General features: G+C 72.1%; 101 protein-coding genes and 2 pseudogenes (1 of these 103 only partly in view). 45 read left to right on the top strand and 58 right to left on the bottom strand.

The annotated features are described in order from the left end of the window. Both ACZ6TB_RS30230 and ACZ6TB_RS30225 read right to left on the bottom strand, forming a co-directional pair. Positions 1 to 1,813: the 5' portion of a CHAT domain-containing protein gene (locus ACZ6TB_RS30230; RefSeq protein ID WP_465559582.1), read on the bottom strand. It extends 686 nt beyond the left edge of the window; the window shows 1,813 of its 2,499 coding nt (coding positions 1-1,813); it begins with the start codon at positions 1,811 to 1,813; the stop codon falls past the left edge of the window. A gap of 5 nt (positions 1,814 to 1,818) precedes the next feature. Further along, the gene (locus tag ACZ6TB_RS30225; RefSeq protein ID WP_465559579.1) at positions 1,819 to 2,355 is read right to left on the bottom strand and encodes a hypothetical protein; all 537 of its coding nucleotides are present in this window, start codon (positions 2,353 to 2,355) and stop codon (positions 1,819 to 1,821) included. 161 nt (positions 2,356 to 2,516) lie between these two features. Here ACZ6TB_RS30225 and ACZ6TB_RS30220 point away from each other — a divergent pair, with 161 nt between their 5' ends. Continuing rightward, a complete protein-coding gene (locus ACZ6TB_RS30220) occupies positions 2,517 to 3,473 on the top strand; it encodes an SDR family NAD(P)-dependent oxidoreductase (RefSeq protein WP_465559576.1) in 957 nt (318 codons plus the stop codon). A 28-nt stretch (positions 3,474 to 3,501) separates the two neighbouring features. After that, complete coding sequence (locus tag ACZ6TB_RS30215) at positions 3,502 to 5,781, top strand: RelA/SpoT family protein (protein ID WP_465559573.1); 2,280 nt, start codon at positions 3,502 to 3,504, stop codon at positions 5,779 to 5,781. On the opposite strand, the gene ACZ6TB_RS30210 is transcribed toward ACZ6TB_RS30215, so the two are convergent. After that, positions 5,757 to 10,175: a hypothetical protein gene (locus tag ACZ6TB_RS30210; protein WP_465559570.1), complete on the bottom strand. Its 4,419-nt coding sequence runs from the start codon at positions 10,173 to 10,175 to the stop codon at positions 5,757 to 5,759. The two genes, ACZ6TB_RS30215 and ACZ6TB_RS30210, sit on opposite strands and share 25 nt — an antisense overlap. Positions 10,176 to 10,192: 17 nt before the next feature. On the opposite strand from ACZ6TB_RS30210, the gene ACZ6TB_RS30205 reads away from it, so the two are divergent. The 4 genes from ACZ6TB_RS30205 to ACZ6TB_RS30190 all read left to right on the top strand — a co-directional run bounded on the left by ACZ6TB_RS30205 (position 10,193) and on the right by ACZ6TB_RS30190 (position 18,556). Then, positions 10,193 to 11,032, top strand: a complete 840-nt coding sequence (locus ACZ6TB_RS30205; RefSeq protein ID WP_465559568.1) for a hypothetical protein — start codon at positions 10,193 to 10,195, stop codon at positions 11,030 to 11,032. Between the two features lie 153 nt (positions 11,033 to 11,185). Further along, complete coding sequence (locus ACZ6TB_RS30200; RefSeq protein WP_465559565.1) at positions 11,186 to 13,165, top strand: purple acid phosphatase family protein; 1,980 nt, start codon at positions 11,186 to 11,188, stop codon at positions 13,163 to 13,165. A gap of 191 nt (positions 13,166 to 13,356) precedes the next feature. Then, positions 13,357 to 14,706, top strand: coding sequence for a DUF1996 domain-containing protein (locus tag ACZ6TB_RS30195; RefSeq protein ID WP_465559562.1), 1,350 nt, complete (start codon positions 13,357 to 13,359; stop codon positions 14,704 to 14,706). A 493-nt stretch (positions 14,707 to 15,199) separates the two neighbouring features. Beyond that, positions 15,200 to 18,556: a BTAD domain-containing putative transcriptional regulator gene (locus tag ACZ6TB_RS30190; RefSeq protein ID WP_465559559.1), complete on the top strand. Its 3,357-nt coding sequence runs from the start codon at positions 15,200 to 15,202 to the stop codon at positions 18,554 to 18,556. Here ACZ6TB_RS30190 and ACZ6TB_RS30185 read toward each other — a convergent pair. The 4 genes from ACZ6TB_RS30185 to ACZ6TB_RS30170 all read right to left on the bottom strand — a co-directional run bounded on the left by ACZ6TB_RS30185 (position 18,538) and on the right by ACZ6TB_RS30170 (position 21,491). Beyond that, positions 18,538 to 19,365 carry an ABC transporter permease gene (locus ACZ6TB_RS30185; RefSeq protein WP_465559556.1) on the bottom strand — a complete coding sequence of 276 codons (828 nt, stop codon included), beginning with the start codon at positions 19,363 to 19,365 and terminating at the stop codon, positions 18,538 to 18,540. The two genes, ACZ6TB_RS30190 and ACZ6TB_RS30185, sit on opposite strands and share 19 nt — an antisense overlap. Next, positions 19,362 to 20,351 (bottom strand): ATP-binding cassette domain-containing protein, encoded by a 990-nt coding sequence (locus ACZ6TB_RS30180; protein ID WP_465559553.1) that lies wholly within the window; start codon positions 20,349 to 20,351, stop codon positions 19,362 to 19,364. The genes ACZ6TB_RS30185 and ACZ6TB_RS30180 overlap by 4 nt, the downstream gene beginning before the upstream one ends. Positions 20,352 to 20,467: 116 nt before the next feature. Continuing rightward, complete coding sequence (locus ACZ6TB_RS30175; RefSeq protein WP_465559550.1) at positions 20,468 to 20,626, bottom strand: hypothetical protein; 159 nt, start codon at positions 20,624 to 20,626, stop codon at positions 20,468 to 20,470. A gap of 34 nt (positions 20,627 to 20,660) precedes the next feature. After that, complete coding sequence (locus ACZ6TB_RS30170; RefSeq protein ID WP_465559547.1) at positions 20,661 to 21,491, bottom strand: MurR/RpiR family transcriptional regulator; 831 nt, start codon at positions 21,489 to 21,491, stop codon at positions 20,661 to 20,663. 61 nt (positions 21,492 to 21,552) lie between these two features. On the opposite strand from ACZ6TB_RS30170, the gene ACZ6TB_RS30165 reads away from it, so the two are divergent. Together ACZ6TB_RS30165 and ACZ6TB_RS30160 are read left to right on the top strand one after the other, a co-directional pair. Then, positions 21,553 to 22,575 (top strand): ornithine cyclodeaminase family protein, encoded by a 1,023-nt coding sequence (locus ACZ6TB_RS30165; RefSeq protein WP_465559544.1) that lies wholly within the window; start codon positions 21,553 to 21,555, stop codon positions 22,573 to 22,575. Then, positions 22,572 to 24,008: an aromatic amino acid lyase gene (locus ACZ6TB_RS30160; RefSeq protein WP_465559541.1), complete on the top strand. Its 1,437-nt coding sequence runs from the start codon at positions 22,572 to 22,574 to the stop codon at positions 24,006 to 24,008. The genes ACZ6TB_RS30165 and ACZ6TB_RS30160 overlap by 4 nt, the downstream gene beginning before the upstream one ends. On the opposite strand, the gene ACZ6TB_RS30155 is transcribed toward ACZ6TB_RS30160, so the two are convergent. Beyond that, positions 23,968 to 24,960, bottom strand: coding sequence for a LacI family DNA-binding transcriptional regulator (locus ACZ6TB_RS30155; RefSeq protein WP_465559538.1), 993 nt, complete (start codon positions 24,958 to 24,960; stop codon positions 23,968 to 23,970). The genes ACZ6TB_RS30160 and ACZ6TB_RS30155 overlap by 41 nt on opposite strands. Positions 24,961 to 25,079: 119 nt before the next feature. Between ACZ6TB_RS30155 and ACZ6TB_RS30150 the strand changes: the two genes are divergently transcribed. From ACZ6TB_RS30150 to ACZ6TB_RS30140, 3 genes are read left to right on the top strand one after another with little or no spacing between them, the layout of a single operon-like run. Continuing rightward, positions 25,080 to 25,970 (top strand): amidohydrolase family protein, encoded by an 891-nt coding sequence (locus tag ACZ6TB_RS30150; protein ID WP_465559535.1) that lies wholly within the window; start codon positions 25,080 to 25,082, stop codon positions 25,968 to 25,970. Then, on the top strand, positions 25,967 to 26,470 hold the full coding sequence (locus ACZ6TB_RS30145; protein ID WP_465559532.1) for a cysteine dioxygenase: 504 nt from the start codon (positions 25,967 to 25,969) through the stop codon (positions 26,468 to 26,470). The genes ACZ6TB_RS30150 and ACZ6TB_RS30145 overlap by 4 nt, the downstream gene beginning before the upstream one ends. A gap of 23 nt (positions 26,471 to 26,493) precedes the next feature. Beyond that, positions 26,494 to 27,333 (top strand): maleylpyruvate isomerase N-terminal domain-containing protein, encoded by an 840-nt coding sequence (locus ACZ6TB_RS30140; RefSeq protein ID WP_465559529.1) that lies wholly within the window; start codon positions 26,494 to 26,496, stop codon positions 27,331 to 27,333. Positions 27,334 to 27,437: 104 nt separating this feature from the next. On the opposite strand, the pseudogene ACZ6TB_RS30135 reads toward ACZ6TB_RS30140, so the two are convergent. The 3 genes and pseudogenes from ACZ6TB_RS30135 to ACZ6TB_RS30125 form a co-directional block, all read right to left on the bottom strand. Further along, a pseudogene (locus ACZ6TB_RS30135) lies at positions 27,438 to 27,494 on the bottom strand (hypothetical protein); the annotation flags it as partial. A 439-nt stretch (positions 27,495 to 27,933) separates the two neighbouring features. Further along, positions 27,934 to 29,235: an epoxide hydrolase family protein gene (locus ACZ6TB_RS30130; RefSeq protein ID WP_465559527.1), complete on the bottom strand. Its 1,302-nt coding sequence runs from the start codon at positions 29,233 to 29,235 to the stop codon at positions 27,934 to 27,936. Between the two features lie 126 nt (positions 29,236 to 29,361). After that, a complete protein-coding gene (locus tag ACZ6TB_RS30125; protein WP_465559524.1) occupies positions 29,362 to 30,795 on the bottom strand; it encodes an aromatic amino acid lyase in 1,434 nt (477 codons plus the stop codon). Positions 30,796 to 30,887: 92 nt separating this feature from the next. On the opposite strand from ACZ6TB_RS30125, the gene ACZ6TB_RS30120 reads away from it, so the two are divergent. From ACZ6TB_RS30120 to ACZ6TB_RS30105, 4 genes are read left to right on the top strand one after another with little or no spacing between them, the layout of a single operon-like run. Further along, the gene (locus tag ACZ6TB_RS30120) at positions 30,888 to 31,928 is read left to right on the top strand and encodes an ABC transporter ATP-binding protein (RefSeq protein WP_465559521.1); all 1,041 of its coding nucleotides are present in this window, start codon (positions 30,888 to 30,890) and stop codon (positions 31,926 to 31,928) included. Beyond that, on the top strand, positions 31,925 to 32,584 hold the full coding sequence (locus ACZ6TB_RS30115) for an ABC transporter permease (RefSeq protein WP_465559518.1): 660 nt from the start codon (positions 31,925 to 31,927) through the stop codon (positions 32,582 to 32,584). Before ACZ6TB_RS30120 ends, ACZ6TB_RS30115 begins: the two co-directional genes overlap by 4 nt. Then, positions 32,581 to 33,237 carry an ABC transporter permease gene (locus ACZ6TB_RS30110; protein ID WP_465559516.1) on the top strand — a complete coding sequence of 219 codons (657 nt, stop codon included), beginning with the start codon at positions 32,581 to 32,583 and terminating at the stop codon, positions 33,235 to 33,237. The genes ACZ6TB_RS30115 and ACZ6TB_RS30110 overlap by 4 nt, the downstream gene beginning before the upstream one ends. A gap of 11 nt (positions 33,238 to 33,248) precedes the next feature. Next, positions 33,249 to 34,184 (top strand): ABC transporter substrate-binding protein, encoded by a 936-nt coding sequence (locus ACZ6TB_RS30105; protein WP_465559513.1) that lies wholly within the window; start codon positions 33,249 to 33,251, stop codon positions 34,182 to 34,184. Position 34,185: 1 nt separating this feature from the next. Here ACZ6TB_RS30105 and ACZ6TB_RS30100 read toward each other — a convergent pair whose 3' ends face one another. Next, a complete protein-coding gene (locus ACZ6TB_RS30100) occupies positions 34,186 to 35,208 on the bottom strand; it encodes an SDR family NAD(P)-dependent oxidoreductase (protein WP_465559509.1) in 1,023 nt (340 codons plus the stop codon). 101 nt (positions 35,209 to 35,309) lie between these two features. On the opposite strand from ACZ6TB_RS30100, the gene ACZ6TB_RS30095 reads away from it, so the two are divergent. Further along, on the top strand, positions 35,310 to 35,855 hold the full coding sequence (locus tag ACZ6TB_RS30095; protein WP_465559506.1) for a TetR/AcrR family transcriptional regulator: 546 nt from the start codon (positions 35,310 to 35,312) through the stop codon (positions 35,853 to 35,855). A gap of 9 nt (positions 35,856 to 35,864) precedes the next feature. Here the strand turns inward: ACZ6TB_RS30095 and ACZ6TB_RS30090 are convergent, their stop codons facing one another. The 3 genes from ACZ6TB_RS30090 to ACZ6TB_RS30080 form a co-directional block, all read right to left on the bottom strand. Further along, on the bottom strand, positions 35,865 to 36,926 hold the full coding sequence (locus tag ACZ6TB_RS30090; RefSeq protein ID WP_465559503.1) for a LacI family DNA-binding transcriptional regulator: 1,062 nt from the start codon (positions 36,924 to 36,926) through the stop codon (positions 35,865 to 35,867). A 68-nt stretch (positions 36,927 to 36,994) separates the two neighbouring features. Further along, positions 36,995 to 37,186 carry a hypothetical protein gene (locus tag ACZ6TB_RS30085; RefSeq protein ID WP_465559500.1) on the bottom strand — a complete coding sequence of 64 codons (192 nt, stop codon included), beginning with the start codon at positions 37,184 to 37,186 and terminating at the stop codon, positions 36,995 to 36,997. A gap of 266 nt (positions 37,187 to 37,452) precedes the next feature. Next, entirely contained in the window at positions 37,453 to 38,256 is an 804-nt protein-coding gene (locus tag ACZ6TB_RS30080; protein ID WP_465559497.1) for a hypothetical protein, read from the bottom strand. 66 nt (positions 38,257 to 38,322) lie between these two features. Between ACZ6TB_RS30080 and ACZ6TB_RS30075 the strand changes: the two genes are divergently transcribed. Further along, positions 38,323 to 38,649: a TraR/DksA family transcriptional regulator gene (locus ACZ6TB_RS30075; RefSeq protein ID WP_465559494.1), complete on the top strand. Its 327-nt coding sequence runs from the start codon at positions 38,323 to 38,325 to the stop codon at positions 38,647 to 38,649. Positions 38,650 to 38,662: 13 nt separating this feature from the next. Here the strand turns inward: ACZ6TB_RS30075 and ACZ6TB_RS30070 are convergent, their stop codons facing one another. The 3 genes from ACZ6TB_RS30070 to ACZ6TB_RS30060 form a co-directional block, all read right to left on the bottom strand. Beyond that, positions 38,663 to 39,355 carry an SDR family oxidoreductase gene (locus ACZ6TB_RS30070; RefSeq protein WP_465559491.1) on the bottom strand — a complete coding sequence of 231 codons (693 nt, stop codon included), beginning with the start codon at positions 39,353 to 39,355 and terminating at the stop codon, positions 38,663 to 38,665. Between the two features lie 80 nt (positions 39,356 to 39,435). Next, positions 39,436 to 40,182, bottom strand: a complete 747-nt coding sequence (locus tag ACZ6TB_RS30065; RefSeq protein ID WP_465559488.1) for a type 1 glutamine amidotransferase — start codon at positions 40,180 to 40,182, stop codon at positions 39,436 to 39,438. Then, positions 40,160 to 41,512, bottom strand: a complete 1,353-nt coding sequence (locus ACZ6TB_RS30060; protein ID WP_465559485.1) for a glutamine synthetase family protein — start codon at positions 41,510 to 41,512, stop codon at positions 40,160 to 40,162. The genes ACZ6TB_RS30065 and ACZ6TB_RS30060 overlap by 23 nt, the downstream gene beginning before the upstream one ends. Positions 41,513 to 41,627: 115 nt before the next feature. Here ACZ6TB_RS30060 and ACZ6TB_RS30055 point away from each other — a divergent pair, with 115 nt between their 5' ends. Further along, positions 41,628 to 42,140 (top strand): MarR family winged helix-turn-helix transcriptional regulator, encoded by a 513-nt coding sequence (locus ACZ6TB_RS30055; protein WP_465559482.1) that lies wholly within the window; start codon positions 41,628 to 41,630, stop codon positions 42,138 to 42,140. Here the strand turns inward: ACZ6TB_RS30055 and ACZ6TB_RS30050 are convergent. From ACZ6TB_RS30050 to ACZ6TB_RS30010, 9 genes are read right to left on the bottom strand one after another with little or no spacing between them, the layout of a single operon-like run. Further along, complete coding sequence (locus ACZ6TB_RS30050; RefSeq protein WP_465559479.1) at positions 42,106 to 42,771, bottom strand: gamma-glutamyl-gamma-aminobutyrate hydrolase family protein; 666 nt, start codon at positions 42,769 to 42,771, stop codon at positions 42,106 to 42,108. The two genes, ACZ6TB_RS30055 and ACZ6TB_RS30050, sit on opposite strands and share 35 nt — an antisense overlap. Beyond that, positions 42,764 to 44,203: an aldehyde dehydrogenase family protein gene (locus ACZ6TB_RS30045; protein ID WP_465559477.1), complete on the bottom strand. Its 1,440-nt coding sequence runs from the start codon at positions 44,201 to 44,203 to the stop codon at positions 42,764 to 42,766. The genes ACZ6TB_RS30050 and ACZ6TB_RS30045 overlap by 8 nt, the downstream gene beginning before the upstream one ends. Continuing rightward, positions 44,200 to 45,051 (bottom strand): fumarylacetoacetate hydrolase family protein, encoded by an 852-nt coding sequence (locus ACZ6TB_RS30040; RefSeq protein ID WP_465559474.1) that lies wholly within the window; start codon positions 45,049 to 45,051, stop codon positions 44,200 to 44,202. The genes ACZ6TB_RS30045 and ACZ6TB_RS30040 overlap by 4 nt, the downstream gene beginning before the upstream one ends. After that, positions 45,048 to 45,986, bottom strand: coding sequence for a DODA-type extradiol aromatic ring-opening family dioxygenase (locus ACZ6TB_RS30035; protein WP_465559471.1), 939 nt, complete (start codon positions 45,984 to 45,986; stop codon positions 45,048 to 45,050). The genes ACZ6TB_RS30040 and ACZ6TB_RS30035 overlap by 4 nt, the downstream gene beginning before the upstream one ends. Next, entirely contained in the window at positions 45,979 to 47,442 is a 1,464-nt protein-coding gene (locus ACZ6TB_RS30030; RefSeq protein WP_465559468.1) for an aldehyde dehydrogenase, read from the bottom strand. The genes ACZ6TB_RS30035 and ACZ6TB_RS30030 overlap by 8 nt, the downstream gene beginning before the upstream one ends. Next, the gene (locus ACZ6TB_RS30025) at positions 47,439 to 48,239 is read right to left on the bottom strand and encodes an acetoacetate decarboxylase family protein (protein ID WP_465559466.1); all 801 of its coding nucleotides are present in this window, start codon (positions 48,237 to 48,239) and stop codon (positions 47,439 to 47,441) included. Before ACZ6TB_RS30025 ends, ACZ6TB_RS30030 begins: the two co-directional genes overlap by 4 nt. After that, complete coding sequence (locus ACZ6TB_RS30020; RefSeq protein ID WP_465559463.1) at positions 48,236 to 49,225, bottom strand: aromatic ring-hydroxylating dioxygenase subunit alpha; 990 nt, start codon at positions 49,223 to 49,225, stop codon at positions 48,236 to 48,238. Before ACZ6TB_RS30020 ends, ACZ6TB_RS30025 begins: the two co-directional genes overlap by 4 nt. Positions 49,226 to 49,234: 9 nt before the next feature. Then, positions 49,235 to 50,182, bottom strand: a complete 948-nt coding sequence (locus ACZ6TB_RS30015) for a PDR/VanB family oxidoreductase (protein WP_465559460.1) — start codon at positions 50,180 to 50,182, stop codon at positions 49,235 to 49,237. Further along, positions 50,179 to 51,429, bottom strand: a complete 1,251-nt coding sequence (locus ACZ6TB_RS30010; RefSeq protein ID WP_465559457.1) for a cytochrome P450 — start codon at positions 51,427 to 51,429, stop codon at positions 50,179 to 50,181. Before ACZ6TB_RS30010 ends, ACZ6TB_RS30015 begins: the two co-directional genes overlap by 4 nt. A gap of 146 nt (positions 51,430 to 51,575) precedes the next feature. Here ACZ6TB_RS30010 and ACZ6TB_RS30005 point away from each other — a divergent pair, with 146 nt between their 5' ends. Continuing rightward, positions 51,576 to 53,057 carry an APC family permease gene (locus ACZ6TB_RS30005; RefSeq protein WP_465559454.1) on the top strand — a complete coding sequence of 494 codons (1,482 nt, stop codon included), beginning with the start codon at positions 51,576 to 51,578 and terminating at the stop codon, positions 53,055 to 53,057. 24 nt (positions 53,058 to 53,081) lie between these two features. Here ACZ6TB_RS30005 and ACZ6TB_RS30000 read toward each other — a convergent pair whose 3' ends face one another. From ACZ6TB_RS30000 to ACZ6TB_RS29970, 7 genes are all read right to left on the bottom strand, one after another. Further along, positions 53,082 to 54,668, bottom strand: a complete 1,587-nt coding sequence (locus tag ACZ6TB_RS30000; RefSeq protein ID WP_465559451.1) for an ATP-binding protein — start codon at positions 54,666 to 54,668, stop codon at positions 53,082 to 53,084. Beyond that, positions 54,668 to 55,663, bottom strand: a complete 996-nt coding sequence (locus tag ACZ6TB_RS29995; protein ID WP_465559448.1) for a hypothetical protein — start codon at positions 55,661 to 55,663, stop codon at positions 54,668 to 54,670. The genes ACZ6TB_RS30000 and ACZ6TB_RS29995 overlap by 1 nt, the downstream gene beginning before the upstream one ends. Beyond that, a complete protein-coding gene (locus ACZ6TB_RS29990) occupies positions 55,660 to 56,634 on the bottom strand; it encodes an AAA family ATPase (RefSeq protein ID WP_465559444.1) in 975 nt (324 codons plus the stop codon). Before ACZ6TB_RS29990 ends, ACZ6TB_RS29995 begins: the two co-directional genes overlap by 4 nt. Next, positions 56,631 to 58,157: a S1 family peptidase gene (locus ACZ6TB_RS29985; protein ID WP_465559441.1), complete on the bottom strand. Its 1,527-nt coding sequence runs from the start codon at positions 58,155 to 58,157 to the stop codon at positions 56,631 to 56,633. Before ACZ6TB_RS29985 ends, ACZ6TB_RS29990 begins: the two co-directional genes overlap by 4 nt. Before the next feature lie 62 nt (positions 58,158 to 58,219). Then, positions 58,220 to 58,792, bottom strand: coding sequence for a TIGR03086 family metal-binding protein (locus tag ACZ6TB_RS29980; RefSeq protein WP_465559438.1), 573 nt, complete (start codon positions 58,790 to 58,792; stop codon positions 58,220 to 58,222). Further along, positions 58,779 to 59,261 (bottom strand): SRPBCC family protein, encoded by a 483-nt coding sequence (locus ACZ6TB_RS29975; protein ID WP_465559435.1) that lies wholly within the window; start codon positions 59,259 to 59,261, stop codon positions 58,779 to 58,781. Before ACZ6TB_RS29975 ends, ACZ6TB_RS29980 begins: the two co-directional genes overlap by 14 nt. Continuing rightward, the gene (locus ACZ6TB_RS29970) at positions 59,245 to 59,589 is read right to left on the bottom strand and encodes an ArsR/SmtB family transcription factor (RefSeq protein WP_465559432.1); all 345 of its coding nucleotides are present in this window, start codon (positions 59,587 to 59,589) and stop codon (positions 59,245 to 59,247) included. Before ACZ6TB_RS29970 ends, ACZ6TB_RS29975 begins: the two co-directional genes overlap by 17 nt. Before the next feature lie 141 nt (positions 59,590 to 59,730). Here ACZ6TB_RS29970 and ACZ6TB_RS29965 point away from each other — a divergent pair, with 141 nt between their 5' ends. Continuing rightward, on the top strand, positions 59,731 to 60,462 hold the full coding sequence (locus ACZ6TB_RS29965) for a hypothetical protein (protein WP_465559429.1): 732 nt from the start codon (positions 59,731 to 59,733) through the stop codon (positions 60,460 to 60,462). A gap of 7 nt (positions 60,463 to 60,469) precedes the next feature. On the opposite strand, the gene ACZ6TB_RS29960 is transcribed toward ACZ6TB_RS29965, so the two are convergent. Both ACZ6TB_RS29960 and ACZ6TB_RS29955 read right to left on the bottom strand, forming a co-directional pair. Further along, positions 60,470 to 60,694, bottom strand: a complete 225-nt coding sequence (locus ACZ6TB_RS29960; protein ID WP_465559426.1) for a hypothetical protein — start codon at positions 60,692 to 60,694, stop codon at positions 60,470 to 60,472. A 38-nt stretch (positions 60,695 to 60,732) separates the two neighbouring features. Then, the gene (locus ACZ6TB_RS29955; RefSeq protein WP_465559423.1) at positions 60,733 to 61,410 is read right to left on the bottom strand and encodes an ankyrin repeat domain-containing protein; all 678 of its coding nucleotides are present in this window, start codon (positions 61,408 to 61,410) and stop codon (positions 60,733 to 60,735) included. 64 nt (positions 61,411 to 61,474) lie between these two features. Here ACZ6TB_RS29955 and ACZ6TB_RS29950 point away from each other — a divergent pair, with 64 nt between their 5' ends. Continuing rightward, positions 61,475 to 62,416: an LLM class F420-dependent oxidoreductase gene (locus ACZ6TB_RS29950; protein ID WP_465559420.1), complete on the top strand. Its 942-nt coding sequence runs from the start codon at positions 61,475 to 61,477 to the stop codon at positions 62,414 to 62,416. Here the strand turns inward: ACZ6TB_RS29950 and ACZ6TB_RS29945 are convergent. Further along, entirely contained in the window at positions 62,406 to 65,195 is a 2,790-nt protein-coding gene (locus ACZ6TB_RS29945; protein WP_465559417.1) for a peroxidase family protein, read from the bottom strand. The two genes, ACZ6TB_RS29950 and ACZ6TB_RS29945, sit on opposite strands and share 11 nt — an antisense overlap. A gap of 124 nt (positions 65,196 to 65,319) precedes the next feature. On the opposite strand from ACZ6TB_RS29945, the gene ACZ6TB_RS29940 reads away from it, so the two are divergent. Next, the gene (locus ACZ6TB_RS29940; protein WP_465559414.1) at positions 65,320 to 65,721 is read left to right on the top strand and encodes a YkvA family protein; all 402 of its coding nucleotides are present in this window, start codon (positions 65,320 to 65,322) and stop codon (positions 65,719 to 65,721) included. On the opposite strand, the gene ACZ6TB_RS29935 is transcribed toward ACZ6TB_RS29940, so the two are convergent. Both ACZ6TB_RS29935 and ACZ6TB_RS29930 read right to left on the bottom strand, forming a co-directional pair. Beyond that, positions 65,718 to 65,843, bottom strand: a complete 126-nt coding sequence (locus ACZ6TB_RS29935; RefSeq protein WP_465559411.1) for a hypothetical protein — start codon at positions 65,841 to 65,843, stop codon at positions 65,718 to 65,720. The genes ACZ6TB_RS29940 and ACZ6TB_RS29935 overlap by 4 nt on opposite strands. A gap of 89 nt (positions 65,844 to 65,932) precedes the next feature. After that, positions 65,933 to 66,106: a hypothetical protein gene (locus tag ACZ6TB_RS29930; protein WP_465559408.1), complete on the bottom strand. Its 174-nt coding sequence runs from the start codon at positions 66,104 to 66,106 to the stop codon at positions 65,933 to 65,935. A gap of 388 nt (positions 66,107 to 66,494) precedes the next feature. Here ACZ6TB_RS29930 and ACZ6TB_RS29925 point away from each other — a divergent pair, with 388 nt between their 5' ends. Further along, a complete protein-coding gene (locus ACZ6TB_RS29925) occupies positions 66,495 to 67,178 on the top strand; it encodes a G5 domain-containing protein (protein ID WP_465559406.1) in 684 nt (227 codons plus the stop codon). Here ACZ6TB_RS29925 and ACZ6TB_RS29920 read toward each other — a convergent pair whose 3' ends face one another. Next, complete coding sequence (locus ACZ6TB_RS29920) at positions 67,179 to 67,724, bottom strand: GNAT family N-acetyltransferase (RefSeq protein ID WP_465559404.1); 546 nt, start codon at positions 67,722 to 67,724, stop codon at positions 67,179 to 67,181. It lies immediately after the preceding gene. 103 nt (positions 67,725 to 67,827) lie between these two features. Here ACZ6TB_RS29920 and ACZ6TB_RS29915 point away from each other — a divergent pair, with 103 nt between their 5' ends. Next, on the top strand, positions 67,828 to 68,871 hold the full coding sequence (locus ACZ6TB_RS29915; protein ID WP_465559401.1) for a M15 family metallopeptidase: 1,044 nt from the start codon (positions 67,828 to 67,830) through the stop codon (positions 68,869 to 68,871). A 155-nt stretch (positions 68,872 to 69,026) separates the two neighbouring features. Here ACZ6TB_RS29915 and ACZ6TB_RS29910 read toward each other — a convergent pair whose 3' ends face one another. Further along, entirely contained in the window at positions 69,027 to 70,502 is a 1,476-nt protein-coding gene (locus tag ACZ6TB_RS29910) for an arabinofuranosidase catalytic domain-containing protein (RefSeq protein WP_465559399.1), read from the bottom strand. Positions 70,503 to 70,769: 267 nt separating this feature from the next. Between ACZ6TB_RS29910 and ACZ6TB_RS29905 the strand changes: the two genes are divergently transcribed. Together ACZ6TB_RS29905 and ACZ6TB_RS29900 are read left to right on the top strand one after the other, a co-directional pair. Then, the gene (locus tag ACZ6TB_RS29905) at positions 70,770 to 72,926 is read left to right on the top strand and encodes a DUF6055 domain-containing protein (RefSeq protein WP_465559397.1); all 2,157 of its coding nucleotides are present in this window, start codon (positions 70,770 to 70,772) and stop codon (positions 72,924 to 72,926) included. Positions 72,927 to 73,028: 102 nt separating this feature from the next. Continuing rightward, a complete protein-coding gene (locus tag ACZ6TB_RS29900) occupies positions 73,029 to 73,853 on the top strand; it encodes an alpha/beta fold hydrolase (protein WP_465559394.1) in 825 nt (274 codons plus the stop codon). On the opposite strand, the gene ACZ6TB_RS29895 is transcribed toward ACZ6TB_RS29900, so the two are convergent. Then, positions 73,840 to 74,850 carry a sigma-70 family RNA polymerase sigma factor gene (locus ACZ6TB_RS29895; protein ID WP_465559391.1) on the bottom strand — a complete coding sequence of 337 codons (1,011 nt, stop codon included), beginning with the start codon at positions 74,848 to 74,850 and terminating at the stop codon, positions 73,840 to 73,842. The genes ACZ6TB_RS29900 and ACZ6TB_RS29895 overlap by 14 nt on opposite strands. Positions 74,851 to 74,919: 69 nt before the next feature. Between ACZ6TB_RS29895 and ACZ6TB_RS29890 the strand changes: the two genes are divergently transcribed. Further along, entirely contained in the window at positions 74,920 to 75,183 is a 264-nt protein-coding gene (locus ACZ6TB_RS29890; protein WP_465559389.1) for a DUF6220 domain-containing protein, read from the top strand. On the opposite strand, the gene ACZ6TB_RS29885 is transcribed toward ACZ6TB_RS29890, so the two are convergent. Further along, entirely contained in the window at positions 75,137 to 76,477 is a 1,341-nt protein-coding gene (locus tag ACZ6TB_RS29885) for an aminomethyl transferase family protein (RefSeq protein WP_465559387.1), read from the bottom strand. The two genes, ACZ6TB_RS29890 and ACZ6TB_RS29885, sit on opposite strands and share 47 nt — an antisense overlap. A gap of 192 nt (positions 76,478 to 76,669) precedes the next feature. Between ACZ6TB_RS29885 and pabB the strand changes: the two genes are divergently transcribed. The 3 genes from pabB to ACZ6TB_RS29870 are packed head-to-tail and all read left to right on the top strand — an operon-like array spanning position 76,670 to position 79,220. Beyond that, the gene (gene pabB, locus ACZ6TB_RS29880) at positions 76,670 to 77,830 is read left to right on the top strand and encodes an aminodeoxychorismate synthase component I (RefSeq protein ID WP_465559385.1); all 1,161 of its coding nucleotides are present in this window, start codon (positions 76,670 to 76,672) and stop codon (positions 77,828 to 77,830) included. Between the two features lie 14 nt (positions 77,831 to 77,844). Then, positions 77,845 to 78,639: an SAM-dependent methyltransferase gene (locus ACZ6TB_RS29875; RefSeq protein WP_465559383.1), complete on the top strand. Its 795-nt coding sequence runs from the start codon at positions 77,845 to 77,847 to the stop codon at positions 78,637 to 78,639. Further along, positions 78,636 to 79,220, top strand: coding sequence for a cadmium resistance transporter (locus tag ACZ6TB_RS29870; protein WP_465559380.1), 585 nt, complete (start codon positions 78,636 to 78,638; stop codon positions 79,218 to 79,220). The genes ACZ6TB_RS29875 and ACZ6TB_RS29870 overlap by 4 nt, the downstream gene beginning before the upstream one ends. Here the strand turns inward: ACZ6TB_RS29870 and ACZ6TB_RS29865 are convergent. Then, positions 79,192 to 79,818, bottom strand: coding sequence for a response regulator (locus ACZ6TB_RS29865; protein ID WP_465559378.1), 627 nt, complete (start codon positions 79,816 to 79,818; stop codon positions 79,192 to 79,194). The two genes, ACZ6TB_RS29870 and ACZ6TB_RS29865, sit on opposite strands and share 29 nt — an antisense overlap. After that, complete coding sequence (locus tag ACZ6TB_RS29860; RefSeq protein ID WP_465559376.1) at positions 79,815 to 81,464, bottom strand: sensor histidine kinase; 1,650 nt, start codon at positions 81,462 to 81,464, stop codon at positions 79,815 to 79,817. The genes ACZ6TB_RS29865 and ACZ6TB_RS29860 overlap by 4 nt, the downstream gene beginning before the upstream one ends. A 149-nt stretch (positions 81,465 to 81,613) precedes the next feature. On the opposite strand from ACZ6TB_RS29860, the gene ACZ6TB_RS29855 reads away from it, so the two are divergent. The 5 genes from ACZ6TB_RS29855 (at position 81,614) to ACZ6TB_RS29835 (ending at position 85,057) form a co-directional block, all read left to right on the top strand. Further along, positions 81,614 to 82,099: a hypothetical protein gene (locus ACZ6TB_RS29855; RefSeq protein WP_465559374.1), complete on the top strand. Its 486-nt coding sequence runs from the start codon at positions 81,614 to 81,616 to the stop codon at positions 82,097 to 82,099. Positions 82,100 to 82,194: 95 nt separating this feature from the next. Next, complete coding sequence (locus ACZ6TB_RS29850) at positions 82,195 to 82,425, top strand: hypothetical protein (protein WP_465559373.1); 231 nt, start codon at positions 82,195 to 82,197, stop codon at positions 82,423 to 82,425. Positions 82,426 to 82,715: 290 nt separating this feature from the next. Continuing rightward, on the top strand, positions 82,716 to 83,765 hold the full coding sequence (locus ACZ6TB_RS29845; protein ID WP_465559370.1) for an ABC transporter permease: 1,050 nt from the start codon (positions 82,716 to 82,718) through the stop codon (positions 83,763 to 83,765). Continuing rightward, complete coding sequence (locus ACZ6TB_RS29840) at positions 83,762 to 84,448, top strand: ABC transporter ATP-binding protein (protein WP_465559368.1); 687 nt, start codon at positions 83,762 to 83,764, stop codon at positions 84,446 to 84,448. The genes ACZ6TB_RS29845 and ACZ6TB_RS29840 overlap by 4 nt, the downstream gene beginning before the upstream one ends. An 18-nt stretch (positions 84,449 to 84,466) precedes the next feature. After that, the gene (locus ACZ6TB_RS29835) at positions 84,467 to 85,057 is read left to right on the top strand and encodes a TetR/AcrR family transcriptional regulator (protein WP_465559365.1); all 591 of its coding nucleotides are present in this window, start codon (positions 84,467 to 84,469) and stop codon (positions 85,055 to 85,057) included. A gap of 156 nt (positions 85,058 to 85,213) precedes the next feature. Here the strand turns inward: ACZ6TB_RS29835 and ACZ6TB_RS29830 are convergent, their stop codons facing one another. From ACZ6TB_RS29830 to ACZ6TB_RS29790, 9 genes are all read right to left on the bottom strand, one after another. Beyond that, positions 85,214 to 86,458, bottom strand: a complete 1,245-nt coding sequence (locus ACZ6TB_RS29830) for an Nramp family divalent metal transporter (RefSeq protein ID WP_465559363.1) — start codon at positions 86,456 to 86,458, stop codon at positions 85,214 to 85,216. Beyond that, positions 86,459 to 88,153, bottom strand: coding sequence for a chaperonin GroEL (gene groL, locus ACZ6TB_RS29825; RefSeq protein ID WP_465559361.1), 1,695 nt, complete (start codon positions 88,151 to 88,153; stop codon positions 86,459 to 86,461). A 15-nt stretch (positions 88,154 to 88,168) separates the two neighbouring features. Next, on the bottom strand, positions 88,169 to 88,870 hold the full coding sequence (locus ACZ6TB_RS29820) for an iron-sulfur cluster assembly protein (protein ID WP_465559359.1): 702 nt from the start codon (positions 88,868 to 88,870) through the stop codon (positions 88,169 to 88,171). Further along, positions 88,870 to 89,940, bottom strand: coding sequence for an amidohydrolase family protein (locus ACZ6TB_RS29815; RefSeq protein ID WP_465559356.1), 1,071 nt, complete (start codon positions 89,938 to 89,940; stop codon positions 88,870 to 88,872). Before ACZ6TB_RS29815 ends, ACZ6TB_RS29820 begins: the two co-directional genes overlap by 1 nt. A gap of 3 nt (positions 89,941 to 89,943) precedes the next feature. Further along, positions 89,944 to 90,318, bottom strand: a complete 375-nt coding sequence (gene mimD, locus ACZ6TB_RS29810) for a propane 2-monooxygenase effector subunit MimD (protein ID WP_465559353.1) — start codon at positions 90,316 to 90,318, stop codon at positions 89,944 to 89,946. Next, positions 90,315 to 91,484 carry a ferritin family protein gene (locus ACZ6TB_RS29805; RefSeq protein ID WP_465559350.1) on the bottom strand — a complete coding sequence of 390 codons (1,170 nt, stop codon included), beginning with the start codon at positions 91,482 to 91,484 and terminating at the stop codon, positions 90,315 to 90,317. The genes mimD and ACZ6TB_RS29805 overlap by 4 nt, the downstream gene beginning before the upstream one ends. Continuing rightward, complete coding sequence (locus tag ACZ6TB_RS29800; protein WP_465559347.1) at positions 91,484 to 92,527, bottom strand: FAD-binding oxidoreductase; 1,044 nt, start codon at positions 92,525 to 92,527, stop codon at positions 91,484 to 91,486. The genes ACZ6TB_RS29805 and ACZ6TB_RS29800 overlap by 1 nt, the downstream gene beginning before the upstream one ends. A 6-nt stretch (positions 92,528 to 92,533) precedes the next feature. Then, positions 92,534 to 94,189: a ferritin family protein gene (locus ACZ6TB_RS29795; protein ID WP_465559344.1), complete on the bottom strand. Its 1,656-nt coding sequence runs from the start codon at positions 94,187 to 94,189 to the stop codon at positions 92,534 to 92,536. Positions 94,190 to 94,259: 70 nt separating this feature from the next. Further along, positions 94,260 to 94,523 (bottom strand): hypothetical protein, encoded by a 264-nt coding sequence (locus ACZ6TB_RS29790; RefSeq protein WP_465559341.1) that lies wholly within the window; start codon positions 94,521 to 94,523, stop codon positions 94,260 to 94,262. Positions 94,524 to 94,636: 113 nt separating this feature from the next. Between ACZ6TB_RS29790 and ACZ6TB_RS29785 the strand changes: the two genes are divergently transcribed. Both ACZ6TB_RS29785 and ACZ6TB_RS29780 read left to right on the top strand, forming a co-directional pair. Further along, positions 94,637 to 96,448 (top strand): sigma-54-dependent Fis family transcriptional regulator, encoded by a 1,812-nt coding sequence (locus ACZ6TB_RS29785; protein WP_465559338.1) that lies wholly within the window; start codon positions 94,637 to 94,639, stop codon positions 96,446 to 96,448. A 63-nt stretch (positions 96,449 to 96,511) separates the two neighbouring features. After that, positions 96,512 to 97,543: a hypothetical protein gene (locus ACZ6TB_RS29780; protein ID WP_465559335.1), complete on the top strand. Its 1,032-nt coding sequence runs from the start codon at positions 96,512 to 96,514 to the stop codon at positions 97,541 to 97,543. A gap of 35 nt (positions 97,544 to 97,578) precedes the next feature. On the opposite strand, the gene ACZ6TB_RS29775 is transcribed toward ACZ6TB_RS29780, so the two are convergent. From ACZ6TB_RS29775 to ACZ6TB_RS29760, 4 genes are read right to left on the bottom strand one after another with little or no spacing between them, the layout of a single operon-like run. Beyond that, entirely contained in the window at positions 97,579 to 98,430 is an 852-nt protein-coding gene (locus ACZ6TB_RS29775) for a hypothetical protein (protein WP_465559332.1), read from the bottom strand. Between the two features lie 27 nt (positions 98,431 to 98,457). Further along, positions 98,458 to 99,876 (bottom strand): hypothetical protein, encoded by a 1,419-nt coding sequence (locus tag ACZ6TB_RS29770; RefSeq protein ID WP_465559330.1) that lies wholly within the window; start codon positions 99,874 to 99,876, stop codon positions 98,458 to 98,460. Next, positions 99,873 to 100,898 (bottom strand): LLM class flavin-dependent oxidoreductase, encoded by a 1,026-nt coding sequence (locus ACZ6TB_RS29765; protein WP_465559327.1) that lies wholly within the window; start codon positions 100,896 to 100,898, stop codon positions 99,873 to 99,875. Before ACZ6TB_RS29765 ends, ACZ6TB_RS29770 begins: the two co-directional genes overlap by 4 nt. Beyond that, positions 100,898 to 101,914, bottom strand: a complete 1,017-nt coding sequence (locus ACZ6TB_RS29760) for a LacI family DNA-binding transcriptional regulator (protein ID WP_465559324.1) — start codon at positions 101,912 to 101,914, stop codon at positions 100,898 to 100,900. Before ACZ6TB_RS29760 ends, ACZ6TB_RS29765 begins: the two co-directional genes overlap by 1 nt. A gap of 108 nt (positions 101,915 to 102,022) precedes the next feature. Here ACZ6TB_RS29760 and arfA point away from each other — a divergent pair, with 108 nt between their 5' ends. The 8 genes and pseudogenes from arfA to ACZ6TB_RS29720 all read left to right on the top strand — a co-directional run. Continuing rightward, positions 102,023 to 103,528, top strand: coding sequence for an arabinosylfuranosidase ArfA (gene arfA, locus ACZ6TB_RS29755; RefSeq protein WP_465559321.1), 1,506 nt, complete (start codon positions 102,023 to 102,025; stop codon positions 103,526 to 103,528). Positions 103,529 to 103,538: 10 nt separating this feature from the next. After that, entirely contained in the window at positions 103,539 to 104,864 is a 1,326-nt protein-coding gene (locus tag ACZ6TB_RS29750) for an ABC transporter substrate-binding protein (protein ID WP_465559318.1), read from the top strand. 2 nt (positions 104,865 to 104,866) lie between these two features. Next, positions 104,867 to 105,802, top strand: a complete 936-nt coding sequence (locus tag ACZ6TB_RS29745) for a carbohydrate ABC transporter permease (protein WP_465559315.1) — start codon at positions 104,867 to 104,869, stop codon at positions 105,800 to 105,802. Continuing rightward, positions 105,799 to 106,623: a carbohydrate ABC transporter permease gene (locus tag ACZ6TB_RS29740; RefSeq protein WP_465559312.1), complete on the top strand. Its 825-nt coding sequence runs from the start codon at positions 105,799 to 105,801 to the stop codon at positions 106,621 to 106,623. Before ACZ6TB_RS29745 ends, ACZ6TB_RS29740 begins: the two co-directional genes overlap by 4 nt. A 4-nt stretch (positions 106,624 to 106,627) precedes the next feature. Then, positions 106,628 to 108,745: a glycoside hydrolase family 43 protein gene (locus tag ACZ6TB_RS29735; RefSeq protein ID WP_465559309.1), complete on the top strand. Its 2,118-nt coding sequence runs from the start codon at positions 106,628 to 106,630 to the stop codon at positions 108,743 to 108,745. A gap of 248 nt (positions 108,746 to 108,993) precedes the next feature. Next, positions 108,994 to 109,911 carry a glycoside hydrolase family 43 protein gene (locus ACZ6TB_RS29730; protein WP_465559307.1) on the top strand — a complete coding sequence of 306 codons (918 nt, stop codon included), beginning with the start codon at positions 108,994 to 108,996 and terminating at the stop codon, positions 109,909 to 109,911. Positions 109,912 to 110,121: 210 nt separating this feature from the next. Beyond that, positions 110,122 to 110,532: a phosphotransferase family protein gene (locus tag ACZ6TB_RS29725; protein WP_465559304.1), complete on the top strand. Its 411-nt coding sequence runs from the start codon at positions 110,122 to 110,124 to the stop codon at positions 110,530 to 110,532. A 230-nt stretch (positions 110,533 to 110,762) separates the two neighbouring features. After that, positions 110,763 to 110,981: pseudogene (locus tag ACZ6TB_RS29720) on the top strand (sigma-70 family RNA polymerase sigma factor); the annotation flags it as partial. Between the last annotated feature and the right edge of the window lie 187 nt (positions 110,982 to 111,168).

Below are 111,168 nucleotides of genomic sequence, written 5' to 3'. Positions count from 1 at the left end.
GGGGCGGTGCGTCGTCACCGCCGGGCACGAACCACAGCGCGCTGAACGGTAGATAGTTCAGGTCGCGGTGCGGCACCACGATGAGGTTGGCGATCCGGGCGAGGTGCGGCATCTGCGGGCGCAGCAGGGCGGCGAAGAGCAGGTTGCCGGTCGGCAGGTCCGGGTCGCCGGCCTCGACCTCGGCCAGGAACCGCTGCACGAGCGCGGGCAGCTCGTCCACCTGCACCATCTCGGCGTTGACGAAGCCCTCCCGCGAGAGCAGGAACTGGAACAGCGCCGACCTGGTGGCGAAATACTCCAGGACGTACGTCTCCTCGGGGATGGCCGCGCAGATCTCCTCGAATGCCGGCAGTTCGGCCTCGCTCGTCGTGGCCGCCGCCGGTCGGGCGGCGGTCAGCTGCGCCCGCAACGTCCGAAGCTCGTCGAGCAGTCGCGGCTTCTCCTCGGCGGGCACGTGTTCGTCGAGCAGCCGGGCGACCAGAGCCTGGCGGCGCTCACCGCCGGGCGTGGCCCGATCGAGCCGATCCAGGCGGTTGCCGCCGACCGCGTCCAGGAAGGCCCGGGCCCGTGCGCGCTCGCCGAACCGGAACGCCTCGGCGCCGCGCTGCAACGCCGCGCACATGCCGATCGCGATCTCGTAGAGGCCCTCCTTGTCGGCCAGCAGCCACTGACGTTCCTCGGGCCGGCCGATGTTCGCACGGAGCAGCTCGACGATGTCGGCCGCGCGCCGCAGTGCCTCGAGCGCCTCCTCGATCTCCGGGATCATCGACGGTGCGCCGGCCGCCTTGGCGGCCTCGATCCGGCAGGTGGCGACCGCGTACTCGAGGCGCCACTGGAGGTCGACGAAGCCGTGGTCGCGGGCGGTCGACAGGCCACCGAGCGCCGCGGTCAGACCGGCCGCGGGCTCGTCCCGGTGCAGCTCGAGGATGCTCAGGTTGAGCTGATCGTGCACGACGTGTTTCCAGTTGCCGACCTCCTCGTGGAGCCGGCGGGCGGTCGCGAAACGCTCGGCCGCTTGTTCGGTGTCGCCGGCCAATGCCGCGGCGACCCCCTCGTTCGCGACGGCGCAGGCGACGCCCGACTCGTCGCCGGCGTCGGTCCAGAACGCGCCGACGCCGCGGAAGAGGTCGCCCGCGAGCTCATGGTCGCCGGCCAGATCGGCGAGGGCGGCTCGGTTGGTCGCCGCTTCCAGCGCCATCCGGACGAAGCCCGCCTCGGTGGCCACCTCGATCGAGCGGTCGAAGTACGCACGCGCCGTGTCGACGTCACCCATGTGCTGGTGGACGAGGCCCAGCATGTTGAGATCGTTGGCCCGGTTGCGGTCGTTGCCGATCCGTTCGTCGATCTCCAGCGCCTCGAGCAGTGCCCGCTGCGCCTCCTCCAGCCGTGACTGAGCCAGGTGGACGGCGGCCAGGTTGGCCAGCGTGTCGGGCACGAGGAAGCTCGCGGCCCGGCTTTCCCGGCCCAGTTCCAGCGCCCGGAGCAGCAGGTCCTCGGCCGCACCCAGGTCGCCGCGGCGGTCGGCGTCGCGGCCACGCTCGCCGAGCAGCATCGCCCACTCCGTCCCGAACGGGGGCCTCGGGTTCCGTTCCAGGTAGTGCTCGACCTCGTCGAGCAGGGGGCCGCTCTCCTCGGGCCGTCCGCTCTCCCGGAGCCACTGTGCCTTCTGGAGCAGGAGGTAGGCGCGCAACCGCTCATCGTCCCGGCCGGCCGTCAGGGCCGCGTCGATGGTTTCCAGCGCCCGATCGGTGTCGCCGGCCTCGTAGTAGCCGTTGGCCTGGTTGAAGAGTACGTCGGCATCCCGCCCGGGCATGTCGCTCACCCCATTCCGATGGAGGACCCGTCCGGGAACTCGAACTTCAGGTGCAGCTTGATGAGCTCGTCCCGGATCAGGCCCGTGACCCGGCCGACGGCCTGCGCGATGCCCTCGGCCTTGCGGGCGCGGATGTAGCCGGCGATCTCCTTGGGATCGCAGCGCACCAGCACCTCGTACGCCGCGTTCACCGCCTTGGCGGTGCGTTCCGGGTCGGCCAGGATCGCCTCGTCGCTGATCTTGATGCAGTAGAGAGGCTCGACGGCCCCGGTCGTCAGGACGAGCGCCGGCGGCCGGCGCAGCCCGAACAGGCGCAGCGCGTCGGACATGTGCTCGTCGGCCGGATCCCAGATGTTCACGCTCGTGCCGTCCGGCACGCGCGGACCGAACTTGCGGGCCGAAGCCGTGGCGACCGCGTCGACCGGGAGATCGAACCGCGACGGGAAATAAAGGACGTAGATCTTCACGGACGACGAGAGCGGCGCCCGGAGGAGATCGGCCCAGGTAAATGCGTCCGAGCCGAACGTGCGGAGCGGGGTCATGCGCAAGCCCGCGGGAGTGGTACGAAGGCGCCAACGCGGTTCCATCCGAGAATTCTCGTGCCCCGATCGGGGCCGGTCACCGGCCCCGCCGATCGGATCAACGACAGCCACGGTCCGGCCGATCGCCGCATAGGGTGCCGCCGGCCGGGTATGTGGATCTCATGACAACCCGGGTCGTGGTGCTGACCGGCGCCTCCAGCGGCATCGGCCGGGCGGCCGCCCTCGCGTTCGCGGCCCGCGGCGACGCGGTGGTGCTGGCCGCCCGCGACGAGGAGGCGCTCGAGGCGGTGGCCGCCCGCTGCGGCCCCGGCACGCTCGTCGTGCCCGCCGACGTGACCCGCCAAGCCGAGGTCGAGGCGGTGGCCTCCGCGGCCGTGCGGCGCTTCGGCCGCATCGACGTCTGGGTCGACACCGCCGCGGTCATGGCCTACGGCCGGTTCGAGGACCTGCCCACCGAGGTCTTCGACCGGGTCGTCGCGACCGACCTGCTGGGCCCCGCGCACGTGGCCCGCGCCGCCCTGCGCGTCTTCCGCCGCCAGCGCCGGGGCACGCTGATCGTCGGCAGCTCACTGCTGGCCCACGTCGCCGTCCCCTTCATGTCGCCCTACATCACTTCCAAGTGGGGTTTGCGGGGTTTGGTCCGCACGCTCCGCCAGGAGACGCGCGACCTGCCGGACGTGCACGTCTGCTCGGTCGCGCCGGGCAGCACGGACACGTCCATCTACACGAGCGCCGCCAACTACGCGGGCTTCGTGGGCCGCCCGCCCCCGCCGGTCGACTCGGCCGAGCGGGTCGCCGCCGTCATCGTCCGGCTCGCCGACCGCCCCCGCGCCGGCGCCTCGGTCGGCCTCCCGAACCGCCTCATCGAGGCCGGCTTCGTGCTGCTGCCGCCGGTGTACGACGCGCTGGTGACGCCGCTGATGCGCACCTTCGGCCTGTCCCGCCGGGCGGCCACACCCCAGGACGGCAACGTGTTCGAGCCGCGGCCGCGGGTCGAGGGCGGGCCGGGCCGCTGGGGCCGCGCGGGGGTGGTGGCCGCCGGCGCGGTGGCGATCGCCGCCGGCCTGCTCGGCGGGGCCGGATTGAAGGCTCTGGTGTCCGGTTCGCGCCGGAGCTGATCGCCCCTCGATGTGGCATGGTCGGTAGATGAGGGGAGACGCGCCACCGCTGCCCGGCTCCGAGCCGGCGAGCGCGGACACCCGCGCCGCGGCCCTCGCGCCCGCGGACGACGGGGTCTTCCGGCCGCCGTGGCGCTGGCGCCAGACTCCCGACCTGCTCCGGCCCCTGCTGGTGACCCACGACCTCGCTCACCCCAAGGCCGACCTGCGCGAGGTGGAACGGGCGTTCGACCTGGCCGAGCGGCATCATTTCGGCCAGGCTCGCCGCAGCGGGGAGTCCTACATCGTCCACCCGCTGGCCGTGGCGACCATCCTGGCGAACCTCGGCATGGACACGACCACCCTGGTGGCCGCCCTGCTGCACGACACGACCGACGGCCCGGGCTACTCGCTCGAGCAGATTCAGGCCGACTTCGGCGCCGAGGTGCGGCTCCTGGTCCACGGGGTGGGCCTGCTCGATCGGGTGAGACTGGGCGACGCCGCCAAGGCCGAGACCATCCGCAAGATGGTGGTGGCGATGGCCAAGGACCCGCGCGTCCTGGTCATCAAGCTGGCCGACCGGCTGCACAACATGCGTACGCTCACCGTCCGGCCCCGGGCCGAGCAGGAGCAGAAGGCGAAGGAAACGCTGGAGATCTTCGCCCCGCTCGCCGAGCGCCTCGGTCTGCGGACCATCCACTCGGAGTTGCAGGACCTCGCGTTTCGCACGCTCTTTCCCCAGCGTTACGGGAAGCTGGCCGACTTCGTCCGGGTGACGCTGCCCAGCCGCCTGACGCTGCTCCGTGGGATCACCGGCCGGATCGAGTCCGATCTGAGGACCGCGAAGATCAAGGCCGAGGTGAACGGCCGGACCAAGAACCTGTACGCCATCTACCTGGACATGATCGAGAAAGGGAGCAAGCTCGACGAGATCTACGACCTGATCCGCCTGCGCATCCTGGTCGACACGGTCCGCGACTGCTACGCCGCGCTGGGCGTCATCCACGCGAACTATCAGCCGGTGCCGGGCCGGTTCAAGGACTACATCGCGATGCCGAAGTTCAACATGTACCAGTCGTTGCACACGACGGTCATCGGCCCTACCGGCAAGCCGGTCGATCTGCAGATCCGCACGTTCGCCATGCACCGTACGGCCGAGTTCGGCATCGCCGCCCCGTGGCGGCAAAGCTCGACGACGCGTGCGGACGTCAACGGCCCGCCGGCGCACGTCGACGAGATGACCTGGCTGCGGCAACTGCTCGACTGGCAGCGCGAGGCGAGCGACCCGTCCGAGTTCCTGGACGCGCTGCGCTTCGACCGGTCCCGCCTGGAGATCTACGTTTTCACGCCCAAGGGTGACGTGATGGCGCTGCCGGTGGGCTCGACCCCGGTCGACTTCGCCTACGCGGTGCACACCGACGTGGGGCACCGCTGCATCGGCGCTCGGGTGAACGGCAAGCTGGTCCCGCTCGAGTCCGAGCTCACCAACGGCGACGTGATCGAGATCTTCACGTCGAAGTCGGCGACCGCCGGGCCGACCCAGGATTGGCTCGGGTTCGTCAAGAGCCCGCGGGCGCGGCGGAAGATCCGGCAGTACCACAACCGGCACCGCCGCGCGGAGGCGATCGAACTCGGCAAGGAGTCGCTCGTCAAGGCGATGCGCAAGCAGGACCTGCCGCTGCGGCGCCTGCTGACCGCCGAGAACCTGACCGCGTTCGCCGGCGAGCTGCGTCTGACCGACACGGCCGCGCTCTTCGAGGCGATCGGTGAGGGCTCGATCTCGGTCCACTCGGTCGTGCGGAAGCTGGTGTCCGGGCCGGATGGTGAGCCGGACCCCGAGGCGACCCCTGCGCCGCCCGGCCGCGAGACGGCGCCGGAACCGGCCGTCGTGGTCAAGGGCGTCAGCGACGTGTGGGTCAAGCTGGCCCACTGCTGCACCCCGGTGCCCGGCGACGCGGTCTTCGGGTTCGTCACCCGCTCCGGCGGCGTGAGCGTGCACCGCGAGGACTGCGCGAACGCGGAGGAGCTACGCGACCAGTCCGAGCGGGTGGTCGAGGTCGGCTGGAAGCCGACCGGCGTGTCGATGTTCCTGGTGGCCATCCAGGTGGAGTCGCTGGACCGGCACCGGCTGCTGGCCGACGTCACCAACGTGCTCCTGGCGGGGCGGGTGAACGTCCTCTCGGCGACCGTGACCACGACCCGCGACCGGGTGGCGGTCAGCCGGTTCACCTTCGAGATGGCCGATCCGGAGAGGCTCGGCCAGCTCGTCGCGGCCGTCCGCGGCATCGACGGCGTGTTCGACGCCTACCGGGTGACGTCCGGCGCCTGAGCCCCGGACCGGTCGAACCGGGCCACCTCCCAGCCGTACCCGGCCACGAGCCCGCCGTCGGGCGTGAAGCACATCGAGCGCGCGGCCTCGGGCACGATGACCGTCTCGGCCCAGTCCGGGCCGGCCGCACGCCAGATGCGGATCACACCGTCCGCGGCGGCGGCCGCGACGACCCAGCCCCCGGCGTCGGCGGCGCAGGCCACCGCGGTCACCGCTTCGGTGTGCCCGGTCAGCGAGGGCAGCCGCTCGCCGTCCGCGAGCCGCCGGCGATGAACCTCGCCGTCGGAGCATCCGAGGACGATGATCCCGTCCGGCCCGCTCAGGCCGGCGACGCTGGTGACGTCGCTGCCGAGGCCGGTCACCCGGTACCGCAGGTTGGCGGTCTCGACGTCCCAGACGGCGGCCGAGCGTCCGGCGGCGCTGGTGAGGATGACCGGCGTGCCGTCGGCGAGCCGGAACCAGGCGACGGCGTTCACATGGCTGCCCGAGGCCGGGCGCAGGTCGAAGTCCTCTTCGGGGCCGGGCCGGAACTGGGTGCGGCTGCCCCAGGAGTCGCAGAGCACGGCCCGGAACGGCCGGTCCGGGTCGGCGGAGCAGGCGACGGCGACGATCGCCGGGGCGAACTGCTCGGCGGCGGTGGCGACGCGCCCGCCGGTCCGGTCCGGCAGCGCGGATCGCCGGAAGACGCCGGCCAGGTCGCCGCTGACGACCAGATCCCCGTCCGCCCCGCGCCCGGCGGCCACGGTGAGGATCGGGTTCTCGGTGTCGTGGACGATTCCTCGCGCCCGGCCCGTCCGGGCGTCCCAGCGCAGAACGGTGCCGTCACGGCCGCCGCTGACCACGAAGGCGCCGGCGGCCGCCACCGAGGTGACCGTGTCGAGATGGCCGGCGCGGGACGACGTCTCGTCGGCGGCCGGGCTCACGTCCCAGACCCGGCCGTGGCCGTCGAGCCCGTAGGTGAGCACCAGGTCGGTGCCGTCCGCGGTCGACAGATGGGCCGTGCCCGTCACCGAGTTGGTGTGCCCGGTCAGCACGCCGCACGCCGCTCCGGTCGCGAGGTCCCAGAGGCGCGCGGTGCCGTCGCCGCCCGCGGTGATCGCGACCGTGGCGCCGTCGGCGAGCGTCGCGCAGGCGGCCGGACCGAGCCAGGAGCGATGACCGTGCAGTGTCCACCTCGTCTCGCCGGTGCGCAGGTCACGCACCTCGGCGTCGCCGCTCGCGCCACCGAGGACGACGACGTCCGCGTCGATGCCCGGCACCCAGGCGCAGGCGGCGGGCGCGGTCCAGGCCCCGGCGGTCCGTAGCTCGTGCCGCACCCGGCCGTCGGTGAGACTCCACACGATCACCTTGCCGCCGCCGCCGGTGACGACCGCGACGTCCGTGGTGTCGCGCATACGGTGGCACGCGATTCCGCCGGCCCAGTCGGGGAAGCCCTCCAGGCGCAGCCGCCGCTCGCCGGTGACGGCGTCCCAGACCCGCACGTCGCCCTCACGGTCGGCGCTGACCACGACCGGCGAGCCGTCGGCCAGGACGGTCGTGGCCAGCGCGGTCACCTCCGCGGCGTGCGCCTCGCACGTCCAGCCGCCGCCCGGCCCGGCGACCGGCGCGCCGTGCAGGTGGCCATCGCGATCGCCCAGGACCACGTAGGCCGCGCCGCCGGGCGTCACCAGGTGGACCGCGGCGGTGGTGGGGGCGCACGCGACCTTCGTCCTCGAGTAGAGCGTCGCGTCCGGCATCGTCCAGACCGCGACCCGGGCGTTCCGGCCCACCGTCACCAGCATCGGGCCGTCCGGCGACGCGTAGGGGAAGGCATGGACCACCGGGCCGGTCCCGGTCGCCCGGACCGCCCGCGGCGTGCCGTCGACGAGGTCCCACAGCTGGAGGACGCCGTCCTGGCCGCCGACCGCCGCGTATTGCCGCGACGCGACGGCGGTCAGGGCGGTGGCGGTGATCTCCGCGCCGGCCGGCAGCACGTGCAACAGCGACGAGGACTGACCACCGGTGGACCACGACGGCCGCCAGCTCATGGCCGGGAGGTCGCCGGTCACCTCGGTGAGCCGGCGGCTCAGCTTCCGCTGCCCGTGCCGCGCGGCGTCGAGGGCGAGCAGGCCGCGCCGGGCCTCGGGCTCGGCGCGCAGGTGGTGGTAGAGCGAGGTGCGGAAGATCGCGGCCGCGACCCGGCCCTCGGGCGTCGTGGCCCGGCGCAGGTGCCGCGCCAGGTGCGCCGGGTCCGCGTGGACCAGGAAATGCGGGTCGGCCAGCAGCTCGTCGATCCGGCCGGCCGCGGCGGCGTGGTCGGCGGCGTGGCGCAACAGGTACGGCGGCGTGATCGCTCCGTCCCAGGTGCGGCCCTCAGCCCGTACGGCGTCGAGAATCTTGCCGTGCGCCGCGGCCGTCCGCTGCTGGAGGTGGTCGGAGAGCGCCTGGTGGAACAGCCGGTAGAGGGTGGTGCCGTCCGGCTCGTGGTCGCGCCGCAGGTAGAAGCGCGCCTCCCAGAGCGCGGCGACGACGTCCTGCCGCTCGGGGCGCGCGCCGGTGGTCCCGGCGAGCTCGGCGCAGCACGCCTCGATGACCTCGAGCGGGACACCGGCGCCGAACGCGTGCGCGACCACCTTCAGCACCGGCAGCAGCCACGGCGAGACGCGGCCGGAGAGATCAAGATCAAGGACTTCCGGCAGCGTACGGGGTACCCGAGCGGCCCTCGGCTCGACCGGCACCGCCGAGCGCACCAGGTGGTTCACGTAGACGCCGGCGACCAGGAACTCGCCCCAGCGCGGTCCGCCCCCGGCCGCCACCGGCGCGGACAGCACGTCGGCGACATGGCCGGCCAGGAAGCGGCGGGTCTCCACCATCTCGTACGCGCCATAGCCCGCGTCCGTCCGGAGCAGGTCGTCGACGTAGCCGGCCAGGGCCTCCCGCAGCTCGCCCCGGTCCTCGGCGTCGAGATCCACCAGGGAGCCGAGCTCCGCGGCGTCGGCGCACAACGGCTGGAACGCCGGCCAGTACCGGCCCGCGCGGGTGCCGACCAGCAGGCGGCCCGGGACGCGGTCGCCGGCGGGCGCCGACAACGTGCCGATCGCCGCCAGCACGGCCACCGGGTCGACGGTCTCGTCGAGGGCGTCCAGCACGACCACCGGCGGGCGTTCCCGGGCGAGCAGGGCCTCACGCAACCCGGCCGGGGTCCACTCCCGGCCGGGCTCGTCCAGCTCGAGCTGACGGGCCACCGAGCCCAGGATCTCGGCGAGTCCCCGCTCGCGGGCGTGCACGACGGCAAGATCGGCCCGCGGAGCGGCCGGCAGGTCGGCCCGCCGATCCCACCACAGTTTGTCGGTGACGGTCGCGAGCCGCGGATGGCCGGCGCAGACGAGCATGCCGATGGCCGCCGACTTGCCGACGCCCGGGCTGCCGGTGACCACCATGAGCCGGGTTCCCGCGTCGCCGGTGAGCCAGCCGGTCAGGCGGCGCAACTGGTCGCCCCGGCCGCGGAACGTGCCGGGCATGAGCCGGCCCGGATGTTCCTCCCGGCCCGAGGCACGGGACGCGAAGTGCCACGGGTCGACCAGCGGGTCCACGGCCGCGACCAGGTCGCGGAACTCGGCCGGGACCGAGCCCATCAGGGACGGCTCGTGCGCCGGGTTCGGGAAGAACGGGACGTCGACGACGGCGCCGAGGTCGACCCGGGTGGCGATGACCTGCTGCGGGTACGACCCGCGTTCCCCGGCGAGGTCCAGCACCCGCTTGCGCACCGCGCGCACCACGCTGGTCAGCGGCACGTACGGGAACGAGAAGTGCTGGTCGATGCCGCCGAGGTCGCCGAGCACGCCGATCAGCGCCTCGGTGAAGTGGCCGTTGTAACCCGATCGGGTGGGCAGGCAGCCGGCCACCACCCAGGCCCGGCGGCGCTCGTCGTCGATGTGCTGGTCGAAGGCCTGCCGCGCGGCGCGCCCGGCGTAGCAGACGTCGATGAGGAACAGCACCCGTGCCTTGGCGTCCGCGCCGTGCCGGCGCTCCGGGTCCTCGTCCTCGTCGTCGCCGCTCGCGTCCGTCATCCAGCCGCTGACGCTGGTTCCGGCGTGGGTCCGGCCGTCCGCGCCGACCATCAGCACGCCGCCGTTGCGGTCGATGCCGTGCCCGATGACGTGCACGATCAGCAGATCGTCCGGCCCGGCCCCGCGAATCGCCCCGGCGACGGCCGCGCCGAGCCGGTCGGCGTCGAGGTCGACGTGCCCGGCCGGCGGTTCCGCCGTGTAGCCGTGGCCGGACAGCACCGCGAGGAGCCGCTGCCCGAGCGCCGGCGCGAACTCCAGAGGCTGGTCGGCGAAGGCGCCGCCGAACGAGGACCCGGCAATACTCAACAGAACGCGTCGCACCGAGCGTGCCTCCAGGGTGTCCATGAGCGACGATAGCGGACGTGGCTCTTCGAGTGCTCGGCGTGCACGGCGTGTGGAACTACCGGCCCCAGCTCGACGCGGCGGACGCCGCGCGGGCGCTCTCCGCGGAGTGGGCGGCCGCCCTGCCCGGCGATGCGCTCGACGTCCGCGTCGTCTACTACGCCCACCTGCTGCGGACCTCGGTGCCGCAGGGCGGCGGCCCGGACGGGCTCAGCGACCTCCCGCCGGACGTCGAGCAGATGATCCTCGACTGGGCCGGCGAGTTCGGCGTCGTCCCGGCGGACGCCGTGCGGCAGGGCCCCGGCACCGTCCCGATCCGCTGGCTGGTCCAGCGTGTCGCCGCGGCCTGCGCGCTCAATCCCACGCTCACCGCCGGTCTGCAGAAGTTCGTGGGCGCCTTCTTCCGCGAGGTCGCGGCCTACCTCCGGGTCCCCGGCGGCGCTGCCCGGGCGGCGGTCCGCGACTGCGTGGCGGCGGCCATCGCCGAGCACCGCCCCGACGTGCTGCTCGCGCACTCGCTCGGCTCGGTGGTCGCCTACGAGGCCCTGCTCGCGAACCCGTCGCTGAGCACGCCGCTGCTCGTGACGATGGGCTCGCCGCTGGGCATGCCGGCCGTCGTCTACGACCGGCTGCAGCCCGAGCAGCCGCCCGCGCCCGGCATCCGCCCGCCGAACGTGGGCCGCTGGGTCAACATCGCCGACCCGGGCGACCTCATCGCGGTGCCCCGCCCGTTCACGACCAGGTTCGCGCCCGACGAGAACCACGACGACGAGTACATCCACATGCTCGACTTCCACCTCGTGGGTCACTACCTCAAGGCACCCGCCACGGCCCGCGCGATAGCCACCCTGGCGCCCTAGCGCTCGCCCGCGGCGGAGTCCTGGTGAGACAGGGCTGAAACTCATGCGGGGACGACCATGAGAAATGCTCCACTTAGGTTCAATGCGGGCTCATGGTGAGTTCACCACCCGGTCATGCCGATGCCGGCCGCTCGAAGCCGTCCGGCGGCCAGGATGACCTTCGTGACCAACAGTCTGAACAACCGTCCCGTCACGGTGGACGAGTACGCGGAGTGGAACACGCGGGCGCTGGCCCGGCAGCCGGTCAGCCGGCGGACGATGCTCAAGGCCGTCGCCACCGGGGCCGGCGGGATCGCGGTCGCCCAGTTCGCCCTGGCCGACGCGGCCTTCGCGGCCGGCGGGGGCACCCCGGGCCCGGCCGGCGTGGTCGTCTCCGGACGGCACCTGTCCTTCGTCCCGGGCCCGGACGGCATGCTCCGCCGGGCCATGTCGGTGACCGCCCAGCTGGTCAGCAAGACCGGCCTGCTGCCGCGCAACCTGCGCGCCTACGTCGAGGTCGGCACGGCGCCGGGACACTACGGCGAGCGCCACGAGGCCGACATCCAGCACCTCTACGGCCAGTACGCGATCCCGGGCGGCCCGGTCAGCAGCCAGTTCTATCTCAAGGCCACCATCACCGGCCTGCGCGAGGGCACCCTCTACCACTACCGGGTGCGGCTCTCCGACGGCACGGTCAGCGGCGACGCGCACTTCACCACCGCGCCCGCGACGGTGCTCGGGCACGGGCACGACCTGCGGGCGCCGAAGCCGTTCACCTTCACCGCGTTCGCCGACGTCGGCACCAACACCGCGCCGACCGACCCCAAATGGGCGTGGGAGTCCACCCCGGTCGCCTGGCCGGCCGGCGTGTTCGACGACAACTACTACAACGTGGCCGACCCGGTCTCGGGGACCAACGGCACCGACCCGCGGCCGGCCGTCACCCAGACCAACCTGATGGCCACCCAGAACCCGGTGTTCACGCTGCTGGCCGGCGACATCTGCTACGCCGACCCGGACGGTTCGGGACTGCCCGCCGACGACAGCGCCGTCACGAGCGCCCCGGTCGGGAAGAACCGCTACAACCCGTACGTCTGGGATGTGTTCCTGAATCAGATCGAGCCCCAGGCCGCGTTCACGCCCTGGATGTTCGCGACCGGCAACCACGACATGGAGCCGCTGTACGGCAACACCGAGTTCCTCGGGGACAGCCCGAACCACGGCTACGGTGGCCACCTCAAGCGCCTCGACATGCCCGCGAACGGCCCCCGCACCTGCCCGTCGGTGTACCGCTTCGTCTACGGCAACGTCGGCGTCATCTCGGTCGACGCCAACGACCTGTCCTACGAGATCCAGACCAACACCGGCTACTCCGGCGGCGCGCAGCTGCGCTGGCTCGAGGAGACGTTGAAGGAGTGGCGGCAGGGTGACGCGTCGGAGAGCGTGGACTTCGTCGTCGCGTTCTTCCACCACTGCGCCTTCTCGACGACCAACAACCACGCGTCCGACGGCGGCCTGCGCGACCGGCTCGACCCGCTGTTCAGCAGGTACCAGGTGGACCTCGTGGTGCAGGGCCACAACCACCTTCTCGAGCGGACCGATCCCATCCGGTACGGCCGCCGCACCCGCCCGGCCCCCGACGGCTCGACCATCCACCCCGCCGACGACGGGGTCACGTACATCTGCGTCGGTTCCGGCGGCCGCCCGCGCTACCCGTTCCGCCCCGCGCCGAGCGAGACCGCACCGGCGCCGGCCGGCGTCACCCCGACCGGCCCGCAGCTGCTGCCCGAGGGCCAGCGCTACCGCGGCTACCAGGCCCCGGGTGGCGCGAACACGACCGAGAACAACACCGAGAACATCGTCAACAGCTACGTCTGGTCGAAGGACGGCACCGCGATCAACGCGTCCGGCTACCCGTCGGGCACGAAGGTCCCGGAGACCGTGGACTGGTCGCAGGTCCGCTACGACGACTACGCGTTCATCGCCGTCGACGTGAAGCCGGCGCGCCGGGGAGGACGCACGACGTTCACGGTCCGCACGCTGGCCGACGCCTTGCCGGGCTCGGGAAAGCCGTACAGCGAGATCGACCGCATCACCTTCGAGCGCACCGCGGGCCGCAGCCGCATCCGCAAGCCGGACGAGCACCACCACTGACCGCGTCGATGCCGCACGGCCACCCCCGGCCGTGCGGCATCGAGCTGTCCCTTAGCCGATCCGGGAAGCGCTTCCCGAGATTTCACCCTTGTTTCGCAGATAACGCGGATCAGCGTGCGTCAATGTTGAGGAAGCGCTTCCCCGCCATCGATACTCCGTGCACCCCGATCCCTCCCCCCGAAGGGAACGACATGCACAAATCCCCGAAGATCCTTGCCGCGGCCCTCGTGGCCGCGGCCACCGTTCTGGTCGTGGCCCCCGAGGCCGAGGCCGCGACCGTCACCGTCCAGGCCGAGTCCTACGCGGCCCAGTCCGGCGTCCAGCTCGAGGCCACGGCCGACAGCGGCGGCGGGCAGAACGCCGCCTACCTGGCCGAGGGCGATTGGATGCGGTACGACGGCGTCAACCTCGGCGCCGCCGGCACCCTCACCGTCCAGGCCCGGGTCGCGTCCGCGGTCGGCGGCGGCCGCGTCGAGCTGCACACCGGCTCGGCCACCGGCCCGCTGCTCACCCAGTTCACCATCGCCGCCACCGGCGGCTGGCAGGCGTGGAGCACGCTGACCGCCACCACCGCCTCGCACCCGACCGGCGCACAGACGGTCTTCGCGGTCCTGCGCAACACCACCGGCGGCGACTTCGTCAACATCAACTGGTTCTCGTTCGGCGACGGCTCGCCCACCGACAGCGGACCGGGCTGGATCCCGATCGACCAGGCGGCCTGGAACGCCCAGCTCGCCCAGTTCAACTCGCTCACGCCGCGGTCCGTCCCGGCCGGCACCGTCCGGGTGCCCGAGTTCAACGCGACCTGCGCCTACAGCCACTCCCACCCGGACGACCCAATCATCTTCCCGGGCATGCCGGGCGCGTCGCACATGCACAGCTTCCTCGGCAACGACCGCACCGACGCGTACACCACCACCGGCAGTCTGCTCGCGAACGCAGGCACCAGCTGCCGCCCGGCGCCGGACCTCTCGGCGTACTGGATCCCGTCGCTCTACCAGGGTGACCAGGTCATCGAGCCCAAGGACGTGGTGGTCTACTACGGCTCGCGGCTCACCGACCCGGCCGCCACCAAGCCCTTCCCCCAGGGCCTCCGGATGATCGCCGGGGACGCCAAGCTCCAGACGCCGACCCCGGCCGGCTCGGTCAACGCGTTCTACTGCGCCGGGCCGGGCGGCGAGATCGGCCGCAGCGCCGACGGCAACTGGCCGATCTGCGCCTCGACCGCGGTGCTCATGTTCCACCTGGTGTTCCAGGACTGCTGGGACGGCAAGCACCTGGACAGCCCGACGCACAAGGCGCACATCGCCTACAGCTACGACGGCACCTGCAAGGGCGACTACCCGGTCGCCATCCCGAACCTGTCGTTCCTGATCGCGTACCCGACCAGCGGTTCTTCCGCCGGTTTCCGGCTCGCTTCCGGCATGGCGTCGTCGATGCACGGGGACGCGTTCTTCGCCTGGGACAACCTGGCGCAGAGTCAGCGGGTGAAGAACTGCCTGGTCCAGAAGGCCAAGTGCAACACGGAGGGCAACTTCTGATTTGAGCCGACGGGATCTGCCGCCGGGCCGGCACGGGTGTGGTGACGGTTGCCTTGCCCCGGATGGGGCATCGCGGCAGTCCTGACGGCCCGGCCGGCCCGGCAATCCGTTCCCGAGGCCGCCCGGCTGGTTAGCTCACCCACCCCGTTCACTGGGTGGGGCGAGCTAACCGGCCGGGTATGACAACTCCCAGCTGTTGTCCACAAGCCGACGCGAACCGGGAGCGCGGGCGATCGAGGGCCATGGGCGCGTTCCGAGACGCGGGTGGCCGGCTGCGTCGGCGCCAGTCCTTGCCGCGCCGGGATGCGGGTCCGCGATCTGGCGCATCGCCGAGCCCGCCAGGTAGGCCGCGTCCTGGCCGCCGGCAGGGTCGACCGCCACCGGCAACGCGCCCATCGAGACCGGCAGGTCATCCACAAGCTGAGGCGACGCTGAGAGATTCGACTCACGCGTTGATTTGGGTACGCGGGCCCGCGCGCGAGAGGATCGGCGGGTGGGCGGGCACGGGGACTCGGCGTTGCGGCTGCGCGTGACGCTGCTGGGCACCTTCGAGGTGTCGCGCGGCGGCGTCGTCGTGCCCATTCCCGGTGCGCGCCTGCGCGGGCTGCTCGTCCGTCTCGCCCTGGCCGGCGGCCGCGCCGTCGACCCCGGCACGCTGGTCGACGCGCTCTGGCCCGAGGAGGGCCCCGGCGACCCGGCCAACGCCCTGCAGTCCCTGGTCTCCCGCCTGCGCCGGATGCTCGGCGCGGCCGGCGCCGTGGCCCAGGTCGAGGGCGGCTACCGGCTCGACGTCGCCGCCGACGACGTCGACGCGCTGCGCTTCGAGCGGCTGGCCGCCGGCGGCCGCGACCGGCTGCGCGCCGGCGACCCGCTGGGCGCGGCCGACCTGCTCGGCGCCGCCGTCCTGCTCTGGAGCGACCCGGCCGGCGCCGAACCGGGCGCGATCGCCGCCGTGGCGCCCCCGGCCGCGACCCGGCTGGCCCGCACCGCCGTCGAGGCCCACGCCGACCTGGCCGAGGCCGAGCTGGCGCTGGGCAAGGCCGCGGCGGCGGGGGAGCGGCTCGCCGCCCTGCTCGCCGAGCACCCGCTGGACGAGCGGATCGCCGCCCTGTCGATGGACGCGCTCGCCGCTCAGGGCCGCCAGGCCGAGGCCCTGGCCCTCTACGAGCGCGTCCGCGAGGCCCTCGCCGACAGCCTCGGCGCCGACCCCGGCGCCGCCCTGCGCGAGCGGCACCTGCGCCTGCTGCGCGCGCCCGCCGACCCGCCCGCCCCGCCGTTCCCGGACGAGAGCGCCGCGCCGCCGCCGAGCAACCTGCCGGCGCCGGTGAGCAGCTTCATCGGCCGCGACGACGACCTCGGCCGGATCGACACGCTGCTCGCCACCGGCCGCCTCGTCACCGTCGTCGGCCCCGGCGGCGCCGGCAAGACCCGCATCGCGCTGGAGGCGGCCCGCCGCCACCGCCATGAGTACCGTGACGGCGCCTGGATGATCGACCTCGCCTCGGTGACCGAGCCGGCGAAGGTCGGCGCCGCCATGCTGGCCGCGATCGGGCTGCGCGGCGCCGCGCTGTTCGAGCCCTCCAAGATGTTCGACGGCGGCGAGCTGGACGTGCTCACCGAGCAGCTCAACGGCCGCGAGACGCTGCTGCTGGTCGACAACTGCGAGCACCTGATCGACGCGGTCGCGCACCTGGTCGACGCGCTGCTGCCGCGCTGCGCCGGGCTGCGGGTGCTGGCCACCAGCCGGGAGACGCTCGCGGTCGACGGCGAGGCACTGGTCCCGCTCGGCCCGCTGACCCTGCCCGACCCGGCCGATGGCGTCGCCGAGGCCCGGCGTACGGCGTCGGTGCGCCTGTTCACGGCCCGGGCGGCGGCCGTGCGGCCCGGGTTCGACGTCGACGAGGAGACCCTGGCCGACGTGGTACGGGTGGTGCGCGGTCTGGACGGCATGCCGCTGGCGCTCGAGCTGGCCGCCGCCCGCCTGCGCACGCTGTCGCTGACCGAGCTCGCCGACGGCCTGTCCGACCGGTTCCGGCTGCTCACCACCGGCAGCCGCACGGCCCAGCCCCGGCATCGCACGCTGCGCGGGGTCATCGCCTGGAGCTGGGATCTGCTCGGCGACCACGAGCGGGCGGTGGCCGAGCGCGTCTCGGTGCTGCCCGGCGGCGTGACCCCCGCCTCGGCCATCGCGGTCTGCGCCGGCGAGGTGCCCCCCGCGCTCGTGCCCGACCTGCTGGCGGCCCTGGTCGACCGGTCGCTGCTGCAGCTCGCGCCGGACGCGGGCCGCTACCGGATGCTGGAGACCCTGCGCGAGTACGGCGTCGAGCGGCTCGCCGAGCGGGGCGAGCTCGAGGCCGTCCGGAGCCTGGCCGCCGGCCATCTGTCCGCGCTGGTCGAGCACTACGATCCGCAGCTGCGCGGCCGCGACCAGCTGGCGGCGCTGGCGGTGATGCGCGCCGAGTACGACAACGCGCTGGCCGCCGTCCGCCACTACTGCGACATCGGGGACGGCGGCGCCGCGGTCGGCCTCGCGCTCAACCTGACCTGGTACTGGCAGATGTTCGGCCGGCACAGCGACGCCGCGTACTGGATGGGCGAGGCGTTGAGCGCAACCCCGACGCCGGCCCCAGCGGGGCCCGGGTTCTCCATGCCGTCCGAAGGACCAGGTATCGGTAGCGATCTGGACCGGGACTGTGGTGAGGCGGTGATGCTGCTCAACAAGATCAGCTCGCGCTCGATGGCCACCACCGAGGCGACGGTCAAGACCCACCAGGCCCAGCTCCGCTCGCTGGCCGACCGCCTCCTCGCGTACCCGCACGTGCCCGGCCTGGCCGGCGCCCTGATCGCGGTGACGCTCGCGTTCCTGGAGGAGACGGAGAAGGCGCTGGAGATCGTCCAGCGCCTGATCGACGGCTCCGACCCGTGGCTGGCCGGCCTCGCGCACATGTTCCGGGCCCAGTTCGCCGAGAACGACGGCGACACCGATCAGGTACGCGTCGACATCGCCGGCGCGCTGGAGTGCTTCGGCCGCACCGGCGACCGGTGGGGGCTGGCCACCGCGCTGCCGATGCGGGCGCTGCTGCGGCAGTACGACGGCGACCTCGACGGCGCGCTGGCCGACCTGAGCGAGGCCAAGCGACTGGCCCGCGACTTCGGCTCGCTGAGCCTGAGCGACGAGATCTTCATCGACATGCGCTGGATCGACCTCTACGTGCGGCGCAACGACCACGACCGGGCGGTCGCGATGATCGCCGCCACCCGGGAGCGGGCGCTGCGCTCGTCCTCGCCCGAGATGGTCATCCTGCTCGACGCGCTCGAGGCCGGGCTGTGGTCCCGGATGGGCGAGCTCGACCGGGCGCGGGAGCTGTGCGACGCGGCCGAGGAGGGCATGCGCCGGGTCCCGGCGTTCGCCGGCGACCACGGGCGGGCGCTGACCGGCGCGGTGCGGGCGACCCTCTGCGTGCAGTCCGGCGACGGGCCGGGTGCGGAGGCGGCGCTGGCCGGGGCGTACGAGGCCGCGGTGGAGAGCCGCGACATGCCGATCCTGGCCATGGTGGCGGTGGTCGCCGCGAGCCTCGCGGACCTCTACGGCCGGCACCTCGACACCGCGCTGCTGCTGGGCGCGGCGGCCCGGCTGCGCGGCACCCATGACCGCACCGAGGTGCAGATCATCGACCTGAGCGGCCGCAGCCGGGCCGCTCTCGGCGAGGAGCGCTTCGCGGAGGCGTACGAGATGGGATGGAAGCAGGACGGCAAGACCGCCCTGACGCAGGTCGACCCGGCCCGGCTGCGCCGCGAGGCGCTGCCGGCCGGGGACCAGAAACAATCGGCTCAGGCCCGCCGGGCGTAGGCCCGCAGCGCGAGCGGGACGAACACGATCAGCAGGCCGGCCATCCAGGCCAGCGTCGCCCACAGGTGACCGGCCACCGGGCCGCCGATCAGCAGCCCGCGGATCGTGTCGACCAGCGGTGTGATCGGGTTGAGGTGCACGAAGCCCTGCAACCAGCCGGGCAGGGTGTTGGTCTGCACGAACACGTTGCTGCCGAACGACAGCGGGAAGATCAGCAGGAACATCACGCCCTGCACGGCGCCCGAGGTCCGCACGATCATGCCGACCCAGACCGAGATCCAGCAGAAGCACAGGCCGAACGCGATCGACAGGGCCACCGCCGCGACGGCCGGCAGGAAGCCGGTCTCGACCCGGAAGCCCATGATCGTGCCGAAGCCGAGCATCACCACGCAGACGGTCAGGTACCGCACGACGTCGGCCGCGACCGCCCCGACCAGCGGCGCCGACCGGGCCACCGGCAGTGACCGGAAGCGGTCGAAGACGCCCTTCTCGATGTCGGCATTGAGGTTCTGGCCGAGCGCGATGCCGCCCATCGCGAGCGACTGCGCGAGCATGCCCGGCAGCAGGAACTGCAGGTAGTCGTCCCGGTGGCCGCCGGAGATCGCGCCGCCGAGCAGGTAGGTGAACAGCAGCAGGAAGATCACCGGCTGGAGGGTCACGTCGATCAGGGCCTCCGGCGTCCGGATGGTCTTGATCAGACTTCGCCGGGCCAGCGCGACGCTGTGCCGGGCCAGCGCGGCCAGCGAGCCGCCGCGAGGCTTGTCGATGTCGCCGACGATGTTGCGAACGGGCACGTCGAGAGTCGTCATACGAGCTCAGCCTCCTTGGGCGCAGCGGTTTCGGGGTCGTCGCCGGTCAGTGCGTGGAACACCTCGTCGAGGCTGGGCAGGTGCACGCCGAGGTCGACGAACTCGATGCCGGCCCGGCGCAGGGCCGGGAGCGCCTCGTCGAGGGCGGTGTCGCCGGTGACCGGCACCGAGATCGCGCCCGGGCGGGCGCCGGCGGCGGTGTCGGACGAGGCGTTCGTGCCGGGGGCGGCGACCGCGTCGAGCACGGCCATCGCGTCGCCCAGCCGGGCCGGGTCGGCCGGGCGCACCTTCAGGGTCAGGCCACCGACCCGGCGCTTGAGGCCGTCCGGGGTGTCGTGGGCGATCACCCGGCCGTGGTTGATCACCACGATCTCGTCGGCGAGCGCGTCCGCCTCCTCCAGGTACTGCGTGGTCAGCAGCACGCTCGAGCCCTGGGTGATCTGGGTGCGCACGACGCCCCACATGTCCTCGCGCTTGGCCGGGTCGAGGCCGGTGGTCGGCTCGTCCAGGAAGATCACCTCGGGGTGGCCGACCAGGCTCGCGGCCAGGTCGAGCCGGCGCCGCATGCCGCCCGAGTAGGTCTTGGCCGGTCGCCCGGCGGCCTCGGCGAGGTCGAACCACTCGAGCAGCTCGGCCGCGCGCTTGCGGGCGTCCTTCGTCGTGAGATCGAGCAGCTGCCCGATCAGCACCAGGTTCTGGGTGCCGGTCAGGTCCTCGTCGACCGAGGCGTACTGACCGGTCAGCCCGATCCGGCGGCGCACCCGCTGGGGCTGCTTCAGCACGTCGATGCCGGCCACCTCCGCATGCCCGGAATCCGGCCGCAGCAGCGTGGCGAGCACGCGTACCGCGGTGGTCTTGCCGGCGCCGTTCGGCCCGAGCACGCCGAGCACCGTGCCGCGGCGCATGGCCAGGTCCACCCCGTCGAGAGCCTGGGTGGTCCCGAACCGCTTGCGGAGGCCCTCCGCCCGTACCACGAGATCGCTCATGATCTTCCGTCCCTTCGTCTTCGTGTCTCGGCAAGCAGACTGCCGGGCCGCACTGACACGGCCCGCACACGGCGCTGACATCGCCCTGTCGCCGGTGTGAGCCCGGTGTCAGTGCCTCAGCCGTCGCCGAGTCGCGGTCGCGGAGCCGGATCGCCGGCCGGGTCGGCCGTCTCGAGGTGCTCGAGCGCCAGGTGATGCAGCTGAACTTCCGGAACGCCGGCGACCACCGCCGAGATCGACCGCGGCGACCTGGACGCGATGGCGACCGAACTCAACGCCCTGGTCGGCGCGTTCCGCTACGGACCGGCGTCAGTCCAGGACCCAGCCCTCGACGAGGGACTCGTGGGCCTCGAGGCGTCGCTGGGTGCGCTCGGGGTCGGTGGCGGCGATCGCGTCGAGCAGGCTGACCGCCAGCACCACGACGGCCGCGTGCGAGTCGAAGACCAGGCCGGTGCCGACGGGGGCGACCAGCAGCACGTCGGCGTCCGCGGCGAAGGGCGCCAGCGCGGTGTCGGTGACCACGACCGTCGCCAGGCCCAGGCGGCGGGCCAGGCGGACGGCGGCGATCGTGCCGGCCGGGTAGCGGGGCATGGCGAACGCCAGCAGCGCGCCCGCGCCCCGCTGGTGCAGCTCGAGGACGGTGTCCTCGACGGTCGCCGCGTCGGTGCCGACGGTCACCGCCGGGAGCACCCGCCGCGCGAAGTAGCCGAAGTAGTCGGCCAGGGCGGCCGACGCGCGCAGCCCGATCACGCCGAGCGGGCCGCCGCCGGCCAGCAGGCGGACGGCCTCGCGCATCCGGTCGTCGCCGAGCTCGCGCTTGAGGCTCTCCAGGTTGGCGAGCTCCTGGTCGACGGCGCCGGCCCGGGGAGCGGGCGGGTGGCCGGGCCGGCCGGTCAGGACGGCGTCGCGCAGGGCGGCGCGGAACTCGGGGAAGCCGGCGAAGCCGAGCGCGGTCGCGAGCCGGGTGACCGTGGGCTGGCTGACGCCGGTCTGCTCGGCGATCTCGACCGTCGACATGAAGGCGACGCCGGGGAACATGGCCAGCATGCGCTGCACGATCTGGCGCTGGGTGGGGGAGAGCCGGTGCCGCCGGGCCCGGGCGAGCAGCCAGTCGGCGCCTCCGGTGTCGAGCTGCGTCATGGGAGGCTCCCGTCCGCCCGCGCTGAATAACTTGAAACGCCAAGGCTATAGGGTGCATTACATGATTCACGGGGGCCCGCCGCTCTGGCTCCGGTTCCTCTCCGGCCCGGACGTCGACGGCCTCGGCATCACGAACGCCGAGGTGATCGCGGCCGTGGAGTCCGTCGTGGACGCGCACGGCCGGGGCCGCACGGTCTTCGAGCCGCGGGTGCACCTGGTGCCCGACAACGGCGGCGCCGGACACTTCAACGTCCTGCGCGGGCACGTGTCCACCCTCGGCGAGCACGGGCTGAGCGGCGTCAAGGTGGTCGGCGACTTCGTGCCCAACTACCGGCTCGGCCTGCCCAGCGAGCTGGCCCTCATGACGCTCTACGACCCGTTCACCGGGACGCCTCTGGCGATCCTGGACGCCACCCTGATCACCGAGGTGCGCACCGGCGCGATGACCGCCGTCGGCGCCAAATATCTGGCCCGGGCCGGCTCGCGGGTGCTCGGCCACGTCGGCGCCCGGGGCACCGCCTTCGCCAACGTCACCATGCTCGACAGCCTCTTCCCGCTCGAGGAGATCCGGGTGACCAGCCGCCGGCCGGAGTCGCGCGAGGCGTTCGCGGCGCGGCTGCGGGAGGTCACCGGCACCCCGGTGCGCGCGGTCGCCACCGCGGACGAGGCCTTCGACCAGGCGGACATCCTGGTCGAGGCCTCGCGGCTGGAGGAACCAACCCCGCTTCTGCGTACGGCGGCGGTCCGGCCGGGCGCTTTCGTGGTCCCGTACGGCACGGTCAGCGCCGTGGAGCTCGACCTGCTCGACGTGATGGACAAGGTGGTCGTCGACGACTGGCGCGAGTCCCGCTCCGGCCGGTTCGGCGCCCTGCGCGCCCACGTCGACACCGGCCGGCTCACCGAGGAGACCCTGTACGCCGAGATCGGTGACGTCGTCAGCGGCCGCAAGCCGGGCCGGGAGAGCGACGACGAGCGGATCCTGTTCTGGCACCGGGGACTGTCCATCCTCGACGTCGCCCTCGGCCACCTGATCCTCACCCGGGCCGAGGCCGCCGACGCCGGCGCCATGCTGCGATACCGATGAGGGCCCGCACGATCCGGCGCCCCGCCGACCTCGACCGGGCGGCGATCGAGGAGGTGGCGCGCGGCGAATGCCGGGTCGTCCTCGCCCCGGAACTGCTCGACGAGCTCGCCGCGAGCCGCCGCTCGGCCCTGGCCGACCTGGACGGGGACGAGCCGGTCTACGGGGTGAACACCGGAATGGGGGCGATGTCCGGCGTACGGCTGGACGCCGAGGCCCGCGCCCGGCAGCAGAACACCCTGATGATCGGCCGGGCCGTCGGCTCGGCGCCGTGGCTGCGCCGCGACGAGTCCCGCGCGCTGCTCGCCGCCCGGCTGCGCACGCTGCTGCACCCGGCCGCCGGCGTCTCCCCGCGGCTGTGCCTCTTCCTGGCCGCCCTGCTGGACGCCGACGTCGTGCCCGCGGTCCCGCTGCGCGGCGGCGCGGCCGGCGAGATCATCCCGCTCGCCCACGCCGGCGCCGTCCTGATCGGCTCCGGCCAGGTGCTCGACGCCGCCGGCGGACCGGTCGACGCCGCCCCGGCGCTGGCGGTGGCCGGGCTGGAACCGCGGCCGTTCGAGGCGAAGGAGGGCGTCGCCTTCCTCGAGGGCGTGCCCGGCCTGACCGGCCTGGCCGTGCTCGGCGCCCGCGACGCCCGGGTCCTGCTCGACCAGACCCTGGCCGCGGCGGCCGCCTCGCACGCCGTCATCCGGGCCAGCCGCGACCCGCTGCACCCGGCCCTGGCCGACAGCCCGGAGCTCGACGCGGTGCTGGCGGCGCTGCGGTCGGGTCATCCCGGCGGCGACCCGGCCGCCGCGTTGCAGGCGCCGGTGTCGTTCCGGGTCACCGCGCCCGCCGTCGCCGTGGCGCGGCGGGCGGTGACCGCGCTCGACGCCGCCGCCGACCGGGCCCTCGATGCCGTCACCGACTCCCCGGCCCACCTCGGCGGCCGGTTCGTGGGCACGTTCGGCTTCGCCGGCACCGACCTGGCGGCGGCGCTCGGCGCGCTGACCACGGCGCTGATCCACCTGGCCGAGCTGGGCGCGGCCCGGCTGCACCGGCTGCTCGACGCCGCGGTCACCGGCCTGCCCCGGCAGCTCTCCGACGCCCCCGGGCTGCACGCCGGCATGGTGACCGTGCACAAGCGGGCGGCCGGCACCGTGCACCGGCTGCGCCGCTTCGCCGCCCCGGCCCTGATCGGCGCGATGGAGACGTCGCTGGGCCAGGAGGACGCGCAGAGCTTCGGCTTCGAGGCCGCCGAGTGCCTCGGCGAGGCGGTCGGCGGCCTGCGCGACGTGCTCGCCTGCGAGCTGCTGGCGGTCAACCAGGCGCGGCTGCTGCGCGGCGAGCCGGCCCTGGCGGACATGCCGCGGGAAGCCGCCGACCGCCCGTTCGGCCGTGACCTCGACCGGATCGTCAGCCGGCTCGAAAAGGGCTGGTCGATCCCCGGACGATGAGCTCGGGCCGGAACGGCGGGGCGTCCGAAACCGGGTTCTCCAGCTGATCGACGGCCGCCTCGACCATCGCGTCCTCGTCCCAGGCCATCGTGGTCAGTCCCGGGTCGACCAGCTGGGCCATCTGATGGTCGTCGTAGCCGACCACCGACAGGTCGTCCGGCACCCGCAGGCCGGCCTCGCGCGCGGCCCGGTAGACGGCGAAGGCCAGCGAGTCGCTCAGGCCGAACACCGCGGTCGGGCGCCCGGGACCGGCCAGCAGCTCGGCCGCGACCTCGACCGCCTCGGCCGTGGCGGCGGGCGCCGAGACCTCGGCCAGCTCGATGCCGAGGCGGGCGGCGACCTCGGCCGCGAGCACCTGGGCGGGCCGGCCCGGGGTCGACGGCAGCGCGGGGGCGAGCAGGCCGATCCGGCGGTGGCCGAGCCCGGCGAGGTGGGCGAGGGCGGTCTCGACGCCGTACCGGTTGTCGAACAGCACGCTGCCCGAGCCCGGCCGGGCGGTGAGGGCGTCGCCGATCGCGACGACCGCCACGTCGGGGCCGAGCAGCCGCCAGTAGCCGGCGGTCGGGTCGACGGGGGAGACCAGGGCGCCGTCCACGCGCTGGGCGGCGAACTGCTCGACGATCAGCCGTTCCTGCTCCGGGTCGGCGTCGGCGTCGGCGATGGTCGCGTACCGTCCGCGGCGCCGCAGCGCGCGGGTGAGCAGCACCGAGAAATCCTGCTGCCACAGGTCGCGCAGCGAGCCGCTCACGCCGACCGATCCGGTACGCCCGCTGGCCAGCGCCCGGGCGATCGGATCGACCGTGTAGCCCAGTTCCTCGGCCAGCTCGCGGACCCGGCTGATGGTGGCCGCCGAACCCCGGACGCCGCGCAGCGCGTACGAGGTGGCGGCCAGCGACAGCCCGGCCGCGTCCGCCAGGTCCTGCAGCGTGCGGCGTCGCTCCGGCCCGGACACGTCCCGAGAGTAACAGTCGCCGGATGGTGAGAACGACTTGCGCGAAAGCGGGGGGAAGCGCTTCACTCCATGCATCGTGTGAAGCGCTTCCCTCCCGGTCTCGCCCCCAAGGAGCAGGCATGGTCGACTGCCACCAGCATCTGTGGCCGCCCCGCTTCCTGGACGCCCTGCGCCGCCGCAACGCGTTCCCCTACCTGCGCGGATGGACCCTGCACCTGGCCGGGGAGCCGCCGTTCGAGGCCGACCCGGCCGCCCACGACATCGAGCGCCGCCGGTCCCGCGAGCGGGCCGGGGGCGCCGGCCGGGCGCTGGTCTCGCTCTCCAGCCCGCTCGGCATCGAGCACCTGCCCGCGCACGAGGGCGCCGACCTGATCGACGTCTGGCATGAGAGCGCCCTCGAGCTGGGCGACCCGTTCCGGGTGTGGGCGGCGGCCTCGGTCGCCGATCCCGACCCCGACGGCCTGGCCAAGGTGCTGCGCGAGGAGCGGGTGGCCGGCCTGCAACTGCCCGCGACCGCGCTCGCCGACCCGGCCGCCCTCGCCCGCGTGGGGCCGCTGCTGGCCGCGGCCGAGAGCGCCGGCAAGCCCGTGCTCGTGCACCCCGGCCCGGCGCCGGCCGGCGATCCCGGCCTGCCCGGGTGGTGGCCGGCCCTGGTGCCGTACGTGTCGCAGCTGCACCAGGCGTGGCTGGCCTGGCACGTCGCCGGCCGCCGGTCCCATCCGGCGTTGCGCATCGCGTTCGTGGCGCTGGCCGGCCTGGCGCCGCTGCACCACGAGCGGCTGGCGGCCCGCGGCGGCGCGCTCGGCGCCCTGGACCCCGGGGTGTTCTACGAGACCTCGTCCTACGGCACCCGGGCGATCGACGCGATGGTCCGGGTGGTCGGCGTCGACCCGATCGTGCACGGCTCCGACCGGCCGTACGCGGAATCGGCCGACCCCGGCCTCGGCGACGCCTTCCGGCACGCCATGCACACCACCAACCCGCGCCGACTGCTGGGAGAACCGCGATGACCATGGTCGACACCCTGCCCGCGCTGCCCGGCCGGGTCCTCCGGCCGGCCGAGCTGCGGGCCTGGGTGCGCAAGCTGGCCGCCCGCACCGACCTGTGGGCGCCGCTGGTGCGGCACGACACCGGCCGGCGGCACTACGCGTCGCTCTACCGCGACGGCGACATCGACGTGTGGGTGCTGTGCTGGAACCTCGTGGACGACACCGGCTGGCACGACCACGACGTCTCCTCGGGCGCGGTGGCCGTGACCCGCGGCGCGGTGAGCGAGGCCACGCCCCGGATGGGCGGCACGCCGGCGACCCGGGTCGTTACCGCGGGCCGGGTCTTCGCCTTCGGCCCCGACCGCATCCACCGCATGGCGGGCGCCGTCGACGGCTCGGTCTCGCTGCACGCGTACTCGCCGCCGCTGTGGCGGATGGGCCAGTACTCGATCAGCCCGGGCGGCGTGCTGCGCCGCCGGGCCGTGAGCTACGCCGACGAGCTGCGCCCCTTGGCCGGCTGAGCGGGGTCGGGCACACTGCCGGGGTGATTGTCGAGCCCGACCTGGGCGTCCTGCGCGCCGCGCTGGACGGCGAGAGCCGCCGCCTGGCCGAGCGGGTGCGGTCCGCCGATCTGGACGCCCCGGCGCCCGGGCTGGAGTGGACCGCCGGGCAGCTGGTCGCGCACCTGTGCGTGGTCTACCGCGCCTTCGCGCTGGCGGTGCGCGGCGCCGACTACGGCGAGTTCATCACCGAGAACCTCGGCACCGGGAGCACGCTGTCCGACGTGGTCGCCTCGACCAACGCCCGGGCGCTGGCGGTGGTGTCGTTCCCCGGCCCGCGCGAGGCCGCCGACGGGCTGCGCGACTGCGCCGGCGAGCTGCTCGCCGCACTCGACACCGGCCCCGACCCGCACGCCGACCGGCCCACGCCGTGGTACGGGGCGGAGGTCACCCGTACCGTCGGCACCCTGGCCGCGCTCAGCGTCAGCGAGAGCGTGGTCCACGGCTACGACCTCGCGCGAGCTATGCGGGCGCGGCCGTGGCTGGACGAGCGCTCGGCCGCGGCGGCCGCGCCGGTCGTGATGAGCGAGATGCTGCCGCTGCTCGTCGACCCGGTCGCCGCCCGCGGGTTCACCGGCAGCTTCGAGGTCCGCGTCCGGCGGGCGCCCCGGTTCGTGCTCCGGCTGGCCGACGGACAGGCCCGGTCGGCGCCGGCCGGCGGGGAGGCCGCCGACTGCGTCCTGTCCCTGTCCGGGTGCGACGCCCTGCTGGTCGGCTTCCGGCGGCGCGCGCTGTGGCGGGCGATCGGGTCCGGTGGGGCCTTCGCGTCCGGCCGCCGGCCGTGGCTGGGCCTGCGGTTCGGCCGGCTGTTCCGGCTTCCCTGACGGCCGGCTTCCTTGAGGGCCGGCGCCGGCGTGTGGACCACGCGGCCCTTGCCGGCCGTCTTCGCCGCGTACATCGCGGTGTCGGCGTCGTGCAGCGGCGCGTCGATGTCCGGGTGACCACGCCAGATCGCCACCCCGATGCTGCCGCCGGGGTGGATCACGGCGCCGCCCACCGTGACCGGATCCTGCAACGCGATCAGCAGCCGCTCGGCAGCCGCTCGGCGACCGTGACCGCGTCCTCGGGCGCGTCCATGCCGCCGAGCAGGACGGCGAACTCGTCACCGGCGAGCCGGGCCGCCGGGTCCGCGCCGCGCACCCGTCGCGCCGGCGCAGGGCCACGGTCACCAGCGCCGGCGGCGGCACCCCGGGCGCCTGCTCGAGGAAGCCCGTGACGTGCCCGGAGTCGGTCAGCGCCACCGCGGCGAGCGCGCAACCACCACCAGGCCAGCCGGACCGCCGCCACCACGGCGGCGATCCGCCACGGCAGCGGGGCCGTGCCGCGCAGCGTGCGGGCCGCGCTGCACGGCCACGTTGAAGGTCGCGAAGATCAGGAACAGCCGGCGGCCGCACCCCTGTTCGGCCGCGGGCCGGGGGTTCTGACTAGCGGAGGTACTTGAACGCCGCCCGCAGCTCGGCGGCGAACAGCTCCGGCTCCTCCCAGGCGGCGAAGTGACCGCCGCGGGCGGGCGCGTTGTAGTAGTTGAGCGTGGGGTAGTCGTTGGCGGCCCAGCTGCGCGGCGCCTGGAAGATCTCGCCGGGGAAGGCGCTGAAGCCGACCGGCACCTTGACCGGCGGCGGGGCCGCGTTGCCGGCGGCCAGGATCGACTGGAAGCTCTCCCAGTAGATGCGGGCGGCCGAGACGCCGGTGCCGGTCAGCCAGTAGAGCGTGATGTTGTCGAGGACATGGTCGCGGGTCAGGTTGCCGGCGGGGCGGCCGTCGACGAACGCGCGGGAGATCTTCGTGTAGCTGTCGGTGTCGTGGTCGAGCATCCAGGCGGCCAGCGCGGTGGGGGAGTCCGACAACGCGTAGCCGATCGTCTCCGGGCGGTGGAACTGCTCGTCCAGGTAGCCGTTGCCGGTGAGCTTGAACGCGCCGCGCGCGGCGTCGGCCGCCTTCTCCTCGGCGGTGTCCAACGGCTCGGTGGCGCCGCCGAGGGCGGCGAGCAGCAGGTTCAGGTGGATGCCGAGCAGGCCGGTCGGGGCCAGGCGGCCCAGGGTGTCGGTGACCGAGGCGCCGACGTCGCCGCCCTGCGCCACGTAACGGGTGTAGCCCAGGCGGCGCATGAGCTCGACCCAGGCGTTGGCGACCCGGGTCGCGTCCCAGCCGAGCTGCGTGGGCTGCGCGGAGAAGCCGAAGCCGGGAATCGACGGCACGATCAGGTGGAAGGCGTCGGCGGCGCGGCCGCCGTGCGCGGTCGGGTTGGTCAGCGGGCCGGCGGCGTCGAGGAACTCGACGATCGAGCCCGGCCAGCCGTGGGTCACCAGCAGCGGCAGGGCGTCCTTGTGCGGCGACCGGACGTGGACGAAGTGGACGTCCACCCCGTCGATCTCGGTGGTGAACTGCGGCAGGGCGTTGAGCTTCGCCTCGAAACGGCGCCAGTCGTAGCGGGTCGCCCAGTACTTGGCGACCGCCTGGGACGTCGCCAGCTGCACGCCCTGCGAGCGGTCGGCGACCAGCTCGCGGCTCGGCCAGCGGGTCGAGCCGACGCGGTGGCGCAGCTCGGTGAGCCGGGCGGCGGAGATGGCGGCCCGGAACGGGCGAATCCCGGTCGAGGCCGGTGTGGCGGCGGCGACGGCGGGGGCGGCGCCGAGCGCGCCGCCGGCGGCCACGGCGACGCCGGCCGCGACGCCGGTCTGGAGCAGGGCGCGACGGGTGGGTCCGGCAGGTGAGGAGGAGGGCATCGGGTTTCCCTTCGTGATCCGTTTTCGGATCGAAGCGTGCCCCGGCGGACCGGCCCGTCGAGCCCGTGTGCTCCCTGGTGCGGGGCCCTGGTGCGGGGCCCTGGCGCGGGGCCCTGGTGAGCGGCGTCACCCCAGGTCCGGCAGCGCCCCCAGGGACGGCAGCAGGGCGGCGGCGCGGTCGAGGTCCTCGCCCAGCGGCCGGTCCTCCTCGTCGGCGTCCAGCGCCCCGGCGGCGAGCTCGAAGGCCTCTCGCGCCGGACCGTCCACGAGCCGCCCGGGCGCCATCCGCAGCGCCCGGACGGCGGCCACCAGCTCGGCCGCCAGCAGGGCCGGCGCGAGCTGCGTCATCGTGCGCAGCGACCGCGCGCCCTGGGTGGCGAAGCTGGCGTGCTCCTCGAGTCCGAGCGAGATGCTCAGCGTGCCGGCCGCGACCGGCTGCATGCCGACCCGGATCTCGGTGAGCAGGTCCTGCACCACGTACTCGCTGATCATCAGGCCGGAGCTGCCGGACGGCCCGGCGGCCAGGAACGCGCGCAACCCGGTGAGGTCGGGGCGCATCAGCAGGCCGAGCCGGGCCGCCGAGAGCGACAGGACCGGCAGGAACGAACCGCGGACGGCGTCGAGGTGGGTCGCCATCGTCGCGGTGTGGAACTGCCCATGATGGCGTACGCCTCCGGCCGTCACGAGCGGGTTCTCGGCGGCCGCGTTCAGCTCGGCGGCGAGCACCTCGGAAAGTTCCCGGGCCGCGTGCAGCGCCGGCGCCGTCACCTGCGGCACCACCCGCAGCCCGAACGGGTCCTGGATGCGGGCCGGGGCCGCGCACCCGCCGACCATCGCCCGCAGCGCCGCCGCGACCGTCGCCTGGCAGGGATGCGCTCGGGCCGCGTGGACCTGCTCGTCGTACGCCTCCGGATTGCCCCGCAGCGCGAGAAAGGTCAGCGCGCCCACCACCGTCGAGGCCCGCAGTTGCTCCTGCACCCGATGCAGGGCGAGCGCCGCGGTCGCGACCGTCACCGCGCTGGAACTGATCATCGGGAGCGCGTCGGTGGCGCTGATCGTGGTGACCGGCCCGTTCCCCGATCGCCACGGCCGCTCGCCGGCCAGGGTCAGCCCCAGCTCGGCGAGCGCGGCCAGATCGCCGGTGCCGATCGCGCCCCACGAGTGCAGGGTCGGCACCGCGCCCGCGTCCAGGGCCTCGGCCAGCGCCTCCGCCACCGGCCGCGAGATGCCCGACCCGCCGGCCAGGATCTGGTTGAGCCGGGTGGCCATGGCCGCCCGCGCCGTCTCGTCGTCCTCGACCGGGCCGACCGCCGCGCAATGGCTGCGTAACAGGCGCAGGCCATGATCAAGGGCGTCGGACACCTCGTTCCGGTTGGCGCCCACGCCCGTGTTCGCGCCGTAGACGGCCCCGCGCGCCTGGGCCTCGAGCAGCAGCGCGTGCCGCCGCTCGACCAGGCCCAGCGCGGCCCGGTCGACGGTGACCACCGACCGGCCGGAAGCCACGGCGACCAGGCCCTCGACCGTGAGGGTCTGCCCGTCGAGCCGGACCTCAGCGCCCATGTTGCTTCCACCTATTCGCGACCGACCGTTGACATCTTATTCACTACCCCGGAAGTATGAATAGCCGTATTCATCGAGTTGCATGGGGAGACATGATCACCTTCGAGGATGTCGTGAAGATCTATCCTGGCGGCAGCACGGCGGTGGACCATCTCTCGCTCGAGCTGCCGACCGGGAAGACGACGGTCCTGGTCGGACCGTCCGGTTGCGGCAAGACCACGTCGCTCCGCATGATCAACCGGATGGTGAACCCGACCTCGGGGCGGGTGCTCATCGACGGCCGGGACGTGGCCGCCCAGGACGAGGCGCTGCTGCGGCGCGGCATCGGCTACGTCATCCAGCACGCCGGGCTCTTCCCGCACCGCACGGTGCTCGACAACGTCGCCACCGTGCCGATGCTGCTCGGCCGCACCCGCCGCCAGGCCCGCGCCGACGCGCTCGCGCTGCTGGACCGGGTCGGCCTCGCCGCCGAGTTCGCCGGCCGCTATCCGGCCCAGCTCTCCGGCGGCCAGCAGCAGCGGGTCGGCGTGGCCCGGGCGCTGGCCGCCGATCCGCCGATCATGCTGATGGACGAGCCGTTCAGCGCCGTCGACCCGGTCGTGCGCGCCGGCCTGCATCGCGAGTTCCTGCGGCTGCAGAAGGACCTGGGCAAGACGATCGCGATGGTCACCCACGACATCGACGAGGCGATCAAGCTCGGCGACGTCGTCGCGATCTTCCGGCAGGGTGGCGTGCTCGCCCAGGTCGGCACCCCGCAGGAGCTGCTCGAGCACCCCGCGGACGAGTTCGTGGCCGAGTTCGTGGGCCGCGACCGGGGCCTGCGCAGCCTGTCGTTCGACAATGCGGCGGATCTTCCGGTACGGCCGGTGGCCGACGCCGGGCCCGACCTGGTGCTCGACGAGGCTGGCCGCCCGGTGGGCTGGCGCTCGGCGACCGGGGTGGCCGGCACCGGCGGCGTCTTCACCCGCGCCGACTCGCTGCGAATGGTGACCGACCTGGCGATCAGCTCCCCGGTCGGCATCGCCGTGCGGGTCGGCGAGGACGGCGCGGCCGACGGCGTCGTCACCCATCACGACCTCGTCGACTACCTGGCCGCCCGGCGCGGGCAGCGGGCCGCGGAGCCCAGCTCGTGACCAGCTACCTGTCGAACAACTGGCAGACCGTCCTCGACGCGCTCAAGCAGCACGTGGCGCTGGCGCTGATCCCGGTGGTCGTCGGTTTCGTGCTGGCGCTGCCGATCGGCTACCTCGGCGTGCGCTTTCCCCGGCTCTACCACCCGCTGGTCAACACGTGCGGGGTGCTCTACTCGATCCCGTCGCTGGCCCTGTTCGTGTTCCTGCCGGTGATCCTCGGTACCAAGATCCTGTCGCCGCTGAACATCGTCGTGGCGCTGACCATCTACACCGTGGCGCTGCTCGCGCGTACGGTCGCCGATGGTCTTCGCTCGGTCGACCCCCTCATCGTGCAGTCGGCCACCGCCATGGGTTACCGCCGGCTGCGGCGGCTGACCGACGTCGAGCTGCCGGTCGCGTTGCCGGTGATCCTGGCCGGGCTGCGGGTCGCCACCGTCGCCAACATCAGCCTGGTGAGCGTCGGCGCGCTGATCGGCATCGGCGGCCTCGGCCAGTTGTTCACCCGCGGCTTCCAGCTGTTCTACATCGAGCCGATCCTGGTCGGCATCATCCTGTCGGTGCTGCTCGCGGCCGTGGCCGACCTGACGATCGTGCTCGTGCAGCGGGCCGTCACGCCGTGGACTCGTTTTGAACCGAGCGGACGGGGTGCGGCGTGAACCTCTCGTACCTGTTCGACGGCGCGCACTGGAGCCTGACCACCGACGGCAGCATTCCCCAGCTGATCCTGTCCCACCTCTGGTACGTGGCGCTGGCGCTGCTGATCGGCACGGCCATCGCGCTGCCGATCGGGCTCTGGATCGGGCACACCGGCCGCGGCTCGTTCCTCGCCATCAACGCCGGCAACGCGGGCCGCTCGCTGCCGACGCTGGGCCTGCTCATGCTGATGGTGACGCTGCTCGGCCTCGGTCTCGCTCCGGTGCTCATCGCGCTGACCGTGCTGGTCATCCCGCCGATCCTCACCTCCGCCTACGCCGGGGTGCGCAACCTCGACCACCGGGTGGTCGACGCGGCCAAGGGCGTGGGCATGCGTCCCTGGCAGGTGCTGACCAAAGTGGAGCTTCCGATGGCGATGCCGGTGCTGATGAGCGGCGTCCGCAGCGCCACCCTCCAGGTGGTGGCGACCGCGACGGTGGCCGCGGCGGTGGGCCTCAACGGTCTCGGCCGCCTGCTGATCGACGGCCTGGCCGTCAACGACTACTCCCGTGTGCTGGCCGGCGCCATCGTCGTCGCGGTGCTGGCGGTCGTGCTCGATCTGGTCCTGGCGCTCGCGCAGCGCTGGATCGTGTCCCCGGGCCTTCACCTCGAATAGAAAGGCAATCGATGTTGCGTACGCGTTTGGCCGGCACCCTGGCGGCCACCATCTCCCTTGCCCTCGCCCTCGCCGCGTGCGGGGCCAACGACGACCCGCTCAGCAGCTCCAACGGCGGCGGCAGCAGCAACTCGCCGTCCACGGTGACCATCGGCTCGGCCAACTTCGCCGAGAGCGAGCTGCTCGCCGAGATCTACGCCCAGGCCCTCGAGGCCAAGCAGGTGCAGGTCAAGCGGCAGTTCAACATCGGCGCCCGCGAGCTCTACCTGAAGGCGCTGCAGGACGGTTCGATCGACCTGCTGCCCGAGTACAACGGCGCCCTGCTCTCGGCGCTCAACAAGGGCGGCGCCCCGTCGGGGGTGAGCACGCCCGACGACGTCCTGGCCGCCCTCAAGAAGGTGCTGCCGGCCGGCACCGAGGTGCTCGACCAGTCGGCCGCCGAGGACAAGGACACGCTGACCGTCACCCAGGCGACCGCGACCAAGTACAGCCTGAAGACGATCGACGACCTCAAGCCGGTGGCGGGCAAGCTGTCGATCGGCGCCGGCCCCGAGTGGCAGGAGCGCTACCAGGGCCTCAAGGGCCTCGAGTCGCTGTACGGGGTGAAGTTCAAGACGTTCAAGCCGCTCGACGCGGGCGGCCCGCTGACCCTCAACGCGCTGCTGAAGGGCAGCATCGACGTCGGCAACGTCTTCTCCACCGACTCGGCCATCGCCACCAACAAGCTGGTCGTGCTGGACGACCCGCGGAACCTGTACCTGGCCGAGAACGTGCTCCCGCTGATCCGCAGTTCGGCCAGCAACCCGACCGTCAGCGGCGCGCTGAACGCGGTGTCGGCCAAGCTGACCACGGCCAACCTCACCGCGTACCTGGCCAAGGTGCAGGTCGACAAGCAGGACACGGCCGCCGTCGCGAAGGCGTTCCTCACCGAGAACGGTCTCGCCTGAGTTATTTCTCGGGCCTTTCCGGGCCGCCCGTCATGGCGAGCGACATCTGCCAGAGGCGGGCGGCCTTCTCGGGGTCGAGCGCGTAGGCGGCGACACCCCGGCGCACGCCCTCGGTGTAGGGGACGGCCTCCCGGCAGTCCTCGAAGTACTTGCCGGTGACGCCCTCGACCAGCGGGGACGCGGCCAGCAGCACCGAGGTGGCTGCGCCCTGCCCGGCGCTCTTCACCGAGACGCCGGTGGCGCCGGCGGGGTCGAAGGACGCGGGCGGGGCGGCGAGGTGCCGGCCGAGCCCGGTGTCCCAGATCCGGCCCGGGTTGAGCGCGTTGACGGCGATGTGGTCCGGGGCCCATCGTTTCGCGGCCTCGACGGCGAACAGGACGTTGGCGGTCTTGGACTGGCTGTAGGCGGCCCAGGGGTCGTAGGGGTGCCGTTCGAAGCCGGGGTCGTCGAAGAGGACCTCGCCGTTGACGTGCCCGACCGAGCTGACCGCGACGACGCGGGCGTTGCCGGCCGCCTTGAGCGCGTCGTGCAGTCCCGTCGCCAGCGTGAAGTGTCCGAGGTGGTTGGTGGCGAACTGCAATTCCCAGCCCTCGGCCGTACGGGTGAGGGGCGTCGCCATCACCCCGGCGTTGTTGACGAGGATGTGCAGCGGGCCCGCCCAGCTCTCGGCGAAGCGCCGCACCGAGGCCTGGTCGGCCAGATCGAGGTGCGCGACCAGCAGTCTGCCGCCGGTTGGCCGGCGCCCCACCGCGGCGTCCCGGCGTCCCGCCCCGAGATCGCGAGCCGCCGCGTCCCGGTCGGCGTCCCGGTGTCCGTCCGCCTGCTCTTCGTCGGCGGCCCGGCGCCCCGCTTCGAGGTCGCGCACCGCGATCGTGACCTCCGCGCCGGCTCGTGCGAGGGCGCGCGCCGTCGCCAGGCCGATGCCGGAGGCGCCGCCGGTGACGACGGCGCGCCGCCCGGTCAGGTCGACGCCGGCGAGCACCTCGTCGGCGGTGGAGGTGGCGCCGAACGGAATGGTGGTCATGAGCCCGTCCCTTGCTAGAGTTCACGGATAAGCGGACCGCGGTCCGTTTGACTCCACCGTAACCGGACCGCGGTCCGCTTAGCAAGTGAGGAGGGCCACCCGTGCGCGCGGACGCCCAGGAGAACCACGAGCGCGTCCTGGAGGTCGCGGCGCGGGCCTTCGAGCGCGAGGGCACGGGCGCCTCGCTGAAGGCGATCGCCCGCGAGGCCGGCGTCGGCATCGGCACGGTCTACCGCCGATTTCCCACCCGGGAGGCACTGGTCGAGGCCGTCTACCGGCAGGAGGTCGACCGGCTGTGCGCGCAAGGGCTGGCCCTGGCCACCTCCCGGCCCGGCGTGGCCGGCCTGCGCGAGTGGATGGAGGCGTTCGTCGACTTCATGGCGGCCAAGCGCGGCCTCGGCGAGACGCTGCGCGCGGTGCTCACCTCGGAGGACGACCGCCAGGAAACCCGCGAGCGTCTGCGGGCCACCATCGCCGCGCTGTTGACCACCGCGGGCGGGGCCGGCGAGCCCATCCGGCCCGGCATCGACCCCAACGACCTGCTCATGGCCCTGGGCGGGATCACCCTGATCGCGGCCGAGGAACGCCGGCGCGAGCTCGCGTCGCGCCTGCTCGACCTGCTGCTGGACGGCGTCCGGGCGCGCTGAGCCGGCAGCTCAGCGCGGGTCGGCCGGGCCGCTGCTCTCCCGGACCACCAGCTCGGTGGGCAGCAGGACGTGCTCCACGGGCGTCGCCGCGCCGGTCCTGACCCGCTCGATGGCGGCGGTCAGCGCGGCCGCCGCGGCCCGGCCCTTCGCCGCGATGTCCTGCCGGACCGTGGTCAGCCTCGGGCGTACCTGTGCGGCCAAGGGGTTGTCGTCGAAACCGACGACCGACAGCTCGCCGGGCACGTCGATGCCCAGCTCGGTGGCGACCTGGAGAACCCCGTAGGCGACCGCGTCCGAGAAGCACAGCACGGCGGTCGGCCGGTCGGGGCGGTCGAGCAGCAGCCGGGCGCCCCAGCGAGCCTGCTCGAGGCCGGTGCCGTCCTGCCGGGCGACGAGCGGCTCGACCCCGGCCGGACCGAGCTCGTCGAGCCAGCCGAGCCACCGCTGCCGGGACGAGTGGCCCTCGATGACGCCGGGGTCGTCGAGCAGACCGTACGGGCCATGTGTCCCGGAGAGCAGCAGGCCGATCCGCCGGTGGCCGAGGTCGAGCAGGTGCCGGGCGGCCGCCCGGGCGCCCCCGCGGTCGTCGACGTTGACGCTGGGGATGTCGTCGGCCGGGTCCTGGTCGACGTAGACCAGCGGAAGCCGCCGCCGGTGCAGGAACTCCACCGCGCGCGACGTCCAGTCGCACGAGTAGACCAGCGCGCCGTCCATGGCGACATCGCGGGCGGGGACGATGTCGCCGTCGTCGGACGACGTGAGCAGCGTGAGCGACAGCCCGGTCGGGGCCAGCTCCTCGGCGATCGCGCCGAGGAAGCCGGTGGCCACGAGATCGGTGAAGGCGAAGCGCAGCGAGTGGGTGAACACCACCCCCACCGCCCCCGTGGTGCCCCGGGCCAGGGCTCGTGCCGCCGGGTCGGGCCCGACGTAGCCGAGCTCCTGGGCGGCGGCCAGAATGCGTTCGCGCAGCGGGCCGGAGAGCTGATCGGGCTTGGAGAACGCGTTGGACACGGTCATCCGGCTGACGCCCACCCGATCGGCGATGGTCTGCAGTGTCACCCGTGCCGCCACCGCGTCACCATAGCTCCGCCCAGGCGAAACGGCGCTCAGGCGCAAGCTCCGCCCAGGCGAAACGGCGTTCAGGCGCGGGCCGGTTCGGCCGGCGCGAGCAGATGCGCCAGCCGGATCAGCCCGCGCGCCAGCGCGACCCGCACCCGGCGGCTCCGGGGCGCACGCTCGACGTAGGGCCGGGCCGGCGCGCCGGGCGCACTCTCCGCGAACTGCCGCCGGACTTGGTCGACTCCGATGATCATCGCAATGGGAAGCTCCATGACGACCTCCTTCTATACCGGTACAGTATACCCGCCTTCTGTACCGGTCAAGAAGATGTCGCCCCGGACACGCCGGCGGCGCAGCGATGTGGACGAGCCGCGAAAAATGTCGTAGGCCGCTGCTTAACTCGACCCCACCCAGAACCGGGTGGGGGTGAGAGCAGGGCCGGGGTGAGAGCAGGGCCGGGGTGAGAGCAGGGCCGGGGTGAGAGCAGGGCCGGGGTGAGAGCAGGGCCGGGGTGAGAGCAGGGCCGGAGTAGGGCGCCTCAGCGGTACAGGTCGTAGATGTAGGACGGCGCCTTCGTTTGCTCGGCCGCCGTCGGGGACTTCGGCGCGGCGGCGGTGCCGTACTGGTCGTACGTGACCACGTACGTGTCGGCCTTCGACTTGCCGGCCGCCGGGATCTGCACGGTCGTCGTGGCCAGGCGGCCCTCGCCGTCCAGCGTGGCGGTGAACGCCAACCGGGTCGCCGCGCTGCCCAAGGCCTTCAGCTGGGCGGCGGTGAGAATCTCGTCGGCGCCGGTGGTGCTCAGGTCGGTGACGCCCTTGAAGTGGCCGGGGCTGGTCTGGTTCAGCTCGGTCGCGTTCTCGAAGACCTCGTTCGTGTAGCCGGGGTCGCTCTCGGCGCCGTAGACGAAGGGGACGCCGTCCTTGTTCTTGATCTTCTGCGGGTCGAGCGACATCCACTTCGTCGGGACGTCGGACATGCCGGCGGGGACGGTCTTGATCTTCAGCCAGGACTTCTTCTCGGTCAGCAGGGTGTACGTGGTCTCGGCGTACGACGGCTTGGTGAAGTGCTGCACCGTGACGAACTCGGCGACCTTGTGGGTTGGGTCGATGATGCCGGTCTCCGGCGAGCCGGCCGACCTGATCGAGAAGTGGTAGATCGGCGAGCTCTCGGCCGGTATCGCCGCTTTGACGATCTGCAGCGGGGTGCGCGAGTCACTCAATGAGGCCGACGGCGATGGCGACGGCGACGGGGACGGCGGCGCGGCGACGGGGTCGTGGGACGTGCAACCCGCGACGGTCAGTCCGAGGGCGAGGACGACGAGGGCCGGGCGAGACTTCATGGATCGATCACTTTCTCGGGGCGGGAAGCAGAGCCTACGGCCGAAGCGGGGACATAGGCTGCGGGGATGGTCCGGGACGAGCTGCTGCGGCTGCGAGCGAGCGCGGAGGCCGAGGCGGCGACCCTGGCCGCGGACCTGGAGGCGCTGTTCTCGGCGTCGCGGGACTCGAACGCCGACGACGAGCACGACCCGGAGGGCGCCACCATCGGGTTCGAGCGCGCCCAGCTGACCGCGCTGCTGGCCGCCGCCCGGGAGCGGATCGCCGAGGTCGACGACGCGCTGCGCCGGCTGGCGTCGGGGACCTACGGCGTGTGCGAGCAGTGCGGGCGGCCGATCGCGGCGGAACGGCTGGCGGTGCGGCCGTTCGCGCGTCGTTGCATCGCATGCGCCTAGCCAAAGGAGAGTGCTACCAGACCTCGTCGGACGGGCGGACCAGCATCTCGTTCACCGCGATGTCCCGCTCCCGGCTCACGACGTACGCGATCGCGTCCGCGACGTGCGCGGGACCGACCGCGCCCGGCGCCACCAGGCTCACCCGCACCCGCTCCGGCGCCAGCTCCTGGCGCAGCGACTCGGTGAACCCGGCCAGCCCGAACCGGGTCAGGTGGTAGACGCTGCCGCCCGGCCACGCCAGCCGCCCGGCGGTCGAGCCGACGTTCACGATGTCGGCCGTGCCCCGCGGCGCGGTCGAGGCGGCGTCGATCAGGTACGGGACGGCGGCGTGGGTGACGTGCAGCAGCGCCGACAGGTTCTGGGCGACCATCCGGTCCCAGTCCGCCAGGCTGCTGTGCAGCGCCGAGCCGAGCAGCATCACGCCGTCGCCGTTGACCAGCACGTCGAGCCGGCCGAAGCGGTCCAGCGTCTCCTGCACGGCCCGCTCGGCCTGCTCGGGATCGATGAGGTCGGCCACCATCGGGACGGCGTGCCCGCCGGCCCGGGCGATCTCGGCGCCGGCCTTCGCGAGGCGCTCCTCGACCCGGCCCACCAGCGCGATCGCCGCGCCGTCCCGGGCCAGCCGCCGGGCGGACGCCGCCCCGATGCCGTCGCCGGCCCCGGTGACCAGCGCGACGGCGCCGCCCAGCGGCAGCAGCTCGTCCATGACCCCGTGCCTCCCGCGCTCGTGCGTTCGCCGACGAGCCGAGCGTGCGCGCTCCGGTCACCGCAGCGCGCCCGTGTATTTCACTGGTTGGCGGAAGGCCCGGGACGGGGAGCGAAGTTCTGCACGAAGCCGTCGACGAGGGCGTGCGCCCGGCGGGCCGCGTCCGCCTCGGTCACGGCGGTCCGCGAGGTGAGCGCGCCGGGATCGACGCCGGCCGCCACGGCCTGGGCCGCGCCGCCGTTGTCCAGCCAGCCGGCCAGCGTGGCGGCGGTCAGCTCCGGGTGGAACTGCAACGCCAGGTTGCGGCGCAGCCGGAACGCCTGCGAGGCGGCCTCGTTGCGGGCCAGCTCGGTCGCGCCGGGCGGCAGCTGCCAGCGGTCGTAGTGCCACTGGAACCACGGGCCGGCCGGCACGGTCGCCTCGTCGTCGCTCCGCACGCCGACCCAGCCGATCTCCGGCGACGGTGAGGCGGCCACGCTGCCGCCGTGCGCCGCCGCCAGCAGCTGGCCGCCGAAGCAGATGCCGAGCACCGGAACCCCGGCGGCGTCGGCGGCCCGCAGCTGCTCGATCTCGGGGGTCACCCAGCTCGCGACCAGCGCGTCGTACGCCGACCAGGGCGAGCCGAGCACCACGACCGCGTCGAACGAGGCGAAATCGGGGAACACGGTCGTGACGCCGGGCGCGTGGAAGTGCTCGGCCGGCACGACCAGGTGGTCGACGACCGTGTAGCCGTGCGCGCCGAAGCGCTCGCCGACCGGGCCGGCCGGCGAGGCGTGGTCGTGGTGGACGATCAGGACGCGCGGCTCAGAGGTGGTAGCTGTACTCACGGAACTCCCAGTCGGTCACCCACTGCGAGAAGCGCTCGAGCTCATTGCGCTTGTACGCCAGGAACGTCGCGATGAACTGCGGCCCGAGCAGCTCGGCCAGCTCGGTGTCGGCCTCCAGGGCGGCGATGGCGGTCGGCAGGTCGCCGGGCAGCCGGTCGGCCTTGGTGACGTCGTAGCCGTACCCCTCGAGCTTGGCCGGCGGGTCCAGCTTGTCGCGGATTCCCAGGTACGCGGCGGCCATCAGCGCCCCGATCGCCAGGTACGGGTTCGCCGACGCGTCGCCCAGCCGCAGTTCGAGCCGGGCCGCCCGGCCGCGCTCGGGCGGGATGCGGACCATCGCGCTGCGGTTGTCCAGGCCCCAGTCGATCAGCCACGGCGCGAGCGTGTCCGGCCCGAAGCGCTTGTACGAGTTGACGGTCGGGTTGAGCAGCGCGGTGAGGGCCGGGGCGTGGGCCAGCACGCCCGCGATCGCCGACCGCCCGACCTGGGACAGCCCGTCCTCGCCCTGCGGGTCGTCGAAGAGCGCGACCCCGTCCCGCGACCAGGCCGAGAAGTGGATGTGGAAGCCGGAGCCGCCCTCGTCGTTGAACGGCTTGGCCATGAACGTCGCCATCTTGCCCTGGATGCGGGCCAGCTCCTGGATCGCGTTCTTGAAGCGGAACGCCCGGTCGGCGGCGTCGAGAGCGCCCGAATGCCACAGGTTGATCTCGAACTGCCCGGAGGCGAACTCATGGTTGGCGGCGACCACGTCCAGCCCGTACGCCTCGAGCTTGCGCAGCGACGAGAGCAGGGTGTTCTCGGGGTCGCCCTTGTAGCCGGCCGTGTAGACGTTGCCGGTGCCCTCGCCGTACCGCTTCCAGCCGTTGGGCGCCCCCGCGCTCTCCTCCATCACGTAGAACTCCAGCTCGGGACCGATCATCGGCTCCATGTCGAGCGCGGCGAACCGGTCGATCACCCGGCGCAGCACGTTGCGCGGGCTCTCCTCGCTGCGGCTGCCGTCCGGGTTGTAGAGGTCGGCGATGACGTGGGCGACGCCGGGCTCCCACGGCACCGGGCGGATCGTGCTCACGTCGGGCACCGCGAGCACGTCGGGCAGGCCCGCGGACAGGCCGCCGTCGATGTCGACGACGTCGCCCATCGGCGAGGTGCCGTAGATGGAGCGGCAGAAGGCGACGCCGTCGCCGACCGTCCGCGCGAAATGGCGCACCAGCAGGTCCCGTCCGCGCTCCGCGCCGATCAGGTCGCTGTAGGCGAGCCGCACCACGTCGATGTCCTTCGCGTTCAGCTCCGCCTGCGCTGCCTCCATGGCCTGCGCGTTCACGTCGAGCATGAGCTCCACTCCCCGAGAGATTCAAAACGGACTGTGCCGGGCGTCACAGCAGATCGTACGGACCCGAACGACTGTGTCAAGAGTTTGCCGCGGCGCGGAACGTACGATCGTTTCCATGACCGATCACCACCCCTCGCTCGTCGAGACCGAGCGCGCCATGCGCGAGCACGTCGAGTCGCTCGGCCTGGACTTCGAGGCCGCGCACGCCGTGTCGAGCATCTACCGGGCGGCGAACGCGGTGCGGTCGTACATCTGGAACGAGCTGCTGCGACCCTACGACCTGACCTGGACCGGCTGGGTGGTGCTGTGGGTCGTCTGGATCTTCGACGGGATGGAGACGCGGCACGCCGCCGAGGCGGCCGCGATCTCGAAGGCGACGCTGACCGGGGTGGCCAAGACGCTGGAGTCGCGCGGCTGGATCGAGCGGGTCGGCCGCACCGACGACCGCCGGCTGGTCGAGCTTCATCTGACCCCCTCGGGCCGGGCGCTGATGGAGGAGCTCTACCCGAAGTTCAACGCCATCGAGTCGAAGGTCGTCGGCGGGCTGCCCGGCGAGAACACCACGGCCATGACCGAGAGCCTGCGCCGCATCGTCAGCACGATCGAGGAGACCGGGCTGCCCGGATGAGCTCGGCAAACAAAGAAGCCTGACGCGGGTCGGTGTCGGCGGTGTCCTCCGGATGCCACTGCACGCCCCGGAACCAGCCGTCGTGCTCGTCCAAGGCGAGGGCCTCGATCGTCCCGTCGGCGGCGCGTGCGGTCACCCGAAATCCGTTACCCGGCCGGCCGATGCCCTGGTGGTGGTAGCAGGAGACGGTCAGGTCGCCGACGATGTGGACACTGCGATGCGGCGTGGGCAGATCCTGGACGAGGTCGCCCCCGCGGGCCACGTTGACCACCTGGAGGCCGCGGCAGATCGCCAGCAGCGGGAGCCGGTCGGCCAGCGCCACCCGGGCCAGCGCCAGGTCGAAGGCGTCCTGCACCTCGTCCACGTCGTACTGGGCGTGGTGCGGCTCCTGACCGGCCCAGTGCGCGGCCAGGTCGCCGCCGCCCGGCAGCAGCACCCCGTCGGCGAAGCGGATCCGCTCCCGCACCTCGTCGTCGCCGGCCGGCATGGCCGGGTGGACGGTGACCGGCTCGCCGCCCGCGTCGTAGACCGCCGACACCAGCTTGTGCGCGTTCACCTCGGCCCGGAACCGCAGCGCCGACGCGCTCGCCGAGAACCGGGCCGGGATCGCGATGACCGGCCGCCTAGCCATACGCGATCCACGTCGTCTTGAGGTCGGTGTACTGGTCCAGGGCGTGCCGGGACTTGTCGCGGCCGCTGCCGGAGAGCTTGACCCCGCCGAACGGCACGGTCATGTCGCCCTCCTCGTAGCAGTTGACCCAGACCGTGCCGGCCCGCAGCCGCCGCGACATCCGGTGCGCCCGGCCCAGATCGCTCGTCCACACGGCGGCGGCCAGGCCGAACTCGGTGTCGTTGGCGATCCGCAGCGCCGACTCCTCGTCGTCGAAGGTCTGCACGGCCAGCACCGGCCCGAACAGCTCCTCGCGGACCAGCACGTTGTCGCGGCCGGCGCCGGTCACGACGGTGGGCGAGAGGTAGGGGCCGCCCGCGACCGGATGAACGGGCGAGCCGCCCAGCCGCAGCGTCGCGCCCTGCTCGATGCCCCGCTCGAGATGGGACATCACGCGGGCCAGGCCGGCGGCGGAGACCAGCGGGCCCATCTTCGTGGCCGGCAGCAGCGGGTCGTCCGGCTGCCAGGAGGCGGCGGCCGCGACGATCCGGTCCACCACCTCGTCGGCGACGTCCCGGTGCACCACCAGCCGCGACCCGGCCGTGCACATCTCCCCGGAGTTGAAGAAGATCGCCCAGGCGGCCGCGTCGGCGGCGGCGGTCAGGTCGGGCGCGTCCGGGAAGATGATGTTCGGCGACTTGCCGCCCAGCTCCAGGTGGACGCGTTTCACGTTGCTGTCGGCGGCGTACCGCAGGAAATGCCGGCCGACCGCGGTCGAGCCGGTGAATGTGAGCACGTCGACGTCCGGGTGCTCGCCCAGGCGGCGGCCGACCGTGGCGCCGTCGCCGGAGAGCACGTTGAGCGCGCCCGGCGGCAGGCCGGCCTCGATGCCGAGCAGAGCGACGCGTTGCATCGACAGCGGGGACTGCTCGGCGGTCTTGAGCACGACCGTGCACCCGGCCGCCAGGGCCGGGGCGAGCTTCCAGCCGCCGATGGTCAGCGGGAAGTTCCACGGCACCACGGCCGCGACGACCCCGGCCGGCTCCCGGGTCACCAGCGCCAGCTCGCCGAAAGCGGTCGGTGGCGTCTCACCCGCCGTCTTGTCGGCGAGCCCGCCGTAGAAACGCAGGCAGCGGATCAGGGCGCGGAGCTCGATCTCGTTCGCGTACGTGATCGGCTTGCCCATCTCGAGCGTGACCAGCCGGGCGATCTCGTCGCGATGGCGCTCGACCAGGTCGGCGAAGCGCATCAGGGTCTCGCCGCGCTCACGGGGCGCCATCCGCGGCCAGGGCCCGTGGTCGAAGGCGCGGCGGGCCGAAGCCACCGCGGCGTCGGCGTCGGCCGCCCCGGCCCAGGGAATCTCGTCCAGCACGCTGCCGTCGCGGGGCGTGACGATCTTCCGGCGGGCCCCGGTGAGCGAATCGCGCGCCTCGCCGTCCAGGAAGATGGTCATCGCCGGGGCGCCCGGACGCCGCGGAACTCCCAGTCCCCGCCCTGCGCCGTGGACAGCACCTCCTCGCTCTCGGTCGGCTGCGCGCCCACGTCCGTACGGATCGCGGTCGGCCCCTCGACGATGTGGTTGCGCAGCGTGCCCAGCCCTTCGACCTCCACCTCGACGACGTCGCCCGGGTACACCGTGCGGGAGATCGCCGGGGTGCCGGACATCAGCACGTCGCCGGGTTGCAGCGTGATGGTCCGCGCGATGTCGGCGACCAGGTAGTGCATGTCCCAGTTCATCTCGTCGGTGTTGCCGTCCTGCCGCACCTCGCCGTTGACCAGCGTGCGGATCCGCTTGCCGCGGAAGTCCCAGCCCTCGACCAGGCCCGGGCCGAGCGGGCAGAGCGTGTCGGCGCCCTTGACCCGCAGCATCGAGCCGGCGTCGGTGTCCCGGAAGTCGTGCAGGCCGTAGTCGTTGCCGACGGTGTAGCCGCGGATGTAGTCGCCGGCCTCGGCCGGGGAGATGTTGCGGGCGGTGCGGCCGATCACGATCGCGATCTCGCCCTCGTAGTTGAGCCACTTGCAGCCGGCCGGGCGCACGACCGCCGCGTCGTGCGCGTTCAGCGCCGACACCGGCTTGTGGAAGTAGGTGGGCGCGGCCGGCAGCGACGTCATCATCTCCTCGACCCGCGACCGGTAGTTCAGGTGCACACAGATGATCTTCGAGGGGACGACCGGGCTGAGGTGCACGGCGTCGGCCACCTTCAGCGCGCGGCCGTCGCCGGCCACCAGGAGGTCGTCGCGCCGCTCGACGTCGACGACGTTGCCGTCGAGGAGGATCCGGCGGGTCTCGCGCAGGGTCATGACGCTCCCAAGGTCTGGCGCAGGTAGTCGGGGTCGGGCGCGGTGCGGTGCGGGCGCGGGAAGCCCCCGTCGGGACGGTCGAACCACAGGTGCACCTGGCCGGTCCCGACCGAGTTCTCGTACTCGCCGTACTGCCGGCTCGGGGCCGTGCAATCGCCCTCGCCGAGGGCGCCGATCATCATGAGGTAGTGCCCGAAGCGGGCCTCGGGCTTGACCTTGTAGAACTCCGGCATGGTCGCCAGCACCCGGGCGTGGTTACCCTCGGCGAACCACTCCAGGCGTTGCATGTCCGCCTCGTACGCCCCGGCGCTGAAGATGTGTTCCTTGCCGGCCGCCTCATGGTCGCGCAACTGGCGCAGCGGCCAGAAGGTGTGCGACATGGCCCCCGAGGCGATCAGCAGCACCTTCCGGTCCGAGGCGGCGATGGCGTCGCCCAGGGCCCGGCCGAGCCGCAGGTTGTCCTCGGTGTCCGCGGTCTGGCAGACGCCGATCGAGATCCAGCGCTTCTCCGGCAGGCCCTGGCCCAGGAACTCCCACAGGTTGGTGGTGGCGTAGAAGATCGGCAGGTGGTCGTCCTCGATCGCGGTGATCCAGGTCGAATGGTCCGCGTCCTTCGACGCGATCAGGTGAGCGAGCGTGGGATCGCCCGGGAAGTCGTACGGCCGCCGGCACATCCCGCGCGGCAGCTCCTCCGAGGTGAACAGGCCGGCCCGGCGCTGCTGAGCGGTGACGACGAACTCGACCGTGGTCGCCCAGTGCGAGTCGAGCACCACGACGGTGTCGTAGTCGACGACGTCGAAGACGTCCTTGCGCAGCTGGTGCAGGCCGGAGACGAGGGTGGAGTCCTCGCCGTGGTTGAGCTCGCGCCGGGTGTCCTCCGGCAGCACGATGGTGGGCACGTGGGCGACCAGCCCGGCCCCGACAACCTCACCCATGGGCCCTCCATCCGTTCGGGCTGAAGACGGTGTTCTTGACGTCGCAGTAGAAGTCGAACGAATAGGTGCCGCCCTCGCGGCCGATGCCGGACTTGCCGTTGCCGCCGAACGGGGCGCCCAGGTCGCGTACGAAGAAGCAGTTGACCCAGACCGTCCCGGCGTTCAACGAGGAGCTGACGCGTTCGGCGCGCGACGGGGAACCGGTCACCAGGGTTGCGGCCAGGCCGAAGCGGGTCTCGTTGGCCATCCGCACGCCCTCCTCCTCGCCGGCGAAGGTCTGCATGGTCAGCACCGGCCCGAAGACCTCCTCGGTCAGGATCTCGCTGCCCGGTTCGGCGTCGGTCAGGATCGTGGGGGAGTAGTAGAGGCCGCCGAGCTCCGTGCTGGGGCCGCCGCCGAGCAGCACCCGCGCGCCGTCGGCCACCGCCCGCTCGACGAAGCCGCTCACCCGCTCGAAGTGGGCGCGGCTGACCAGGGCGCTCACGTCGGTCTTCTCGTCGCGGGGGTCGCCCTGCACCAGCGCACGGGCCCGCTCGACGACCCGGGCCTGGAACTCGGCGGCGATGCTGTCCTCGACGAGCATCCGGAACGCGCCGAGGCAGACCTGGCCGGCGTTGTCGAACTGCTCGACGGCGAGGTCGACGGCGAGGTCGAGGTCGCAGTCGGCGAAGACCAGCAGCGGCGACTTGCCGCCCAGCTCGAACGAGAGCGGCACGACGTTCGGCGCGGCCGCCGCGGCGATGACCCCGGCGGTCGGCACCGAGCCGGTGAACGACAGCCTGCTGATACCGGGGTGCCGGGTGAGCGGCGCGCCCGCCTCGGCGCCGGTGCCCTGCACGACGTTGAAGACGCCGGCCGGCAGCCCGGCCTCGTGCGCGATGTCGGCCAGCAGCGACGCCGTCAGCGGCGCCCACTCCGGCGGCTTGAGCACCACCGTGTTGCCGGCCGCGAGCGCCGGGCCGATGCGCCAGGTGGCCAGCATCAGCGGCGCGTTCCACGGCGTGATGATCGCGGTGACGCCGGCCGGGTCGTAGGTGATCCGCTCCCGGTGCCCGCGGACCTCCAGGTCGGGGTGGGCCAGCTTCTCGGCGTGCTCGGCGAAGAAGCGGAAGTTCATCGCCACCCGGGGCATCACGCCGCGGCGGTGCGAGCGCAGCAGCGAGCCGTTGTCGCGGGTCTCGACCCGGGCCAGGTCCTCGCGGCGCGCGTCGATGCCGTCGGCGACCCGGCGCAGGATCTCGCCGCGCTCGGCCGGGGACTTCGCCGCCCAGGCGGGGAAGGCGGCGCGCGCCGCGGCGACGGCGGCGTCGACCTCGGCCGCGCCGCCGGCGTCCACATCACCGAGATGAGCTTCGTCGATGGGCGAAATGTCCGGAAATTTCCGGACGGACCCTACTCGCTGCCCGCCGATCCAGTGCCGGGTGTCGACCGCGACGCCCTCGACGTCGATGGTCATGCCTGCTCCCTCGTGAGGTGGGCGAGCGTGCTGCCGCCGTCCCAGACGACGCCGACCTGCCGGTAGTACCCGCCGATGATCTCGTCGACGGTGAGCCGGGAGAGCTCCTCGGTGGGCGATGCGAACAGCCTCAGCTCGACGCTCCCGGTCCAGGAGGGCCCGCCCTCAAAGGAGGCCGCCCCCGACTTGATCAGCTCGGCGTAGGCGTCCTGAGCGCCGCGCTCGATGCCCGGATAGAACCGGTGATGCGCCATCGGGTGCCCGTTGACGAAGCCGTTGGTCGCCGACGGGGCCTCCAGCGTCAGCACCGCCTCGGCCAGCCGCCGGTCGCCGGCCGCCAGCGTCGCCCCGAACGTGCCGCCGGCCGCGATCTGGGGCGCGGCCTGCCCGAACGGGTGCGGCCGGGTCTGCCACATCGAGCCGAGCTTCTTCGGATAGCCCTGGTGCAGGCCGCGGGCGATGGCGAAGTCCTTGTCGACCCAGATGTAGACGCAGCGGGAGTAGACCTCGCCCTCGAACGAGCACCGCACCACCACGAACGCCTCTTTGTACTGCGAGCGGACCGGGTCGAGCAGCTCCTCGCGCGACGACGAGCAGGACTGCCAGTCGGCCCAGATGATCGCCACCGCCCCGGGGTCCTCGGGCGCGAGCGAGAGCGGCTCGGGCAGCAGCTCGGCGACCCGGGCCGGGTCGGTGCGGTACTCGACCGTCAGCAGGTCGCCCGAGTAGTGCCAGGGCGGGTTCGGGATCAGCGACGACCCGCCGCCGGCCGTGCGCGGGTAGAAGAAGCCCTTCATGTGCCCTCTCTCTCGTCCGCGATCATGCGGCCGACGATCTTGCGGACCTGGATGGCGGCGGCGTCGGCCGCCACGCGGACGAGCGGGCGCGGCCCGTCGTCGTCCAGGACGCGCTGCATGGTCTCGAGGATGTCCCGCACCCGGCGGTAGTACTCGCCGAACAGCGGCGCGAGGTCGGCCGCCGGCGCGAAGTTCCGGCTGACCCGCCAGACGTGCCGGGTCGTGGTGGCGTCGATCGGCGTGACGCCGTGGGTGAAGCGGAAGGTGTACGCCCGGTCGCCGTAGACGTGCCAGCTGTCCACCCACAGCCCGGGCGTGACGAACCGGCCCTCCTCGCGCTGGGCGAACGCCTCGTCCTCCTTGGCCCCGACCAGCGGCGCGTGCCAGGTGGCCAGCGGCGCCGGCGGGTAGTCCCGGGTGAAGCCGACCGAGGTCTCGGAGACCTCGACGTCGAGCCGCGGCACCGGCCCGGCCGACAGCACCGGCGGCGCGATGACCGGGTCGACGACGGCGACGTGAGTGATGTCGGCGAAGTTCTCGTGCAGCAGCAGCGCGCCGGCCTTCGTCGTCCACTCGTCGCCGAACGTGGTCCACTCCGGATCGGCCAGCCACGGGGTGCGCGGCGGGTGGCGCAGCCCGGCCAGCCCGGCGCCGGCGCACCAGACCCAGACCAGCCCGTCCCGCTCGACCAGCGGGAAGGCGCGGACGGCGGCGTCGTACGGCACCTCGGCCTGGGTGGGCACGCGGACGCAGCGCCCGTCGGGCGCGTAGGCGAAGCCGGAGTAGGCGGAGACGATCAGGTCACCGTCGAGACGACCGAGACTCAGCGGGTACGGGGCATGGGCGTCCCGGTCCTCGAGAGCGACCGCCTGGCCGCCGGGCGTCCGGTACAGGACCAGGCCGCGGCCGAGCAGCCGGCGCCCGATCGGGGTTCCGGTCACCTCCGCGCTGGTGGCGGCGACGTACCAGCATTGGGTGGGATACATGGCCGCCCCTCAGAGCGCGAGTGTCAGTCGAGGCCCCGCGCAGCGGGACACGCAGATCATCATCACTTCGTTCGAGGCCCGTTCCTCGTCGTCGAGCACCGAGTCGCGGTGGTCCACGTCGCCGTCGATCACCTCGGTCTCGCAGGTGCCGCAGATGCCCTCGAGGCAGGAGCCGAGCACGCTGACCCCGGCCTGCCGGACCGTCTCGAAGATGGACTTGCCGGCCGCCACCGTGACGGTCTTGCCGGAGTGCTGGAGCACGACCTCGAACTCGCGGTCGCCGCCGGTGTCGACGGCGCGGGCGGTGAACCGTTCCAGGTGCAGGCTGCCGGGCGGCCAGGGCGCGCAGCGCTGCTCCACGGCGGCCAGCATCCCCTCCGGCCCGCAGGCGTAGACCAGCGTGTCCGGCCGCGGCGTGCCGAGGATGGCGTCGAGGTCGAGCCGGCCCTCTTCCTTCTCCGGTACGAGGTGGACGCGCTCCCCGAAGGCGGACAGCTCGTCGGCGAAGGCCATCGAGTCCGCCGTACGGCCGCCGTAGTGGAGCTCCCACTCCGCGCCCGCCGCCTCCACCTCGTGGATCATCGCGAGCAGCGGGGTGATGCCGATCCCGCCGGCCAGGAACAGGTAGCGCCGGGCGGCGACGATCGGGAAGTGGTTGCGCGGGCCGCGGATCCGGACGACGCTGCCCGCCGCCAGCTCGTGCACCCGGACCGAGCCGCCGCGGCTGTCCGGGGTACGCAGCACGGCGATCCGCCACGCGTCGTCGCCGGCCCGGCCGCACAGCGAGTACTGCCGGACGAGGTCGTCGCCGAGCAGCAGGTCGATGTGCGCGCCCGGCGTCCAGTCGGGCAGGCCGTCGCCGGTCAGCGTCAGGGCGACGACGCCCTCGGCCACCGGCTCGGCGGACCGGACCACCAGGTCGGCCTCGAACTCGCGTACCACCAGGTCGACGGTCATCGGGGCTTGACCGAGACCGGAAACTTCTTGATGCCGTTGACGAAGTTCGAGCGGACCCGGGTGACCTCGCCGGCCAGCTCGATGCCGGCGATGCGGGGGAGCAGCTCCTCGAACATCAGGCGCACCTCCATCCGGGCCAGGGCGTTGCCCATGCAGAGGTGCGGGCTGCCCTTGCCGAACGTGAGGTGGTCGACGTTCGTCCGCCGTACGTCCAGCCGGTAGGGATTTTCGAAGACCGACTCGTCGCGGTTGCCGGAGGCGAACCACATGACCACCTTGTCGCCCTCGCGGATCGTCTTGCCGCCGAGCTCGACGTCGCGGGTCGCGGTGCGCCGGAAGTGGTAGACGGGGGAGGCCCAGCGCAGCAGCTCCTCCAGGCCCGAGGCGATCAGCGACGGGTCCTCCTGGAGCAGGCGCAGCTGGTCGGGCTGCTCGATGAGGGCGAGCATCGACTGGCTGATCGCGTGCCGGGTGGTCTCGTTGCCGGCGATCACCAGCAGCAGGAAGTAGTTGTCGAAGTCGCCGTCGCTCATCGGGACGCCGTCGCCGGGCATCTTGTTGGCGAGCTGGCTGATCAGGTCGGTGCCGTCGCCGCCCCGGCGGCGGTCGCGCAGGGCCCGGCCGTAGTCGAAGACGTCCTGCGTGGTGGGGGAGCGGAAGGGCAGGTGCTTGTACTTCTCGCTCTCCGGCGAGTCGAACTGGTGCTGGGTGTAGTCGGGGTCGGTGTTGCCGACCATCTCGTTGCCCCAGGCGATCAGCTGACCGGTGTCGGCGAGCGGCACGTCGAGCAGGCGGGCGAGCACCTGGATCGGGAAGTCGGCGCTGATCTTCTGCACGAAGTCGAACTCGTTGCTGGTCAGCGCCTCGTCGACGGTCTTCTTGGTCAGCTCGCGCAGGAAGCTCTCGTAGTTCTTCATGAGATTGCGGGGCGCGAACTCGCGGGCGATGAGCTGGCGCAGCACCAGGTGACGCTGGCCGTCGGTCTCGAGGATGGACCGGCGGATGTCCATGAGGTCGTCGTCGACCTCCTCCAGGTTCACGAACTTCTCGGAGGTGAAGCTCTCGGTGTCCCGGTCCACCGCCCAGATGTCCTGGTACTTCGTGACGGCCCAGAAGCCGCGGTTGGGGGCGGCCTCGGGGTTCCAGTGCACCGGGTCCTCACGCCGCAGCGTGTCGAACTGCTCCCAGGCCTCGTTCCGCTGGAAGCGGTCGTAATCGGCCAGGTCGACGTCGTCGAGCGATCCCATGCCTGCCTCCTGCTCGCATATCGTTCGGACCCAAACGATATGTGCGGGCAGGTCGGGACGCAAGGGGGGCTTGTGTCCCGCGACACAGGGGTCCTACTGTTCGCGTTCAAACGTTCGGATCCGAACGAGTCCAAAGGACGGGCGTTATGAGCCAAGCCGAGCAGTCGAGCAACGTGTCGACCGAGCCGCACCAGCTGCGCCGGGGAAGCCTGGGCGTTCTCGCGATCTCCTTCTTCGTCATCTCCGCCGCCGCCCCGCTGACGGCCATGGCCGGTGGGGCCCCGGTGGCCATGCTCCTGGGCAACGGCGCCGGCATTCCCGCCGCGTATGTCGTGGTCAGTCTCCTGCTTTTGATCTTCTCCGTGGGCTACACCGCGATGGCCCGCCACCACACCAGCACCGGCGCCTTCTACAGCTACGTCACGCGCGGCCTGCGCCAGCCGGCCGGCGGCGCGGCGGCCTGGATCGCGCTGCTCGGCTACAACGCCATGCAGATCGGCCTGTACGGGCTGTTCGGCTCGGCGGCGTCGGGCTTCCTGAAGGACCAGTTCGGCTGGGACATCCCGTGGTGGGTCTGCGTCTTCGTGGCCATGGCCGTCATCGCCGTGCTCGGCTACCGCCAGGTCGACCTCTCGGTGAAGATCCTGTCGGTGCTGGTGCTGGCCGAGTTCGTGGTCGTGCTCATCCTCGACATCGCGATCGCGGCCAAGGGCGGCCAGGGCGGCGGCGCGCCGCTGACCCTCGAGCCGTTCAGCTGGAGCGCCTTCGCCTCGGGCTCGGTCGCCGTCGCGCTGCTGTTCAACACGGCGTCGTTCGTCGGCTTCGAGGCCACCACCATCTACAGCGAGGAGGCCCGCGACCCCCGGCGAACCGTGCCGCGGGCCACCTACGTCGCGGTCCTGACGATCGGCCTGTTCTACACGGTCACCACCTGGCTGATGGTCAACGCGCAGGGCCCGGACTCGCTGGTGGACTTCCTGGGCGGCCTCAAGCCCGACCCCACCGCGTTCCTGTTCGTGCTCAGCGACACCTACCTCGGCAGCACCCTCACCACGATCATGACGCTGCTGTTCGCCACCAGCGTCTTCGCCGCGCTGCTCGCCTTCCACAACGCGGTGGCCCGCTACCTGTTCGCGCTGGGCCGCGAGGGCCTCGTTCCCGAGCGCCTCGGCCGCACCCACCGCGTGCACCTGAGCCCGCACGCCGGCTCGATCAGCCAGACCGTCCTGGCCGTCGTCATCGTGGCCGTCTTCGTCATCACCGACCAGGACCCGGTGCTGGCCCTGTTCACCTGGCTCACCCAGCTCGGCACCCTGGCCATCATCACCCTGATGGCGCTGGCGTCCTTCGCCGTCGTGGCGTTCTTCCTGCGCCACCCCGACCTCGACCGCAACCGCTGGCGCACGCTGATCGCGCCCCTGGTCGGCGGCCTCGCCACGGCCGCCGTGGCGGTCTACGCGGCCTCCCAGTTCGGCCTGCTCATCGGCAACGAGGACAGCATCCTGAGCTGGCTGCTGCCGGCCCTGATCCTGGTGGCCGCGGCGGTCGGCCTGGCGTCGGCCTTCGTGCTCAAATCGAAGAGCCCTGCGCGGTACGAGGTGCTGGGCCGTCACCGCGGCGAGCCCTGACCCCGAGTCGGCCGGCCGTGAGCCTTACGGTGCGTTGCGGGGAGGCCAGCTTTCGAGAAGCCGGCGCAGTTCGATCGGGCTTATCCCGCGAGTTCGGTATTGCGCCATCAGCGTCTCGAGTTCTTCGTAGGTGCTGCTCGAGGTGGACAGTTGTTCCAGGTAGCCACGGGCATCGGCTTCCGAGAAGGCGCCGAGCTGGATCCGGCGGGTGACCCGGGTCGAGATTCCGAAGGGCTGGTTGGGGCCTTCGCGGCCGGCGGTCACGACGACGAGATTCGCGGAGCGCTCGAGAATGCGGATGATCCAATCGTCGATCACCTGTAAGGGCTCGCGAAGCACCTCGGTGTACTCGTCGAGCATGATGACCGTGGGATTGCCGGTGGCCCAGATCTGGAGATCACGGGTGAAGATGTCGACGAGGAACGTGGGACTCGTCGCTCCATCACGGATCGCTTCGTCATATTGCGCGAATGCCTCGGCCACCGGCCCGTCGAAGCCGTCCCGCACGGCCCGCAGCACGTCACTCAGGGCGCCGGGGTCGCCGACGGAGCGCATGTTCACGAGCGACACCGGGATCCCGTCGGCGGCGCAGGTCCGGGCGAACTGCCGGAGCAGGGCCGACTTGCCGATACCCGCCGGGCCGGCGACGAATGCGAACCGAGCCGCGGATCGGGGCGCCAGCAGGGCCTGAAGCTCGGCCAGGTCGGCGGCACGGTTGATGAACAGGTCGGCCGGAACGCGCGACGGAACGCCGAGGCGCAGGCGCCGGCCGTCGAGCAGGTGCAACTCGGGGGCCGCCCGGCTCACCGGGACCGTGACCTCGTCGCCCGGGTAGAGCCGCACCGGCACCGCGGTGTCGCCGTCCACCAGGGTCAACGCGAGGGGGCGGGTGGCTGGCATGGAGACGGCGACGGCGTGCAGGTCCGGCCGGCCGAACCGGATCGACGAGGTCCGTCGCTGGACCCAGAGATCCGTCGTCGGCACGTACTCCAGCAGCCAGGCCAGCCAGCCCCGGCTCCCGGACGGCACCGAGTCCGGGTCGGGGATCCGGCCGTCCAGGTGGGCGCCGGCGGCCACGGCGGCCACCGCGCCGGCCGGGCTGTCCCGGGCCACGGCCGGCAGCCGGGTGCAGGCGGCCAGCAGCCAGCGTGCGACGCCGACCGTCGCCGCGCGGTCGGTCCCGCTGACCCGCCGGAGCTCGGCCAGCGCGGCGGCGAGCAGCTCCTCGATCTCGTCGAGCCGCGTCGTACCGTACGTGCTCAGGTAGTTGATCTGTTCTTCGAGGCGGAGCGACCAGGCGGCGTCGCGGTGATGCGCGCTGATCAGCGGCCACACCCGGTCCCGCAGCGTGGTTTCCGCCGCCAGGTCCGCGCGCAGCAGCTCGGCGGTTGCCGGGTCGAGGCTCAGGCCCCACGGTCCGGCGGACGCGACGAGGCTGCTGAGCCACAGGTCGGACTCGGTCTCGGGCGGGAGACCGGCGGCCACGCGCACCGCCCGCAGCAGGGACGGCTCGATCCGCACCGCCGGGGATAGCGCCCGCGCGAGGCCGACCACCTCGGGCGCCTCGGCCGTGAGCCGGTCGAGGCGGTCGGCGGCCGGATCCGTCGTCATCACCACTCCCGCCGCGTCGGCGGCGCACCGCGGCGGACGGCCCGCCGCACGGCCCGGACGCTAATGGCCGGGGTCCAGCCGATCACCGGCGCGCCGACCTGGCGGGAGCGGCGCGGCAGTCCCGCGGCGGCCGGGCAGAGGAAGGTGACGGCGTTGCCTGTCCGGCGGGCCCCGCCGACCAGCCGACGCCACCGGTCGACGACCTCCGGATCCGCGGGCGATGCCGGGCCCCGCCGGCCGAAGAGCGTGATCACCAGCACCGGGGTGCCGGGCGGTGGAAGCCGGTACGGACGGCCGACCAGGTCACCGGGCCCGGTCACCCCGGACGCACCCGCGGGATGGCCGGCGAACCACCGCCGCGCGATCAGGTCGGCCGGCATGAGGTCGCCGAGGCGCGCCAGCAGCCGGCCGACGTCCTCGCGATAGGGCGCCATCTCGGCCGCCGTGTCGGTGAGCACCTGCACGCCGCGAATCATGCTGTCGACGAGCCGCCGGGGGAGGGCGGTCACCGGCCGTCCGTGGGAGAGGAGCCGGACCGCCCGGGCCTCGTCGAGCTCGCCGACCGGAAGCGGGGTGGCGGCGAGCGCGCGGACCAGCGCCGGTTCCGAGCCGGCGGCGAACAGCGACGGTGCGGCCACCGGCGCCGGCGGCCGGGGGAGGAGCTCGGTCAGCGACCGTCCGGCTCGTGGCGGGCGCGGACCGGCCTGCCGGGGCAGTTCCTCGACCTCGACGGCGACCGGCTTCTCGGCCCCGGACCGCGCCGGACCGGTGAGTGACCCGGCCGCCGTCGCCGCCGGCGCGTCCGTCTCGATCGGCCGGCCGGAGAGAGGCGCGGGATGGTGCGCCCGGCGGGGCGGGCCCTCCGGCAGCGCGGCTTCGCCGCCGCCGAACAACAGCTCGTCCAGCATCGCGAGCTGATCCGGTTCCGGCCGCAGCGTGCCGAGGACGCGGGCGACGTCCGGCAGACCGGTGACCGGGAGCCGCGGTCCGATCATGCCGGGGCCCGACCGTCCAGCCGTGGCTTGCGCAGCGCGAACTCCATGAGCTGCGCCCACCGCTCGCCGCGCGGATCGGTGACACGCAGGTTGATCGCGGCGGCGACCGCGTCGAGGAACTCGGCCGGATTGGGTTGGTGCTCGAGCTCCTCCCGGCTCTCGCGAATGGCGTGATAGGCGGTGAGCACGTTCTTGAGCAGGGCGGCGCCGGCCCGCGGGCCGAAATGGGCCGAGGCGATCGCGGTCAACCGGTCGTCGCCGGGGTGCGGCAGCGCGAGAACCACGCAGCGCCGCAGGAACGCCGGAGCGAGATCCCGTTCCTCGTTCGTGGTGATGATCACCAGCGGCGACCGCTCGGCGTCGACCGGAACCGGCAGACGGCCGGTGTCGGTCAGGGTGAACCGCAGCGACCCCAGCGGCTGGAGCAGGTCGTTGGGCACGTCCGGGTCCGCCTTGTCGATCTCGTCGATCAGAACCACTGCCTCCTTGCCGCCGCGGGGCGACGGGTCGGGAATCGGGTCGAGGCGGTTGCCGGCGAGCTCGGCCGGGGACAGGCCCCGGGACGCCGCGGCGCCCGGGGCGAGACCCCACCACAACGGACCGGGCATGACGTAGTGCAGCGGATCGCCGGCCGCGCCGCTGCCGGCGTCGCTGAGCCGGCGTACGGCGTCGAACGTCCACAGCAGGTCGGCGGCCCGGGTCCGGGAGGTGGTGACGTGCTCGTAGTACTGCCAGTTCATGCGTCCGGCCACGTCGGCGGCGAGCGAGGTCTTGCCGCTGCCCGGTCGGCCGCGCACGAGCAACGGGCGGCCGGTGACCAGCGCGACGTTGACCGCGAACGCGATGCGGCCCTCCTCGTCGTACACGTAGCCGCCGGCCGGGACGGCGTCGGCGCGATGCCGGGCGATCCGGCTCCGGGTCTTCGCGTCGTCGCGGCCGGGGTCGAAGATCGGTCGATAGCCGTCGCTCATCCCGTCCCCCTTTTCGACAAGGCGTACTGGGCCTGCTCGTAGACGAGCGCGGCCGAGGCGGCCACCGCGGCGCGCACGTCGGGATCGAGCGCCTGGTACGCCGGAACCTGCCGTACGTCCTCGCCCGGCGCGACCGTGGACGTGGTGAGCAGAATGAACGGGTACGCCTCGACAAGCGCCTCGACCAGGTCACGGTCCAGGGGCAGCGTTTCCGGCAGCAGGGCGATCTGGCGCTTCTCGCGCAGGATGGCCATCAGCCGCGGACGCCAATGCCGCTGCCACTGCTCCTGCGCCTCGGGCGTCAGCTCCGGTTCCCCGAACCCGCGCTCGGCAAGGGAGGGAAAGTTCGCGATGATGCCGAGGCGGAGATCCCGCTCCAGCACGACCGGCACGCCGGACTCGTCGACCTCGTGCGTGATCGGCCCACAGGACAGCGGCGGATCCCAGGCCTGGTCGGCGCTAGCCCGCCGCACGTAGGCGGGCCGGAGGTCGATGCCGGAGCGCAGGTCCAGCAGCCGCCCCCGGCCGTCCGGGTCGTCGACCGCCAGCGCGACCTGGGCCGCGAACTCGGCCGCGACGTCGGCCGCGATCCACGGATCGTTCTTGTAGGCGGTGCAGGTCGCCACGAGATCGAAGAGGCGCCGGGCCCGCGCGTCCTGGAAGACGTCGTACAGGCCCTGTGCCGCCTGCACCAGCCGTCCGAGATCCAGCTCGAACAACGCCGCGGCGAGCTGCTGGGCCTGATGTTTGGCGGGGCCGAAGAGCTGACCGTGGAGATCGAGCTTCTGCTCCAGGGCGTTCCGTGTGCCCTCGCTCTCGACCAGCAGGGAGACGACGCCCCAGTAGAGCTCGCGCCACAGTTGCGGCGCGAGCTTCAGCGGATCGGGGTGATCGGTGGCGGCGGCCTCGGGTGCAACGGTCAGCACCGTCGCGGCGGGGATGCAGAACGCGCCCAGGGCCTGGGTGAAGTCCTGCGTGCGCTTGATCATCCCGACGATGTGGCCGGTTTCCAGATCGAGCACCGGCGAGCCGCTCATCCCGCCCCGGACGCGATCCCCGCGGATGCGGAAGAGCATCGACGACGCCGCGCCGGCCTCCGCGGGCCCGGCCAGACCGAACCGGCTGGTGTGGCCCAGCACCTCACCACGCCGGTACTCATCGGTGTAGCCGTAGGCCAGCAGGCTGTCGCTCGGCTGCTCCGCCCGGAGCGACGGCAGCGGCCCGTCGTAGCGGCCGTCGACCAGGGTCAGGACGGCCACGTCGGGGAGCGGGTAGTCGTCCGCCGGGCCCGTCTCGGGCTTGCGCCGGTCGATCTCGACGGCGCGGGTCTGCCGGTCCGCGCCGTCGGTCCAGACGATCCGGGTGGGTTCCGCCCCGGTGACGACGTGTGCGCAGGTCAGCAGGGCGTCCTCGGCGATGAAGAAGGCCGTGCCGCGGAACTCCCACTGGCCGCCCTGCCACCGCTCGACCCGCGTCGTCGCGCGAACCAGCGCCTCCGCGTGTGACCACGCCAAGCCACCCATGCGCTCCCTCCGCGATGCCGGTCAGACCACCGTCCTTGGGCAGCGCGGCGGGTGTCAAGGCTTCAGCCGGCCGTCCAGGACGGATTGCGGCCGATGAAGGCCAGCATCCGGGTCTGGACGTCGGCGTCGGCCGGCACCTCGACCCGGGGGCCGTACTGGCCGGACGCGCGCAGAATGTCGTCCATCGGCTCCATCCCGGCGAGAAGCTGGGCGCAGAAGCCGGGGTCGAGGCGGTCGTCCTGGCCGGTCGCCCGGGCCAGGTCCCACGTGTGCATGAAGATGTCCGACGTGTAGAACTGGTCGATCGCGCCGTCCAGCGGCAGCGTGCCGATGTGCTGGTTGACGAGCTTGCGGTCGGCGGTCGCGGGGTCGTCGAGGACCGCCTGCACGCCCTCGCAGTGCACCCGCCAGGCGGCCACCGGGTCGTCGTCCGCCGACGGGCCGCGCGGCAGGTCGATGCCGGCGCCTGCGCTGAGGAAGCTCGGGAACCACTCGACCAGATGGCGTACGACGTCACGGGCGGCCCAGCCCGCGACCGGCGCCGGCGCATCCCAGTCGCGGGCGCCGCGCACCCGCTCGGTGAACAGCCCGGCGATCTCCCGGTGCCGCTCGGCGGGGCGGTCAGAAAAGCCCATCGATGATCATCCTCTCCAATTTGGCGTAACCCTGATTGAGGCCGGTCTCCATGCCCGAGCGCAGCCACGCGTCGCGGCTCTGGAACGTGTCGACCAGCGACTGCGTCCGCAGGCGGGCCCGGCCGCCGCCCAGATCCTCGAACCACAGCGTCTCCAGCGCGACCTCGTCGGGGTCGCCCTCGAACGTGAAGGTCTGCACGATGCGCCCGGGCCGGATGTCGTGGAAGCAGCCGTGGAACGCGTACTCCCCGTCATCCGCCACCGAGACGTAGCGCCAGCTGCCGCCGGAACGCGCGTCCCAGTGGTCGATCCGGGTGGTCATCCGATCGGGGCCGGCCCACCGGGCGAACAGCTCGGGGTCGGTGTGGGCGCGGAACAGCTGCGCGGGCGTGGCCGCGAAGTCGCGCGTTATCCGGATCACCGGCAGCGTCGCGTCGGCCTCGATGGCGGCCTCATCGGTCGTCGTCATGCTCGTCTCCCTCCATCTCGGCCAGAACCGCGTCGAGCCGCCGATAACGCCGCTCGACCCGAACCCGGTGGCGCTCGATCCAGGTATCCAGCAGATCAAGGGCTTCGACCTTCAGCCGTACGGATCGAGGCTGCGGCCCCGGCGGCCGGCTCACCAGCCCGGCGTCCTCGAGCACCTTCAGATGCTTGTAGACGGCCTGGAGCGTCATCCGATAGGGCTCGGCCAGCTGGTTCGCCGTCGCGTCGCCGTCGGAGAGCCGGGCCACCATGTCGCGCCGGGTCGGATCCGCGAGGGCGGCGAAGACGCGGGACAGCGTGTCCGTGGTCATCCTCGCCCCCTTTCAACCCTGTGGTTGAAAGAACACTAGAACGCCGTCGTCCCCGCTGTCAACCAAGTGGTTGAAAGACAACCCGGCGTTTCGGTGCGATCCTCAGATCGGCGCGCTCGCGCCCACCACGGGGAGTCCACAATGGTGAGTGTCCGGAATGCCGCCGCGGCGGCCCTCGTCGTCGTTCTGCTCACCGCCTGCTCCGTCCAGCGGCACGGCCTGGTCGTGCCGCAGTCCACCACGTCGCCGCCGCCCCGCGCCGACACGCCGCCCGATGTCACCCCGGCGGCGCAGCCGTCGAACGTCCCCTCCGCGCTCGTGGTCAGCCGCGCCGGCGGCCCGCCTCCACGGTTCGGCGCGGCCGAGCTCGGGAACGCGCTGCTGACGCTGGACGACCTGTCCCCGGGCTGGACGGTCGGCACCAGCAGCACCAACCAGACCGGCCTGGCCGCCTCCCACTGCCCGCCCCTGGACGCCATCAACGCCTGGCCCGGCGTCAAGGTCGTGATCGGCTTCGTCGCCGGCGACGGCACCACCCAGCTGGTCGAGGGCCTGAGCTCGGCCACCCCCGCCGACGCGGAACGCCTGCTGGCCACCGCCCGCCAGGTGCGGGACCAGTGCCTGACCATCACCATCCACGACACCGCCGGCAACCCGCACACCCTGCAGGTCGACGAGCCCTCGCCGCCCCGCCTGGGCGACGAGTCCTACATCCTCCGGATGGGCACCGACGGCTTCTACGACACCACGCTGCTGATCCGCCACGGCGCCACCGTCGTCCTGGCCGCCTCCATCACCGCCGGCGCCGAGTCGCCGATGCTGGAGCCGTTCGCCCGCCAGGCGTCGGCCAAGGCCCTGCGGGCGCTGCGCTGAGACCAGCTCACGGCCGGCGGGCTTCCGCCCGCCGCTTGATGTGTGCGGCGCGCTGCCGCAGGAGCCGCTCGAGGTAGGGAGCCAGCAATACCCGGGTGGCCAGCGCGCCCAGCGGACCGAGGGGCGCGGTGACGGTCATCCGGTCGGTCATGCGCGTGCGCCGGTCGCCGAGGTCGTCGAAACGGTGCTCGTGGCGCATCGCCCGGAACGGGCCGCGGACCTGCTCGTCCACGAAGCGGCGGCCTCGATCATCGTGGGCACGCCGGCAGCCTAGCCGGACTCACCCGGAGGTGACTCGCTCAGGCGGGCGGCCAGGTCGTGGAAGCCGTTTCGGCGGGCGGCCTCGATCGGGGTCAGGCCGTCCCACGGTGCGGGCCGGGTGAGGTCGGCCCCGCGGGCTGTCAAAACCGCCGCCACCTCCTGCTGGCCGCCGTGGCAGGCGGCCCACAAGGCGGCGTCGAGCTGGTCGGCCGGGGGACCGGCGGCCAGATGCTCGGCGACCCGGTCGGTCAGGCCCAGGGCGGCGGCGTTGAACAGGTTGACCACGGCGCCCCGGGCGACCAGGCGGCGGGCCGCCTCCCACTGCGCGAACGCGGCGGCGTCGTCCAGCGGGGTGCCGCCGGCGATCACGGCACCGGGGGCCTCGAGGTCGGCGCCGGCGTCGAGCAGCGCGTCCACCGCCGAGACGTCATCGGTGCTGGCGGCCCAGTGCAGCGGGGTCTCGGTGTGCGGGCCGGTGAAGCGGGCGTTCACGTCGGCGCCCGCCGCGACCAGGATGGCGATCGTGGTGGCCACTCCGGGGTAGTGGCCGGGCCAGTCGGTGGCCAGGTGCAGCGGCGTGCGCGGGCCGAGCGCGGTGGTCGCCAGCGAGGGCTGCTCGGCCAGCAGGCGGCGCAGGGCGGGGTGGTCGCCGGCGCGGATGGCGGCGGCGACGGCGTCGATTGTCATCCCGGCCACCGTACGGCGGCGGAACGCTGGGCGGCGGGGGCGAAAGTGAGCTACAACAAACCACGTGACAATTCGGCTCGGATATCAGATCCCGAACTTCACCTATCCCGGCGTATCGGAGCAAAACCTCTTCGCGACGGTGGCGGCTCAGGCCAAGGAGGCCGAGGCGGCCGGCTTCGACACCGTGCTGGTGATGGACCACTTCTATCAGCTGCCGGGGATCGGCACGCCGGACCAGGCGATGCTCGAGTCCTACACGACCCTCGGCGCGCTCGCCTCGGCCACCTCGACGATCCAGCTGTCCACGCTCGTGACCGGCAACACGTACCGCAATCCGGCCTTGACCGCCAAGACGGTGACCACGCTCGACGTGGTCTCCCAGGGGCGCGCGATCCTCGGCATCGGCGCCGGGTGGTTCGAGCGCGAGCACCACGACTACGGGTTCGAGTTCGGCTCGTTCGCGGAGCGGTTCGAGCGGCTCGAGGAGGCGCTCGAGATCATCGCCCCGATGCTGAGCGGGGAGCCGGCGACCTTCGAGGGCAAGTGGTACACGGCTCGCGGCGCCATGAACAACCCGCGCGTGCGGCCGAAGATCCCGATCATGCTGGGCGGCGGCGGCGAGAAGAAGACGTTCCGGCTGGCGGCCCGGTTCGCCGACCACATGAACATCATCTGCGACATCGCCGACCTGCCGCGCAAGGTCGCCGCGCTGCGTGAGCGGTGCGAGGAGGCCGGCCGCGACCCGGCGACGCTCCCGACCACGTTCCTGACGATGGGGCTGGTCGGCGAGGACGAGCGGGAGGTGGCGGAGATGGCCGGGCTGGTGCCGGCCGACCGCCGCGACCGGGTCTTCCTCGGCACCGCCGAGCAGGTCGCCGAGCAGCTGCACGAGAAGGTGCTCGGCGCCGGCATCGGCGGCATCACCATCAATCTTCCGCGCAACGGGCACCGGCCCGGCATGGTGAGCCGGGTCGGCGCCGCGCTGAAGCCGCTGGTTACGCCCTAGTCCACGGGCGGAACGCGTTGGCCTCGTCGGGGATCGCCCCGGCGAGGTCCGGGCAGTGGCGCTTGATCAGGGCGGTCATCGTGGTCTTCTCGATGTGCTCGATGCCGAACTCGGTGTAGATCTCGGGCCGGTAGTCGGCGGTCAGGAAACGGTCGCTCTGCAGGCGGCGGGACGCCATCAGGATGAACACCCGGAACGCGGTGTCGGAGAAGCCGAACCCGTCCGGCGGCGTCTCCGAGAACAGGCCGACCATGGTGTCCACCTCGTCGACGCTGCGATAAACGGCACGCAAGCGGCGTACGGTCTCCGCGTCCTGATTGAGGTCTTCGAATTTCTCGATCCGGGGCAGGTGCAGCGCCTCGCGGAAGTCGTTGTAGCGGGGCACGCCCCGGCGGCGGGTGCGCACCAGGTCGACCACCGAGAGGTCGATGAGCTCGCCGTCGCGGTCGAGCTCGAGCAGCGCCTTCGGATAGTTGTGCAGCGTGATCGCGCCCGGGTTGGCGTGGCCGAACGAGTAGAGCACGTTGGTGAGGCCGACCTCGCGCAGCACGTCGTCGGCCTGGTCGCCGACCAGATCGAGGAAGCCGTCGCGGCGCAGCTCCCGATCGCGCACGTCGACGAACGTGTAGTCGTCCGGGATCAGCGGGTGCATGCGATAGACCGTGACGAAGTCCTCGGTCAGCGAGTAGGGCGTGCCGTGGTGGTCGGGAACCGTCTTCGGAATTCCCTTGAGCGTGTGGACGTCGGTCAGCCACACGCCGAACCGGGTAAGAAGATCATTCGCCGGTACGCCGTTCCAGTTCACGTGCATGGCCCGGTCCAGCACCGGCGTGTTGAGGATGGCCGGCGTCCACTCCACCGTGTGGATCTTGGCGATCATCGCGGCCACGATCAGTCGCGCGGTCTGGTAGAGGCGCTCGTCGTCCCACTCCGGGTTCCGCGCGAGCAGCTCGTCGCAGAGCAGGTTGTGCTCGCGGGCGAAGAGCGTGTGCATGCTGCTCAGGCCCAGCCACCAGGCCTCGTTGAAGCCGGTGATCTCCGACCCGCGCACGTCGACCGGCAGGTAGCCCTCGGGCGTGAGCCGCAGCTTCGGGCCGTCGCGCAGGGCCCGCGCCTTGACGGTGTTGGTGCCGTACACCTCGGAGCCGTCCCACCAATGGGACGCGACGTTGCCGTACAGGATCTCGATGCCGTCCGGCCCGATGCCCTTGGCGATGTTGCCGCCGATGCGCATCTCCGGCTCGAGCGGTCCGCCCGGCGTGTTCCGCCAGCCCGGCACGTCCGGCGGCAGCGGCACCCGCACGTCGTCGATGCCGAGCGGGTGCCGGGCGTGCACCACCCAGTCGTGCACCTGGAACTGGATCCAGGTGGCGGCCAGGATGTTGAGGAAGGTCGCCGGGATGAACTCGTTGCGGCGCAACAGTTCCCGGCTCACCACGAGCGGGTTCGGCTCGTCGTTCAGGTCCGGGCGGTCGACCCCGGGCACGTTGCGCCCGAAGGCGGCTCCGACGGCGCCCATCGGCGGGTCCGACAAATCGTTGTGCGTGCCCTCGTGCGTACGGAAATCTCGCTGTTGATCGGTGGCTCTTTCCAGCGGTTTCCGTACGCGCGGAGGAGCCTCCCGGACCTCGGTGTCGATCAGGTTCTCGCGGCGCAGCACGTCCCGCAGCGTGGCCAGGTTGAGCAGCGAGATCGACGACGGCAGCCGGTGCCAGGGCACGACCTTGTTGACCGCCCCGAAGATGCCGCGCATGGCCGCGCTCGCGATCCGGTTGCGCAGCGGCAGCTCGGTGAGCCAGCGCTCCCGGTCGCGGTGGGCGGCGCTCGCGTCGTAGGCGGCCTTGCGCACCCGGTTGAGGTTGCCGAGCGGGCGGAAGTCCTCGGTGGTGTTCCACGGGTTGAGGCGCAGGGCGCGGGCGGCCGGGCTGTCGCTCGTGCCGGCCCGGATGGTGAGGATGGCGATCGGCTCGGGCGGCGCGGCCGGATCGCGCCAGTCGACGGCCGCGTCCTCGATCGGCGTCTCGTCCGCGGCGCGGAAGCGCTGCACGCACAGCTCGAAGCGCACGTCGCCGAGCGCGAGGCGATGCTCCATCTCGCGGCTCAGGAAGTCGGCGTCGCCCTGCGGCGGCCGCGGCGCCGCCGGGGTGCCCTCGTAGGGCCGCAGCAGGTATTGCACGGCATGCTCGCCGCCCCAGGTGATCGGGGTGCGGCTCCAGTAGGTCTCGGTCGCCACGCTGGTGGCCCGGGTGCGGCCGGCGAGCACGTTGCGCACCATGCCGACGGTCTCGCCGGGACCGAGCACGAAGACGAGCCGGCCCAGGCCGAGGTAGCGCCCGATGCCGCCGCCGGCCGTGGCCAGCGCGAACTCGGTGAACTGCCGGGCGTCGCGGGCGTGCGCCACCGGGGCGCTGGTCATCAGCAGGTCGTGCGCCTCCCCGGCGGAGACGTGCACCCGCAGCCCCGCGCCGCGCAGGTCGGGCTCGTGGTCGTCGAGGATCCGGCCCTCGGCGTTGCTGAAGCGGACCGCGGTCCGGTAGACCGCGCCCGGTTGCGCGAAGCCGACCCGCAGCTCCGCCGGCAGGTCGAGGAAGCGCAGCTCGGCGTCGTCGACGGCAAACGTGACCTTGGCCTGGAAGCCGGCCGTGATAGGGCCGCCCTTCGCGTTCCGGGCCTGGGTCTGCATGATCTTCACGGCCATCGCCTCGAAGATCGCGCGCTCGGCCCGCGGCGACCCACCCAGGTAGGTTTCCTGCCAGCGTGCCCTGGTCCCCGTGGTCATCCGTCCACCTCCGGACTCGACGTAAGCGCGTCCTATGGAAGCGCATCCGCGCCCGGATGCATGGATTGTGTCGGTTTGCCGATCCCGATTTGTCTTCGCACGAGATGCGGGAGGATGAGCCTCGATGGACTGGTGGTGGACGACGCTGATCGGCATCGGGGTGAGCCTCGTGCTGATCTGGCTCGCGCTGCTCGTCGCGCTGCTGGTCGCCAAGCCCGGCCGGGCACAGCTCAAGGAGGCGCTGCGCCTGCTGCCCGACCTGCTGCGGCTGCTGCGGCGGCTGGCCGCCGACCGGAGCCTGCCGCGCGGCGTGCGGGTGCGGCTCGGCCTGCTGATCGCCTACCTGGCGGTGCCGTTCGACCTGATTCCCGACTTCATCCCGGTGCTCGGCTACGCCGACGACGCGATCATCGTGGTCGCGGTGCTGCGCTCGACCGTGCGGCGGGCCGGGCTGGCGGCGGTGCGCCGGCATTGGCCGGGCACGGAGGACGGCTTCGCGGCGCTCTGCCGGCTCGCCGGTATCTAGGGGCCGCCGCCGGTCGTCCAGACCTGCTCGCCGTCGACCTGCGCGGTGGTCGCGGCGAGGCCGGCCGGGGCGGCGACCCGGGCCGAGGCGTGCTGGGCGGAATGGATGTGGGCGGTGACCACGGTCGCGCCCCGGTCGCGCAGCCAGGCCCCCTTTGCGCCGGCCGGTCGACGATCGGCGACGAACCCGGTCGGGCGGCCACTGAATCGGTTCAGGCCGCTTCGTCCCCTTTCGAGCGGGCGCGAGGCGAATGCCGGCCGGGATGCCCGTCGAACAGCGAGCAGTCCTTGCCGGCGGCGGGCGCCCGGCGCGCCCCGCACCAGGTGTAGGCGTTGACCTCGGACGCGCTGAGCGTCCATTGAACCCACCACATGGTGGCGTCCACCTGCTGTCCGAGCGCGGCGTGCGAACCTTCGTGGCCAGCTCCAGCTCGCAGCGCAGCTCGGACTGAACACTCGGCGCCGCCGTCGGCAGGCCGTTGAAGAACTCCAGTTGCGCGGTGTCGAGCGTGATACGGGCAGGGCAGATCGCCAGTTCGTCCCTCTTAATCGACATGCATCCATGCTTCCCCGTGTTGCCGCATCGCACACCAAATACTTAACCGTTTCTGTTTGCCCACCTCGACGGTCGCGAGCCGTACTTCCCGGTGGGTCGACCCGCCGGGAAGGAGCGGGCTGACTGGCCGAACGGCCGTGCCCCGGTGCCAACAGTCCGCCGAGACTGGCTCGGTGACGTATCAACCACCACCGGCTCGGCCGGGTCTTTGGGCGCGCATGAATCCGCTGCAACGAGCCGGGGCCATCGGCGGTGCGCTGGTGCTCTCCTGCTGCGGCGGGCTGCTCGGGATCGGGCTTCTTACCGGCGGCGACCCCAAGACCGAGACGGTGGGGGACTCGGGCGGGACGGTGGCGGCGGCGACCGAGACGACGGCTGCCGAGGACGCGGCGACCGCGGAGCCGGTGCTGGAAGAGCCGACCACGGAACCGGCGACCACGGAACCGGCGGCCACGGAGACGGTGGCGACGGAGGCGACGAGCGCGGCGCCGATCGTCACCAGGAAGACCGTCGAGCAGACGAAGTCGATCGCCTACTCCACCCGCGAGGTGGACGACGACTCGCTGGCCGAGGGCAAGACCAAGGTGCGGGTCAAGGGGATCAACGGCATCCGGACCATCACGTACGAGGTGACGCTCACCGACGGCCAGGAGACCGGTCGCCGGCAGATCTCGTCGGTGGTCACGAAGAAGCCGGTCACCAAGGTGGTCGCGGTGGGCACGAAGGCGGCGAACGACGGCTGCGACCCCAACTACACGCCGTGCGTGCCGATCGCCGACGACGTGGACTGTGCGGGCGGCAGCGGCGACGGCCCGGCCTACGTCGACGGGCCGATCCACGTCATCGGCGACGACCCGTACGACCTCGATCGCGACGGCGACGGGATCGCCTGCGACAGCTGACTATCGCGCGGGAACCCGGCGGACGTAATGGACGATGCCCTCCCAGTCGGGCTCGGCCGAGTCGGGCAGGAGGCCCGCCGCGACGGCGCAGCGGGCGCTCGCCTCGTTCTCCGGCTCGATGCCCGCGGCGAACACCACCACGTCGGCCACCTCGGGCGCGGCCATGACCGCGCGGATCGTGGCGGCGCCGAAACCCTGCCGCCAGCGCGCCGGGTCGACGACGTAGGCGAAGCCCAGCGCCGGGCCCGGCTCCTCCTCGGCGACGACCGGGCCGCCGGGGCCCTCGGAGTAGTTGCTCCAGCGGTCGTAGACGTCGCCGCCGATGAGGGCGACCGGGGCGCCCGCGTCGTCGAACGCCACCCACGAATGCACGCGCAACACGCGACGCCCGCGGAAGATCTCGCCGATGCCGTGGTCGGTGCTCTCGAACTCGCGCGCCGGCCATTCCGGGCCGCCCAGCCAGCGATCCACCGTCGGGTGGCGGAACCACGGCTGCACGGCCTCGAGCAGGGGCAACGTGTACGGGCGCAGCACGACGGAGACCATGCCGAGCAGTGTGCACCCTCCCCGCACCCGAAGTGGCCCGCGCCTGCACCTCCCGCCGCTCACTCTCGGGCCGGACGACCACCAGGGGAGGAGCGGCCGCCGCATGACGAAACGACATATCACCGCACCGATCATGGCCATCGCTGCCATGGCCATGACCGCGATCGGGCCGGCGACGCCGGCCGACGCCGCGGTCCCGGACATCGCGCTGCGATGGACGTACCTGATGAAGCGCAGTTTGAACGTCGCGCCGCAGACCGCGGTGTACCGCAAGCAGCTCGTGACGCAGCAGGCCGCGGTCCGGGCGAAGGCCGCCGAGATGGCCATGGCGCAGACCGCGAGCAACGCCGCGCAGGCCCGGCTGGCCACCGCCACGACGGCCGACCGCGCGGCCCGCAACCGGGTCGCCGCCGCCCAGCAGGCGCGGCTCGCCGCCAAGCAGGAGCTCGGCCGGGTCGAGAAGCTGAAGCCGCGCAACCAGGGCGCCGTCAACCGGGCACAGAAGGCCGTCGCCGCCGCGAACGGGGCGGTCAACCTGCGGGCCAAGGAGGCCCAGCGCACCGGCGCCAACCTGGCGACCATCAAGGGCGCGGCCGGCGCCGCCGCGACGGCGCTGCGGACCGCCACCGCCGGCTGGAACGCGGCGAACGCGGCCGTGGCCGGCACCCAGCAGAAGATCGTGGCGCTCGGGAACGCGGCCGGACTGGCCGCGATGGCCTCCACCATCAGCCGGGACGTCGTGACCCAGGTGCGGCCGGGCTTCACCGTGGGCGACGCCACCCAGGTCTACGGGGTGACCGTGCACAAGGCGGTCGCGGTGCCGTTCAAGCGGATGGTGGACGACGCCAAGCTAGCCGGCATCCAGATCTCCGGCGGCGGCTTTCGCACCAGGGAACGGCAGATCGAGCTCCGGAAGATCAACGGCTGCCCGGACATCTGGACGGCGCCCGCGTCGTCGTGCCGGGTGCCGACCGCGATCCCCGGGCATTCGCTGCACGAGCTGGGACTGGCCGTCGACATCACCTCCGGTGGCAAGACGATCAGCGCCAGGACCCCGGCTTTCGCGTGGCTGTCCACGCACGCCGCCGCGTACGGCTTCGTGAACCTGCCGTCCGAGGCGTGGCACTGGAGCATCACGGGCGGCTGAGCCGGTCCAGCTCGTCCAGCGCCGGCCGCTCGGTGGCGGCGTGACGTTCGTGGCGAGCGAGGCCGGCGACGCCGGGAACGGCCAGGTCCGTGACCGGCGTGATCACCGGACGCTGGTCGAGGGCCGCCGGCTTTTCGAAAGCCGGCGGCCACCAATCAGGACGAGAACGACCAGAGCTGACAGGTGTTGTTGAGCCACATCCACATCTGCGCCTTGGTGCCGTTCGCGGTGCCGCAGTTCTGGTCGTCGAGGAGCATCCCGCTGTTCTCGACCACCAGCTCGTACCGGCCGTTGCCGGCCGGGATGACCGCCCACTGCTGGCAGTTGTTGCCCAGCGACGACCACAGGTCGACGGCGGTGCCGAGGGCCAGGCCGCAGTTCACCGCGTCCAGCACCTTGCCCGAGTTGACGTTCGTGATCGTCCACTTGTTCGCGCCGACGCTGGTGAAGCGCCACTGCTGGCACGAGTTGCTCAGGTTCTGCCAGAGGTCGACCGCGGTGCCGTCGCCGGTGCCGCAGTTGACCGCGTCGAGGACCTTGCCGGCGGCCAGGTTGGTGAGCCGGTAGGTCCCGCCGTTGGCCGGGAACGTCACGCTCTTGGAGTAGCCGACGCCGACGATGTTCGCCTGCACCGAGTTCTCGGTGGCGTCGGTCGGGTAACCGCTGGTCATCACGCCCTCGAAGAACGAGCCGACCGAGCCGTTGCTGTTGTCGCCGCCGATGCCGAGGATGATCGCGCCCTGCTTGGTCATCGGCTTGTAGCCCGACTGCGTCGGCAGCCCGCCGTTGTACCGGGTCGCGAGGCTCCCGGACTGCGCGTTGCCGTCCTTGATCGCGTACGTCGAGGTGCCGTTGTTCTTCGTCATGGCCGTGACGAAGGCGCTGTTGCGGCCGGTGTTCGCGGTGTTCGAGCCGTTGCCGCCGGCGAACAGGCCGTTCTCGAGGTCGGCCATCACCTTCGGGTTCGAGCCGCTGCACGGCGAGAACCAGCACAGCGTGCCGAAGTAGATGGCGTCCATGTCGCCGTTGCCGGTGTCGTTGTTGTTGGTCTCGGCGTTGCCGTAGTCGAAGCAGCACCGGTTGTTGACGTGGGTGCCCTCGGTGACCATGTACATGCCCTCGGGCGCGCTGCCGGTGGCGATGCCGTTGGTCGCGTTGTTGCGGTAGCCGTTGCCGGCCGAGATGTAGACGCCGTAGACCTTGTGGCCGCCCGCCGTGATCGGCAGGGCCGCCGCGTTCGCGCCCTGGTCGGCGGTCGGGTTGGCGCCGCCGCCGGGAGCGATGGTCAGGTCGTTGTGCCGCGACGTCTGGTCGTAGATGCGGACGATCGTGCAGTACGTGCCCGAGCAGAACGAGTCCTGCGTGGCGGCGTTCGCGTAGCCGCCGGCGCTGAGCACGCCGACGTTGGTGGTGGCGCCGTCGGACCAGCGCCGCACCTGGTAGAGCGAGCCGTTGTAGGAGCCGAACAGGGCCCGCGTGGTGCTGTGCGCGGCGACGCAGGGGGTGCCGCCGCCGGCGTAGATGTCACAGGGGCCGGTGCCGGCCGCGCTGGCCGGACCGGCGACCGCGAACGCGGCCGTGACGGTGAGGACGGCGGCGAGCCCGACTCGCCACAGGGAACGGAGATGCATCGAGTGCCTTTCGCGTGCGTGCTGGGCAGCGGCACGTGGCCTGGACGCTGCAGGGGGATGTGAACGTTAACAAATGATTGCCGTGTCTTTTCATGGCTGTCAATACTCAACTCGCAAACATCGAGGTCAATCACTTGACGATGGCACGAAGGGGCATCATGATTGCGTTCAACCTCGCGGCCCGTCGGCCGTGGCGGGCCAGGACTTTTGTGGGAGAGTCGGCGACCTCCCACGCGGCGTGCCGCCCATCCACGACGAAGGACTGCCATGTCGACCCGCCGCTTGCTGCTGGGCTCGGTTCTCACCCTCGTGCTCGGCCTGACCCTCGGTTTCGGGCCGTTTGAAAGAACGCTGCCTCAGGCGTTCGCCGCCACGAAGACCGTCTACATCCCCGCCTCCTGGAAGAGCACCGGCGAGGTGCCCTGGAGCCAGGACCGCACCAAGGAGTCGGCCAACTTCATCCTGCTCTGGGGCGAGAAGTCGGGCACCGACCCGAAGAGCGCCGCGTCGCCCTACAAGTTCGATCCGGACAACATCCTGCAGCAGCTCGAGTCGCTGTACTCGTTCTACGTGAACACCATGAAGTTCACTCCCGAGTCGGGACTGCTGGCGACGTACAAGATCGATGTGATCGTCACCCAGACCTGGAACCGGACCGAGCTGAACGCGTGGGCGACCGGCGGCAGCGCGGACGGCAAGGTGGGCGTCATCAACATCGCGCCCGGCGCCGCCCTGCCCGGCTCGTGGGGGCTCGCGCACGAGCTCGGCCACGTCTTCCAGAACCTCACGTTCCTCGGCAAATCCGGGACGGGATTCACGGATGTGTCAGCCGGTACGTTCTGGGAGACCAGCGCCGAGTACATGGCGATGCAGGTCTATCCGGACGGCGGTGCCGGCGACCTGACCCGGTTCCTGCGCACCGAGAACCTGGCGTACTCGTCGAGCCGGCATCACTACGGCGCCTGGATGCTGGTCCAGTACCTGGTCGACACCAACGGCGGGATCGGCATCTTCAACCGGATGTGGAACGAGGCCCGCAGCACCGAGCACCCGCTCGAGACGTACCGCCGCATCACCGGGCTCAGCCCGGACCAGCTCAACGCCCAGATCGCGCAGTACGCCCAGCATCAGGTCACCTACGACTACAGCAACCGCTCGCACTTCCTGCCGTTCGTCACCAGCGTGTACGGCGCCGGCTTCATCAACGCGTACAACGGGATCAACGTTGATGCGGTCAACACGTCGGCCGGTCACTATGCGATCGCGCCCGAGCTCGCGCCCTCCGACTACGGCTACAACAAGATCAAGCTCGTGCCCGCGTCGGCCTCGGGCTCGCTGATCCGCCTGCACTTCAAGGGCCACACCAGCGGCGCTTCCGGCGCGGGGTGGAGCTACGGCTTCGTGGCGGTCAAGAACGGCATTCCCCGGTACGGGTCGGTGAGCACGGCCGCCGACGGTCAGCTGAGTTTCCCCACCCAGGCCGGCGAGAACGAGGTCTACCTGGTCGTGGCCGGGGCCCCGGCGGCCGTGCACCACTACGGCTTCCTCGACGGGTACACCAAGAACTACCGGTATCCGTACGAGTTCGGCATCTCGGGGGCGACCCCGTCCGGCTACGAGCCCGGCTACACGAAGCCGGCCGCGACCGGCGGCGGCCACTGGCACAGCAACGGCGGCGGCTGGGTCGACAACCGGGCTTCCGTGGCGTCGACCGCCTATGTGGGACCACGCGCGGCCGTCTACGGCAGCTCGACGGTCAGCAGCAACGCCCGCATCGAGGGCCTTTCCTGGGTGAACTCGGACGCGACGGTCGGCGGCAACGCGGTCGTCAAGGACAACGCGCTGATCCAGGGCGGCGCCAACCTCTCCGGCAGCGTGGTCGTCGGCGGCGACGCCGAGCTCGCGATCGCCTGCTCGACCGGCACGTACCTGCTGTTCAACCCGGACCGCGGCTGCGACGGCCGGGCCGGCGAGACGGATGTGAACCCGTCCGTCTCCCGCTTCACCGACGCCGAGGTGGCGACAACGGACGGCGGAACCACGACGCCGCCCACCACCGCGCCGACAACGCCGCCTCCCACCATCGCGCCGACAACGCCGCCCACCACGGCGCCGACGATCCCCGCAGGGCGGACTTGCGCGGCCGCCATCACGGTTACCGGCAGTTGGTCCGGGGGCTTCCAGGGTGAAGTTTCCGTTACCGCCGGGGGAAGCCCGATCAACGCCTGGACGGCCACCTGGCAACTCGCCTCCGGCCAGAAGATCACCCAGGCCTGGAGCGCGGACGTGACCACCTCCGGCGGCACGGTCACCGCCCGTAATGCGACCTGGAACGGGGCCCTGGCGGCGGGCGCGAAGACCACGTTCGGATTCCTCGCCGACGGCAATGCGAGCGCTCCCATTGCCACGTGCGCGGCCTCCTGACAACGGAAGGTGGCACTGATCGCACAAAGTCCCCGCGCCCTGGCCGGGGCGCGGGGACCGGCATAAGTTCCCTGGTGGAGAAGCACTCCGAAGGGGGAAACGATGGGTTACATCACCACGACCGACGGCACGGAGATCTTCTACAAGGACTGGGGCTCGGGGCAGCCCATCGTCTTCAGCCACGGCTGGCCGCTGTCGGCCGACGACTGGGACACGCAGATGCTGTTCTTCGTGCAGAACGGCTTCCGGGTCATCGCGCACGACCGCCGCGGGCACGGCCGGTCGACGCAGACGAGCGACGGCCACGACATGGACCACTACGCCGACGACCTGGCGGCGCTGACCGCCCACCTCGACCTGCACGACGCGGTCCACGTGGGCCACTCGACCGGCGGCGGCGAGGTCGCCCACTACATCGGGCGCCACGGCGAGAGCCGGGTGGCCAAGGCGGTGCTGATCAGCGCGGTCCCGCCGATCATGGTGCAGACCGAGGCCAACCCGGGCGGCCTGCCCAAGAAGGTCTTCGACGACATCCAGAGCGGGCTGGCGGCGAACCGCTCCGCGTTCTACCGCGACCTGGCGTCCGGCCCGTTCTACGGCTTCAACCGCGACGGCGTCGAGCCGTCCGAGGCGATCATCGCGAACTGGTGGCGGCAGGGCATGATGGGCGGCGCCAAGGCCCACTACGACGGCGTCGTCGCGTTCTCGCAGACCGACTTCACCGAGGACCTCAAGCGGATCAGCGTTCCGGTTCTCGTCATGCACGGCGACGACGACCAGATCGTGCCCTACGCCGACTCGGCCCCGCTCTCCGCCCAGCTGGTGCAGAACGGGACGCTGAAGACGTACGCGGGCTTCCCGCACGGCATGCCCACCACGCAGGCCGACACCATCAACGCCGACCTGCTCGAGTTCATCCGTTCCTGAGCCACGGCCGCAGTTTCTCGGGGTTGCGGACGGCCCAGATCCTCGCGATCCGGTCGTCCGCGACCTCGAAGGCGATCACGGCCGCGGTGATTCCCGCGCGCTGGGCGACCAGTCCGGCGAGGCCGTTGACCGTACGCTCGGCGATCGTCAGCCCCGGCGCGAAGCTCGCGAGCTCGACGGCGTAGCGCGCGATCGCCTCGGCCCCCTCGATCGGCCGGAGCGCGGCCCGGACCACCCCGCCGCCGTCCGCGACCATGACGGCGGCCGGGTCGAGCAGCCCGACCAGCGCGGCGACATCCCGGGCCTCCCAGGCCCGCTTGAACTCCCGCACGACCCGAGCCTGCTCCGCGAGGGCCGCCGCGGAAGGCCACGCCGCGCCCGGCTGGGCCGCGCCGGGCTGGGCCGCGCCGGGCTGAGCCGCACCCGGCTGGGCGGCCGCACCCGGCTGGGCAGCCGCACCCGGCTGGGCGACGGCGGGTTGGGCGGCGGCGGGCTGGTTGGGGTGGGCGGCGGCGATGCGCTTGCGGGCCGAGGACGCCAGCCGCCGGCAGGCCACCGGCGTGCGGCCGACGATCTCGGCGACGTCCGCGAACGGGTAGCGGAACACGTCGTGCAGCACGAACGCGACGCGCTCGGCCGGCGTCATCGCCTCCAGCACGACGAGGAAGGCCATGCTCACCGACTCGTCCAGGGTGATCCGGTCGGCGGGATCGGCCGACACGTCGGGAACCGGCTCGGGCAGCCACTCGCCGACGTACCGCTCCCGCCGGACCCGCGCCGACCCCAGCTGGTCGAGGCAGATGCGCCCGGCCACCCGGGTCAGCCACGCGGCCGGGTTCTCGATCGCGTCCCGTGACGCCGGCGGCTGGGCGTACCAGCGCGCGTACGTCTCCTGCACCACGTCCTCGGCGTCGGCCAGCGACCCGAGCAGCCGATAGGCCAGGTTGATCAGCTGCCGGCGCTCGCTCATGATCGCGGCCAGTTCCGGGTCGGTCATGTCCCTCCGACGACGCAGGGGCTCGAAACGTGACGCGAACACCCTCCCGGTCCGCGTCGCCGGACCAGTATGCGCGGAACCTTCGCCGCCCTGCTCCCGCTGCTCGTGGTGGCCCAGTTCTTCCTCGCCACCGCCGGAGCGTTCAGCGAGCAGCCCGAGGACGAGGCGTTCGCCGCCCACCTCGCCCTCGGCTACGTGATCTTCCTGCTGCCGGTCGCGATGGCGGTCGTCGCCGGCTTCGGCCGCCTGCCGGGCCGCGTCGCCTCGCTGATCGCCCGGCACTCCCTCACGCGGGCGCCGCGGCGACGTCCGTCCGTCGTCGATCGGGTTTGAACGGCAGCGCCGTCACCGTCGCGCGGATCTCGCGCTGCGCGGTCCCGGGGCGCCCCCAGAGCACGCCGAGCTCGGTGCCGGGCGCGGAGAATTCCCGGTCGAGAACGCCGAGTGAGATGGTCGCGCCCACGCTGAGGCTCAGCGCGCGGCCGGTGGACACGCCGACCGGCCGGCCGTCGTGGCGCACCTGGTCGAAGCTCGGCCCGTTGAGCCGGGGCAGCTCCATCGGCTCGACGCCGTCGAAGACGCCCGCGAACACGGCCGCCACGTCCTGCCGGTTCCAGGTGAGCCCGGCGAGCACGCGCGGCGAGGGACCGGCGGCGATCAGGGCGTCGCGCCCGAGGAAGTCGTGGCCGGCGACCTTCCCGCGCTGCCAGCCGAGCTCGCCCGGCGTCCGGAAGTAGTCCTCGACGCCGCTCGGCACGAAGCTCCCGCCCGGCCCGCGCCCCGGGCGGAACTGCGTGGGCGCCCCGGGCGAGAGGATCGCCGCCGGCAGGTAGTCCAGCCCGTTGGTCGCGATCCCGGCCTCGATGTGCTGCACCGACTGCGAGCGCAGCCCGAGCAGGCACACGCCGTCGTCGGCCTGCGAGATCAAGTTCCAGACCTCGTTCCCGTACGCGGAGGGGCCGTGCACTTCATAGCCCAGTTCGCCGGAGATCCCCGTCCGCAGCACCCGCACCTCGACGTCGCCGAGACGGGCCGGCCGGCTGCGGTTGAAGCCGATGTCGCGCAGGCTCTCGCCGGTCGCCTTCTCCAGCACCGCGAGCGACCTCGGCCCCTGGACGCCGAAGATGAACAGGTCGGGGCTGACGTCCTCGACCGCCGCGTCCCAGTCGCCCAGCGTGAACTGCCAGCGCAGCCAGTCGCCGCTGCCCGCGGTGTAGAGGAACCGGTCGTCGGCGAGCCGGCAGAGCACCCCCTCGGAGGCGACCCGGCCCCGGTCGTCGAGCTGCACGTGGTGCTTGATCTGGCCGAGCGCGAAGCTGGTCAGGTCGTTCATCCCGAGCCGGGCGAGGAAGGCGAGCGCCTGCGGCCCGCGTACCTCGATCTTGTTGAGCGACGTCCAGTCGCCGAGGTAGCAGCCGCGGACGTGGGCGGTGCTCTCGACGGTCCAGCCGGTGTACTCCTGCGGCATCAGGATCTGCGCGAACGGCGCGTAGGCGCCCTTGCCGTTGGCCGCGTCCTGGGCCGCCGCGGCCGGGCTGAACAGGGGCGGCCGTTCCCGGACGAAGGCGCCGTCGCGGTGCGCCACGACGGTCTCGTAGGTCTTGCGCTGGGACGTGTTCAAGGCCATCCTGACCTCCACTAAACCGAGCTAGTGGCGGGCACGTTACCGGCCCGTTTCGGTCGAAGGCAAGACTTGTCGGCCGATGCGAAGAGTGGGGGCCGGCGTCGTGTCGTCCACCACAACCACGCCGCCGGCGCGCGACTCGGGGAGATAGTCCCCCGGGAGCCGCAAGTCCGACCCGGGCGAAGGGAGCACCGCGTGACGGCCGTAATCCGGGCCCGATTCGACGACCTGGTCGCGGGCCGCGCTCTCGCCTTCCCACCGCCGCGCCGGGTGATCACCACCGACCGGGCGGAGGACGTCCCGGCGGCCCTGGCCGAGGTCGAGCGGCTGACCGCGGCGGGGGAGTGGGCGTACGGCCACGTCTCCTACGAGGCCGCTCCCGGGCTCGACCCCGCGCTGGTCGTGGCGCCGCCGTCGCCCGGCGACCCGCCGCTGGTGTGGTTCGGCGTCGGCGGCCCGCCGTCCCCGGTCCGGCCCGTCACGCCCGCCCGCGCCGCGCTCGACTGGGCGCTCACCTGGTCGGACGCGGACCACGCCCGGGCGGTCGGGAAGGTGCGGGAGCACATCGCGGCCGGTGACACCTACCAGTGCAATCTCACCGACCGGTTGCGCGCGGCGGTCACCGGTGACCCGTACGACCTCTATCGCCTTATCGCCACCGCCCAGCGGGGTGCCTTCAACGCGTACCTGGAGATGGGCCGTTTCGTGGTGGCGAGCGCCAGCCCCGAGCTGTTCCTCGACTGGACCGGCGACCGGATCCGGACGCGGCCGATGAAGGGCACCGCCACCCGCGGCACCGACCCGGCGCACGACCGGGACCAGGCGCGACGGCTGCGGGCCAGCGCCAAGGAGCAGGCCGAGAACCTGATGATCGTCGACCTGCTGCGCAACGACCTGTCCCGCGTCGCCACGGTCGGGAGCGTCGAGGTCACCGAGCTCTTCGCGCTCGAGGCCTATCCGACGGTGTGGCAGATGGTCTCCGAAGTCGCGGCCTCGGTGCGGCCCGGAGCCGGGCTGGTCGACGTCTTCCGGGCGCTGTTCCCGTGCGGCTCGGTGACCGGCGCGCCCAAGGCCAGCAGCATGCGCATCATCCGCGATCTGGAAAGCGGGCCGCGCGGCGTCTACTGCGGCGCGGTCGGCATGGTGGCGCCCCCGGCCGCGGAGTTCCGCGCGAGGTTCAACGTGGCCATCCGTACGGCCACGGTCGATCGCCTGTCCGGAACGGCCACCTACGGCGCGGGTGGCGGCATCACGTGGGGCTCGGAGGCGGCCGCCGAACGGGCCGAGTTGCTCGCCAAGACGGCGGTGCTGGCCGCGAATCACCCGGACGGGGCCCTGGCCCTTGATCGAACGTGAACTACCATTCGCGTGTGGACGACCTCGACACGACGGTGGCGCACCCGGCCCGGCGCTACAACTACTGGCTCGGCGGCAAGGACCACTTCGCGGCCGACCGGGAGTCCGGCGACCAGCTCGAGGCCCTGTTCCCCAAGGTCCGGGCGGGCGCCCTGGCCAACCGGGCCTACCTCCAGCGGGCGACCCGGTTCCTCGCGGCCGAGGCCGGCATCCGCCAGTTCCTCGACATCGGCACCGGCCTGCCCACCGCCGACAACACGCACGAGGTCGCCCAGTCGGTCGCACCCGAGAGCCGTGTCGTCTACGTCGACAACGACCCGATGGTGATGGTCCACGCCCGGGCACTGCTCACCAGCAGTCCCGAGGGCCGCACCGCGTACATCCAGGCCGACCTGAACGATCCCGCATCGATCCTCGCCAACCCCGTCGTCGGCGAGACGCTCGACCTGACCGAGCCGGTCGGCCTGATGCTGATCGCGGTCCTGCACTTCATCCGCGGCCACGGCGCCACCGCCCCCATCGTGCGCCAGTTGATGGACGCCCTGCCGCCCGGCAGCTACCTGGTCGCCACCCACGCCACCAGCGACTTCGGCACCCCCGAACAGCAGCGCCTCTACCAGCAGCTGATCGACGAGGGAAAATCCGACGTCTGGACCCGCTCGAAGGACGAGTTCGCCACCGTCTTCGAGGGCCTCGAGCTCGTGCCGCCCGGCATCGTCCCGGCCAGCGAGTGGCGCCCCGACCCCGGCGCCGTCATCCCGCAGCGCTCCGACATCAACGTCTGGGTGGCCGCGGCCCGCAAGCCTTGACCGTCATCGCGCAGGCCGCCGGCCTGTTCGCGGTCACCAACGTCGACGACCTGCTCGTCCTCGCGCTGTTCTTCGCGCAGGGCGCCGGCCACGCCCGGACGACCCGCAACATCGCCCTCGGGCAGTACCTCGGCTTCGCCGGGATCCTGGCCGTGGCCGTCGCCGCCGCGTTCGGGGCGACCCTCCTGCCCGACGCCGTCCTGCCCTACCTCGGGCTGCTGCCGATCGCGCTCGGCGTCAAGGCCGCGATCCAGGCGTGGCGGCACCGGGGCGACGGCGAGGACGACGCGCCGGCCGTGCACCGGGCGCCGGGGATTCTCGAGGTCGCCACGGTCACCTTCGCCAACGGCGGGGACAACATCGGCGTGTACGTGCCGGTCTTCGCCACCGCGGCGGCCGGCGGCACGACCGTCTACGTCGTCGTCTTCCTGGTGCTCGTCGCGGTGTGGGTCGCGGCCGGCCGGTTCTTCGCCACCCGGCCGCTGATCGCCCGGGCGCTCGGCCGCTGGGGACACCTCCTGCTGCCGGTCGTGCTGATCGGGATCGGCCTGCTCATCCTGATCGAGGGCCTCGGCGGATGAGGGCGATCGCCTCCTCGCGGGTGCTCACGCCGAGCTTGCCGAGCATCTCCGAGACCCGGTTGCGGATGGTCTTGGGCGCCAGGAACAGGCGGGACGCCACCTGGGACGTCGTCAGGCCCTGGGCCAGCAGCTCGAGGATCTCCAGGTCGCGGGAGTCGAGGGCGGCCAGCGCGCCGGGCTGGGGGGCCGCCGCCGCGGCGGCGACCACGGCGGCCTGGGCGCCGCGGCCGATCACCAGGCTGCCGCGGGCCGCGGCGTGGATGGCGGCCAGCACGTCGTCGGGGTCGGAGTCCTTCAGCAGGTAGCCGTCGAGGCCGGCGCCCAGGCTGCGGACCACGAACTGGTCGTCGGCGTGCATCGTGAAGACCACCACCCGCAGGGCGGGCCAGCGCTTCTTGAGCGTCGCGCCGAGGGTGATGCCGTCGCCGTCGGGCAGGTTCAGGTCGAGCAGGGCCACGGCCGGCTCGGCGGTCACGGCCAGCGCCTCGGTCACCGAGCGGGCCGCCGCCACCAGCGACAGGTCGCCGTCCGACTCGACCAGCGCCGAGAGGCCGGAGAGGACGATCGGGTGGTCGTCGACCACCAGCACTCTGATCATGACGGGAGCTCCAGGCGGAGGCGGGTTCCGGTGCCGGCGGCGGTGACGTCGAGGACGCCGCCGAGCTCCTCGGCGCGCCGGCGCAGCGACGAGAGGCCCACGCCGTACACGATGGGCCCGCCCTTGCCGTCATCGCCGACCTCGGCCACGATGCCACCGCCGGCCCGGCCCCGCACCGACACCGTCACCCGGCCGGCCTGGGCGTGCCGCAGCGCGTTGGTCACGCCCTCGGCCACCGAGCGGTAGACCGCGACCGCCGCCTCGGGAGCGACCGGGCAATCCAGCGAGACCGCGAGCGTCACCGCCGGGCCGTTGCCGTCGAACGCGCCGACCAGCGTGCCGAGCGCCCCGGCCAGGTCGCCGTCGGCCAGCACCGACGGGGTGAGGCCGGAGACGATCCGGCGCAGGTCGCCCCGGCACCCGGCCAGCTCCGCGGCCAGCGCCTCGAGCAGCGGCGACGGGTGCCGGCGCAGCTCGGCGCGCACCCGCAGGCTCATCCCGGCCAGCGACGGGCCGAGACCGTCGTGCAGATCGCCGAGGATGCGGGCGCGCTCGGCGTCGCGCCGCCGGTCGACGTCGCGCCGGGCGTGGTCGGCCTCGACGGCCAGGCCCACCGCCTTCGCCACCAGCGCGACCGTGGGTAAGAGCTGGTCGACCGTACGCTGCTGCCGCGGCTCCGGGCCTTCCGGGTGGGCGGGCTCGACGACCAGGGTGCCGACCCGGTCGCCGCCGACCACCAGCGGATGGAGCACGCCGTGCTCGGGCGCGTCCGGGCCGAGCACGAGCCCCACCGTCCGGTGGCCGCTGGCCGTCGCGACCATCGCCGCCGCCTTGCCGAGCAGCTCGCGGGCGTCGCTGAGGGTGTGCAGGCCGGCGGTGATCTGGGCGACGTCGGCCGGGGTGAGCGTGCCGCGGCCGTAGCGGTGCTGCACGAAGGCCCGGCGCAGCCACAGGCCGGCGGGCAGCACGAGCGCCGTGGTGACGACCGCGGCGAACGCGCCGGACAGGTCGGGCTCGGGCAGCCCGGCCCGGGCGCCGACGACCCGCAGCAGCGTGCCGACCCCGGCCCCGCAGGCGATCGTGGCGGCGCCGATCCCGAGGTCGACCAGCGGCTCACCGACCGGCCGCAGCTCGCGGGCGGTGGCCAGCCGCAGGACGACGGCGGCCATGGCCCACAGGCCGAGCATCGTCACCAGGGCCTGGGCGCGGGATCCCCGGGTCAGGACCAGCGCGGCGATAAGGACGGCGGCCCACACCACGAACCAGATCAGGCGGCGGCGGGACATCCGGTCGGCGGGCCGGTCCATCGCCCAGGCGATCAGCGCGAACGCGGCGACGACCGGCGCGACGCCGAGCAGCTCCCAGCGCGCCTCGATCCGGTCCCAGGCGGGCCGGCCCACGCTGAGCGCCACCACGGCCGGGACGACGGCCAGCGCCGCCAGCGTGCGGCCGAGCCGGGAACGCGGGTCGCGGTCGAGCAGCAGCGCCGCGGCGAGGCCGAAGGCCGGCCAGCCCAGCGAGCGCACGGCCGCGGGCGGCAGCGTGTCGCCGCTGAAGCCGAGCAGGCCCGGCACGATGCCGGCCGCCGTGGCCAGCGCCGCGGCGACCACGCCCCGGGAGAGCCCACCTGCGACGGAGTCGGTCACAGGTCCATACTGCGGGCTGCGGGCCCGGCGGCCCAGAGGCGCGGGACCGGCCGGGACAACCCGGGACGCCGCGGGCCTTCTGCCCGGGACACGCCGGCCGCCACGGTGGACGCATCACTTGGTCGTACCGTCGAACGGAGGCACCAGCCATGTCCGCCACCGCCACCACCACCGACATCCGCACCAGCCGCGGCGTTTCCGGCCCGGTCCTGGTCGGGGGAGCGTTCCTGCTGTCCACCGTCCTCAACCTCGCGTTCCAGCTGGCCGAGATCGTGTTCACCGACAACGACCCACATCGGCCGCAGGGGCCGATCGACAGCATCGTCAGCATCTCCGTGGTCGGCGTGGCCGGCCTCGTCGTGGCCCTCGCCGTCGCCCTGCCGCTGGTCCGTGACCCGGCGAAGGCCAAGGTCGGGGCGATCGTGCTGGGCGCGCTGGCGCTGATCACGGCGCCGCTCTTCTGGTCCGGGGCGCCGGCCGTGCTCGGCGCCGCGGCGGCGTGGCTGGCCGGGCTCACCAAGGGCGGCCGGCCGCTGACCGGCGCGGCCCGCGGGTTCGGCATCGTCGGCTTCGTGGTCGCCGTCCTGGTCGTGGTGGCCATGGTCGTCGGCGGCATCACCGCCATCGCCGGCTGACGCCGCGCCGGGAAAGGCCGCCTCGGTCGCGGGGCGGCCTTTTGCCGTCTCAGAGTGAGACACGAGCCGGCAAATCACCGGGGTTACATGACGTCATGGCGGATCCGACCACCTTTGCGCAGGTCGCCGGGATGGTGGCCGGTTTCGGCGCGCTCGGGATGCTGGTGGCGGCGCTCAACCTGGTCGCGCTGCGGGTGGTACGCGCCGACGAGGTGCCCGCCTACGTGCAGACCCGCATCCGCTGGTGGACCGCCCACAACACGGCGTTCCTGCTGCTCAGCGCGGCCCTCACGGTGATCGGCCTGATCGGGCTGGCGGCCGCGTGACCGTGGTGTCGAGAGGTGCCCGGCCGCGGGTGGGCATGATCTCCAGCGGCCCATTGCTGCCGGCGCCCGGGCATCCCCGACACCGTCAATCGTGACGTCGTCCCAGCTCAGCGACAAGATCTGGGCCGGAAGTACAAGCCTGTAATTCGCCGCCGGCCGTCCTCCTACCTCTCGCACAACTTGCCGACAGCATGTCGGTATAGTTGCCGACGCCATGTCGGCAAGTTGTGGGAGGGTTCATGTTCCTGGCGCTGCGTGAACTGCGGTTCGCGCGTTCGAGGTTTGCGTTGATGGGTGCGGTGGTGGCGTTGATCGCGGTACTCATGGTGCTGCTGTCCGGCCTGTCGTCCGGGCTGGTCAACGACGGTGTGTCGGGGCTGCGGCGGATGCCGGTCACCGCGTTCGGGTTCGCCGAGGGGACCCGGGTCGACGGTGCGTTCTCGCGAAGCGTCGTCGATGAGGGGCAGGTGGCGGCCTGGCGGGAGCAGCCCGGTGTGGAAGCGGCCGAGCCGTTCGGCAACGTGCTGGTGAACGCGCACAGTGCCGCGGGGACGCCGATCGACCTGGCACTGTTCGGCGTGCGGCCGGGCTCGTTCCTGGACCCGGCGCCGGCCCGCGGATCCCGGCTGGGCAGCGCGGACGGGCTGGTCGTCTCCCGCACGCTGCTCGACGCCGGGCTGCGCCTCGGCGACACGGTCACGATCGACCGGCTCGGCATCCGGCTCACGGTCGTCGGTGCCACTGCCGATCAGCGTACGTTCGGGCACGTCGACGTGGCCTACCTGCCGCTCGACACCTGGCGCCGGATCCACACCGGCGCCGGGAGCGAGGCGACCGCGGTGGCGATCAAGGCACGGAGGGGCGCCACCCTCGATCTCGCGGCCGGGGACGCCGCCGCGCACACCACCAGCCTGACGCTCGCCGACTCGTACGCGGCCTCGCCCGGCTACACCGCCGAGACCTCGACCCTCACGCTCATCCAGGTCTTCCTGTACGCCATCTCGGCCCTGGTCGTGGGCGCCTTCTTCACGGTGTGGACCATTCATCGCCGGCACGAGCTGGCGGTCCTGCGGGCCATCGGCGCGTCCCGCGCGTACCTGCTGCGCGACGGCATCGCCCAGGCCTTGGTCATCCTGGTGGCCGCCAGTGCTACGGGGGTGCTGGCCGGCATCGGCGTGGGCGCCCTCGTGGCCGGCGGAGACGTGCCGTTCGCCCTGGAGACGCCCGCCGTCCTGACCGCGGCCGGGCTGCTGATCACGCTCGGCCTGCTCGGCGCGGCCACCGCCATCGTCCGTATCGCCACGGTGAACCCGCTGGCCGCCCTGGGAGCACAGCGATGACGCTCGGCACCACGACCCGCACCGGACTGTGCCTGGCCGGGGTGACCCTGCGCCTGGGCGACGGCGACGACACCATCGAGGCGCTGGACGCGGTGAGCCTGACCGTCGCGCCCGGCGAGCTGGTGGCGGTGGTCGGGCCGTCCGGCGCCGGCAAGTCCAGCCTGCTCGCCGTGGCCGGCGGGCTCACCGTGCCGGACGCGGGCAGCGTCACCGTCGACGGCCACGACCTGGCCGCCATGAAGCCGGCGGCGCGCACCGCCTATCGGCGCGAGCACATCGGCTTCGTCTTCCAGAGCGGCAATCTCCTCCCGGCGCTGACCGCGATCGACCAGCTGCGGCTCATCCACCACCTCCACCGGCGGCGGCCCGGCACGCCGGACGCCGAGCAGTTGCTGGCCGAGGTCGGCATGGCGGGCAAGGCGCACCGGCGCCCGCACCAGCTCTCCGGCGGCGAACGGCAACGGGTCGGCATCGCCCGGGCGCTGATCGGCGGCCCGTCGCTGCTGCTGGCCGACGAGCCGACGGCGGCCCTGGACCGGGCCCGCAGCCATGAGGTGGTCGAGCTGCTGGCCCGCGAGACCGAACGCGCCGGGGTGGCGACCGTGATGGTCACGCACGACGCCGACGTGCTCCGGCACTGCGACCGGGTGGTAGAAATGGTCGACGGAAAGCTGTCCGGCTAGGCGAGTGAAGGAGGCACGGTGCCGCGCATCTCGGCGCCCACTGTCGCCGAGCACCGCGCCACCAAACATCGTGCGCTGCTCGACGCGGCCCGTGCCATCCTGGCCGAGGAGCCCGGGGCCGCTCCGTCACTCGCGGCGGTCGCCGGTCGCGCCGGGCTGGCCCGCTCCTCGGCGTACGAGTACTTCCGCTCCCGCCAGGACCTGCTCGACGCCCTCGTCCAGGACGTGTTCCCCCGCTGGTCGACCCGGGTGACCGACGCCATGACCGCGGCGGGCACGCCGGACGCGCAGGTGCTGGCCTACGTCGACACCAACCTCGAGCTGGTCGCCGAGGGTGAGCACGCGGTGGCCCGGGCCCTCGCCGCGATCGCGCCCGGCCGGCAGCTGGACGACAGCAACCGCCTCATGCACGAGCAGCTGTCCCACCCGCTGATCGACGCGCTGCGGGCGATGGACCTGCCCGACCCGGCCACCACCGCCGAGATGATCAACGCGATCGTCTACAGCGCGTCCAGCCTCATCGAGGCGGGCGGCGACCCCGCGGGCATCCGCGCCCGAGCCGGCGAACTGCTCGAGCCGTTCCTGCGCGACACACGCCGCCGCGGCTAGCTGTGCAACTGCCGGAGAGCACGTGCCCGTGAAACTCGGCGCGGGTAGATGCGCAGCACGCGCGGCCGGGTGCGGTCGTCGATCGCGGTGAACCGCTTTTCGCGGCTGGTGCAGCGCTGTGTGGCGGGCAGCCGGTTGAGGCCGAGGCGGACCAGGCTAGCGGGCGAACGCGTCGAACAACAGGTAGGCGTTCAGCCCGATGATGAGCACGGCGATCACCCCGGCGGTGGTCGTCGTCAGGCGGGAGTTCACGAAGACGCCCATGATGTCTCGGCGGCGGGTCACCAGCAGGAGCGGGACCAGCGCGAACGGGATGCCGAACGACAGGACCACCTGCGAGATGACAAGGCTGTCGGTCGGCGGCAGGCCCAGCGCCAGGACGGTCAGGGCCGGGGCCATCGTCACCGCGCGGCGGACGAACAGCGGGATGCGGCGGCGGATGAAGCCCTGCATGACGATCTGGCCGGCGTACGTGCCGACGCTCGACGAGGACAAGCCCGACGCCAGCAGCGCCACCGCGAAGGCCAGCGCCGCGCCGCCGCCGACCATGCGGCCCAGGCCGTCGTGGGCGGACTGGATGGCGTCGCCGGTGAAGAACGACGTGCCGTGGAACAGCGACGCGGCCACCACCAGCATCGACAGGTTGATCAGGCCGGCCGCGCCGAGGCCGATCATCACGTCGAGGCGCTGGAAGCGCAGCAGCTCGCGCCGCTCGCCGTCGTCGCGGCAGGCGACCCGGGACTTGGTCAGGGCGGAGTGCAGGTAGACCACGTGCGGCATGACCGTGGCGCCGATGATGCCGCAGACCAGGAGCAGGCTGTCGCCGCCGGCCAGCCGCGGCACCAGGCCCGAGGCCACACCGGTCGGTGACGCGCCGACGACCAGCAGGTCGTACAGGAAACCGAGCAGGACGATGCCCAGCAGCCCGACGATCGCCAGTTCGAAGCGGCGGTAGCCGCGCTGCTCGAGCGCCAGGATGCCGAACGCCACCACCGCCGTGATCAGCCCCGCCGGGAACAACGGCACGTGGAACAGCAGGTAGAGCCCGACCGCCGCGCCCAGGAACTCGGCCAGGTCGGTCGCCATCGCGATGACCTCGGCCTGCACCCACAGCCCGAGCGAGACCGGCCGGGGGAGGTGCTCGCGGCACAGCTCCGGCAGGTCGCGCCCGGTGGCCACGCCGGCCTTGGCCGACAGGTACTGCACCAGCATGGCGGTCAGGTTGGCGACCACGATGACCCAGACCAGCGTGTAGCCGAAGTGGGCGCCGGCGGTGAAATTGGTGGCGAAGTTGCCGGGATCCACGTAGGCGACGGCGGCGACGAAGGCGGGACCGAGCAGGGTGATGGAACCCCGAGCCCGCAGCTGGCGGAATGCGGACTCGGGTACCGCGACGCTCATTTACGCGACCGAGGGGCCGAGGCCCAGCGACTGCGGGGTGCTGGAGTCCGGCGACGGCTGCCGCAGACCCTCGTCGAGCTCGCCGATCTCGGTCATCAGCGCCGGGCTGCCGCCCCACGGCGTCTGCTCCTCGGCCACCAGCGTGTTGGTGGTGAGCAGCAGGCCGGCGACGGACGCGCCGTTCTGCAGCGCCGAGCGGGCGACCCGCAGCGGGTCGACGATGCCCATCTCGATCATGTTCCCGTACCGGCCCTGGAGGGCGTCGAAGCCCTCGTCCGCGCCGAGCTGGGTCACCCGGGTGACCACCTCCTGGCCGGAGAAGCCGGCGTTGGTGGCGATCAGGAACGCCGGCTCGGGCAGCGCCCGCCGGACGATCTCGACGCCGGTCGCGTAGTCCTCGTCCTTGATCTCGAGGCCGTCGAGCGCGTCCGCCGCGTGCAGCAGCGCCGCGCCGCCGCCGGCCACGATCCCCTCGGCCATGGCCGCCCGGGTCGCCGACAGCGCGTCCTCGACCCGGTGCTGCAGCTCCTTGAGCTCGGCCGGCGTCGGGGCGCCGACGTGGATGATCGCGACCTTGCCGGTCAGCGCGCCGATCCGCTCGGTGAGCACGTCCTCGTCGGCCCCGAACGTCGCCCGGGCGAGCTCCGCCCGCAGCTGCGTGACCCGGAACTCGATGTCGTCGGGCGAGCCGCCGCCGCCGAGAATCGCGGTGCTCTCGGACTCGACCCGCACCTGGTCGGCCCGGCCCAGCTGGTCGAGCGTCATCGTCTCGAGCGTGAAGCCGGAGTGCCGGCTGTAGACCGCGCCACCGGTGATCGCGGCGATGTCCTCGAGCTTGTGCAGCCGCCGGTCGCCGAACCCGGGCGCGCGCACGGCGACGCACTGGAAGATGCCGTTGACGTGATTGTGGGTGAGCATCGACAGCGCGGTGCCCTCGACGTTCTCGGCGATGATGATCAGCGGCCGGGGCGCCCGCATGATCTTGTCGAGCAGCGGCATGAGCTGCTGCACCTTGGTGATCTTTTCACTGCAGAGCAGGATGTACGGGTCATCCACGATCGCCTGGAGCCGGCCCGGGTCGGTGACCATGTACGGCGACAGGTAGCCGTTGTCGAACTCGAAGCCCTCCACGAAGTCGACGCTCATCCCGTGCCGCTGCGATTCCTCGACGGTCACGATGCCACCGTCGCCGACCGTGTGCAGCGCCTTGGCGATCACCGCGCCCACGGTGTCGTCGTCGTTGGCGGAGATGGCGGCGACCCGGGTCAGCTCCTCCTCGCTGCTCACCTCGCGCGCCACCGTGCGCAGGCGCTCGACCAGGCGCTCCACGGCAAGGTCAACACCACGCTTCACCCGTACGGGGTTGGCGCCCGAACCGATCGCCGACATGCCCTCGCGGATGATCGCCTGGGCGATCACCGTGGCCGTGGTGGTGCCGTCGCCGACGATGTCGTTCGTCTTGATGGCCGCCTCCTTGACCAGCTGGGCGCCCATGTTCTCGAACTGGTTCTTGAGGTGGATCTCCCGTGCGATCGTCACGCCGTCGTTGGTGACCACGGGCGAGCCGGTGATCTTCTCGAGGATGACGTTGCGACCCTTGGGCCCGAGCGTCGACTTGACCGCCTCGGCCAGCTTGTCGACGCCGCTCTGCAAGAGGGTTCGCGCGTCCGCGCCGAATCTGAGTTCCTTGGCCATCAGGGTCACGTCTCCTTAGGGAAGGGCTTCTTCGCCCTGGCCATCCGTGTCGTAGCGGTGCCGCAGCATGCCGCGGCAGATGCCGGTGTTCGCGTCGAGGCTGGTCCGGGTGAGACGGGCCTTGCGCAGATGCAGCGGCACCGAGTCGGCGCCGATCGGGGCGCCGGTGAGCGGGTCGATGAGCAGGGGATCGGCGTCGCCGGCGGGCAGGCCGAGTTCCCGGCGGCGCCGCCGCAGCCGGTCCAGCCCGTCCGACGGGGGCAGATCACCCAGAACGGCCGCCGCGAGATCGGCCGGCGGCAGGTTCAGCGTCCGGCACACCATGTCGGTGCCGGCCAGGACGGCCTTACGCAGGAAGTCGGCGCGAAGGGAGTGGAGCTCGTCGACCGCCTCGCCCTCGAACGACCGCACGAAGCCGGCCCGTGCGGCGACCCCGTCGTTGATCGCGTCGGATGCGAAGTGATCGTCGAGGATCACCGTCACCGCATGGACGTCGTCCAGCGCGGAGACCGCGTCGTACGCGTCGGCCACCATGAGATAGGCGAAGTTGGGCGCGCAGAAGTACGTCGGGAGCCGCAGATGCACGTCGGCCGTGCCGTCCGCGTCGACCGACGCGGACGCCACGAAGCCGAGCGTGGTGATCGGCTCGTCCAGCTCGGGGTCGCGCACCTGGGCCAGAGCGGCCAGAATGCGCGACCCCACGGTGGCGGTGGTCATCATCCGAGCGAGGCCGACGGCGACCCGGGGCTGACGCCGACCGCGTCGTCCCGGGCCGCCGGAGCCCCCTCGCCCGCGCCGAGCTGGTACTCCGCCGGGACGTCAATGCCGTACAACTTGGCCGCATTGAGCCCGAGGATCTTCTTCTTGGTGGCGGTGGTGACCCGCGGGTAGTCGTCGAATTCCTCGCCCGGGTAGTCCCAGTCGACGAAGCCCTCGATCTGCCACTTGGGTTCCCAGATGCCGTAGTCGCTGCCGAAGGTCATCTTGTCCTCGCCGACCCAGAACAGCAGCTCGCCCATCACCTTCGCGAAGAAGCGGGGCCGGGCGTGCATGAGACCGCCGATGACCACGGACAGGCCGGCGTAGACGTTGGGCTCCTGCGTCGCCATGAAGCAGAAGTCCTCGATCCGTGGCAGGCCGACGTGCTCGACGATGAAGTTCAGCTCCGGGAAGTCGGTCGCCGCGTGGTCGACATCGGAGACGTCGAAGGCGTCCTTGTCCAGCGGCCAGATCGTCGGGCCCTTGTGCACGTGGATGTTCTTGATCCCGAGTTCCTGGCACTTCTCCAGGTACCGGTACGCGCCGGGGTCCTTCAGCGTCCAGCCGCGGGAGCCGTTGTTCCACTCCGCGGTGTAGAGCTTCACGCCCTTGCTGCCGTACCGGTCGACGTTCTCGGCCAGCTTCTTGAGACCGTCGTCGCCGTCGCGCGGGTCCCACCGGGTGTTCGCGATGAACTTGCCGGGGTGCTTCTCGCCCAGCGCCGCGTTGCGCTCGGTGGTGTTGAAGCCCTCCCTGTACCACTCGGTCAGGTAGGTCGGCTGGAAGATCGCGATGTCGACGTAGCCGTCCTCGAAGACGTCCTTCATGAGGTCGTCCTCGGTGTAGGCCATGAACTTCTCGATCGGCCAGTGCGTCGCCTCCGGCCCGAGACCCTGGTACGCGTGGAAGCACTCGATCCAGCCCTTGGCGTACTGCTCGGCGCCCGGCACCCAGTTGTCGGGCGCCGCGTTCCAGTAGTGCATGTGGCTGTCGACGACGAAGTACTTCTCCCCGTCCTTCTCGTACAAGGCCTACCTCCTGTCGGGCTGGAGGTCGAAACCGATGAACTCGGCCGCGTCCTCGGGGTTGGCGAACATGATCGTGCGGTCGTCCTCGTGGATCATCCGGCCGTAGTGGGTGGACATGTTCTCCTCGAACTGGGCCGCGTCGAAGTACCCGGCCTCCTCGCCGAGCGCCTCGGAGACCTCGTCGTAGACGACGTCCATCCGGCCGGTCGCGTCGACCCGGATCATCGAGGGCAGCGGCGTCACCCGTACGTTCGGCTTGTCGCTCATGACCTCGGCCACGACCACGCCGACCTGGTTGTTCATCAGCGTGAAGCCGCACATGTTGGACGCGGTGCTGTCCGACTTGAACGGGCTCTCGGCAATCTTGAACTGCGTCATCGCTCCAGCTCCTTGGGGAGTTCCAGACCCAGGTTCTCGACCAGCCCGGCGAACCGGCTCTTGACCCGGTCCAGCGCGTCCTCGAAGCGGATCGGCTTGCTGTCCGGCTGCGACCACAGCGGCTGCAGCGCGCGGGCCGCGGGAATGGTGAGCCCGACCCAGTTGGCCAGCCAGCCGTTCAGGGTCCGGTTGTTGTGCTCGGCGAACTCGCGGTCGTTGGTGAGCAGGTCGAAGATCGCCATCGTGTACCGCAGGTCCCGCTCGGAGAAGTCGAACTCCTCGGCGCCGACGATCGTCGGGGTGACGAAGTCGCCGTTGCGCGGCGCCGCCTGCATGACCAGCTGGCTGCGGAACAGCTCGCCGACCAGCGGCTGGAAGACGATGTTGGCGGCGAAGATCGCCTCGGCCCAGTCGTCGATCGCGGTCAGCCGCTCGGCCAGGTCGCGTACGCCCTGCCAGGACGGGTCCGAGCTCCACGTGTCCAGATGCGCGGCGCCGGAGAAGCTCTCGATCTCGTCGTCGAGCGTGAGCTGGTAGAGCGCCAGGTCCTGGGCGGCCCGGATCAGGTGCATGCTGTTCACCGCGATCGCGGTGTTGTGCATGTTGGTCGGCCCGCGGCGGTTGGCGTTCGCGAACAGGTAGAGGCCGAGCCCGTGGTCGATGTGCATCCACGCGCCGACGTGCTGCGACACGAACCGCACCCAGTTCGGGTTCCACTGCTCGAACGCCTTGGCCTGCTTGGCCGCGTCGATGTTCGCGTTGACCTGCCGCACGACGTTCGCGTTGTAGCGGTAGAGCGACAGCTCCCATTCCTCGTTCGGGTCGCGGAACTCGTGCCAGCCGTGCGCCGGCCACTCGTAGCCCTGCCCGCCGGAACCCGGGCCGCGGGCCGGCTCGGGCCGGTCGCTGCCCCAGGCCTTCAGCGCGGTCCAGTCCAGCGGGTAGCCGCCGCGGCCGTTGGCGAATCCGTAGAGCCAGCCCTGGCTGAGGTAGTGCCGGGGGTCCGGCTGCACCTCGACCGTGACGTCCTCGTAGTGGGTCTGCTTGCGCTTCTGCGGGACGAAGTAGTTGAACCGGCGCGAGCCCGAGTCCGGGAACTCCTTGGCACCGGCCTCGGCGTCGGTGAAGACGGGCTTGGGAACGCTACGTTCCGTCGCGGTCGTCATCAGTCCTCCCCACCTGTGGTCGTGAACTTGTCGTAATAGATGTGCTTCTCGGGCGCGCCGAGTGTCGCCAGCAGCGGCATGGCCGCCTCGACCATCGGGGGCGGACCGCAGAGGTACGCGTGTGCGCCGCGCAGGTCGGCCTCGTACCGCTTGAGCACGTCGGTGATGAAGCCGACCTCGCCCGCCCAGTCCTCGCCCTCGGCCGGCTCGGACAGGGCCGGCACGAACCGGAAGTCCGGCAGCTTCTCCCGCAACGCCTCGATCTCCTCGACGAAACAGAGATCCCTGGCCGTCCGGGCGCCGTAGTAGAAGACGGCCTTGCGCTGGATGCCGCGGTCGACCATCGAGCGCAGCAGAGCCAGGATCGGCGCCAGGCCCGCGCCGCCGCCCACGAAGATCAGGTCCTGGTCCGGGGCGTCGCGCAGGGTGAACACCCCGAACGGGCCGGTCAGATCCAGCCGGTCGCCGACCTTCAGCTTCGTGTCCAGGAACGACGAGAAGACGCCGTCCGGATAGACCTTGATGATGAACTCGAGCCGACCGCCCTCCTTGCTGGAGGTGTTGGCCATCGAGAACGAGCGCGTGATCTCCGTACCGGGAACCTTGATGTCCATGTACTGGCCCGGGAAGAAGGTCACCTCGGCCGGCTCGATCAGCTTGAGCACCAGGTGCCGGAGGTCGTGCGTGACCTTGTCGATCGCCACGACCTCCGCCACCGCGTTCACGATGGGCAGCCCCGAGCGGATCATCTCCTCGTCGAAGTTGAGCAGCTCGATCGTCACGTCCTCGTACACGTGCGCCCGGCAGAGCAGCGTGTAGCCCTCCTCCTTCTCGTAGTCGGGCAACGCGAACGTGGAGTAACGGTCGAGCTCGATGTCGTCACCGTCGAGGACGAACGACTTGCAGGCCGCGCACTGGCCCTCCTTGCACCCGTGCATGAGCATCAGCCCCTGCTCGGACGCGGAGCGCAGCACGGTCTGCTCCTCGTCGACCTCGATCTCGATGCCGACCGGCTCGAACCGGACCCGGTGCTTGTCTCCCATCGGGTGTCAGGTGTCTTCGCGGGCGAAGCGTCCGGCGGGACCACCCTTGATGTACGCGGCGTGGAACTTGGCGCGCTCCTCGTCGGTCATCTGGTTGAGCAGCACGTTCGGGCTCTGCAGCGGGCCCATCCGGCGCAGGTGGTCCAGCGTCCACATCTTCTTCGGGTCGTCCAGGTTCAGGTGCGGCTGCGCGACCATGGTGTTGCCGTCGTCGCGGACGAAGCCCATGTCCTTGACCACGTCGGCCCAGTTCCAGCCGTGGTAGAGCGTCTCCCACTCACGGGCGCCGATCAGCTGGCCCATGTTCGGGGTGTTGCGGCCCTGGAAGGTCGGCCGGAACGCCTCCGCGTCGGTCCACCGGCAGGCCTCGTGGCAGTACGTGCGCCACTGCCCGTCGACCTCGGCCATCACCATGTCCTCGCGGACCAGGCACGGGACCATGCAGGTCCAGCAGCGGTGCGGGTACTGGTAGTCCACGTCCTCGGCGACGATCGGGTGGTGCCCGTTCGGCGTCGACAGCCGGTTGTAGTTCTCCCACCACTTGCCATAGCGGTCGTACCAGCCCGGGTACTTGTACTCGAACCACTCGAAGTCCTTGTCGGTCATCGGGTCGATCCGCCAGTAGTTCGCCAGCCAGCCGGTCGCGAAGAACTGGGCCACCTCGTGCACGTACCCCTTGTTCCAGATCTGGTTCCACGCCTCCTCGATGAGGTCGTGGGGGATGACCAGGCCGTACTTCTCCAGCGGCACCAGGTAGCTGCGGTAGTAGTCGTCGTAGATCCAGCGGCGCCACATCTCGGCGTACGACTCGCGGTCCTTCCGGCGGTCCTTGGTGCCGTACTCGATGAACGTGCCGATCGCGGCGTCCACGACCCGGTGGTTGTTCCACCACGCGTAGCGCAGGTCGCGCTCGAGCAGCTGGTGGTTGCCCTCGTCGGCGAGCGCCATGAGCAGCGTCGCGTACCCGTTGCTGATGTGCCGCGACTCGTCCGACTGCACCGAGTGGAAGACGGTGGGCAGCAGGTAGTCGCCGTTCGCGGCGGCCTCGGCCGGCATCGCGACGAACAGCGTGTTGGTGAAGGCCGTCTCGGCCACGATGGTCAGATAGATGCTGGCCGCGGTGATCGCGTCGCCGGTGATGAAGCCCTCGGCGAACTGCCGGCCGATCGTGCCGCAGTAGTCGTTCTGGAAGTTGCGCAGGCTCGAGTTGAAGCCCGCCGGGTCGATGTAGTTGTTCATGTACAGGCGCTTGAGGTTCTGCTGGATCGTCGAGTGCCGTACCTCGTCGATCATCTGGATCGCCTGGCCGTTGTGCAGCTCCGGGTTCGGCACGTTGCGGAACAGCAGCGGCATCGCCCGGGCCGCCGAGATCTCCGGCAGCGGGATGATCGACAGGAACAGCTTCTGCCACTCCAGCCAGCGTTCCTGCACCTGGCGGAACATGTTGCCGCGGATCGCGCCGTCCGACGCGCCGTACACCCGGTGGTCCTTCTCCTCCTGCATCGGGAAGTACGACCGCAGCACCTGCTTGAGCGGGTCCTTCTTCTGTGCCTTGCGGAACGTGTAGTCCGTTCCGTACTGCGAGACCGGCTGGTGGTACATCGGTTCCCAGGACAGTTCCTGGATCTTCTGATGAGCCCTGGCCACGCTCTGCCGACTCATGAGTCAACTCCTCATCCTTGGCGGCGTCCCTCAGCGGAGATCAGATCCCAGCTCGTCGTGTTCTGCGGTCTCAGATTGAGTCAGGCCCGGTTTTTGCGTGCGGCTCGTCGCCGAACACGGCGGACCTGATCTCCGCGAGGTGGCGTTTGACGTTCTCGCCGACCTGACGATCACCCTCGGCGGCCGGCTCGATCCCGAGCGCGCGCAGCAGCTCGGCGGCGGGCCCGCCGGGATCCGCGCCACCGAGCGTCGGGTGCAGCCCCTGCGCGGCGAGGTGATGGAAGACCACGTTGACGACGGTCCATGGGTTGAACGATTCGGACGCCGGCTCCATCGCCTGAGTCCATCGCGGCCTCACCGGAATGGGGTCTCAACTTGAGACGGTTGCATCAGGGTCGGCGCGTACGGTGTAACCAGTTTGTAACAGCGGGCAAGGGAGCCCCACCCATGCCGCCACCCCGACCTCAACCCAGTGCTCGACCTCAACCAAGCGATGGCGACGGTCTCGCCCGAACCCGCGAGCAGTTCCTCACGGCCGAGGAAGTCGACCCTCACCAGGTACGGGACGCGATCCTGGCCTCGTGGTGGCGGTCGCGCCGATGGAACGTGGCCGCCGACCGGATCGACCTCGCCTACATGCGCGACCCGGACCTGGACACGCCGCTGACCCGCAGCGCGTTACCGGTCTTGCGCCATCTGCGCGAACACCTCGACGGGCAGCCGATCAGCATCATCCTGACCGATCAGGCCGGGCTCGTGCTGACCCGGATGGACGCCGGCCGCGACCTCGACACGCACCTCGACCGGGTCAACCTGGCGCCCGGCTTCAGCTACGCCGAGGAGTTCGTGGGCACCAACGGCATCGGCACCGCGCTCGAGGGCGGCCGGCCGATGCACGTGTTCGGCCACGAGCACTACGCCGAGCACCTGGAGGACCTGGCCTGCGCGGGCGTGCCGATCCACCACCCGATCTCCGGCAAGACGGTCGGCGCGGTCGACCTGACCTGCTGGCGCAAGGACGCCGACCCGCTGCTGCTCACGCTGGCGAAGACCACGGCGGGGCAGATCCAGCAGGCGTTGCTGGCCGACAGCGGGATCCGGGAGCTGGAGCTCCTGCAGGAATACCTGCGCACCTGTCGCCGTACGGCCGGAATCGTCTTCGCCTTGAACAACGATGTCGTGATGATGAACGACAACGCCCGGCACGCGCTCGACCCCGCCGAGCAGGAGGTGCTGCTGGCGCGGGCCGCCGAGACGCTCGCCGGGCGCAATCCGACCGCCTCGCCGACCGTCGAGCTGCCCAGTGGGGTGAAGGCCCGGATGTTCTGCCGGCCGGTGCGCGGCGAGGGCGGGCTGACCGGCGGCGTCGTGCACGTCAAACTCGCGGAACAGCGAGCGGGCGTACGGCTGGATGTCGCCCCGTCGCCCCGCATGTTCCTGCCCGGGCTCGTCGGGTCCGGCGGTCTCTGGCTGCGCGGCTGTCACCAGGTGAAATCGGTGCACGCGGCGGGCGAGTGGCTGGCGCTGGAGGGCGAGGCCGGGGTCGGCAAGCTCGCCGTGATCCGCGCGGTCCACGCGCACGACAGCCCCGGCGCGCACTTCGCCGTGCTCGACGCGGCCTCGGCCGGCCGCGGCTGGCTCGCCGACGTGCGCCGCGAGCTGCGCGAGGGCGAGGGCGCCCTGGTCATCCGGCACGCCGACCGGCTCGGCGGCAACACCCTGCAGTCGCTGGCGCAGATGCTGGAGAAGGCCCGGTCGTCAGGTGCCCCCACGCCGTGGGTGGCGGTCACGCTGAGCCAGCGCCACGACGGCAGCGAGCTGGCCGACCTGCTGCGCTTCTTCCCGAGCACGGTCGAGCTGCCGCCGCTGCGCTACCACCTCGACGACGTCCACGCGCTGGTGCCGTTCTTCCTGGCAAAGTTGGTGCCGGACGGCCGCCTGACCTGCTCGCCCGAGGCGATGCAGATGCTGAGCCGCTCGAGCTGGCCCGGCAACGTCGAGCAGCTGTGGCAGGTGCTGCGCAACATCGTCCAGCACCGCCGCTCGGGCGCGATCCGCCCCGGCGACCTGCCCCCCGAATGCCGCACGGTGAGCCGCCGCCTGCTGAGCCCCCTGGAGGCCATGGAGCGCGACGCGATAGTCCGCAGCCTGACCGACTGGGACGGCAACAAGATCAAGGCGGCCGCCGCGTTGGGCATGTCCCGAGCGACGATCTACCGCAAGATTCACGAGTACGGGATCGTGGCCCCGACCAAGTGACCCCGGCCCGCAATTCCGCCGCAATCATCGGGGCGCCCTTCGCGCGCGACTAGGCTCGGCGGCGTGCGGCGGCTGGTGCCATATCTACGTGAAGAGCTGAAGCTTCTCGTCCTCGCGTTGTGGGACGTCGGCGCGCATGCGTTCCGTTCCTGCGGCCGGGGTCTGGTCGCCTGCTTCCGGCAATGGCGCCTCATCCTTTTCCTGGCGTGTGCGATCGCGCTGGGAACGGCCACGATAAAACTGCGCTGGGTCGACGCCGGGCAGCCCGCCGTCGAGTCGAACATGCTGGACCGTGCTCAGATCGGGGTGTTCGTCAACGTCAATGACCGGGTCGTTCTCGCCCGATACCCCTCGGCGAACAGCCGTGAGCTCGGGCTCGATCCGCCGGAATACCGCTTTGCCGCGGAGATCAAGCCCGGCGCCGAGTCCTACGGACGATTTCGCCTCTATCTGGTCGACGGCGCCGACATGTGGAACCTGTCCGTGGACCGGCCTTTGACGTTCCTGTTCACCCTGCCGAGCGGCGCCCGGCTCGTCGACTGGACGAGCCGGGGAACGGTGGTTGTCCCGCCCATGGCACATCCGTGCGCCGATTGGTGGGACGGGAAAGCGCGGCGCGGCGTTTCGGCTCAGCTTCGGAGCGACGCGTTCGGGCACACCCTGGTGGCATGCGAGATTCCCGTCGTCGGCGATGTCGGGGACCTGTCCGTCGACCTTCAGTTCACGTGGCCGGACGAGCTTCGCCGCTCGGCGGGGTTCGCTCGTCGATCGAGTGCCGTTCGGGTGGCCTCCTCGGTCACCTACCCGGCGGACGATCGTCCGTCCGCGCAGGATCTGTTCGTGGCCGACAAGCTCGACGTCGACCTGCGGATCGGACCCGACGAGAAGCTGGTCGACGCGTTCCCCCAGCCGTCGGGAGGGACGCACGCCGAGAGGACGTGGACCTTCGAGGGCGGCGGCGACCTCGACTACACCGTCGAGCGGCCGCGGGCGCGCATCTGGGTGCAGCCGGCGATCGACGGGTGCCTGCTGCTCGCCGGCGCGCTGTTCGGGATCGCGCCGGCCGTCTGGCGCAGAAGGAAGTCGATCCAGTGAGCCGCGGTCCGATTTGCGACGGGCGGTTGGCCGGGTTACGCGAGGATGTTCACCGCCCGGGCGATCACCAGCGCCACGGTGGCGAGGGAGACGCAGGACTGGGTCAGCATGAGCAGCTTGGCCCAGCGCGTCATCGGCAGCGTGTCGGTCGGGCTGAACGCGGTGGCGTTGGTGAACGACAGGTACAGGTAGTCGACGAAGGTCGGCTCCCAGTCCGCGTGGATGGCGTCGGACGTGGCCATCTGGGTGAACTGGAAATCCGGGTAGCGCTTGGTGGCGCCGGCCCGGGCGGCCGGCCCGCCGCGGTCGAACTCCCAGTACCAGAGGGCGAAGACGATGACGTTGGTCAGCCACACCGCGCCGCCGATGATCAGCAGCGGGCCGGCTCGTTCGCCCTCGCGGCCGTGCACCAGGTTGAGGATCAGGCGCGCCGCCGAGTACACGTTGGCCAGCGTGGCCAGGCCGACCAGGGTCAGGCTGAGCGGGCGCACCCACGGGTGCTTGGCCGAGATCCGGCGCGGGTTGGCCACGATGAGCAGGGCCAGGATCGCGGCCTCCAGCACCGGCAGCAGCCACCGGGGCTGGATCGCCAGGCGGCCGGGCACGCTGAGCTGCAGGCCGATCGCGACCATCACGGCGATGGCGACCGGCCAGCGCGGTTCGCCGGCGGTCGGGCGCAACCAAGCGGGCGTGCAGACGTCGACGGCGTGGTCGAGGCGGCGCTGACCGGTGTGGACGGCGTCCCGCAGGTGGCCGGCCATCCGGTGCTCGACCTCGTTGAGGTGAGCGGTGAGGTGGTGGTGCAGCATGGCTTCCATCGCCTCGACGAGATGGCGGTGCTCAGCGTCAACGGTCGTCGGGGTGCGGACGGGCTTCTCGTTGTCCACGACAAGCATTGTGGCGCGGACGCGCCACTAGAAGTCGCGCCAGTCGTCGAACCACTCCTCGGCCTGCGAAGCAGGGACGCCGGCCCGGGCGGCGAGGGCGGCGAAGGCGTCGCCGGCCTGGTCGCGACGCAGGGTGTCGATGAGCCCGTGCCGCCCGTCGATGCGGTTGAGCCGGTCGACGAAGTCGCGCAGGATCGGCTCGGCGGACACGCCACGGGCGTCGAGAGACCGGACCGCCGTCGCGTAGGCCTTGCACGCGGCCGCGCCGGCGCGCGGGTCGTCGTCGGCCCAGTCGCGGAGCGGGTTGGTGAGGTTGGCGGCCAGCCAGGTGTCGTTCTTGGCGCCGGTGATCCGGACCCGGGCGGCGGTGCCCCGGTAGCGGGCCTTGATCGCGGCCGCGGCCGTACGGCGCAGGCCGTGGACGGTCAGGACGGTCAGCGCCGGCAGGTCGGGCAGCGTGCCGGCGTCGAGGCCGTACGCGTCGGTCAGCGTCAGGTGGGCCAGCCGGGGCAGCGAACCCGGCGAGGCGGCGTCGGCGAGCTCGCCGGGCGCGTCCCGCCAGGACAGCCACAGCGACTCCAGCTCGCGCAGGTGGGCGAGCGGCGCGGCGCTGATCGTCCCCCGGCCGACGACGCGAAGGTCGCGCAGCCCGTCGAGCCCGGCCGGCAACGCACCGCCGGTGATCGTGAGGCTCAGCGGGCGGCCGCCATCCAAGGCAGCGACCGCGCCGTCCATCAGGTGCAGCGAGGCCAGTCCGTCGGGCAACCGCAGCAGGTCGACATCGCCGGCGACGGACAGGCTGGTCAGGGCGGTGCCGCTGAGGTCGAGGCGGGCCGGGGCGTCGGTCCAGGTCAGGTCCTGGACGATCGGGTGGCCGGCGAGCGCCTCGACCAGCCCGCGGTCGGGGCCGGCCCAGACGAGCGACGTGCAGCGGGGTAATTGATCGAGCGCCGACCAGCGCACCGGCCCGGCCGGCGACAGAGGGGTGAGGTCGAGCCGTCCGAGCGCCGCGCCGAGCGTCACCGGGCCGGCTCCGAAGTCGACCTCGACCGGGCCGCGGGTCGCCCCCGCCCGGTACGCCTCGCGGACCGCGCCGGGCAGGTGAAGCCACCGCCGCTGGGCCGCGATCTCGGAAGGTATCCACGACCATCCCGACGAGCCCTCGGCGCCGAGCACCGTAAAAGCGGGCAGCCGACCGAGCCAGACCCAGCCGGGCGGCGGCGGCTCGTCCCCGTAGATGCGGATCTGCGCGGGCTCGCCCCGGTGGGCATGGTGATCCAGGGTCAGCGGCGGCGCCCCGGCGAGATCTCCCAGCCCGGGCCGGTCAGAAGACTCCCAGGCCAGCGCGCAGACGGTGACCACGCCCGGGCCGGCCGAGGTGACCTGACAGGCGCCGAATCCTCCCGGCACCGGCACCGCCGCGACATCGCCGGCCGCCGGCATCACCGCGGCGACCAGCCGATGGCGGGCGCGATGTGCTTGACGATCGTCTCCAAAATGCGGGCGTTGTAGGCGACCCCGAGCTGGTTCGGCACCGTGAACAGCACGGTGTCGGCCGCACGGACCGCCTCGTCCGATGCCAGCTCCGAGGCGATCTTGTCGGGCTCGCCGGCGTACGTGCGGCCGAAGCGCGACCGCACCCCCTCGAGCAGCCCGACCTGGTCCTCCTGCTCCTGATCGCCGAAGTAGACCCGGTCGATCTCCGAGGTGATCGGCAGGACGCTGCGGGACACCGACACGCGCGGCGCGCGGTCAATAAACGCCCATTCTTCGCGGAAAAGCCGTATCTGTTCGGCCTGGAGCTGGTCGAACGGCACGCCGGTGTCCTCCGACAGCAGGGTCGAGCTCTGCAGGTTCATACCCGAGGCCGCGGCCCACTGCGCGGTCTGCCGCGTCCCGGCGCCCCACCAGATCCGCGAACGAAGGCCGGGAGACTGCGGCTGAATGGCCAGTCCGCCACTGACGCCGCCGGTGCGAGCCGGATCGGTGCGGGCCACGGCCGCGCCGGAGATGGCCTCCAGAAAGATCTCGGTCTTGGACCGGGCCAGGTCGGCGGCGGACGTGCCCTCGGGCGGGACATAGCCGAAGGCGTACGCCCCGTTCAGCGCCGTCTCCGGCGAGCCCCGGCTGACACCCAGTTGCAGCCGCCCGCCGCTGATCAGGTCGGTGGCCGCCGCCTCCTCGGCCATGTACAGCGGGTTCTCGTAGCGCATGTCGATCACGCCGGTGCCGATCTCGATGCGGCGGGTGCGGGCCGCGATCGCCGCGAGCAGCGGGAACGGCGAGGCCAGCTGGCGCTCGAAGTGGTGCACCCGGACGAACGCGCCGTCGACGCCCAGCTCCTCTGCCGCCTCGGCCAGCTCGATGGTCTGCAGCAGCGACTCGGCGGCGGTACGCGTCTGCGAGCCGGCCGCGTTGCGCCAGTGCCCGAACGAGAGGAAGCCGATCTTCTTCGGTGAGGAAGGCATCAGGCCAGCGTATCGCCACTGCTCTGCCGCACGACCAGCTGGAACGGCGCGAACGCCTCCTGCGGCGAGGTCGTCGGTCCCTCGGTGATGCGGCGCTCGAGCATGGCCAGGGCGAGGCGGGCGATCTCCGCCTTCTCGGGGCGGATCGTGCTCAGCGTCGGCGTGTGGAACTCGCCCTCCTCGATGCCGTCGAAGCCGATCACCGCGACGTCGCCGGGCACCGACCGGCCCCGCTCGTGCAGGGCCCGCAGGGCGCCGATCGCGAGCAGGTCGTTGAAGCAGAACACCGCGTCCGGCGGGTGCGGCAGGTCGAGCAGCAGGTTCATCGCCGCGTAGCCGTCGGCCCGGTGGTAGCTCTTGGCCGGCACGACCAGCGACGCGTCGTACCGGATCTTCGCGGCGCGCAGGGACGCCCGGTAGCCGCGCAGGCGCAGCGCCGCGGTGCCGCCGGAGACGTGCGGCTGACTGCCGATCGCGCCGATCCGGGTGCGGCCGCGGGAGACCAGGTGGTCGGTCGCGGCCTGGGCGCCGGCCACGTTGTCGATGGTCACGTGGTCGACCGGGGCGTGCGCGAGCCGCTCGCCGAGCAGCACCAGCGGGGTGCGGTCGCGGCGCTGGTCGACCTCTTTCGCGGTGAGCGCGAGCGGGCTGACGATCAGGCCGTCGACCAGATGCGACTTGATGCCGTCGAGCACCACGCGCTCGTTGTCCTTGGCGCCCTGCGTCTCGTCGATCAGCAGCGTCCAGCCGTGGCCCTTGGCCTGCTGCACGAACTGGGCGGCCAGCTCGGCGAAGTAGGGCGCCGCGATCTCGGGCACGGCGAGCGCGACCACACCGGTACGCCCGCCGCGCAGCAACCGGGCCGAGAGGTTGGGCCGGTAGTCCAGCTCGTCGAGCGCGGCCCGCACCTTGGCGCGGGTGGCCGCCGAGACGAACGGAAAGTCGTTGATCACGTTGGACACGGTCTTGACCGAGACACCGGCGCGCAGCGCGACGTCCTTGATGCTGGCGCTCACCGGCGGCCCCCTAACGATCTGCCCAGGATATTAAACCGCGTTGCGCGCTCTTTACAACGTAGTAAACAACGTTGTAAAACGAAGAGCATCGACGACCTGGGAGGTCAGTTGAACGTCGCCCGCCTCACCCTCGATCCGGCGTTCCGGATCGGATCCATCGATCGCCGGCTGTTCGGCTCGTTCGTCGAGCACATGGGACGGTGCGTCTACACGGGCATCTTCGAGCCCGGGCACCCGCGCGCCGACGACCTCGGGCTGCGGCAGGACGTGCTCGAGCTGGCCCGCGAGCTGGGCGTGACGCTGGTGCGGTACCCGGGCGGCAACTTCGTCTCCAACTACCGGTGGGAGGACGGCGTCGGCCCGCGGGAGTCCCGGCCGACCCGGCTCGACCTGGCCTGGCGCTCGATCGAGAGCAACCAGTTCGGGCTGGGGGAGTACATGGCCTGGGTCCGCCGGCTGGGCGCGGAGCCGATGATGGCCGTCAACCTCGGCACGCGTGGCCTGCCCGAGGCGGTCGACCTGCTGGAGTACTGCAACTATCCCGGCGGCACCGAGATGTCGGACCGGCGGATCAAGAACGGCGACCTGCAGCCGTACGGGATAAAGCTGTGGTGCCTCGGGAACGAGATGGACGGGCCCTGGCAGATAGGCCACCAGACCGCCCTCGAATACGGGCGCAAGGCCGCCGAGACCGCCCGGGCCATGCGCCGCCTCGACCCGGCGATCGAGCTGGTCGCCTGCGGCAGCTCCAACCAGCAGATGCCGACGTTCGGCGCCTGGGAGGCGACCGTCCTCGACCAGTGCTACGACCAGGTCGACTACCTCTCGATGCACGCGTACTACCAGGAGCACGACGGCGACACCGACAGCTTCCTGGCCTCGGCCGTCGACATGGACGCGTTCATCGAGGACATCGTCGCCACCGCCGACCACGTCCGCGCGAAGAGCCGCCGCAAGAAGAAACTGCGGATCTCGTTCGACGAATGGAACGTCTGGTACGCGGACCGTTTCCCGGGCGAGGCCGCCCTCGAGTGGCAGCAGGCGCCCCGGCTCATCGAGGACGAGTACGACGTGATCGACGCGCTGGTCGTCGGCACCTACCTGATCTCGCTGATCGGGCACGCCGACCGGGTCGCGATCGGCGCCCAGGCCCAGCTCGCCAACATCATCGCCCCGATCCGCACCGAGCCCGGCGGCCCGGCCTGGCGGCAGACGATCTTCCACCCGTTCGCGCAGGCCGCCCGGTTCGCGCGGGGCGACGCGCTGCGGGTCGAGCCGGTCGCGCCGTCGATCGAGACGAAGAAGTACGGCGCGGTCCCGGCCCTGACGGCGGCGGCCAGCTACGACGCCTCGTCGGGAAGCGCCGCCCTGTTCGCCGTCAACCGCGACCGCCACAACCCGCTCGAGCTGACCGTCGACCTGCGAGCCATGCCGGGCGCCACCCTGCGCGCCCAGCACGTGCTGAACGACGACGACCAGCGCGCCACCAACACCCAGCAGAACCCCGACCGGATCGTGCCGCGCGTGATCGCCGGCCCGCAACAGACCGGACAGATCGCGGTATCTCTCCCCGCCGCGTCCTGGAACGTTCTCGAAATCGCCGTCCCCGAATAAAGGAGTCCCGATGACCAATTCCTTCTCTCGCCGCCGATTCCTCGCCCTCACCGGGGGCGCGGGTTCCGCGCTCGCCCTCGCCGCCTGCGGTGGCACCTCCAAGGCGCCGACCGCCGCGCCGGCCGGCGGCAACGGCGGCGCCAGCTACAGCGGCCCGAGCGTGACGATCAGCTTCTGGAACGGCTGGACCGGCAGCGACGGCCAGACCGCGCAGACCATGGTCGACCAGTTCAACAAGGACAACCCGAACGTCCAGGTGAAGATGAACGTCTTCCAGTGGGCGGACTTCTTCACCAAGCTGCCCGCGGCCGTGCAGAGCGGCAACGGCCCGGACGTCGGCGCGATGCACATCGACGACATCCCGACCCAGGCGGCGCAGCAGGTGATCGTGCCGATCGACGACGTCGCGACGGCGCTCGGGCTCAAGGAGTCCGACTACGCGCCCGCGGTCTGGAACGGCGGCGTCTACCAGCAGAAGCGGTACGGCATCCCGATCGACGTGCACAACCTCGGCCTCTACTACAACAAGACCGTCATGGAGAAGGCCGGCCTCGACCCGTCGAAGCCGCCGACCACCAAGGACGAATACATGAGCCAGCTCGACACCTTGAAGAGCAAGGGCATCCAGGGCTCGTGGGTCTCGCCGTTCCAGTTCACCGGCGGCTTCCAGTTCGAGTCGCTGCTCTGGCAGTTCGGCGGCGACGTGTTCAGCGCCGACAACAGCAGCGCCACCTGGAACTCCGACGCCGGCGTGCAGGCGCTGACCTGGATGGTCGACCTGGTCAAGAACGGCTACAGCCCGAAGAACGTCGGGCAGGACGCCGACTACCTGGCGCTGAAGAACGGCAGGAACGTCTTCAACTGGCAGGGCATCTGGCAGGTCAACGACGTGGCCACGCTCAAGACGTACGAGATCGGCACCGCGCCCCTCCCGAAGATCGGCTCGACCGGCGGTGTCTGGGGCAACAGTCACCAGTTCGTCCTGCCCCGCAAGAAAGACAACGACGCCAACAAGGCCAACGCCAGCCGGTTCTTCATCAACTGGTTCACCCAGCACTCGGCCGACTGGGCCAAGAGCGCCAAGGTGCCGGCCCGCAACGACCAGGCGGCGGGCGCCGACTTCAAGGCGCTCACCAGCCTCCAGTCGTTCGCGGCGGACGTGCAGTACACCCACTTCCCGCCGTCGGTCGCGGGCATCGGCGACGCGCTCGCCCTGCTCTACACCGGCGTGCAGAGCGCGGTGCTGATGAAGCAGGACCCGGCGGCGGCGCTGAACGACGCGGCGACCAAGGCGAGCAAGGTCCTGGCCGACAACAAGAAGAAGTACGGGGCCTGATCATGGCCGTCGAGGCTCCGGCCGTCGCCCGGCCGGCCGCACCACCGGGCGCGAAGAAGGGCGAGATTCCGCGGCACGGGCGGCTCACGCCGTACCTCTTCCTGTTGCCGTTCTTCGTCTTGTTCGTGGGTTTCGTGCTCATCCCGGCGATCTTCGGCGCCTGGGTGAGCCTGCACGACTACAACTACCTGCTGCCCGGCAAGCCCTGGGTCGGGCTCCAGAACTACATCGACCTGTTCACGCCGGGCAGCCGGGACAGCGGTGACTTCTGGAAGAGCATGCTGGCCACCGGCATCTTCACGGTGCTCAGCGTGCCCTTCCTGATCGTCTGCCCGCTCGGGGTGGCGCTGCTGCTCAACCGGGCCTTCCGCGGCCGCGCCTTCTTCCGGGCGGTGTTCTTCGCCCCGTACGTGCTGGGCGTGGCCGTGGTCGGGCTGCTGTTCCGCTTCCTGCTGGACCCCAACATCGGCCTGGTCAACGACTATCTCGGCCGGGCCATCCCGTGGACCACCGACGTGCCGTGGGCCTGGGTGTCGCTGGTCGGCATGACCGTGTGGTGGACGCTCGGCTTCAACGCCGTCATCTACCTGGCCGGTCTCCAGGACATCTCGCCCGAGCTCTACGAGGCGGCCCGGGTCGACGGGGCGTCGCCCTGGGACGAGTTCCGCAACGTGACGCTGCCCGGGCTGCGGCCGGTGCTGGCCTTCGTCACGACCGTGACGATCCTGGCCTCGGCCAACATGTTCGGCCAGTCGTTCCTGCTCACCAAGGGCGCGCCGGCCGACGAGACCCGCACGGCGATCATGTACATCGCCCAGACCGGCCTGGCCAACAACCGGCAGGGCATGGCCGCGGCGATGAGCTACATCCTGGCCATCGTGCTCATGGCGATCAGCGTGCTGAACATCCGCCTGTTGCAGCGGAGGGACGCCGCATGACCGTACGCCGGATTCCGTTCTGGATCACGCTGGGCATCCTCACGGTGATCTTCGTGGCGCCGCTGCTGTGGATGCTCTCCACGTCGTTCAAGACCAACAACGACGCCACCGCGCTCCCGCTCTCCTGGCTGCCGCGGCCGTTCACCACCGACGCCTACTCCACGGTGCTGACCACGAACTCGGCCACGCCGGTGCTGCGCTGGTTCCTGAACAGCCTGATCGCGGCGGCCGCCAACGCGGTGCTGATCGTGGCCGTCGACGCCATGGCCGCGTACGCGCTGGCGAGGTTGCGTTTCCGCGGCCGCAAGGTGGTCTTCGCGACCGTGGTCGGCACCCTGTTCGTGCCGCCGTTCGTCTTCCTCATCCCCAACTTCCTGATCGTCAGCCAACTGGGCTGGCTCGACTCGCTGTGGGCGATCATCATCCCGTCGGCGGGCGGCGCGTTCGGCGTTTTCTTCCTGCGCCAGTTCTTCAGCGCGCTGCCGGTCGACCTCGAGGAGGCCGCGCTGCTCGAGGGCGCCAACCAATGGCAGATCTTCACCCGGATCGTGCTGCCGCTGGCCCGTCCCGCGCTGGCCACGCTCACCGTTCTGTCGTTCCTGACCAACTGGAACGACTTCCTCTGGCCGGTGTACGTGCTCTACAGCGCCGAGCGGCAGACGCTGCCGGCCGGCCTGTCGACGCTGCAGAACACCGCGACCACCAACTATCCGATCGCGATGGCGGGGGCGGTGGTGGCCTCCGTGCCGGTGCTGATCCTGTTCATCGCGGCCCAGCGCCACGTCATCCAGAGCGTCACGCACAGCGGCATCAAGGGGTGATCCCGTGTTCCGTGCCCTGCTCCTCGTCCTCGGCATGCTCGTCAATCCGGTGTCCCAGTCGTTCGCCGACACCTTCGCCGACCCGACCGTCATCCGCGGCCAGGACGGTTACTGGTACGCCTACGCGACCAGCGATCCCCTGCGCTCGGGTTCGGGGATCGCGCACCACATTCCGATCTCACGATCAACAGACCTGACCCATTGGACGTACGTCGGGGACGCCCTCACCGGTCCGGCTGCTCCCTATGTCGCGCCCGGCGCGTCGTACTGGGCGCCGGACGTGCGCTTCCTCGACGGCCGCTACGTCATGTACTACGCCGTCACCGACACCACGGTCTCGCCCGACGGGTCCGACTTCGCCATCGGGGTGGCGACGTCCTCTTCGCCGGCCGGGCCGTGGACCCAGCAGGCCGCGCCCGTGGTCGCGCCCCGGCCCGGCGGCGGGGGCGGGTATCTGAGCACGATCGACCCGGCCGAGCTCACCGCTGCGGACGGCACTCGCTATCTCTACTTCGGCAGCTACTACGGCGGGATCTCGGTGGTGCGGCTGGCCGCCGACGGTCTCAGCGCCGTGGGCGCGCCGACGATGGTGGCGATCGACAACAAGTACGAGGGCGCGTACGTCGTCCGGCACGACGGTTATTACTACCTGTTCGCGTCGTCGGCCAACTGCTGCGCGGGACCGGCCACCGGGTATGCGGTGTCGGTCGGGCGCTCGTTGTCGCCGTTGGGGCCGTTCGTCGACGCGCACGGGGTCTCGCTGATGGCCTCGCAGGTCGGCGGCACGCCCGTGGTCACCCAGAACGGCAACCGCTGGATCGGGACGGGCCACAACGGGATGGTCACCGACCGGTCGGGGCAGGACTACCTCGTCTACCACGCGATCGACCGCGATGCGCCCTATCTGGACGCGCCGTACGGCGTGAACCGGCGGCCGATGCTGCTCGACCGGCTGGACTGGATCGGCGGGTGGCCGGTCGTGCGGGCCGGGGCGGGGCCTTCGGACACGCCGCAGCCGGCGCCGGTCGGTGCCGGCGCGGAGACCTTCGACCGGCCCGTCCGGTGGCTGCCCGGTTCCTGGCGGGTCGCCGACGGGCACGCCACCGGGAACGGAACCGTGTTCCGGTCCGCGCCGGCCGGGGCCCTGCGGGTCGAGGCCGATCTGCGGGTGCCGGCCGGGTCGTCGCTCGGACTGATCGCGGGGACCGCCCGGGTCTCTGTCGATCGCGCCGCCGGAAAGCTGGTCGCTTCCGCCTTTGCTTCCACCTCCTCGGCGCCGCTGCCGTCCGGAGTCGACTGGGGAGCGTGGCACAGCCTGGCCGTCTCGGTGCGCGGTCGTCACCTCGTCGCCGAGTTGGGGGAGGCCCGGCAGAGCGGCCCGATCGTGTCGGTGACGCTTTCGCTGCCGGCGGCCGGCGTTCCGGTCGCGGGCTTCACCGGGCGCGGCGACGTCGACGAGTTCAGCGTGCAGAGTCTCTACCGGCCGGTCACGCACCTCGTGCCGGCGCCGGCCGTCGGGCGGGTGGCGTGGTCGGACTCCTTCGACGGCGGCACGCTGGGCGCCGGGTGGACGTGGGTGCGGCCCGATCCGGCGGTCACCGTGGGCGGCGGCTCGCTGAACTGGCCGGTGGAGAACGCCGATCTGACCGGGACCGGGAACAACGCCTCGGTTCTGGTGCGGGACGCGCCGGCGGGGGACTGGACGGCCGAGACCAAACTGACGCTCGACCTCGGTTCCGGCGAGGTGCGCAACTATCAGCAGGCGGGGCTCATCGCCTACGCCGGGGACGACGATTTCGCGCGGCTCGATGTGGTGTCGATCTGGAACACCAGGCAGATCGAGTACGGGCGGGAGCTGCCCTACGCGGGGGCGCTGGCTTATGGCGGCGTCACCGTCGGGACGCCCGGTGTCACCACCTGGCTGCGGCTCGTGCACCGGGTCGGGCCCGGCGGTTCGCACCTGTTCCGATCGTCGAGCTCTACCGACGGGCGTACCTGGACGCTCGGTGGAGTGTGGACATTCCCGGCCGGCGCTCAGCCTCGGATCGGGTTGGATTCGCACGGTGGCGCTGTGCCGCCGACCGTTGCGCAATTCGACTATTTCCGGATTTATACGCCGTGAGGCGTGCCGTCGTGGGGGGGGTGGGGGGGGGGGGGGGGGAGGTCTTCCGCGGCGCCCCCCCCCCGGTGTGGGACACCCCCCCCACCCCCCCCCACCCCCCGTGCACACCAAACCCCTCCCCCCCCCCCCCCCACCACCCTCCCCCCCCCCCCCCTCCCCCCCCTCCCACCCCCCCCCCTTTCCCCTTTCTCCCCCCCCCCCCCCCCCCCCCCCCCCCCCCCGCCCCTCCGTCGTTGGGAGCCGCGCCCGTGACCTTCACCAATCCGGTGTACGACCAGAACTTTCCCGATCCGGGCGTGCTCAGCGTCGACGGCACCTGGTACGCCTACGGCACCAACAACGCCGTCGACAACGTGCCGCTGCTGACCTCGACCGACCTCGTGCAATGGACCGCGGCCGGGGACGTGCTGCCGCAGATCGGTTCCTGGGCCTCGTACGGCAACACCTGGGCGCCCGAGGTGATCCGCACCGACGCCGGCAAGTACGTCCTCTACTACACCGCCCGCTGGAACAAGGCCGACCGCCAGTGCATCGGCGCGGCCGTCGCCGACTCGCCCGCGGGCCCGTTCCGCGACCCGTCCCCGGCGCCGCTGATCTGCCAGGACGACGAGGGCGGCTCGATCGACGCGAGCCCGTTCCGCGACACCGACGGCACGCTGTACCTGCACTGGAAGAACGACGGCAACCACATCGGCGTGCCGTCCCACCTCTACGCCCAGCGGCTGGCGCCGGACGGCCTCGCGCTGACCGGTGATCGCGTACGCCTGCTCACCAACGACAAGCCCTGGCAGGGCGCCGTGATCGAGGCCCCCGAGATGCTCCGCCACGACGGCAAGCTGTACTTGTTCTACTCCGGCGGCGCCTTCGACTCGGACGGCTACGCCGTCGGCTACGCCACCTGCGACACCCCGATGGGCCCGTGCCACGACGCCCCCGAGAACCCGATCCTGCGCTCGACCCCGGCCGCGGCCGGCCCCGGCCACTGCTACCCCGTGACCACCCCCGACGGCACCACGTGGCTGCTCTACCACGCGTGGCCGCCGGACGCGATCGGCAGCGTCGCCCCCGGCCGCCAGATGTGGCTGGACCGCCTCGACTGGGTCGACGGAAAGCCGGTCGTCCACGGCCCGACCGCCGTCCCGCAGCCGATGCCCGTGATTTCCTAGCCGCATGCTCCCCGACGGCACCCCGGCGTCGGTCGCCCAGGCGATCGGCGCCGTCGCGCCGTCCTTGGCGGCCCTGCCCCTGGCGATGCGTCCGCCGACCGCCGCCCGCGACGATCCGATGTGGTGGTCGTCCACCGCCGTCCTCGGCGACGCCTACATCGCCAAGTTCGCGTGGTCGCCGCCCTGCACCATCCTTCGACCCGAGCCCGGGTGGAAGCCGTCACCGGCCCGCTCCCGGACGTCGCCGACGGCTCCCAGCATCCGGTCCTGCGCTCTCGCCTGCCCGCCCACGCGGCCCGATACGCCTGGATCGACAAGACGCTCGCCGAGCCGCGCCCGCCGGTCCTGGTCCACGCCGACTTCCACGGCGACAACCAGGTCTGGTCCGGCGGCCGCCTGAAGCTCGTCGTCGATTTCGAAACGGTCGCGCTGGCCGAGCCCGAGTACGACCTGCGGGCGCTGTACGGGATGCCGTTCTTCGCCGACCTTGTGCGCCGTTACGAGTTCCTGACCGGCCGCCGCATCGACACCGAGCGCGTGCGGGCCTGGCACGAACGCACCGCGCTGCACGACGCCCTCTGGCGCGAGGAGATTGTGGACGGCCGCGAGAAATTGTCGTAGGTGGGCCGGGTGGTCGGGATCAACCCGCGGACCGGTAAACGGTGGCGCAACGGGCCGCACCTCGCCGAATGCTTCTCGCGCCAGCCAGCTGACCAGCCATGTGGCAACGACCCCCAGAATCGGTAAGGGCGGGGCGAGCGACCCCTCCGGTGTAAACAAGGGCAAGAAAGCCAACCCAAGCCGGTGATTCCCCCGGCCAAAGCGGATCCCCACAACAGGGAGGTGCCCGCATGACGGAGTTCGCAGACGCGGCCGGCCCGCTGCGGCGGGAAATTCTCGCGCACTGCTACCGGATGCTCGGCTCCGCGGCCGACGCCGAGGACGCCACGCAGGAGGCCTATCTGCGCGCCTGGCGGGGCTTCGAGCGGTTCGAGGGGCGGTCCTCGATGCGGACCTGGCTGCATCAGATCGCCACCAACGTCTGTCTCCGGGCGATCGAGCAGCGGGGGGGGGGGGGGGGGGGGGGGGGGGGGGGGGGGGGGGGGGGGGGGGGGGGAGGGAGGGGGGGGGGGGGGGGGGGGGGGGGGGGTGGGTGGGGGGGGGGGGGGGGGGTGGGGGGGGGGGGGGGGGGTGGGGCGGAGGACGATTTACGGGGGGAGGCTTACCGTTCGATCGGTCCAGCGCGTACCGTCCGGC

This window comes from Actinoplanes sp. NPDC051537, from assembly GCF_055586105.1.
The sequence above is the reverse complement of the archived record's forward strand: the minus strand, read 5'-3'. Positions and strand labels throughout refer to the sequence as shown.

Excerpts from the sequence above, each read along its gene's own strand:
- ACZ6TB_RS30215 (WP_465559573.1), top strand. The coding sequence starts at position 3,502 with ATGAGGGGAGACGCGCCACCGCTGCCCGGCTCCGAGCCGGCGAGCGCG.
- ACZ6TB_RS29785 (WP_465559338.1), top strand. The coding sequence starts at position 94,637 with ATGCCGCCACCCCGACCTCAACCCAGTGCTCGACCTCAACCAAGCGAT.
- ACZ6TB_RS29905 (WP_465559397.1), top strand. The coding sequence starts at position 70,770 with ATGTCGACCCGCCGCTTGCTGCTGGGCTCGGTTCTCACCCTCGTGCTC.
- ACZ6TB_RS30180 (WP_465559553.1), bottom strand. The coding sequence starts at position 20,351 with ATGAGCGATCTCGTGGTACGGGCGGAGGGCCTCCGCAAGCGGTTCGGG.
- ACZ6TB_RS29890 (WP_465559389.1), top strand. The coding sequence starts at position 74,920 with ATGCGCGGAACCTTCGCCGCCCTGCTCCCGCTGCTCGTGGTGGCCCAG.
- ACZ6TB_RS30020 (WP_465559463.1), bottom strand. The coding sequence starts at position 49,225 with ATGTATCCCACCCAATGCTGGTACGTCGCCGCCACCAGCGCGGAGGTG.
- ACZ6TB_RS30120 (WP_465559521.1), top strand. The coding sequence starts at position 30,888 with ATGATCACCTTCGAGGATGTCGTGAAGATCTATCCTGGCGGCAGCACG.
- ACZ6TB_RS30165 (WP_465559544.1), top strand. The coding sequence starts at position 21,553 with ATGATTCACGGGGGCCCGCCGCTCTGGCTCCGGTTCCTCTCCGGCCCG.
- ACZ6TB_RS29915 (WP_465559401.1), top strand. The coding sequence starts at position 67,828 with ATGACGAAACGACATATCACCGCACCGATCATGGCCATCGCTGCCATG.
- ACZ6TB_RS29990 (WP_465559444.1), bottom strand. The coding sequence starts at position 56,634 with ATGAGCGACGGCTATCGACCGATCTTCGACCCCGGCCGCGACGACGCG.
- ACZ6TB_RS30005 (WP_465559454.1), top strand. The coding sequence starts at position 51,576 with ATGAGCCAAGCCGAGCAGTCGAGCAACGTGTCGACCGAGCCGCACCAG.
- ACZ6TB_RS30150 (WP_465559535.1), top strand. The coding sequence starts at position 25,080 with ATGGTCGACTGCCACCAGCATCTGTGGCCGCCCCGCTTCCTGGACGCC.
- ACZ6TB_RS30045 (WP_465559477.1), bottom strand. The coding sequence starts at position 44,203 with ATGACCATCTTCCTGGACGGCGAGGCGCGCGATTCGCTCACCGGGGCC.
- ACZ6TB_RS29805 (WP_465559350.1), bottom strand. The coding sequence starts at position 91,484 with ATGACGACCGCGACGGAACGTAGCGTTCCCAAGCCCGTCTTCACCGAC.
- ACZ6TB_RS29995 (WP_465559448.1), bottom strand. The coding sequence starts at position 55,663 with ATGATCGGACCGCGGCTCCCGGTCACCGGTCTGCCGGACGTCGCCCGC.
- ACZ6TB_RS29895 (WP_465559391.1), bottom strand. The coding sequence starts at position 74,850 with ATGACCGACCCGGAACTGGCCGCGATCATGAGCGAGCGCCGGCAGCTG.
- ACZ6TB_RS30080 (WP_465559497.1), bottom strand. The coding sequence starts at position 38,256 with ATGAAGTCTCGCCCGGCCCTCGTCGTCCTCGCCCTCGGACTGACCGTC.
- ACZ6TB_RS30035 (WP_465559471.1), bottom strand. The coding sequence starts at position 45,986 with ATGGGTGAGGTTGTCGGGGCCGGGCTGGTCGCCCACGTGCCCACCATC.
- ACZ6TB_RS30075 (WP_465559494.1), top strand. The coding sequence starts at position 38,323 with ATGGTCCGGGACGAGCTGCTGCGGCTGCGAGCGAGCGCGGAGGCCGAG.
- ACZ6TB_RS30170 (WP_465559547.1), bottom strand. The coding sequence starts at position 21,491 with ATGACGCAGCTCGACACCGGAGGCGCCGACTGGCTGCTCGCCCGGGCC.
- ACZ6TB_RS29745 (WP_465559315.1), top strand. The coding sequence starts at position 104,867 with ATGGCCGTCGAGGCTCCGGCCGTCGCCCGGCCGGCCGCACCACCGGGC.
- ACZ6TB_RS30145 (WP_465559532.1), top strand. The coding sequence starts at position 25,967 with ATGACCATGGTCGACACCCTGCCCGCGCTGCCCGGCCGGGTCCTCCGG.
- ACZ6TB_RS29850 (WP_465559373.1), top strand. The coding sequence starts at position 82,195 with ATGGCGGATCCGACCACCTTTGCGCAGGTCGCCGGGATGGTGGCCGGT.
- ACZ6TB_RS30085 (WP_465559500.1), bottom strand. The coding sequence starts at position 37,186 with ATGGAGCTTCCCATTGCGATGATCATCGGAGTCGACCAAGTCCGGCGG.
- ACZ6TB_RS29885 (WP_465559387.1), bottom strand. The coding sequence starts at position 76,477 with ATGGCCTTGAACACGTCCCAGCGCAAGACCTACGAGACCGTCGTGGCG.
- ACZ6TB_RS29740 (WP_465559312.1), top strand. The coding sequence starts at position 105,799 with ATGACCGTACGCCGGATTCCGTTCTGGATCACGCTGGGCATCCTCACG.
- ACZ6TB_RS30070 (WP_465559491.1), bottom strand. The coding sequence starts at position 39,355 with ATGGACGAGCTGCTGCCGCTGGGCGGCGCCGTCGCGCTGGTCACCGGG.
- ACZ6TB_RS29980 (WP_465559438.1), bottom strand. The coding sequence starts at position 58,792 with ATGGGCTTTTCTGACCGCCCCGCCGAGCGGCACCGGGAGATCGCCGGG.
- ACZ6TB_RS29975 (WP_465559435.1), bottom strand. The coding sequence starts at position 59,261 with ATGACGACGACCGATGAGGCCGCCATCGAGGCCGACGCGACGCTGCCG.
- ACZ6TB_RS30055 (WP_465559482.1), top strand. The coding sequence starts at position 41,628 with ATGACCGATCACCACCCCTCGCTCGTCGAGACCGAGCGCGCCATGCGC.
- ACZ6TB_RS29750 (WP_465559318.1), top strand. The coding sequence starts at position 103,539 with ATGACCAATTCCTTCTCTCGCCGCCGATTCCTCGCCCTCACCGGGGGC.
- ACZ6TB_RS29830 (WP_465559363.1), bottom strand. The coding sequence starts at position 86,458 with ATGAGCGTCGCGGTACCCGAGTCCGCATTCCGCCAGCTGCGGGCTCGG.
- ACZ6TB_RS30000 (WP_465559451.1), bottom strand. The coding sequence starts at position 54,668 with ATGACGACGGATCCGGCCGCCGACCGCCTCGACCGGCTCACGGCCGAG.
- ACZ6TB_RS30195 (WP_465559562.1), top strand. The coding sequence starts at position 13,357 with ATGCACAAATCCCCGAAGATCCTTGCCGCGGCCCTCGTGGCCGCGGCC.
- ACZ6TB_RS30105 (WP_465559513.1), top strand. The coding sequence starts at position 33,249 with ATGTTGCGTACGCGTTTGGCCGGCACCCTGGCGGCCACCATCTCCCTT.
- ACZ6TB_RS29790 (WP_465559341.1), bottom strand. The coding sequence starts at position 94,523 with ATGGAGCCGGCGTCCGAATCGTTCAACCCATGGACCGTCGTCAACGTG.
- ACZ6TB_RS29795 (WP_465559344.1), bottom strand. The coding sequence starts at position 94,189 with ATGAGTCGGCAGAGCGTGGCCAGGGCTCATCAGAAGATCCAGGAACTG.
- ACZ6TB_RS29820 (WP_465559359.1), bottom strand. The coding sequence starts at position 88,870 with ATGACCACCGCCACCGTGGGGTCGCGCATTCTGGCCGCTCTGGCCCAG.
- ACZ6TB_RS29945 (WP_465559417.1), bottom strand. The coding sequence starts at position 65,195 with ATGACCACGGGGACCAGGGCACGCTGGCAGGAAACCTACCTGGGTGGG.
- ACZ6TB_RS30125 (WP_465559524.1), bottom strand. The coding sequence starts at position 30,795 with ATGGGCGCTGAGGTCCGGCTCGACGGGCAGACCCTCACGGTCGAGGGC.
- ACZ6TB_RS29970 (WP_465559432.1), bottom strand. The coding sequence starts at position 59,589 with ATGACCACGGACACGCTGTCCCGCGTCTTCGCCGCCCTCGCGGATCCG.
- ACZ6TB_RS30225 (WP_465559579.1), bottom strand. The coding sequence starts at position 2,355 with ATGACCCCGCTCCGCACGTTCGGCTCGGACGCATTTACCTGGGCCGAT.
- ACZ6TB_RS29955 (WP_465559423.1), bottom strand. The coding sequence starts at position 61,410 with ATGACAATCGACGCCGTCGCCGCCGCCATCCGCGCCGGCGACCACCCC.
- ACZ6TB_RS30030 (WP_465559468.1), bottom strand. The coding sequence starts at position 47,442 with ATGACCATCGACGTCGAGGGCGTCGCGGTCGACACCCGGCACTGGATC.
- ACZ6TB_RS29765 (WP_465559327.1), bottom strand. The coding sequence starts at position 100,898 with ATGCCTTCCTCACCGAAGAAGATCGGCTTCCTCTCGTTCGGGCACTGG.
- ACZ6TB_RS29845 (WP_465559370.1), top strand. The coding sequence starts at position 82,716 with ATGGGTGCGGTGGTGGCGTTGATCGCGGTACTCATGGTGCTGCTGTCC.
- ACZ6TB_RS29965 (WP_465559429.1), top strand. The coding sequence starts at position 59,731 with ATGGTGAGTGTCCGGAATGCCGCCGCGGCGGCCCTCGTCGTCGTTCTG.
- ACZ6TB_RS30060 (WP_465559485.1), bottom strand. The coding sequence starts at position 41,512 with ATGCTCGACGTGAACGCGCAGGCCATGGAGGCAGCGCAGGCGGAGCTG.
- ACZ6TB_RS30050 (WP_465559479.1), bottom strand. The coding sequence starts at position 42,771 with ATGGCTAGGCGGCCGGTCATCGCGATCCCGGCCCGGTTCTCGGCGAGC.
- ACZ6TB_RS29940 (WP_465559414.1), top strand. The coding sequence starts at position 65,320 with ATGGACTGGTGGTGGACGACGCTGATCGGCATCGGGGTGAGCCTCGTG.
- ACZ6TB_RS29920 (WP_465559404.1), bottom strand. The coding sequence starts at position 67,724 with ATGGTCTCCGTCGTGCTGCGCCCGTACACGTTGCCCCTGCTCGAGGCC.
- ACZ6TB_RS30025 (WP_465559466.1), bottom strand. The coding sequence starts at position 48,239 with ATGAAGGGCTTCTTCTACCCGCGCACGGCCGGCGGCGGGTCGTCGCTG.
- ACZ6TB_RS30220 (WP_465559576.1), top strand. The coding sequence starts at position 2,517 with ATGACAACCCGGGTCGTGGTGCTGACCGGCGCCTCCAGCGGCATCGGC.
- ACZ6TB_RS29910 (WP_465559399.1), bottom strand. The coding sequence starts at position 70,502 with ATGCATCTCCGTTCCCTGTGGCGAGTCGGGCTCGCCGCCGTCCTCACC.
- ACZ6TB_RS30200 (WP_465559565.1), top strand. The coding sequence starts at position 11,186 with ATGACCTTCGTGACCAACAGTCTGAACAACCGTCCCGTCACGGTGGAC.
- ACZ6TB_RS29840 (WP_465559368.1), top strand. The coding sequence starts at position 83,762 with ATGACGCTCGGCACCACGACCCGCACCGGACTGTGCCTGGCCGGGGTG.
- ACZ6TB_RS30015 (WP_465559460.1), bottom strand. The coding sequence starts at position 50,182 with ATGACCGTCGACCTGGTGGTACGCGAGTTCGAGGCCGACCTGGTGGTC.
- ACZ6TB_RS29985 (WP_465559441.1), bottom strand. The coding sequence starts at position 58,157 with ATGGGTGGCTTGGCGTGGTCACACGCGGAGGCGCTGGTTCGCGCGACG.
- ACZ6TB_RS29865 (WP_465559378.1), bottom strand. The coding sequence starts at position 79,818 with ATGATCAGAGTGCTGGTGGTCGACGACCACCCGATCGTCCTCTCCGGC.
- ACZ6TB_RS29800 (WP_465559347.1), bottom strand. The coding sequence starts at position 92,527 with ATGGGAGACAAGCACCGGGTCCGGTTCGAGCCGGTCGGCATCGAGATC.
- mimD (WP_465559353.1), bottom strand. The coding sequence starts at position 90,318 with ATGACGCAGTTCAAGATTGCCGAGAGCCCGTTCAAGTCGGACAGCACC.
- ACZ6TB_RS29900 (WP_465559394.1), top strand. The coding sequence starts at position 73,029 with ATGGGTTACATCACCACGACCGACGGCACGGAGATCTTCTACAAGGAC.
- ACZ6TB_RS30130 (WP_465559527.1), bottom strand. The coding sequence starts at position 29,235 with ATGCCCTCCTCCTCACCTGCCGGACCCACCCGTCGCGCCCTGCTCCAG.
- ACZ6TB_RS29925 (WP_465559406.1), top strand. The coding sequence starts at position 66,495 with ATGAATCCGCTGCAACGAGCCGGGGCCATCGGCGGTGCGCTGGTGCTC.
- groL (WP_465559361.1), bottom strand. The coding sequence starts at position 88,153 with ATGGCCAAGGAACTCAGATTCGGCGCGGACGCGCGAACCCTCTTGCAG.
- ACZ6TB_RS30040 (WP_465559474.1), bottom strand. The coding sequence starts at position 45,051 with ATGACCCTGCGCGAGACCCGCCGGATCCTCCTCGACGGCAACGTCGTC.
- ACZ6TB_RS30010 (WP_465559457.1), bottom strand. The coding sequence starts at position 51,429 with ATGGGATCGCTCGACGACGTCGACCTGGCCGATTACGACCGCTTCCAG.
- ACZ6TB_RS30185 (WP_465559556.1), bottom strand. The coding sequence starts at position 19,365 with ATGACGACTCTCGACGTGCCCGTTCGCAACATCGTCGGCGACATCGAC.
- ACZ6TB_RS30160 (WP_465559541.1), top strand. The coding sequence starts at position 22,572 with ATGAGGGCCCGCACGATCCGGCGCCCCGCCGACCTCGACCGGGCGGCG.
- ACZ6TB_RS30210 (WP_465559570.1), bottom strand. The coding sequence starts at position 10,175 with ATGGACACCCTGGAGGCACGCTCGGTGCGACGCGTTCTGTTGAGTATT.
- ACZ6TB_RS30100 (WP_465559509.1), bottom strand. The coding sequence starts at position 35,208 with ATGACCACCATTCCGTTCGGCGCCACCTCCACCGCCGACGAGGTGCTC.
- ACZ6TB_RS29855 (WP_465559374.1), top strand. The coding sequence starts at position 81,614 with ATGTCCGCCACCGCCACCACCACCGACATCCGCACCAGCCGCGGCGTT.